This is a genomic window from Dyadobacter sp. HNCC25DJ185 (assembly GCF_056895195.1).
On sequence record NZ_JBXHAR010000005.1, the window covers coordinates 115,343 to 230,685 of the forward strand.

The window sequence follows — 115,343 nt, forward strand, 5'->3', positions numbered from 1 at the left end:
GCGCAGGGTACTTTCCGCGCGTTCGATGTTTTGGCGCGCCAATACCTGCTGTGTCACGTCAGTCGCCACAACCAATACACCGCTGATTACCTCATCTGCACTGCGCTGAGGCTGGCAAGTGAGGTCTACGTAGATGGTGACCGGCTCATTATCAAGCAATATCTTAACAGGTTGTTCTTTTGACAAAAATGGTATACCTGTGTCGATTACTTCAGTTAAAAGCTTGTCGAAGCCCTGGTCGTGCAATTCGGGAAGCGCTTCCAGCAAGGATTTATGGAGCATTTCTTCCGGTGTCCGGCCAACCAAATTGGCATAAAAAGGATTCACCATCCTGAAAACCAGCTGTTCCCTGCTGATGATCGCGATAGCCACTGGCGACTGTTCAAAAAGGGCCAGCAACTGCATCTGGCTTTCCTCGATCTGTTTTTGAACCGCAACCCGCTCGGTAACATCGGCGATCGTACTCAAAACCGCGTATACTTTTCCCGCGCCATCGAAAAGCGGGGTATAGGTTATGTTATAATAATGATTGGCAGTGACGCCGCCATCGACGGGGTCAAGCTGTGCCTCAAACTCCTGGTGCATTTTTCCGGATGTAAACACGTCCTCCATGATCCGTGAAAATGGCTGTATCCAGAATTCGGGCATGATTTCGGCCAGGGGGGAGCCCGTTATATCGGGACCTTTGCCAAAAATGTCCAGGAACGCTTTGTTAGACATCTCAAGCACAAAGCCGGGGCCAACAAAAAGTCCGATTGCAACCGGCGCAGCAGCTATCACGGATCGTAACCTGGCCTCACTTTCTTCGAGCGCTTTTTGACCGACAATCTGTGCGGTCACATCCAGCGACATATCAATGATCGCATAAACCTTTCCGGATTCGTCAAACAGGGGCTTATAAGTGAAATTGAAATAATACCTGTCGATAACCCCGTTTACTTCAATGTCTACCGGCGCGTTTTCGGAACTGAACGTTTCTCCGGTATTGTAAATGTTTTCCAGGAGGTCATGGAAAGGCTGGCCGTCTAGTTCCGGCATGGCCTGCCGGAGTGTTTTGCCGATCGCGGATTCGTCTTTGCCCCAATAATCCAGCATAAGCTCATTGGCCAGCTCGACGACCATATCCCGGCCGGCAAACACACTGATACCAACCGGAACCTGCTCAATCAATGAGCGGAATTTGCGCTCGCTAGCAGCCAACGCCCTCCGCGACCTGACCTTCTGCGTGACGTCAGTGGCCATTACCAGGATACGGACTGCATCAGATTCGTCATGCAGGGGCAGGTAAATGAAGTCGAAATACGCAGGCTCGGCAAGTCCGCCCCGTCCGAAGTCCTCCTGAATTTCCAGGGCGGAAAATGGCTCCCCGCTGTGGTAGACCTGCTGCAGTATGTTCAGGAAACCGCTCTCCGCAATAGTAGGGAGCACGGCACGCAAAGGACTTCCGATTCCGGATTTGCCGGTTTCCCAGATCTCGAAGATTTTGTCATTGCCGACTTCGATAACCAGATCGGGGCCCGCAAATATAGCGATGGCCATCGGGGCCTGGTCAACCAGGCTTTTGAACCATTTTTCACCCAGTAACTTATTTTGTATGTGGGTATAAGCCTCCGTAACGTCCTGACAGGCCAGCAATACACCAGCGACCTCCCCGGAGTCATCCCATACAGGGCTGTAATTGACATTCCAGAAATGACTTTCATCCTGTCCGTTTCTTGCAACAGGAACAAGCTGGTTTTCGCTCCAGACCGCATCGCCCGTGGCAATCACCTGTCGGGCCAGGGATTTCATGCCTGGCCAGATTTCCGCCTGGCCGGGTTTTCCCGGGTGAATGGTTTCAGGGAAACCACCCTCGTTTTTCAAGGCCGGAGAAAAGGCGTCATTGTAAAATGGAATGAGGTCCTCACCCCACAACAATAACATTGGAAATGGTGACGACAGGATTGTCGACACGGTAAACTTTAAGCTCAACGGCCAGCTTTCCGGTATGCCGACCGGAGAATCAGCCCAATTCAACAACCTCAAAAACGCACCGGTTTCACCTCCGCCCTTGAGAAAAATAGAAGCTGGGATCATGAATACGATAAACTTTAATCAGTTAAACTTTTCGTTAGAACTCTCATGCGTGTTAAAACTTGTGAGTCGTATCTGTGATGGGCCACACACGGCAGTCCGGACATTGTCGCGGAAAGGATTCCCCACCATTTGTATAGAAACATCCACTGAAAAACCATGCGAAAAGCGATTGGAACGACATTCGGGCTAGAATTAGATCAACAAAAGAACCTGGTCGGCTCAAAACCGGCTGGTCACACGGGCAATTGCCCTGCACGAAGAAGGTAAAAAAAGAAATGTTCCCGAAGGTGATATCCGGCAATCCCGCCTGGTATCCGGTCTTGGATAAAAACTAAAAAAGCCGTCATCATTTCTGTGACAGCTTCTTTAGTTTTCAGGATGGTGGGTGCTTTATCTATTCATCAGGAATTGATAAAGGCCAGCAGATCTGCATTGATGGTCGCGCTCTCTGTTGTGGGCATGCCGTGAGGAAAACCTGGATAGGAAATAAGCTTGCCGTTTTTGAGCAGGGTCAGGGCCTTGGCGCCGGTCAGATGGAATGGGACGATCTGGTCGTCCTCGCCGTGCAGCACCAGCACCGGCACATCTACGCTTTTCAGGTCTTCGGTGAAGTCGGTTTCGGAAAACGCTTTGATACAATCGTAATGCGCTTTTATTCCGCCCATCATTCCCTGGCGCCACCAGTTATCCCTGATGCCCTGCGAAATTTCCGCACCTTCGCGGTTATAGCCATAGAAGGGAATGGTAAAATCCTGGAAATATTGTTGCCGCCTGGTAGCAGTCCCTTCCCGTATTTCATCGAATACCGACATGGGGATACCCTCCGGATTACTTTCGGTCTGTACCATAAGGGGGGTAACCGCACTGATCAGCACAGCTTTGGCAACGCGGCCCTGGCCGTATTTCGCCACATACCTGATCACCTCGCCGCCACCTGTTGAGTGGCCGATGTGAATGGCATCTTTCAAGTCCAGCGCTGTGGTGAGCTCGGCGACATCTGCCGCATACGTATCCATGTCATTGCCGAATGCCGTTTGGGTAGACCTTCCGTGACCTCTGCGGTCGTGGGCAATGACCCTGAAACCCTGGTTCAGGAAAAACATCATTTGGCCGTCCCAGTCATCGCCGGATAATGGCCAGCCGTGGTGAAAGACAATCGGTTGCCCGGTTCCCCAGTCCTTGTAATAAATTTCGGTACCGTCCTTTACAGTGATCTTGCTCATTTTAGTGGTCGCTGAATGTGAATAAAGTTTTTGGGAAGATACTTTTTTTGGTTGAAAGAATCCATTGATGAAACCTCCTGCCGCCGCCATTCCGGTTTTTGTCAAATGATTTAATCTTTTGGTAATATCTGCTTCATCTGGGGAATATAGTGCTGGACTAGTTTTACAGAAACAATTTTTATACTCACCATGAAACTTCTGTTACCATCAGCGGCTCTATTTGGCCTGCTCGCCCTGTCGGGCTGTGAAGACCATCGTATGCCTGGCAGTCCGGACATCACACTTGCAAACCGTTCGGTTACGCCTGTCCTTGCCAAACTATTACCGGGAGCACCCAATGCCAGGTTGTACTCTTTGCTCAGCAGCGACGACGTACTGGAGCAATCACCCAATTACATTTTCGGAGGCTCGGCGGATGGCGCCGGACTTTTTCAGAACCCTGATGGTAACTATACCATCCTGGTCAACAATGAAGACAATTTTGCCGTGTCCCGCATTACGCTCGACAAATCGTTTAAGCCTGTCAAAGGCGAATATGTCCTTAATTCGGACGGAGGGACCTGGCGTCTGTGTTCTGCCACGCTGGTTACCCCTTTGGAACACGGCTTCGGCCCTTTGTTCCTGACTTGTGGCGAAAGCGGACAGGAATCCAGGACGCACGCGTTACCAGTAGATGCCAGTGCCAGCCAGGCAGGAATGTCCCGTGAGGTAGCTGCATTGGGAAGATGGAGCGCAGAAAATGCCCTTCCGTTGCCCAAATCGGCCTATCCCGGCAAAACAGTGGTGTTGATCGGCGACGACGACTCGGATGTAAACGGAGGTCAGCTGGCGATGTATCTGGCTAATTCGGTGGGTGATCTTGAAAACGGGTCCCTTTTCATGCTGAAACGGTCGGATGATAACCAAAAAGAAATGGACATGAAGGTAGGGACTATGTACGATGTCGAATTTGCCAAAATAGATAACCACAAAACATTGACCGGTGCCCAGATCAATGCCAAAGTAAATGACCTGAAAGCCATCAAATTCGGCCGCGTGGAAGATGTTGATTATCGTAAGGGCGGCGGAGCCAACGGTCGCGAAGTGATTTTTGCCGTAACAGGCCAGGACAATTCCGGTGTGAACGCTGATTACTCCCGCTCCAAATACGGACGTGTTTACCGCCTGACACTCGATGCCAGCGACCCGTCAAAAGGAAAACTGGAAGTTTTATTGGACGGTGATGACAGGGCTGGAATCGCAAAAACGTTTCAGGATCCCGACAATGTTTGCGTAACTACCAACTACGTGTACATCATGGAAGACCCTAACGGATATGGTGACGAAACACACGACGGTTATGTGTACCAGTACAATCTGAACACTAAAAACCTGGCACCTGTCATGGAGATAGACCACCGCAGAAATGAGGCGGATGCTAACAAATACAATGTAGGCGGTACGTCCAAATTGGGATCATGGGAAAGCAGCGGTATGATCGACGTATCAGATGTGACGGGCCGTCCGAATACGTTTATGATTGGTATACAGGCACATACCTGGAGAGATGCAAAATATCAGGGCGTTGACGGCGGATCCGTCCGCAAAGCCGAAAACCAGGCTAGTCAGCTTGTTCTGATCGAAGGCTTGCCTCGTTAAACTTGTTAATTTGGAACGCCTGACGGGAATCTCCGGTCAGGCGTTTTTGTATTTGCCAAGGTTTCCCAATCCTGTCTTTCATTTTCATGTTATCCAAGTCAAAACCAGGACTGCCGCGCCATATGTTGCCGCTGGCGGGCCTCTTTCTTTTTATCATTTTTGTTCTGCCGCGCTGCAAACCGGAACCGACCACCTCTCAAACGGTGAAGAGGCAATTTATGCGCGATATCGATGAGCTGGACAGTTGCGTGGCCCGTCTGCAATCGGATATCAAAGCGCGGCGTGCGTCTGCAACGGTACAGGCGGCATTTCGCCAAGCACGCCTGGCCTACAAGCGAGTTGAGTTTATTTCAGCCTACTACAGCCCGGAGACTACCAAGGCGCTCAACGGGCCCAATATCCCGGAAGTGGACGACGACCTGCGGGTTAACCAGCCGGAAGGTTTTCAGGTTTTGGAAGAATTGCTCTTTCCAGGAACTGATTCCGCCAGCTATGCGGATGCAGTCCAGCACGCGGCAGTTATCCGCTCCAATGTGAACCGGCTGAGGAAGATCTCCGAAAGCAACGAATTGACCGACAGCCATATCCTCGACGCCATGCGGCTGGAAGTTTTTCGCGTTCAGACGCTGGGCATTACGGGTTTCGATTCGCCCGTTGCCTTTCATTCATTTCCCGAAGCGGCCAGCGCCCTGCAAAGCATACAAGAACATCTGATGTGTTATCACATCGAAAAGCAAGACCTTTCTCTCTCGCAAAAGCTGGACAGCACTTTTAAAAATGCCATTGTCGCTTTGCAAAAAGCTGGTGATTTTGATGGATTTGACCGGTTGGGTTTTATCAAAGAAAAAGCGAACCCGTTAAGTGCATTATTGCTAGATGTTCAAAAATCAATGGGGATTCTCGTTTTTACCGAAAGCAGGTTGTTATCTCCCGCTGCCCGTAACCTGACCGATTCGGGAATTTTCAAGGCAGATTATTTTGTAAACCTGGACGAGCAACATGCTACCGCGGATCGGATCGCTCTTGGCGAAATGCTCTTCTTTAACCCGGTACTTTCTGGTAAAAACGGCAGGACCTGCGCAACCTGCCATCAGCCGAACAAAGCATTTACCGATGGGGAAACGAAAAGCTTTGCGGTGGGGTTTGACGGCGTACGCATTAGCAGGAATGCGCCCACACTGTTGAATGCTTCGTTACAGGCCGTTCAGTTTGCCGATTCAAGGGTAGCCTTCCTGGAAGACCAGGCCAGCGATGTGATTCAGAACCGGCAGGAAATGCACGGCTCTTTACCCGATGCGGTGAAGGCATTGCAGCAACAACCGGAATACCGCAAGTTATTCGCGCGTTCTTACAAAGACGGCATCACAGAGCACACGCTCAAAAATGCGATCGCCAGCTACATCCGCTCACTGATCTCCCTCGATTCCAAACTGGACCGTTACTTCCGCGGCGAGAACATGGCGTTGACAGCGGAAGAAAAATCAGGCTTCAACATCTTTATGGGGAAAGGAAAGTGTGCGACGTGCCACTTTTTTCCATTATTCAATGGTACGGTTCCGCCGGTATACCAGGAAACGGAAAGCGAGGTACTGGGCACGCCGGCCACAGCCGCAGGGAAAGAAGTCGACCCGGATGTGGGCAAATATGTAATGACCAAACGGGAACCGCATTTGCACGCGTTCAAGACGCCAACGGTGCGACATATTTCAAAAACTGCGCCCTATATGCACAACGGTGTTTTCAGAACGCTGGAAGAAGTGGTCGATTTCTACGACAAAGGCGGCGGCAATGGGTTAGGGTTTGACCTGGACAACCAGACATTGCCGTTTGACAAGCTGAGCCTGACTGCCGGTGAGAAAAAGAGCCTGGTGGCTTTCATGAAAATACTCTAGCCGTGCCAGCGGCCGGTTGCAAGGCGTTATCAGACGGAACGATAACTTTCCTGTGCAAATCAATTGGATATCAGATGCTTCTGTAGATAGGTGTATCAGGGTACTTTGAAAGCCATAATAAAGCCTGACGGATTTTCTTTCGTTCCGCCCACCGACAATGCGACATATTGCTTCCTGCCACTCAGGTACGTACAGGCGGTGGCATTGGCCACACCGGGAAGATCTGTTTTCCAGAGCAGCTTGCCTGTCTTTTTGTCGAATGCGCGGAGTTTCCTGTCGTTGGTGCCGCTGATGAAAACAAGGCCGCCTGCCGTGACGATCGGTCCGGCGGACCCTTCCTGTCCGGTCTCTGGTCCGTCTTTCGGTTGTCTTTTGTCGTCGTTGCCCAGCGGGATCTGCCATTCGTATTCTCCGGTAGTGAGGTTAACAGCGCTCAGCGTTCCCCAGGGCGGCCTGAGCGCGGGGTTGCCGTCCGGGTCGCGGAAATGTCCGTAAGCCGTCAGATTGAGGTATTTGTCTGCGCCCGGTTTGGTTTTGCCGGTTTCGAACTTCGTGACTGCATTGGTGCTTTGCTGCTCTCTTTCGTATAGAAACGCAATGATCGCCTTTTCTTTTCCTTTGACCACGCTGGCAAATGCTGGCATTTTGCCTCCGCCTTTTTTGATCTTGTCCAGCGCAGCCTCCCGCGTCATCCGGTTGCGCAAGCCAATCAATGAGGGGTACGTTGGCTCGTCGCCATTTTTGTCCTTGCCGTGGCAAGCCACGCAATAAGTCATATAAAGCGATTTGCCCTGTTGAAAAACAGACATATTCTTGGATTCTTCTTCCAGGTCCACCTTTTTCATGGACTCGATCTCGGGGGAATCATTGGACTTCACAAATAGTACGCTGCTTTGGGGATCAAAAGCCGCCCCGCCCCATTCCGCCCCGCCCCGCGAGCCGGGCAGCATCAGGGTGCCTTTCAAATCGGGTGGGGTAAAAAGGCCTTCGTAGCGCATGGAGCGGTATTTTTTCACAATGGTATCGTGACCGGCGTCCGTATAATGGGTCAGGTCCGCTTCCGACATATACTGTCTTGCGAAAGGCTTGGGTTTCAGGGGGAAAGGCTGGGTAGGCCAGGCTTCCTCGCCGGGAATATTGGAAGCAGGTACTTTGCGCTCTTCGATGGGGAAAAGCGGTTCGCCGGTTTCGCGGTTAAAAACAAAAATGAAGCCGTGCTTGGAAACCTGCGCTACCGCATCCACCGGTTTGCCATTGCGTTCGACAGTCACCAGGTTGGGAGGGCAGGGGAGGTCGTAATCCCAGAGGTCGTGGTGTACGGTTTGGAAATGCCAGATGTGCTTGCCGGTAGCGGCGTCCAATGCGACCACACTGTTTCCATATAAATTCTGGCCCTTCCTGTCGGCCCCGTAATAATCGTATGTGGGCGATCCGGTTGCCAGGAACACCATTCCGCGTTGGAGGTCGATGCTCATGCCTCCCCAGTCGTTGGCGCCGCCCGCATATTTGTAGGCTTCTTTCGGCCAGGTTTCGTAGCCGGCCTCGCCGGGGAGCGGGATGGTATGGAATGTCCACACGAGTTTGCCTGTTTTGCAATGGTAGGCCCTGATATACCCAGGCTGGGCACCGTACAATTCGGATACCTCGGCACCCATGATCAATAGATCTTTATAAATAATGCCCGGTGAAGTAGGGATAACAGAAATGGTTTCGGGTGCATCCCGCAATCCCACATTCATGCTTACTTTGCCGTCGTTGCCGAAATCCGGAATGGGCTTACCGGTTTTGATATCCAACGCGAAAAGATTATCCCCGCCTGTTACCAGGATCCGTTTGTCGCGGTCACCATCCTCCCAGTAGGTCAGCCCGCGGCTCACGCCGCCGCCTTCTGCACCGAAAAAAGGGTCAAACTCCCATTTTTTTTCACCGGTTGAGGCATTTACCGCGTACACCCAATGCTTGGCCGAGGTGGCATACATCACACCATCGATAATGATCGGGTTGCATTCGCTGCTGCCCGGACGACCGCCTTCTTTGATATCCTTCAACGCAAAAGTCCAGGCCGGCTGCAATTGTGCTACATTGGAAGTATTGATCTGGTCCAGCGGCGAGTAGCTTGTGCTGTGCGGGTCGGCCTTGTAAAAGCCCCAGGTGCGGTCTTCATCCCTGCTGGTTTGGTAAGCGACGAAGAGAACAAAGGAGAAAATGGCGATCAGCGGGCCAGAAAGCGGGTTGAGGAATCGGGTTTTATGTTTTTTCATGCCAGTCGTATAAGGCAAAAGGAACTTCATTTTACTATTTTTCTGACGTATTCCACCAGGGACTTTTCACCGGGGAATGCCTTGGTCCCGGCAGGCAATTTTCGTAAAAACCATCTGGTTTCCCAAACAGCAGAGGCACCCGGCGACAGTTCGAGATATGGCCCCTGGTGCTCAATTTCGACGTAGCCAGAATTGGAAGGGGTTACTTCACTTGCGAAAAGCTCCACTTCCCCCTCTTTGGGCGCATTTTGTTCCAACGGTACATCGGGAAACTTTTTAACCAGTATCGCATCCCCGTTCACTTGCGCCAGCCAGCCTTCCGAACCGTCGGCGTAGATTTGCCGGTCGCCTTTGGCGGGCAGTTTCTCCCTTTGATATGGGTAATAAAAAATACCTTTTTGAATGGAAGTGGAAGATAGCAACCCGCCCCTCGCACTGTCTTTTCCGACCGGGAAAAAAGCAAGCCCGTTTGGCTTGACCCGCGTGACCTCCCAGGGGGCCACTTTCCGGGCTTGGGCGGAATGATTGGTAATGATGTATTTCAACACAAATGCACCGTTTTTGAGATCTCCGGAAATCTCTTTCGTAACCACCAGGCCGGTCTTGGGATCTTGCCCGCTGATCATTTTAACGATACCATTTTCTGCCGACGCACGATAAGGCTTATTGTCGATCACCGCAGAAGGCGGCCAGTCCCAGTCACTTTGCGGGCTGAACCAGAAAGTGGATCCCCAATTGAAATGGTTGACCGTGCTGTCGGTCAGGAAGTCTTCACCATTCAGAAGCAGGTTCGTAATGCGGCCACCCTTGGCGGGGTCGATGCGCATGACCTGGTCTTTCAGTGTGATCGTGTATTTCCCGTCCTTTTCAACGGGAATAGCCAATTTTGACTTCTGAGCCAACAAACCCGAGCCTGCTGTCAAAAGGCATGCTATGGTAAAGAAGCGTATTAGCGTTATCCGGCTCACTTACTTTAATTATTTGATAAAGTTCAAATTCAGTATTATCCTTAGCGCTTTTGTCAACCTGAGCGGACCGGGCCGGGCGGTCGAAGGCTTTTTCTGGCCGGGCACAACGCTTTTCTACATCGTGCCCGGCCAGTAGTGCACTTTCGACCCCACTCGGTGTGACAAGTTTAGACGATCAGTGTGGCAAGTCGGGGGCTCAGGCTGACAACTTTAATTACCCAAGATCAATTCCAATCATTGGCAATATCCGCCGCGAGTGCGGGATTGGAGTTACGTTCGGCGATAGGGATAGGCAGTAAAACGTGTTTATCCAAAAACGGCTGCTGGCCCGGCCCGGCGGGGTGCTCCGCATTCAGCGTTTCCTTTGCAATGCCCCAGCGGACGAGGTCGAACCATCGCGACTGTTCGCCGGCCAGTTCGATGCGGCGCTCGCGGCGGACTGCTTCGCGCGCCTCGGTTTGTGATAAAGACGTCGGGTAGTTTTTAGCCATCACATCGGGCCGGTTCCTGACCTGGTTCATATATCCGATCGCCGCCGGAATGTTGGGGGTTCCTTTTTCTATGTTCGCTTCGGTGAGCATCAGCAGTACATCCGCATAGCGCATCACGTGGGTATTGATACCGCTCATGGGTGCCTCCGTGTATTTTTGAAATTCGTAAGGCTCATATTTGCGGTAGCGGTTGCTGTAAAAATCGTATGGATATTTGATCGGGCCCGCAGCGCAAAAATCGCAATATTCGGTATCGCCTCCGTTTGACGCAGCGCCATAGAATGTGTATTTCGCTCTTGGGTCAATGTAGCCCGCCGCGCCTGTCGCGGGATCGGTGTATTTGTGGGCCGCCACCAGCGCGTTGGAAATCGTTACGTTTTCCCAGTCATTGAAACCGTATTCCTGCGCGCGGCCGGTGTGGAACGTCTTGCCGTCTTCGCCTTCCCAACCGCCAAACATATAATATTGGGTGTTGGAAGTGGTATAGGTATGGTTCACCGCAAAAAGCACCTCGGGCGTGTTGATGTTATCTTCTCCAAACAAATGGTCGTACTTCGGATCAAGCGCATAGGTGTAGGGCGCGGCCGTCAGTTTTACGAGCTGCTCGGCAGCCTGGTCGTATTTTTTCTGGAAAAGGTAAGTTTTGCCCAAAAATCCGATCGCTGCACCTTTGGTCGCACGGCCTGTCTGGTCCGCAGGGTAAGCCACGGGCAGATCGGGGATCGCCAATGTGAACTCGCTTTCCACCACTTTCCAGACCTCATCCACGGAAGCCCGCGGCGCTGAGTTCGTTTTCGAATCCTCATAGGTCATTTTCAAAGGGACGCGACCCCAGTTGGTAACCAGGTTGAAATAGGCGAACCCCCTCAGCCAGTGTGCCTCGGCAATGTACTGTGCCTTTTGCGCGGTTTCGGTGGCATTGGCAGGTTCCCAGGTGTCCATCACTTTCAGGGCCAGGTTTGCCCGGAAGATCATGCGGTAGAGAGATGCCCACAGGCCAACGATATCTTCATTGTTATTGGTAAAACTGTAATCGGTCAGCTGCAATTCGGTACCCACCAATGCACTGGACCTTTCGGCCTCGTTGGCAAGGAGGTCGAAGATGAAGTACCATTCCCTCGACATCATGCCCATGTGGCTGAACACCGCATAAGTCGCCAGCACGGATTCATTGAACTGTACCTGTGTTTTGAAATAAGTCTCGTCGGTATAAGTGTTCTCGTTTTTGACGTCGAGGAGCTTGTCGCTGCAGCCCGACAGAAATACGATGGAGAGTGCCAGTATTTTTAAACTTTTCATTGTTGTTCCTGATTTTATACAACATTAAATTTTTTCAAAACTCAAAATCCCGCCTGGATACCGAACATCAGCGTGCGTGGCTGTGGTACCTGGCCGGTATCGATCCCTCTTCCGAAAATGAAGTTGCCGCTACCTGTCACTTCGGGATCATAGCCTGAATATTTCGTGAATGTCATCAGGTTCTGGGCGGTGATATACACCCGCAGGCTGGAAAGCACATTTCCTGTAAAGGGCTTGATCTTTGGGCCGGGGACGGTGTAGCCGAGCGTCAGGTTACGGATCCGGGCGTAGGCGCCGTTTTCGACATACCAGGAAGAGTTCCGGAGGTTAGCCGCTGTACCGTAATTCTGTCCGGCGCGGGCGATGTCGGTAATATCACCCGGATTTTGCCAGCGGTCGAGTACCGTTGTTTTGGTATTGAATGGAAGCGCAACACCTTCGAGATAGTATTTCGTACCATTAATGATATCCACACCGGCCAGGCCCTGCAGGGTCGCCATCAGGTCAAAGTTTTTGTAATTGAGATTGATATCGACGCCATAGGTGAACTTCGGGATGGGGCTGCCAAGGAATGTCTGGTCGGCATCGGTCACTTTCCCGTCCCCGTTGAGGTCCTTGAAAATCCGGTCGCCCGGGAGCAGCCCTGCCTGGTACTCGGCGTCGGAAGCGCCTCCTGCCGCACGGGCCAGTGCGTTGTACTTCTCTACATCCGCGTTGTCGATCGCCACGTGGTCGTACACATATCCGTAAAATGCGCCGATCGGCTGGCCCACTTCTGTCCGCGACATGGCTGGCACCGAATAGAACGAGCCGTCCACGATGGGCACAGCATCCTGCGTACCCAGTGACCTCACCCTGTTTTTGTTGTACGAGCCGTTTACGTTGATGCTGTAAGTCAGTCCTTTATCTGTATTTCCATTGTATCCCAGTGTCAGCTCAAACCCACGGTTGAATGCCGACGCCGCGTTGATCAACTGGCTGCTTGAAGCGCCGCTTACACCGCCGTAGCCGGTGGATAATGGCAGGGGTACCTCTACCAGCAGGTCCTTGTTCAGACGGTTGTAGTAACCCGCGCTGAGTGTCAGTTTCTTTTTGAAAAACGATGCATCCAATCCGAAATCCAGGGTGGAAGTTTCTTCCCATTTCAGGTTAGGCGTAGAAGGAATGGCTACCGTGGCACCGTTCGTCAGTGTTTCGCTGGTCCCGAGCGGGTACACCACGCTGTTACCGCTTCCTGTCCATACGGTCGATTGGTAGGAGAAGCCGTTGATGTTGGAGTTTCCGGTTTTTCCCCAGCTGGCGCGGAGTTTCAGGTCTGAAATAAAGGCGACGGACTTCATGAATTGCTCATCTGAAACGCGCCACCCAAGTCCCGCGGACGGAAAGTAACCAACCCGGTTTTCTTTGGCGAACAGTGAGGTCGCATCGCGGCGGCCGGTCAGTGTCAGGATATATTTCTCTTTGAAATTATAGTTGACACGGGCGAAATAGGAGATAAACCGTGCATTGGAATTGGCCAGCCCGGAACCGAAAATCACGGTTTTGGCCACGCCTATCTGGTGAATTTCCTCATTGGCGAAGTTACTTCCGACCAGGCTTACCGAGCGGGAGAGGTGCCCGTCGCGATAAGAATTTCCAGCTGTAATGCCCAATCCGTGGTTTTTGAACTGTTTGTTATAAGTAAAATAGTTTTCGAGAATGTAGCTCAGGTTATAGCCGTAACCTTCCGAGATCTGGCTTTGGGTTACCAGCTGGTTACCGGCGTAAGTGGGGTTATAGGAATAGTTCTGGCTAAAATTATAGGTGCCGCCAAACTGCGTACGGAATTTCAAACCGTCCAGGATATCCAGTTCTCCATACAACTGGAGGTAATTGTTGAGGTTACGGTTTTTGGTATCGTACAGGTTTGGCACGATCAACGGGTTTTGGGAATCGTTCCCATCCTTCGCGCTGGTTGCAATGCCGTACCCGCCCAATGTATTCGTCGGGTCCAGAACGGAAATGTACGGCGGCATTCTCAAGCCGTTCAGGATGTTGGCAGTATTGCCATCTGTAAGCTGGTAGCGGATATTGAGTTGCTGGCCCAGTTTAATGCGTTTTCCCACAAACTCTTCCAGATTGAAGCGGAAATTGGCGCGGGTGAAGCTCATATCCACCACCTGGCTCTCCTGCTTGGTATAGCCGGTTGAAAAGCTGTAAGTAACATGTTCGGTGCCGCCGCCAATATTGATGTGGTGTTCGCTGATTTTGCCGGTGCGGAACATTTCTTTCTGCCAGTCGGTCTTGGTAATGTTCGCTTCGGGCGTCGACAGCCTGGGAGGAAGCGGCTGGCCGTAATTGGTATACCATTCTTTTACCAGATCGGTATATTGCTGCGCATTGAGCATGTCAAACTGTTTCCATGGTCTGGAAAAGCCCACATATCCATTGTAGGTGATTTTCGGCTTACCGGTTTTAGGAAGCCTGGTGGTCACCACAACCACCCCATTAGCACCTTGCGCCCCATAGATTGCCACCGAAGAGGCGTCTTTCAGTACACTGATCGACTCAATGTCATAAGGGCTCAGCGAGTTGAACATAGTCGCATCGCTCTGGATCCCGTCGATCACATAAAGCGGAGCGGAGTTGGTAAACGACCCCGTTCCTCTCACGACGATCTGCGCGCCCGAACCCGGCACGCCACTGTTGTTGATCACCTGTACCCCGGCTATTTTTCCCTGCAGCAACTGGGAGGTGTTGCTTACCCCGACATCCCCAAAACTTTTCCGGGAAACAACGCCTACCGAACCCACGAGGTCTTTTCGGGATTGCTCTCCATAACCCACCACTACAAATTCCTCCAGCGCATTCACATTTTCGGCCAGGGTAACATCAATGGTCGAGCGGTTTCCCACCGGGATCTCCTGACTTGTAAACCCAACAAAGCTGAATATCAGCACGGCATTGCCGTCGTCGACCGAAAGCTGGTAATTGCCTGCATTGTCCGTGATCACACCCCGGTTTGTACCGCGCACCACAATGCTCACGCCAGGCAGCCCGTCGCCTTTAGAATCAAGGACGCGGCCTTTGACGGGAATTTCAACTACCTGGCGCTCAGCCGAAAAATGGACTTCGCCAGGAATGGCCGGCACAGGCAGCATTGCCTCCCCGGCGGTGGGTGCGGCGGGCTTGTCGTCCTCGTATGCTGTTTTCCGCGGCTGTTTCCTGACGATCAGGTACGTGCCCCGGCCTGATTTTTTGAACTCCAGCTGGTTGGGGTTCAGCAGTCCTTCCAGGCGTTTTTCCAATTTCGCCGTGCCCGGCTCCGGTGCCGGCTGGATGGTAATGCCTTGCACAGTTGCTTCTTCAAATACAATGTTAACCTGGTATTTTCGGCCCAGTTCGAGCAGCACATCGCGCAATTTCTGCGCTTCGGGGACATTTCTTGATGTGGGCTGATGCCGGGCAGCCTGCAGGAATGCGACGGTTTGTGCCATTCCGGCGAATGTCAGGAACAGCATGCACAAACTCAGCCCTGATCTCTTAAGTAATTGGTTGGACATAAATTAGGGAATTTTTGGGGTAGACAGTTCGATGTAATCCTCTTTCTGGGTAATCTCGATTTGCATCAGCTCGGATAAAATCTGCAGTAAGTCATCCGCATGCACGGCTTTGTAAGTGCCGGCGATCCGGCGATTGGCCAGCAGCGTGTCGGGGATACGTACCTGAACCCCGAACTGCTCGTGTATTTGTAAGGCCACATTGGAGAGCAGGGTATTGTCAAAATAAAAGGTCTGGTCTTTCCAGGCTGTATAAGGCCGGGGATCGGCAGGGCGGGTCAGGTTAAACGCACCGTTTTTGTCAGAGACAAAGAGGTTACCGGGTTTCATGTACAATTGCTTTCCTTCCGGCAGCTGTAACTTCACCTTACCCTGTTTCAGGAAGACCCGTTTACCGCGCTCCCGGGAGAAGGCCACGAATTCGGTGCCGAGCACTTCAATCTGGTAATGGTCGCCCATATGGACTATAAATCGGTCGTTGTGGCGGGTATGGGTTACCTTGAATTCCGCTTCCCCTTCCAGAAACACTTCGCGGGTGTCATTCGCAAAACCAAATCGTGGGACCAGTAAGGTGGAATTGGAATTCAGCAGCACTTCTGTCCCCTCCGAAAGTTTATAGCAAACTGTACTGCCCATAACAGACTGGAGCGAGCGGTAAAGGATTTGTTTTTTGAAAATAAAACAGGAGGCGAGGGCCAGGCAGGCAGCGGCAGCGGCCCAGGCCCAGCGGTGATAGCCGGAATATCGTTCAGCACGTATCCCGCTTTCCCATCCGGCCTGATCTGAATGCGCTCCGCCCAGCTTCGTCCGGAAATTTTCCAGGGCCTGGTCGGCGTCGGGCTGGAATTGCGGATGCGCACTTTCCCATTCGTCGAGGTACTGGTAGTACAAGTCTTCGTTATTTGGGTCAGACAGCCATTCTTCCACAAGCTTTCGCTGCATGGAAGTGGTATTGCCATCGAAAAAATCAAATAGCAACTGTTTGATGATAGGTTCCTTCATGGATGTTTAATTAAGAAAAAGAAGGATCAGCAGGATCCAGTGCATGGACAGTTCTTTTCGGAGGCGTACCAGCGCCCGGCTGACCAACGCTTCAACCGCCTTGGGGCTGATCTTGAGCTCGTCCGCGATCTCCTGGTATTTCTTTCCTTCCACGCGTTTCAGGATGTAAGCCCTGCGGCACTGTGGCGGCAGGTCACGGATGATATGCTCGATTTTCTGATGCAGCTCGGTGTATTGCAGTGCTTCGTCGGGATTGGGGGCGTCGGAGCTTTGGGTAGAATCGTCGGCGGCCTGGGCGAATTTCATTTGCCATTTCAAGTGGTTGTAGGCCCGGTGCCTCACGGATTTGTACAGGTAAGCCCGGTAGGAAGTGGTCACCTGCTGGTAGGTCTGATTCTGCCAGAATACCGTAAAAATCTCGGAGACAATATCTTCGGCTGTTTCGCGTGAATGTACAAACCGGATGGCATGGCTACAGAGATTGACATAATACCTCCTGAAGAGCAGCTCGCAAGCTTTCTCGGGATTGTTCCCGAATTCCTTTCTGAGCAGGAATTCGTCGTCCGTGAGGATAGCGTCGCCCGGCGAGGCGTCGCCCGGCGAACCGTCGCCAAGCGTTTTTCGGAAAGCTTCGTGAGGAGGATCCGGCAAATCTTCATGAAGATCACGTGCGGAAAATGAAGTCATTTGAATGGTGTCCACGGTGCTTGGTACAATTACACCACCCAGACAAAAAACTACTACTTTTCCCTATACTGCAAATAATAAAAAAGTGAAATACTTTTAAACGGAATATAATTCCATGATAAAAGGATAATTGCCAAATAAAATCACAGTTCGGTTTTTGGCCTGTAATTGGTTAGATTTACAGGTTGTTTTTCAGACTTCACCTAACCCGGATCACCTATGAAATTGCTGTTTGCAGGTCTGTTCATCAGTATCGGCCTATTTTCAAATGCGTTTTCACAAGATATCAAAGGCACTTACGCGATCAAGAATGTTAAAACCGGTATGCTTTTGCGTGTGAAAGACGCTTCTTCCAAAAACGGCACGCCGCTGGTATCGTATTATCCTCAAAACTGGAAGTGCATGACCTGGGATTTCAAAAGCGTGGGGCCCAATACCTATCAGCTGGAAAATCTATTTACACATAAAACATTCCAGCCCATAGGGACGGCCTCAGACGGCACGGCATTTGAAGAACAGCCGCTCGTACCTGGCCATGCAGGGCAGGAATATGAATTTGTGAAAGTAAGGAAGGACACTTATCTCATCAGGGTCAAAGGCTCCGACCTTTATGTCACACCGTCGGTTGTAGATAAAGAGGGTGTCAATTCTGCAGTAATCGTGGCTCAAAAAAGGAACACGCCAGAGCAGGAATGGATGATCTATCAGCAGTCGCCGACGATGTGAGGACCGGAACGACATTTTTTCAGAGCTTATTTCTGGAAGGTGAAGAAAGATAATGATGCCAAAGGATCATGGTAGCCATTGTGCGGTAGGGCTGCCACTGTGCTGCGATTTCGAGCAGGCTTTGCCTTGGAGTATCTTTCGCGAGTTTTTTGGCCCTTTTTAATGCATTTACCGCAGCCAGGTCACCGATCGGAAAAATATCGGCCCTTCTCAGCACAAACATTAAATAGATATCAGTCGTCCAGTTGCCAATTCCTTTCATCGCGGTGAGTATGGTCCTCACTTCTTCATCAGAACTTCCCTCCAACGCGGCCAGGTCGAGCTTCCCGGTTTCAAGCGCGTCTGCCAGTCCCCGAATGTAGGAAGCCTTTTGCCGACTAACATAGCAGGCTTTCAACTCTTCATCACTGAGTTGAAGTAGATTCGCAGGAGCTAAGAGCACTGTTTTTGCCTGTAATTTTTTCAGTGCCGCCAGAGCAGAGGCCAGCGAGACTTGTTCTTCCAGGATAATGTGGACGAGCGTTTCAAATGAATTGGGCCGCGTCCACAGGGGCGGGTAACCATGCGCTTTGATGATTTCGGACAGGTCTTCGTCCCCGAGCGCCAGTTGATCGCAGGCATGCTGGAAATCGTCCGGTGAAAATGTTTGAAACATGCAATTTTCTTTAGTCCCACAAAGTAAGCTGTGCACGCGGTCTTTCGATGTCCAGTAAAAGGGTTTTATTGGTTAGTCCGCCGCCGAAACCGACCAGTTTACCGTCGGCGCCAATGATCCGGTGACAAGGACCAATGATGGGGATCGGATTTTTATTAGCGGCACCACCAACGGCCCGTACGGCTTCGGGGCTACCGATTTGCCTGGCGATCTGGCCATAAGTCCTTGTTTCGCCGAAAGGAATTTCCATCATGGCGTACCACACTTTCTTCTGGAATTCGGTCCCTTTGAAGTCCAGTTCCAGATCAAATACTTTCCGGTTTCCGGCAAAATATTCGTTCAGTTGCTTTTCGGTTTCCAGAAGTATCGGGTGATTTTCGTTTTCGATCTCTTCGCCGGTCTTCCCGTTCTGCGTGCCGTCGCGCTCCCATCGTACAGCCCGCAGCGCCACGTTGGTCGCAATCAGCGTCAACCGGCCTACCGGCGATCCAATGGTTTTGAAGTAAAGGTCCATATGGTCAAAAAGTATGCATTGATCAATTATGCTGCAATAGATGCCTCATCAGCAGTGTATTGCCAGGTAACCGGTGTTGATTACAAATGCAACTTACTCAAATTTAGGCACGGACTATGAGGGCAACGTTTCTACCGCTGGTTTTTGTTCTGTCTGCCTGCGACATATCTGGCCGGAATTTCCCCCTCGATCATTTAAGGAACGGCGCATTCATTGCAGCCTTTATTGGTGAGGAAAACAGCACACTGGAGTATCCGTTGGCTATACCATTAATTGGCAGGCGCGCAAGGTCTTTTTCCATCGGGATGCAAAATTGGCTGCTTCTGAGGACTTTCCGTATCACCCGGTCGTGTCCTGTTCGCCGCGCGGGTATTTTTTTGCCGATAAAATTAGGCGGCTTTATTTTGGGCGCCGATCATATCGAATCCATATATTAGCGGCCGAGTAACCAACTTGCCCAATAGATCTATGTCCAATCCGCTTCCACCCGCCTCCGATGACCAGGTTTTGTGGAATGCTTTTCGGCAGGGCGACGAAATTGCGTTCGGCGAGATTGCCAGAAAATACTACAAAGGGCTCTTTACTTACGGCACCCGTTTCTCCGGCGACCGCGAATTTGTCAAGGATTGCATCCAAGACTTGTTCTTCGAAATGTGGACACGCCGTGAAACGCTGGGAGATACGGATTTTGTGAAGTTTTATCTTTTGAAATCCCTGCGCCGGAAAATATACCGGGAAAGCAACCGGAAAAACTGGATCGCGGAGGAAACGGACTTGGATTACATGACCGAAAACGTCGGTGACCCGTCCATAGAGCAGCAGATCATTGAAATTGAATCCAGTGAAGAAAAAATCAGACTGGTAAACCAGCAACTCCAGTACCTTCCCAAACGCCAGCAGGAGGTAATCTATCTCAAATTCTACGAAAACCTTGATAATGAATCCATTGCTCAGGTGATGTCCATCTCGAAACAAGCCGTGGCAAATCTGATCTACCGCTCGATCAGGGATTTGAGAGGAAATATTTGAGAAGATCAAAAAAAATCTTTCCTTTTTGATTATAACTCTCCGCCTCCTGCCTATGTATGTTTGAAAGGCAATTTATATGGACAGGTACCGGGAATATCATGTAGAAGATTTTGTTTTGGATGCGGAATTCCAGCAATGGGTCCGTTACCAGGCCCCGGCGTCCTGTGAATTCTGGGATGGTTACCTGCTTAGAAACCCTGATCAGGTAGCGGACATTGAAATTGCCCGGACATTATTGCGAGGCGTTTATGAAAACTACACCTCCGATATCAGTGAGGAAGAGATCGAAGCCGAAATTTCCGGTCTGATCAGCCGGATCAGGGCGGATCAGGCGAATAGAGGCCATGAATTTCAGTCGGTTAAGAGTGAATACGTAACGGCCAGGCCGCTGTTGCAATGGCTGAGCGCCGCCTCCATTTTAGTGATCTGCGGATTTTTGTATTTGTATTACCATGCTTCTCCCCAAAGCGGGAAATCGGAATTGGCGCAAACGGGGAAGGCCCATCTGACGGAGAAATTCAATGATACCGCTTCCGAGCAGACGATTTCACTGGAAGATGGCAGCGTAGTGGTGCTCAAACCCAAATCCAGGCTTAGTTTCCCCGAACGTTTTGATGAAGACAAACGGGAGGTGTATTTGTCGGGCGAGGGTTATTTCAAAGTTTCAAAAGATGTGGAACGTCCGTTTCTGGTATATGCCAACAGCCTGGTTACCCGTGTTTTAGGGACCAGCTTTATTGTAAAGGCGTTCCAGAATGCAAAGGAAACTTCGGTTGAGGTGAAGGAAGGCAAGGTCTCTGTGTTTAGAAAACAGGATTTCGTACTGATCGGCGAGGGCGCAAAAAATACTTCGAAAGGAGTGGTGCTTACGCCTAATCAAAAGATCTTATTTGAGCAGGAAGTGGGTACCATGACCAAAACATTGATCGATGTGCCGGAAGTGATTCCTTCCGCTAAAGCGGCGTTCCGTTTCGCGTATAAGGGCGCACCGGTAGGACAGGTGCTGACCGACATTGAAAAGGCGTACCAGGTTGATATCATATTTGACGCCGAGCTGCTTTCCGATTGTACTTTCACCGCGACTTTATCCGATCAGCCCTTGCTGCAAAAGCTGGATATCATATGCGAAGCCATCGAAGCTAAGTACGAAGTGCTTGACGGTCAGGTGATTATTTACGGAAAGAATTGTTTGAATTGACTTTTTAAAATACTATTCCTAAACCCTTGAATCTATGTACAGTTCCAATTACTCTTCCTCCTGAACAAGAGGAAGCCAGCCCTTAGAACCACCCTTTCGGCTTAAATCTTGTTGAAAACCAACCCGTGCCCGTTCCTTTGAAAAAAGGGACGCACAGGGATTTTTTTGCCAAAATTCTGACCCATTAAACCATTGCATGATGCGAAAACTCTATCGTTTCCGGCGGCTGTCCCAGTTGATGAGGCTGTCCTTATTCCAAATCTTACTGATCGCCAGCGTGATCGGCCATGTGTACGCAACAGAGGGAAATGCCCAGACTTTCCTTAATCAAAAAATCAGCCTGACCGTCCGGAACAGGCAGGTTGAGGATATCCTGGGCGAAATCGAAGGAAAAGTCAAGGCCAAATTTGTTTTCAGTCCCAAACTGATACGCTCGCATCGTAAAGTGAGTATTTCGGTGACCAATCAACCCCTCAGCAAAGTACTGGACGAGATACTTGTCCCATTGGAGCTGAAATACCGGGTGTCGGAGGACCTGATCATCATCAGCAGGGAAGAAAAGGCCGAAAAGCCGGATCGCACAGGAATGCTGGTGCCTGTTTCCGATTCACCGGCCCCAGCTGCTGGAGCCATGGCCGACAGGACTGTCAGAGGAAAGGTGACCGACGAGAGGGGGGAAGGCCTGGCAGGAGTGAGTATTGTATTAAAAGGGAGTACTAAAGGGACGACTACCGAAGCAGACGGCAGATTTCAGTTTGCTGTCGACGGTCCCGATGATGTGCTGATTTTTTCTTTCGTGGGTTTTAAAACCTTTGAAACCGTGGTAGGCAGCCAGAGTGAAATGGATATTCGCCTTCATGCCGATCAAGGCCAGCTCGAGGAAGTGATTGTGGTTGGCTATGGCACAAAAACCAGGGAAACGGTGACGGGCGCCATTGCCCAGGTAAGCGGCGCCGCATTGACCAGCAGGCCCGTGACCAAAGTAGGCCAGGCTTTGCAAGGCCTGATCCCGAACCTGAACGTAACCAACCCTGACGGGAATCCTAATGCAAACCCGACGTTCAACATCCGGGGGAATACTTCGCTCAGCGGTGGCAGCGCGTTGGTACTCGTGGACGGCATTCAAATGGACTTAAATCTTTTAAACCCGGCCGATATCGAGAGCGTTACAGTATTGAAAGACGCAGCTTCAGCCGCTATTTATGGTGCAAGGGGCGCATTTGGTGTTATTCTGGTCACAACCAAAAAAGGGACCAGGGACAGAAAGCCGCAGATCAGCTATTCGGGCGCGATGAATTTCAACAAGCCCACTTACCTGCCCGATCTGCTGAATACCATGGACTATCTCGAATCCCAGAATATTGCTCAGTTTAATAACAACGGAAGCCAGAAGTATACCAACGAGCAGGTGCAATGGGTGAAGGATTACATGGCCGATCCGGTCAAGAACCCAAGCTATCACGTGCTGCCCAACGGCAAGATCTTTTGGAACGCCAATCCGGATGTATTGGGCATGATGGTTAAAAAATGGTCGCCGGGCCAATCCCACACGGTGAATGTGAATGGGGGCAACAGCAAAACATCTTATTATTTTTCAGGGGGTTACCTGAAACAGGACGGCTTGTTCAAGACAGCTACGGATGTTTTCAAAAGGTATAACTTCACAACAAACGTGAGCTCCGACCTGACGGACTGGTTTAAGGTAGGCGCGAAAGTCAATTACATTTCCACGAATTACAATGAGCCCCATAAGTATCCCAATAAGGGTAGTGACTGGTGGGAGCAGATGACCAGAGGTGAGCCGCAGATCCTGTTTCCTGTCAAAACGCCGGCCGGTTCGCCTGTGGGAGAAGGAATGCCTACCGAAAATTTTGTCAATTTTCTGGAAAGCGGTTCCAGGAAGATAACCAGCTCTTCGACAGGGATATATAGTGTGGATGCCCAGGCTAAAATCATCGATGGACTGAAAATAAGCGGGAATTTTTCCTACACCGCGGTTCGTCAAAACCTGAAAGAAAATCAGGTGGGTTTTCAATACATCCGTGATACCTGGATCCCTCAGATCTCCGCGACGACGCCGTCTTTCGTACAGAGGGATTTCACGTCATCGGACTATTTCGCGGCCAACTTGTATGCAGACTACAGCAAGGTATTTGCCCAAAAGCATGCCATTTCCGCTTTGGTGGGATACAACCAGGAATGGTTTAATCTCACAGGTGCAAGCGTCAGGCGGCAGGACCTGATCAGCGGACAGGTGCCGGTACTGAACCTGACAACCGGTACCATCACCACCACCGACCAGCAGACCGCGTGGGCGATCCGGGGCGCATTTGCCCGTTTGAACTACGACTTCATGGGCAAGTACCTGATCGAGTTCAACAGCCGCTACGATGGTACATCGCGTTTTCCTGCGGGACGGCGGTTTGGTTATTTCCCCTCCGTTTCGGCGGGTTGGCGGGTGTCGCAGGAGAATTTCATGAAGCCGCTTTCGCGCATACTGCCTGAACTGAAGCTCCGGGCATCCTACGGAACGCTTGGCAACCAGTTGGTAAGCAGCAATTTTCCTTATGTTTCCCTTTTTGGCATTGTGCCCCAGGTGCAATACGACCTGGGTGGAACGTTGCCATTGGGCATTTCTGCTCCCGGTCTGGTAAGTCCCGACCTGACTTGGGAGAAAGTGTCGACCCTGGATTTTGGTGCAGACGCCAGCTTGTTCGGCAAGCTGACCCTTGGTTTCGACTGGTATAAAAGAACAACCTCGGGCATGCTTGTAGCGGGGGACCGGCTTCCGGCAGTATTGGGCACCGCCGTACCTCAGCGCAATGCTGCCGAACTGAAAACGACGGGTTTTGAATTCAGCGTTAAATGGGCCGAGCAGGCCGGCGAAAAACTCCGTTACGATGTAGGGCTGGTTTTGTCGAGCTACAAGGCGGTGATCAGTAAATTTGACAATAACCCGAACAAACTGATCACCGGTTATTATAAAGGCCAGAATATAGGCGAGATATGGGGGTTTGAAACGGTCGGTATTTTCCAGAACAGCGGGGACGCGGCCAGCGCAGCAAACCAGGACCAGCTCGGTAATTCCGGGAAATGGGGCGCCGGGGATATCCAGTACAAAGACCTGGACGGGGACGGCAAAATTACCAGGGGTGCCAATACTGTCAGCAATCCTGGCGACCAGAAGGTGATCGGCAATACCACTCCTAAATTCCAGTTTGGAGTAACAGGCAACGTCAGCTGGAATGGTTTCGACTTCAATGTATTATTTCAAGGCATTGCGAAAAGGGACTTTGTGCCCAAAGGAAGTTATTTCTGGGGCGCCATCAACAACTCGGCCGCCGTCGGGACCAACGAAGTGTACCGCGATGCCTGGTCAACAGAAAACCCGGATGGTTATTACCCGATTTACAAGGCTGGGTCGACTTTCAACATTTTGCCCCAGACCCGCTATCTGCAGAGTTCCGCCTATATCAGGCTGAAGAACATTTCATTGGGCTATTCTATTCCCGCCAAGATCTTGGAAAAGATCAGGTTAGCGCAAGTGCGGCTGTACGTGACGGGCCAGAATGTGTGGGAGTTCACCAAACTAAAAGGAAACTTTGACCCGGAAGTGACAGGAACGCCGGTCACACCGGATGCAACCAATCCGGGCAGTTCGGCAAGTGATTCTGGTGACGTGGGCATGTTTTACCCATTGCAACGGGTTGTTTCATTCGGTATCCAGCTAACCCTCTAATTTATCCGCCATGCATCTTATAAAAAATACACTCGTTATCCTCGTCCTGGCCCTTGCCGCCGGGGCATGTTCAGATGATTTTCTGGACAAAGTACCTACCGACTCGCTGAATGAAAGTAATTTCTGGCATAATGAAAATGAATTGAAACAATATGCCAATAATCTTTATTCGAGTTTTGAGGGTCATTCTACCGGAACAAACCTCAGCCCGCTGGTCTCAGGCGACAACCAAAGCGACAATATGGTGCCGCTGGATTTTAACCTGATCGCGGCCGGGAAAAACATCGTACCTACTTCAGGCGGCGGCTGGGACTGGAAGCTGATCCGCACCTGCAACTATTTCCTGACACGGTACAATCAAACACCCATCAGCCAGGAAGTGAAAGACAAGTACGCAGGGGAGATCCGGTTTTTCAAGGCACGCGACTACTATGAAAAAGTGAAGAGTTTCGGCGATGTACCCTGGCTTTGGAAAGACCTGACCACCAATTCGCCGGAGCTGTACGCGCCCCGCGACAGCCGGGTACTCGTCATGGATTCGCTGCTGGCCACTATCAATACAGCCATCGCGAACCTGCCCGCAAAAGCGGCTGCCGAACCCGGGCGGATAAATAAGGATGTAGCGCTGATCCTCAAAGCCAGGATATGCCTGTTTGAAGGGACGTTCCGCAAATACCAGGGAATGACAGGAGGTGAAAAATTTTTACAAGAAGCGGTTACCGCAACCGACCAGCTGATCAGTGAAGGGCATTACCAGATTTACAATACCGGTAAGCCAGCCTCGGATTACGCCGCTTTGTTCAATTCACTGGACCTTAGCTCAAACAAAGAAGTTATTTTATATAAAGCCTATGAAACGGGCTTGTACGGAAATGCCACATCTTGGAATATCCAGCTGAACAACTTCAATACCAGTGCGTCAAAAGCGCTGGTTGAATCCTATCTCTGCATAGACGGCAAGCCTATTTCCCAAAGTCCGATGTACCTGGGCGATGATAGTATCCAGGCGGAAATGAAAAACCGGGATCCACGTCTGACGCAAACCATTGTGCAGCCTGGCACGGGCATTCAGGCTGGTTTTGGCCTTCCCGCGATTCCGGGATCCGGTTTCAGCGGGGTGGGGGTCGTCCCGAGTGGTTACCAGATCACCAAATACTGGGTTGCTGACCAAGCTGAATTTGTGCGCATCCAGAATGGTATCCTAGACTCGCCGACTTACCGTTTCGGGGAAGCATTGCTGATCAACGCGGAAGCCAATGCAGAACTCGGCCTGGCCAGTCAGGCTATCATCGATAAGACGATCAATGTGTTGCGAAAAAGGGCTGGTATGCCGGACATGGTGATTGCTTCATTGGTAAAGGACGCCAGATCCGACTTTCCTGAGCTGCCCGTTTTACTGGACGAAATCAGAAGAGAAAGGCGGGTCGAACTGGCAATCGAAGCATTGCGCTTCGAAGATCTGTTGCGCTGGAAAGCCGGAAAATTGCTGAACAAGCCCGTGTTGGGAATGAAGTTTGTGCAAAAACAATTTCCAAAGGCGGTAATTGGCAGCAGTATTTTTGTGAATGCTCAGGGTTATATACTTCCCTATGGAAAATCATTGCCCGGCGGCCGCACTTTCGACGAATCCAAAAACTATTATCAACCTTTGCCGCTTGACGAGCTCGGACTCAACCCCAATCTTGTCCAAAATCCAGGCTGGCAGTAAAATACCGGTATGAAGCTCAATTCTTTCATTCAAATCGCTTGTTTTGGGGTTGTTGCGCTGGTTACCAGCGGGACTACCACGCTGAAACCTTTCAGGCCAGCTAAGTCCAAGCCCAATATCATCCTCATTTTTACAGACGACCAGCGGTACAATACCGTGCACGCATTGGGTAATGACCAGGTGATCACGCCCAATCTCGACGGACTGGTCAGGGGCGGCACCACGTTCACGCATGCATTCAACATGGGTGCGTGGCACGGGGCGGTATGCGTGGCCAGCCGCGCAATGTTGTTGACCGGTATGTCGGTCTGGGATGTGAAAGAACAGGAAAAAGACTACAAGCCGTTGATAGCCCGGAACGGTTTCTGGCCTCAGCAGATGAAACTGGCTGGTTACGAGACTTATATGTCGGGGAAATGGCATGTCGCTACCGATGCAGCCAAGCTTTTTGACCATGCTAACCATATTCGTCCGGGTATGCCGAACCAGACTCCCCAGGGGTATAACCGGCCGCTTTCCAGAACGGATACGACCTGGCAACCGTGGAAAGAAGAGTATGGAGGGTTCTGGCAGGGTGGAAAACATTGGAGCGAAGTGCTGGCCGACGATGCCATCGGGTATCTGGACGAAGCTTCAAAAAAAGACTCGCCATTCTTTATGTACCTGGCATTCAACGCACCTCACGATCCAAGACAGGCGCCGAAGCGTTGGGTAGACAAATATCCGGTGGACGATATGAAAATGCCGGTGAGCTTTCTGGAAGAGTATCCGTTCAAAACAGAAATGGGGTGCGGCACCGACCTGCGGGACGAGCAACTTGCGCCTTTTCCGAGAACGCCTTATGCGGTCAAAAAGAACATCCAGGAATATTATGCAAGTATTTCATACATGGACGAACAGGTTGGCCGAATCCTGGATGCATTGAAAAAAAGCGGAAAGCTTGAAAACACCTATATTTTCTTTACGGCCGACCACGGCCTATCTGTAGGCCATCACGGACTGATCGGCAAGCAAAGCATGTTCGATCACAGCATCCGCCCGCCTCTGGTTGTGAGCGGCCCCGGTATCCCGAAAGGGGAAAAACGGGGGCAAAACGTTTATTTACAGGATGTAATGGCTACCAGCTACGAACTGGCCGGAGTTGAAAAGCCTGCGCATGTCTTTTTTAATAGCTTATTGCCTTTGATCAAAGACAAAGGGAAATCAAGTCATTATCCTGATATCTACGGCTGTTATATGAATTTACAGCGAATGGTCAGGACCGAGCGATATAAATTGATTGTGTATCCTGCCGCATCGAAAGTCCTGCTTTTTGACTTGGTGAAAGATCCTCATGAAATGCATGATATCGCCGGGCAAACTTCGAGTGCGGCGATTTTGAAAACACTCAAAGCCAAACTGACGGCGCAGCAGAAAGCAATGCACGATGGACTGGATTTGTCGGCGGTGCTTGCCCCTTAAGTTTCGTACGTTTCGTTTTCCGCCCGTAAATCCCGTAAAGGAGACTTTGCAACCCTGACGAAAGTCCCTTTAGGGGATCTAAGGGCAAACAGGCACAGAGCTGTCACAGTATCAACCTTATCTACGCCGATAAACCACGGCTTCGATAAACCCAAAATAATGCCGGCTGCTGAAAACCGGCCCGAAGTTTTCGGCTTTGAAAATCGCTTCCATGTCGGGCAGTTCGGTTGCCTCCACGCTGCTAACCATTTTGAAGAAGCGATACATGACTTTTAGCAATGGTTTCTGCCAGAATCTGTTAAGGTCTTTCTGGAGTTTGAAATCGGCAAAAAGCCAGAGACCGTCGGGTTTTAATAGCTTGTTCAGACTTCGAAAGCTGAGGCGCGCGTTTTCAGCGTTGAAATTGTCGAACAGAAAAGGTGTGAGGATCATGTCGAACTGGTGCGCGGTCGTAAAATCCTGTACGGCCATCTGCAGGAAAACGACCTCATTCTGTTTACAATCCCTTTTTCGGGCGAGGGCTATCATTTTGGCGGACATATCCAGATAGGTGATGAGCAGGCCTTTCGGGTGAACTTTGGCTATCTCTTCCAGGATCCAGCCTGTACCGCCGCCTGCAATCAGGACATTTGCAGGCGCAGCTATAAAGGATAAAAGCGATTGTTGCGAGCGCACAATCGCTTTTTGAAAAACCAGCCGGCTGATCAAATCATAATTTCCGGCAATTGCGTCGTAATTGTTTTTCTTAGTCAAAATAAGAACCATTCAGGGGGAATTCGGGCAATATACATGATTTAAATTCCCCCCGGACCGGCGCAGCTTCATTCACTTTTCAAAACCTTCGCGGGGTTGTTCCTGGCTGCCTTGATGGTCTGCGAGCCGATCATTAAAAATGCCAGGAGCATGACCGTAAATGCTCCCGCAAGCATTTCCACCAGATTGATTGGCTGGTGATACGCGAACTGGGTCAGTACCACTTTGTCAAAAAAGAAATAGGTCGTCGGGAGCGCGATGAATGCTGAAATGAGCAGCAGGATCAGAAAACCTTTACATAATAAATAGATCAGCCCCGGCTCGCTGGCGCCCAGCACTTTACGAATGCTGATCTCCTTCAATTTGGTTTCTGTCGTGAACACCACCATTCCGAACAATCCCAGTGATGCAATGCAAATTGCAAGAAATGCGATGAAACCAATGATTTTGACCATGACCGAAAACTGACTGTACGCTTCCTCGATCTGGTCGCCGTAGAATTTAGCGTTGAGCTCATGAACTTTATCAACTTTCTGCCAGGCGCTTTTAATGCTTGTCATGGTTTCCGTCAAGTCTTTTGAAGCCATTTCAACATTCAGATATCCTCCGGGAGGGTCTGCCGCATAGAGGAACATGACTGGCTCTATTTTATTTTCCAACGTACCATAGTGAAAATCGCGGACCACCCCCACGATCGCCAGATTTTTCCCATTCACTTTTACGGTCTGTCCGATTGCTTTCGCCGGGTTTTGGCTGGCTATATTAAATCGTTTCAGAAGTTGCTGGTTGACAATGATTTCGCTTTCCTTCCCGCTTTCAGGCCTCAACTGGAAGTTCGTGCCCGCCAAAAACTGATGCCCGTGCAGCGGGAGGTAATTTTCGTCTACCTTATTGTTCCAGACACTTGCCGAATCGGTTCCGTATACAAGGTTATCGCCGTACATGCTGCCAAGGCTTGTCACCATCATGGATTTTGAAATGCGTTTTACGCCGGGAATTTCCGAAAACTCCTTCGCTAAAATAACTCCTTTATTGCCCTGTAATTTGATATTGACAATGTTGTCCGTATGAAAGCCGAGATCGAAAGACAGCAACCCCTTATATTGATGATAACCCACCAAAGTCGCAGCAATGAAGATGAGGGATAGTGTAAACTGTGTCACAATCAAGGCTTTGCGAATACCGATGCGCCTGAAGATTTTAAGGTTGGTTGCGTCCTTCATGACCGCCAGCGCATTGATTTTTGAAAAGAATAACGCAGGCAGAAAACCAGCCGCCAACCCCGTGGCTACTGCAAGGAGGATGAAATACAGGATGGTATGAATCGAAAGGTCAAGTGCGACAAGATCGGGCACGTGCTTGTCGAGGCCCATGAATTGCTTTCTTAAGACCAGGAAGAAGGCAAAGGAAAACAGCAGCGCAAGTAGTGAGATGATAACCGATTCAGAAATAAACTGACCCATTACGTGACTTTTCTGTGCGCCAATCATCTTGCGGATCCCTACTTCGCGCGACCTGCGCATTGACCGCGCCACCGACAAATTGGTATAATTGAAGCAAGCCGAAAAAATGATCACCAGCGCCAGTCCGCTAAGTACCCAGATCACGGTCGGCGAAATCGCCGGGCCGATGTTATTGGATAGCGAACCGCCCAAAACAATGTCTTTGATTGGTTGGAGCGAAACCCACACCTTCCGGTCCGTCAGCGACTTGTTTTCCTGATCGCTGAGCTTGTCAAGAGCAGCTTGCAGTTTCGCGGGGTCTGTCTTTTCAGGAAATGTGACGTAAACGTAATTTTGCCAGATGTTGTCCCAGCTATGAAAATCCCGATCCGTATGTGCCGCGTCGAGGGAAGCCAGCGAAATCAAGGCGCCGAAGTTAAGGTGCGATAGTTTCGGAACATCCCCGACCACACCGGTGACGGTGTAGCTAACGGTGTCAAACTGCACCGTCCTGCCCAATGGATCGGCGTCCCCAAATAGTTTTTTCGCCGTTTTTTCGGTCAATACCAGCGCGTAGGGATCTTTGAGAGCGGTCGCCACGTCACCTCTGACCAGTGGAAAAGAAAAGATTTTAAAAAAAGAATTATCTGCCCACGTTGCTTCTATCGGAAGGGTAGCTTCGCCTACTTTGGCGTCCCCGCCGAACCCTGCCCTGATGATGGAAACGTCTTCAATGGCAGGTACAGCTTCCCTGATCTTTTCACCAATCTGTATCGAAGTAGAAGCCAGCTTCATTTCCGACGACGGCCCGTTGCTTGATGTGCGGGTGATCACACGATACATACGATCTTTCTTTTCATGAAAATCGTCGTAGGAATACAGGTCGGCAACGATGGATATCACCAATAATCCTACCGACATGCTCACGGCCAGCCCGACAATGTTGATCAGTGAAAATAATTTGTTGCGGACGAGGCTCCGCCGGGAAGTTTTGAGGTAGCTGCCGATCATGATCCAATGAATAAAAAGGTTAAAGAATTCTATTTTTCGAATGGTATAAGGCCTCATAAACTTGATTACATCAAGCACATAGATCAGCCTTGCTTGTTTAATTCCCTTTCTTGCGACATTGCGGTCGAAATATTCGTTAAGGTCGCCTTCCAGGTCTTCCAACAGACGGGGGCGGCAGTACCAGTGTAAAAAGCGGGTGGCCCAGCGGGGAGGCCTGGCTTCTGGTTTCTGTTTCATATCGAACCTTCCAGGTTAAAGCCGGGGATATTGCGCCAGATGTTTTCGCGGATTTCTTTGGCCTTCATCAATGCCACTTTGCCTGTATGGCTTACTTCATAAAAACGCTTGCGTTTTCCGCCGCGCGCGCTGGTTGCCTCGCCAAGGCGGCTTTTGGCTAATCCTTTTTCTTCCAGCCGGTTCAGTACAGCGTGCACGACGCCCAGCTTGGCGCTCCGGCCTGTATATTTCTCCAATTCGTCACAGATCGCTACACTGTATGCTTCACTCGCCAGGGAAGCAATGGTGAGCAGTACCAGTTCTTCAAATTCACCCAGGTTGGCCCCTTTCATAGTGTCAGGCTTATGTTTTCTTATATTGTCATCAAATGTATGTAAAATGGATTTATTAATTTATGTTTTGTATGTAAAATATTTCAGGGCAACGGCGAGAGCTGCTGAAACCGTCCAGGCTTTTTCTGGATAAAACGCGTACGGACCTTTTTTCAAAAGGTGACTCTGTCAACACAGTTCCGCCAGAGAGCAGTCGATTAACAACATGAAAGGTTTCCCAAGACCAAATGACAGCGTCACCTTCTTTTCCGGTATGGGCAATTTGATCCCCGCATCATTTATATTCGCACGAGAAACCTGTAAACTCATACTGAAAATAGGATAAAATGAAGCTGGCATATCTGTACGTTGTTGTTCTTGTTGCCCTGTGCTGGGTTACGTTGGCCAAATATCGAAGGCTGGCCAGTCCCCGGTCTTATACGGAACTGGATAAACTTGACTATTCGCTGGCTATCGTCAAAAAGACGGTTCCGCTGCATACCAGTATCGGGTTCAGGACAAATACTCCATCGGGAAGAAGAGGTGTGCTGTATTTCAAATCTGCGCTCAGCATGGCTCCCGTGGTCGTGGAAAATGGTGACAGTGATACAATTCTCCTGGTCGAAGAACCTCAGTTTCCCTCCGTTTTTGACGAACACGCTTACGAGTGTATGCTGCGTGGCGGCAACGACCAAATGAGTTTTACATTGATGCGCATCAAAAAGTGATATGCTGATATTCGTTTTGATCGCTGGCATTTTGAGTTTGTTCTTTGCTGCCGTTCTTTTTCTGGATAAAACATGCGGAATGTATAGTTCGCTGAAATACCCTGCCGCCTTTGCACTGGTGATCGCGACGGTCAGTTATGCCTACTATATAAGTTTGCTGTTGCACGTAGGTTACGGGTTTTTACTGGCCGGTATTGGCTTGATTCCAGGACTGTATATCGCGATTCTTTTGTATCAAAGACGTGACATGCAACTGATTTCTTTCGTCAATCCCGGAAAGTCTGGGATTTGGGTCTTTACAGTCACGGTTTTAGTACTTACCATCCGGTTTAATAGCTATGTTACGCGATGGGGCGATTGGGATGCCTGGGCGATCTGGAACCTGCATGCCAAATTTCTTTTTTATCCAGCCAATTGGAAGGATATGTTTACGGGTAAACTGGCACCCACGCACCCCGACTATCCCCTTATGTTGCCGTCGCTTGTTGCGTTGTTCTGGCGGGGGTTGGGCTTTGTGACGCCGATCGTACCTGTGGTGATTGCGCACCTGGTACTTCTTGCCATCCCGCTGACGGTTTATATGGCCTTGAAGCGATCGATGCATTCATTGGCTGCATTGCTGAGCCTGGTCATTTTGTGCTTTGATACGAAGTTTATCCATCTCGCAGGTTCGCAATATGCGGATACGTTGGTTGCTTTTTTCGTGCTGCTGACCTTTATCCTATATCAGGAAACAAAGACCAGCGGTAGCCACAAATTGATTTTCCTATTGGGATTTATCGCGGGGAGTACTACCTGGATCAAGAATGAAGGGCTGCTGTTTTTCCTTGTTTTTTCCTTTTCATTTCTTTGCTTTCAGTATCGGAAACCGGCACTTGTTCTGCGTTACTTGGCCGGAGGGTTGATCCCTTTGCTGGTACTTGTTCATTTCAAGCTTAAACTAGCGCCGGCAAATGATCTTATCCATGCGGACAGGGGCAATGATTTGTTGGTTTTGATGACGGATCCTGGCCGATATTGGCTCATCCTGAAATATTTCCTTTTAACCTCTTTTTCGGATTACTGGATTTTATTGCTGCTTTTTCTGATGTTACTGATCAATAAGATGTCTTTTGTGAGAACTTTGCCATTTATGGTAATAAGCCTCACGCTGCTAGGGTATTTCGTAGTATACCTTACTACGCCGCATGATCTCAACTGGCATTTGGGAGCTTCGGTTGACCGTCTTCTACATCATATTTATCCGGCCTCACTTTATCTGTTTTTGTTAAAATTCAGTGCGAACAGGGGCAAGGCTACCTTCATAAATGAGGAGTTTAGGCAAAGTTTCGACTTGTAGTGATGATTATCCGCCCAATTCCTGATCCCATGAACAAGCTTCTGCTGCCCATCTTCCTGTTTTTAATAAGCGTGGCCTTTGTGCCGCGCAAAACGACCTGGGTCGCTATCGGCGATTCGATCACCTATCTCAATGATCATCAAAACGAAACCGGTAACCGGGTTACGAAGGGATATCTGACATTGATTTCGGAAAAGTATCCGGATGTTGCATACATCAACCAGGGGCACAATGGGTGGACAGCAGTGAACATTGCGGATAAGATCGAATCTCTCGATCTGGTTAAGGCCGACGTGTATACGGTATTTCTGGGTACCAATGACTGGTGGCAAGGAAAGACCCTGGGCACGATTGCCGATTACCAGAATGCAACGGGTACAGGCACTGTTTATGGGGCGTTCAAGGTGATTACCAACAAACTCAGAAGCCTGAATGCCGGAGCGCAGATCATCCTGATCACACCTATGCAGCGGGGTGACTTTGTGTACATCAATAATGTCAAAAACAACGCGTATGGATCTTACAAACCCAAAAAAGAGCAGACGTTGGAGCAGTTCGCCAACGCAATCGTGGAAATAGGGAAATTCGAGAAAATGCAGGTGGTAGACCTGTACCACGACAGCGGGATGACACTGAATAACATGGTAAACTTCAAAAGACTCAGGGATCCCCAAACCGGCGAATACAAGCATTATACGTATCCCGAGTACACCAATATTCCTTTCGATCCGGAAAAGGACGAATACCCTTATCCTGCCGAGGCGAGCAATATGACTTACGACGGACTGCACCCTTCCGACAAAGGCTATGAAATTATAGCCAATATGCTGATAGAAAAGTGGCAGGGACTTAAATAATCGACCGTTTCAGGCTGGCTAGCAGATTGTACAGGGCAGTATTGATTCCCTCATTGTCAGCCTTCAATTGTTTCAGTTCCGTCTCCAGCTCAGCACGCTTTTTCTTATTGGACTCTGCTTTGGCAATCACCTCTTTGGCGGTGACATGATCGTTTTCCTTGAAGGTCAGCCTTTCCGGGCTATGTAAGGTTGAGATGCCGTCGAGGTTGGTGATTTTGGCAAAGTACTGATTGTCCTGGCATTCGATGGTCAAGTCAAACCTGACATAGCCATATTGGGCGTGAATAAGCGGAAGGTAGCTCGTCACGCGCAGCTTTCCGGCTTGGGCGTCTTCAAACGAAACAGCATTTTCATAGTTGCCGAACGTAGCCGATATCCAGTCCTGAACCTTTTTATAAACATCGGCTTTGGCCAGATCAGGCTTACCGAAATCGGAATAGTAGATGTTTTTTTCCTGATCCAATGGCATCAGGCCCTCCTGGGCGAATGAATAAAAACCAGGGAAAAGCAGCAGAAACGAGATGACGATGTATTTCAAGATGGTTGTGGATGTTTGGGGCGCAAAGATAGGGGATCTGTTACGAAAACCCCGCTCCCGTTATTGCATGATGCTGGCTTATTGCACCGGATAATAAGCCAGTGCGGCATCAGGAAAGGTATAAGCCCTAACGCGAGGTTAAACTTTTAGTTTTCTCTAAAAATTAACCAGAACAACATGGCAAATACATATCATCAAAATTATGTACAAACCGTTTTCGCGGTCAAATACCGGGCAGCCCGGATCCATATTGAATGGAAGTCGGACCTTCTGGCGGTTATCGGTAATTTAATCAATGAAACTGGGGCGAGGACTATGATTGTCAATGGTGTTGAAGATCACGTTCATTGTTTGTTTAGCATGAAGCCATCTCAATGCATATCCGATATTATGAAGAATGCCAAAGCAAAATCTTCCAAATGGGTCAACGAGTCAGGCTTATTGGATCGTCGCTTTGAGTGGCAGATTGGGTTCGGGTCCTTTACCTACAATAAATCAGACATTCATCGGGTGTTCAGGTACATCGAAAATCAGGAAATAAATCACAAGAAACAATCTTTCAGAGCTGAGTACATCGAAATGCTGGTCAAAAATGGAGTAGAGTTTGACGAGAAACATTTGTTTGAGGATTTGGTTTAAGGTCGGGCGAGCATATCGGTCGTGCCTCTGGCACTTATGAGTTGTGGTTTTGTTTGCTCTCAGGATTGAAATCCTGGGTTAGGATGTCGGTCGTGCCTCCGGCACTTAGGAGTTGTGGTTTTGTTTGCTCCCAGGATTGAAATCCTGGGTTAGGATATCGGCCGTACCTCTGGCACTTATGAGTTGTGGTTTTGTTTGCTCTCAGGATTGAAATCCTGGGTTAGGATATCGGTCGTGCCTCTGGCACTTATGAGTTGTGGTTTTGTTTGCTCCCAGGATTGAAATCCTGGGTTAGGATATCGGCCGTGCCTCTGGCACTGGAAGAACGTAGGTGCCAGAGGCACGGCCAATCCCCTAACTACGGAATTCATTCCGTAGAAAAACCACCTCAGGCTTGGGCAAAAAGCCAAATAAACCTACCTTTGCGGCACAATACGATACCATGATATACTTTTTTGCAGAAACCCAAGAAACTGTCTTTGCGTTACAAATTGAGCGACCGCTGACAGACACCGATATCTCCAAATTAAGCTGGCTTTTTGGCGGCGCAGAACTCCGGGATGAGCAAACCATCACGGAGTTTTTTGTTGGCCCCCGTGCCGCCATGATCACGCCCTGGAGTACCAATGCTGTGGAGATCACACAGAATATGGACATACAGGACATTGTCCGCATTGAGGAATTTAAAAAGGCCGACGCTGATTTTACAGGCTTCGATCCGATGCTTTCTCAGAAATACAGCCAGCTAGACCAGGACATTTACACCATCAGCATCGAACCGGAGGCGATCCGGGAAGTTGAAGATATTGCTGCATATAACAAGCAGGAAGGGCTTTCATTGAGCGATGAGGAAGTTGATTATCTCAACAAACTCGCCCGGAAACTGGGTCGAAAACTGACTGATTCGGAGGTTTTCGGCTTCTCACAGGTCAACTCGGAGCATTGCCGTCACAAGATCTTCAATGGCACATTTGTGATCGACGGGGAGGAGCAGCCTATCTCTCTATTCAAGCTGATCCGGAAAACTTCGGAAACCAACCCAAATTCGATTGTATCAGCCTATAAAGATAATGTGGCTTTTGTAAAAGGCCCGGTTGTACAGCAATTTGCGCCGAAGAGGCCAGATGTTCCTGCATATTATGAAACGAAAGATTTCGAGTCGGTACTTTCCTTAAAGGCAGAAACACACAATTTCCCAACGACCGTCGAGCCATTCAACGGTGCGGCTACTGGTTCCGGTGGTGAGATCCGCGACAGGCTGGCAGGCGGACAGGGTTCGTTGCCCCTTGCCGGAACCGCGGTTTATATGACTGCGCTTTCGCGTCTGGAAGAAGACCGTCCCTGGGAAAAAGGGGTTGAGGAAAGAAAATGGCTGTACCAGACCCCGATGGATATCCTGATCAAAGCCTCCAACGGAGCTACGGATTTTGGGAACAAATTTGGCCAGCCTCTGATTGCCGGTTCGCTGCTGACCTTTGAACATGAGGAACAAGGCCGTAAGCTGGGCTATGACAAAGTGATCATGCAAGCGGGGGGAATTGGCTATGGAAAGGCAGACCAGGCTAAGAAATCAACCCCTGAAACCGGTGACCAGATCGTGGTAATGGGTGGAGAGAACTATCGGATCGGAATGGGCGGTGCGGCTGTTTCTTCCGCCGATACCGGCGCATTTGGTTCGGGTATCGAACTGAACGCAATCCAGCGTTCCAATCCTGAAATGCAGAAACGCGTAGCCAATGCCGTTCGTGGAATGGTGGAAAGCGACAACAATACGATTGTCTCTATCCACGATCACGGCGCAGGCGGGCATTTGAACTGCCTTTCTGAGCTAGTGGAAGAAACCGGAGGAAGTATTGATCTTGACCAATTGCCGGTAGGGGATCCTACGCTTTCGGCCAAAGAAATCATCGGTAACGAATCCCAGGAACGAATGGGACTGGTGATCGGCAAGGAAAACCTGGAAACGCTGAAACGCATTGCGGACCGGGAACGGGCGCCATTGTACCGGGTAGGCGAGGTGACCGGAGATCACCGCTTTACATTCAAATCAGCGAAAACAGGCGCCAAGCCGATGGACCTCGAGCTGGACGACATGTTTGGCAGCTCGCCGAAAACAATCATGGCCGATAAGACCATTGAAAGAAATTACGGGCCCATTGTCTATCAAATTGAAAAGCTTCACGAATATCTCGAACAGATGCTTCAATTGGAAGCCGTCGCGAGCAAAGACTGGCTTACCAATAAAGTAGACCGGTGCGTGGGCGGCCACGTCGCCAAGCAGCAGTGTGCCGGACCTTTGCAATTGCCTTTGAACAATGTAGGTGTGATGGCGTTGGACTTCCAGGGAAAAGACGGCATTGCCACTTCCATTGGCCATGCGCCGCTTTCAGCGTTGATCGATGCTGCCGCCGGAAGCCGCAATGCGATCGCCGAGGCACTTTCCAACATTATTTGGGCCCCATTGAAAGATGGATTGACCAGTGTGTCGCTTTCTGCAAACTGGATGTGGGCTTGCCGGAATGAAGGTGAGGACGCGCGTTTATACAAAGCCGTAAAGGCTTGTTCCGACTTCGCGATCAGTCTGGGGATCAACATTCCCACCGGCAAGGATTCCCTTTCAATGAAGCAGAAATACAGGGATACTGAGGTAATCGCACCAGGTACTGTCATTATTTCGGCAGCCGGGCACTGTGACGACATTACTGCGGTGGTCGAGCCGGTCCTGAGAAAAACAGGTGGTTCGATCTATTATATCAACTTGTCAGGAAGTACCTACAAGCTAGGTGGCTCTTCATTTGGCCAGATCCTGAATAAAATCGGCCACGAAACGCCGGATATAACAGATGCCGGCGCGTTCAAAACCGCATTTAATACCATTCAGGAATTGATTAAGGCAGGTAAAATCCAGGCTGGTCACGATATAGGCAGCGGCGGGCTGATCACGACTTTGCTCGAAATGTGTTTCGCTGACCGTGACCTGGGGGCTTCCATTGACCTTTCGGGGCTGGGTGACCAGGATATCATTGAAAAGCTTTTTGCAGAAAACATCGGTATTGTTTTTCAGGCCGACGAATTTGCGGAATCGGTTCTTGCAGCAAATGGGGTCACTTTTCATAAAATCGGGACCGTTAATCTCGCTTCGACCTTAACGATAAAAGATACGACTGGCAAATGGGATTTTGATATTGATAATCTGCGCGATGTGTGGTTCAAAACTTCCTATCTGCTGGACAGGAAGCAAACCAAGCCAGAATTGGCAAAAGAGCGTTTTGACAACTACAAACACCACGTGCTTCGGTACAAATTTCCGGCACAATTCGATGGTAAAAAACCAGTAGTCGACGAATCTAAGCCACGTCCAAAAGCGGCGGTGCTGCGTGAAAAGGGCAGCAATTCCGAACGCGAATTGGCGAATGCAATGTATCTGGCCGGTTTTGATGTCAAAGACGTCCACATGACCGACCTGATTTCCGGCCGGGAAACATTGGAAGATATCCAGTTTATCGGTGCCGTAGGAGGGTTTTCCAATTCGGATGTGCTGGGCTCGGCAAAAGGTTGGGCCGGTGCGTTTTTATACAACGAAAAGGCAAAAATCGCACTCGAAAACTTCTTCAGACGCGACGACACGCTGTCCGTAGGGGTTTGCAATGGCTGCCAGCTCTTTGTCGAACTCGGGCTGATCAATGAAAGGCATGAGGAAAAACCGAAGATGCTGCACAACGCGAGCGGCAAACACGAAAGTATTTTTACCTCGCTGACGGTTCAGCCAAACAAATCCGTGATGTTATCAACACTTGCGGGCAGTACACTGGGTGTTTGGGTTTCCCACGGAGAGGGCCGTTTTTCCTTTCCCTATACCGAAGACCGTTACCAGATCGTCGCAAAATATGGCTACGAAACTTATCCTGCCTGCCCGAATGGCTCGGGCTTCAATGCCGCAATGCTTTGTGATGAAACCGGCAGGCATTTGGTGATGATGCCGCACATCGAGCGATCGCTCTTTCAATGGCATTGGGCCAACTATCCCGAAGGTCGGGAAGATGAAGTTTCTCCCTGGATAGAAGGTTTTGTAAATGCCCGGAAATGGATCGAGGCATTGAATAAATAACGACCGGCTCCCGGAATAATCAGCCCGCTGTGCATTCAATCGCAGCGGGCTTTATTTTGGTTAAATCTCCCTTGTCTTTCTAAAATATTGCATTTAAACACCGGACACATAATTTTTGATAATGAAGAGCACTTATTATATTTAACCTGTAAAAATATTGTAAGTACTCGACCTCCATAAATCCTTTGAAAACGTCAGAATTTTTTATTGAAAAAGCTAACGAATACATAGCTGAAATTGACCGCATTACTGCGAATTACATCCCATCTAGTTCTACACGCGAGAAGCCCGGCTATCAGGAGCAGTCGGACGAGATTTCGGACCTGAAACTTAGGATAAAGTTGCTCTTTTTTGAGTTTGAGCACGGCCATCTATTCGTGGAAAAAGTGGTAGGGACCAAAACCGGTGTCAATTATAATCTGAGTACCCACGACCAGTTGCTGGTTGTTTTCCGCCGCTATCTTTCCATATTCATAGAGCATATCAAGCTTTTCAGGAATTAGGTGATTTAGTACCTGAGCAGCCTGTTGCCTTGGTCCGTCCTCTTATGCCGGGAGCCTGTCCCGGCAGCGCACCTGCTGTGCCCGGATACCTCATTCCGTGAGACAACCATCTGTGCCTTGCATTTTCGGGCTGGCCGGGTTGATTTAAGTTATCTTTAACTTTTTGAAATTGAGGTAGTTGCAACTTGAAAAAACTTGAACTTTAATTGGACAGGCTCTTCGCACGCCTGAAAGGTAGATTTAGGCTGACATACCCAAACCTATGCAACAGCCATGTTCAAAAATTACATCATGATTGCCCTACGTACCTTTCGGCGCCAGAAAGGATTTTCAATGCTTAGTATCATGGGGCTCGCCATTGGGCTGGCAAGCGTTACGCTGATATACCTGTTTATCATAGACGAGCAGGGTTTCGACCGCTTTCATCCCGATTCTGAAAACCTTTATATCCTGGGTACCCACAGGAAAACAACCGGAAATGAGTACACAACGGCTTACGCCGCAGGGGCATGGCTCAATGCATTGAAGAGCAGCTTTCCGGAGGTGAAAGGCGGGACACAGGTCATCTCGATGGGGTACCCGGCGTCGTTCCGCGATCGTCTGACGGACAAAATTTTGCTGTCCGAAAATGTATTTTGGGTAACCTCTGATTTCAGGCAGGTATTTTATTTCCCCATGCTGTATGGCGACCCAAAGACCGCATTCGACAAACCCAATGCGATTGTTCTGAGCGCTACCATTGCTGAACAGTTTTTCGGTAAAGAGAATCCAGTCGGGAAAACCCTCGAGGTGAGCCACGTTTACGCAACCGATAACAACTACATGCCATTGATCGTCACCGGCGTATTGGAGGACTATCCCGAAAATTCACACATTCAACCGGACTATCTCGTCAGCAGAGGAATGCTTCGCGAGATGATGACCTCGAATAACCAGAACTGGCTTGAAAACTGGGGCAATGGGTCCGGCTGGTTTTTGACGTACCTGCACACCACTCCCGGTGCAGATATGGCCAGGATCACCAAGGGACTTAACAAGGTAATACAACGTAATTTACCAAAGAACCCATCCATGCTCATTGAGCCGGTCACCATGCCTTTAAAGGATGTTCATTTCAGCGACGAACTGCGATCCAGCTATAACAACAGTCGGATCGGGGACATTAAATACCTCTATATTTTCGCCTGTACAGCAATATTGGTGATTATTATTGCGAGTATCAATTATATGAACCTCGCCACCGCCAGGGCAGTGCGACGTGCCAAGGAGATCGGGTTGCGAAAAGCGCTGGGGAGCAGCCGTATTCAGTTGATAGCACAGTTTCTTGGGGAATCTTTGCTCACCACATTCCTTGCATTGGTCATCGCACTTTTGCTCGTCATGTTGCTGATGCCGTTATTCAATATCATTGCGGGTAAGCATTTTACATGGGCACATCTGGTTCAGGGAAAGCTCATAGGGTTTACCGTCGGAACCACCATCCTTGTGGGCCTGCTGTCGGGTAGTTACCCGGCACTTTATTTGTCGGGCCTTCTGCCGATCAGCATTCTGAAAAACGTCAGGTTCGCCAGCCGGAGCTCCGACTGGCTCCGGAAAGGGCTGATCGTGCTGCAATACACCATTACCATCCTGCTCATTGTGTCAACCGGCGTCATGATGAGGCAGATGCATTTCATCCATCAATCCACGCTCAGCAAGAGCGGCGACCAGCTGCTTTCGGTCCGCTGGTCGGGTATGGCATCGCTGGCGAAATACCGGTCGCTGAAAGAACGAATCCAGGAAGATCCCGATTTACAGGTGGTTACGCTTGCCAATCACTTGCCAAACCAGGATTATTTCGGGTCCATGGACCACGACGTTACGTTTCCGCAATTGAGCAACGAACCCCACCGTTGGGCAGGAATGAACGGAGATTATGATCTACCTAAGGCATTTAATCTGGAATTGCTTGCTGGAAGAACTTTTCGGGCTGGGGATCAGGCCGATTCTATGTCTTACCTACTCAATGAAAGTGCTGTGAAAGCATTGGGACTGCCGATGGAAAAGGTGCTTGGGCTGCACCTGACTATCAGCCGACCGGGCGCTATGCCGGGCCAGAAAAGTGAAGGGACCGTCATTGGGATCGTTCGGGACTTTCCTTTCAGGTCTATTCATCACGCTATTACGCCCCTCGCCATCAATGCCCGTCCCGATCCCGAAGATCGCATTATGTATGTAAAGCTGCCCCGCGGGGAATTTCAGGAAAAGATCGCCGAAGTCGAGGCAAAATGGAAACAGGTCTTGCCGGGCATTGGCTTTGGGCACTGGTTTATGAGCGATGAATTCGGCCGGATGTACGAAGGCGAAAACCGGATGTCGGGCTTATTCAAATCGTTTTCCCTGTTATCGATCCTGATTGCCTGTATGGGCTTATTTGGATTGTCGTCTTATCTGGCTGAACAGCGTACAAAAGAAATAGGGATCAGGAAAGTACTGGGGGCGTCGCTGAGTGAGATCCTCCGGATCCTTTTCGCACCATTTATCACGCTGCTTGGTGTCGCGAGCCTGGTCGCCCTGCCTTTGGGATGGTTTATGATGAGCCGCTGGCTGCAGGGTTTTATTTACAGGGTAAACCTGGACTCGTTTATTTTTGTACTGAGCATTGCATTGGTACTGATGCTGACAATTTTGGTCGTCAGCTACGAAACGATCCGGGCGGCTTTGGTCAACCCGGTCAGAAGCCTGCGCTCGGAATGAAATCGCGGAATCGGACAAATGACAGGTAGCCCGGACACCCGGACTACCTGTTATGGTTTTATCAAAATTTAAATGATACCCCGGCATTCACGGAATAATCAGCGAACGCGGCATCGCCACGGATGAAAGTGCCATACTTAACAGAATTTTCTTTATCTGTAACACTTTGGGTACGGTTACGCGCCAATGCCACCGGCACACTTACAAAAAGAGCGAATTTTTTGGAAGAATAATTGATGCTTGGCTCAATGCTCCAGATATAGCCCGGCCGACGAAAATCACCGCTGCCGCCAACCAGATCGTGGACCGGAATGCCTTCGAGCCGCGCACCTGCCGCTACTGTCAGTCCGCGTGCGATGCTGTTGACCGCGTAGCTCACACCACCTCTGGCCATGTATTGATCGGGCACGCTCATGATCGCCTCATTCGCAAGTCGCGGACTCAATGTTTCCCGGTAGGTCCGCACACCGTTTTGTTCTCTTGGGTTGACCAGATAGTAGAAATTGGCATAAACTCCGAAATTATGAGTGAGATTATAATACGTATTTGCCTCCACCGTAAAACCGGTCCCGCCGTCGCCCAGCTGGATCGACTGGTCAACTGTGCGGAGTTCTTTTGTGCCGTTTGGTCCGACATTGTACCAGTAGTCCTGGTAGTTGTAATCGCCGGTGGGCAGTTTGATGCCCAGCCCCAGCTGGATGTTTCCGCGCATGCTTTTCTTGGGATCAAACAACCAATGGTAAGCAGCAATACGCAGGTCGCCAATGCCAAATGAATGTGTGCTATGCCGTTCGTTGAATTTATTGACTCCATTGATTAGCCCATGCTCGTATAGTGAGGAGCGTGCATTGGAAATAATGGGCAGGTCAATCATAATCGACCAGCGATCGTTCAGGATCCTGGTGAGGTTGATGTCCAGCGATGCCGTGTGGTTGATTACCTCGGTATGTTGTTTCAGCCGGTCCTTGTTTTCCTCAGTCCCGGAATAGTGCCGGAAAGATTTGAAATAACGTGCACTGGTCGTCAACACCCATTGCTGGTGGTCCGAGCTGTCGGCATGGGCCAGCATACATGCGTTACCTGTGCTGCGGATTGCAACACAGCCCTGACCGTATGTTTTTGATGAAATGATCGAAATCAAAATGAGCAAAGGCAGTATAAAGAGGTTCTTTTTCATGAGGTTAAAATGTTAGCCATGTATTGATGATATGCATGGGCGGATTTTAAAACGCATGGCGTGCTACCCTTATAGGGTTCACTCATGCGAAAAATAGTAACTTGGACAATGTGGAAGCTTATGCCCGGTCAGGAGGGGGCGACGGAATGTTGGGCACGCTGGCCGCAATTGAAAAGCGGTAGCCGTCGATGGCCGCATGACCAGCCGGGGACCATTCCAGAATAAAGAAAATATGTTTCTGACCTGTTGCCAGAAAGCTTTTAAGGAAGTTTTTAAGGAGCTTGGAATGTGCATTCTTTTCGGAGCGCCCGCCGGTTACCTCGTCGAGGATTTTGGATACGAGCAGCTCATACCGGTCGCGGGCGTTCTGGTCAAACTCACAATGGACGTAAATCGTATCATTGATCAGTTGCCGGCTCTTCATGCTGTAGTGTGCCCCTTCATGCAGGATTGTCCCTTCTGCTGCTTCCGGATGCTCCCAACTATTCTGATAAGGTAACTCAAACGGTACCTTAATCACAATTGAACCAGGGGCCGACATTGATTTTTCATCACCAACTGCCTCACAAAAAACGATAGGCGCCCCTTCCATGAAATAGACTACCGAGTAGCCAATCATGTTATAGAGCAATAAAGTGAAGAGCAGGAGTGATAAAAGTCTATTCAAAGTAGCTGTTCAACATTCGACAATGATAAATGTACAAAGAAATGAAATTGTTTTTAACCGATTTTTCTATTCTGTTTGGCCGATGGTTGCCGTGTCACAGCGTGATTTTTAGTAATAACGCAACTGACCCGCTGAGCACGAGTCAGTTGGGTATGGGCCGGCTGGAAACGGAAACTTAGAAGTAACGTCCTACGCAATGCGCTTGACCTGCTGGTTCCAGGTGAACTTGAATCCTCTTTTTAAGTGCCGGAAAGGAAGTTCCAGCAGGTACCACGACAGAACCGAAACAATGCACAGCAAAAACAGGCTCACCACTCTGTATAACCCTGCCGACAAGGTGATTTCGCTCCCCAGGATTTTTCCGGCCGAGCGGAGAAAACCGGCCACAAGAAATTGGGGTACCAGCATGTGGTACACGTAGATGCCATAACTGATTTTGCCTGCGAACCTGACGGGCGCATTCCCGATGATCTTGCCAAAAAAATGCTGGAAACCCTCTTTGTAACTCGCCATTACCACAAAATAAAGACAGATTACTGACATGGCCGTTCTGAAGAAGAGGGTTTTCATGACCGATCCCTGGTCGAAAAAACAGAATACCAGATAAACCAGGATACCCGCGAAAACGAATTTCCGGAGCCAGATGACAAACTCCTTCTGACCCGAACCTTCAAACATTGTCAAAGCCCACAGTGCACCAAGACCAAATGAGTCCAGGCAGGTAGGCATAAGCACACCTGCCGTACTGCCTGCGAGCAAAAGCACCCCGCGCGATAAAATTCCGCAAAGTATGCACGACAGGATCGATAACCTCAGATGCCGCGCCGGAGTGAGTAATATGACGATCGGCCATAACAGGTAAAATTGCTCTTCCACTGCCAGTGTCCAGTAAATGGATAGCATATCGCCCCAGTCACCGTAAGTATCAATCAGAAAATTGGATCCGTACAGCAGAAAATGTACGGGATAGTGGTAAAACTTGGTGTTGATGTCCGGTAAAAACGATAGAAATTGAGACGCCCACACGAAAAACAAGACGAAATAGTAGATCGGAAAGATCCTCACCATCCTCCGCACCATAAAATGGACATAACTGCCAAAAAAACCGTAGTCGGGAATAGACTGTCTTGCGTTCAGCAGGATCAGAGTGATCAGAAAGCCGCTCAGGACAAAAAAAAGTGTTACTCCCATGCCCCCTGCGGCCATTTTCTGAATGAAGCCATCCTCTGGAAACCAGTGGAACAATATGACAAGGCCTATTGCAAGCGCCCGTAATCCATCCAACTGAGGGAAGTATGTCGGATTTCTCTTCACTGTACTCATTTGCATCGTACCAAAATTTAAGTGGATCGGAAGGTTCATCAACAAATGTGTGCCTTGAGTGAAATAAACAAATAGAAAATGTGACAAATACTTGATTGTAAATGAATTAGTGGTGAGTGGAAGTGAATATACAAAAAGCATTTTCGCATTTCCAGTACGGAAATCAGGAAATTCGCAAGAAATTACCTTATCACAATTAATACGCAGGATAGTGCAATTCGGTGTTTGTTGTCTTTATTTGTGGTTTTTGTTGAAAAATTGAAACGGGAAGAACCACATATCGGCGACGAACTGCTTTGGGCATCCATGAGGGCAGGTGATACGGCCGCTTTCGAAGAATTATACCGCCGGTATTTCCAGGCCCTTTTCAGCTATGGAAAGCGCATTACCAACAATGAAGATGTTGTAAATGACGCCATCCAGGATCTTTTTGTGAATATATGGCGATCCCGGGAAACGCTCAATCAGGCGTCATCCGTGAAATACTACCTGTTCCGTTCGCTCAGGCGGGAGATCCATAAGTTGTGGAAGCAGGAAACCCGGAACGGGGAAGATTGGGAGACCATTACCGAGGATTTGTTGCCCACGCAAATTTCCGTCGAAGCCAGTTTCTCGATCGATGAGGAGACCAGCGTGAGGGCGGAGCAGTTAAGCACCTGGCTGCGCAATCTCCCGCCCCGCCAAAACGAAGCGCTCGTGCTGAGGTATTACCACAATCTGGAATACCCTCAGATTGGGGATATTTTGGGCATCAAGGAACAAACTGCGCGAAACCTGGTACAGAAAGCGCTCAGTGTCCTAAGAAAACTTGCTATCTGCCTGATTTTCATTGTATTTAGATAATATCATCATTTTTTTGTGAAATTTTTCATGTTGAGGGAGGTTGAAATTGGTCTCATCCTTCTCTCTATGTTTAAAGGGAATAGTTCAATTATTTCCGATAAAGTCAACATGAAATATTCGAAGTACAGCACAAGCGAATTGGTAGAAGATCCTTATTTCCGTAAATGGGTCCAGGCACCGGATGAGGCTTCCAATGCTTTTTGGGAAGATTTTCTGCACCAATACCCTGCTAAAAGCCACGACGTTGCCAACGCCCGTAAACTATTGGAGGTTATAAAAAACCAGGTAGAGGCCGATTTTCCGGGCCAGTCCCATGAAGACACGGTTTTTCAGCGGATCAGGGATGAAATCGTTAAGTCGGAAAAGGCACCTGTGCGGCGCCTGCCGGCCTGGCCTGCCTGGGCGGCGGCTGCCTCTGTCATTTTCATGCTCGGCTGGTGGGCGTTGAACAGGGAATTTACGGCAAATACACTTTCCTACGAAGTGAATGTCGAAAGCGCAGAAATACCGTTGGTCGAAAAGGTCAACAACACAATGGAGCCGATGCTTGTTACACTGGACGACAGCAGTGCCATTTTCTTAAAACCCCAAAGCAAAATCAGCTATGCTAAAACTTTCAACGGAACAGGTAAGCGCGAGGTTTACCTGAGTGGAGAGGCATTTTTTGAGGTTACCAAAAATCCACAAAAACCCTTCTATGTTTACGCCAACGAATTGGTTACAAGGGTGTTGGGTACCAGTTTTAACGTCAAGGCATTTAAAGACGATAAAAATGTAACGGTAAAAGTGAGCACGGGCCGTGTGACTGTAGCCGTCGCCGATGCAGTCATGAAAGGGAAAGCCTCCCGGGGTATGGAACCGACCGGATTATTGTTGCTACCCAATCAGCAGGCTGTTTTATCACGCCAGGATATCAGGCTTGTGAAATCGCTTGTGGAAGATCCGACTTTGATGGCAGGCAAAAACCGCAAGCCGGTCGACCAACGGTTTGTTTTCTCAGCCACACCTGCGGCAGACGTATTCAAGGCATTGGAAGAAGCTTACGGGTTGGCTATCGAATTTGACACTGCCTCCTTCGCCCGCTGCCAATTCACTGCGGACCTGACGGACGAATCCCTGTTTGATAAGCTGGACATCATTTGCAAAAGTATCGAAGCCACCTACCAGATCGAAGACGCGAGAATTATCGTCAGCGGCAAAGGCTGTTTTTAAAAAGGTAAGAGTGAAAAGAAACTTTCCATGTTGTTACGACCATTTCTAAATCATTAATTATGAGTCGATTAGTTGTTGTTCTTAACCCTTAATCTAACCTTAACCTCTTAACCCTTAAAAACAATGATCTGAACCATACCTGTATCTAAAAAAGAAGCCGGTAATGCGCTAACATTACCGACCCCGAATGCCCGCTCATGTTGCCATGACATCGCTTGAGACCGATGAGGGCCGTTTTGCCAAATGTGAATTCAATCAAAACAATCAAAATTATGAAAATAATTGACCCTGCCCTGTATTGGGCAGTAAAAATCATGAAGTGGTCTGTCCTTCAATTTCTTATCGCCGCGACTTTTGCAAATATTTCCCTGGCCGTCGATGTCAGTGCCCAGGAATTGCTTAGCAGGCGGATTTCTGTCCAGGCGGTGAACCAAAAGATCCATGCTGTGCTGTCGGGGATTGAGAGGGATGCCGAAGTGAAGTTCTCATACAGCCCCAATCTGATACAGGCATCGCGGAAAATAACCCTGAATGTATCCAATGAAAAGCTGTCGGTCGTACTGGAAAAACTGCTGGCGCCTTACCATATCCGTTACGAAATAATTGGCAAGCAAATCATCCTGAAACGGGACATACCCGATCCGCCAGCCCATGAATCGGGACAAAGCCTGCTCAATCATGCCCAAACCAGAGAAGCCGAGGTGTCCGGCATAGTCACAGACGAAACAGGTGCGGGATTGCCGGGTGTCAGTGTCGTGGTCAAAGGCACTCAGAATGGCACTACCTCAGACAATGACGGTAAGTATAAAATCAGCATTCCGGATCCCAACGCATTGCTCGTTTTTTCCTTCGTGGGTTACTTAAGCCAGGAGGTGATGGTGGGCAACCGTTCGGTTATAGACATATCCATGAAGGCCGACGACAAGACGTTGAATGAAATTGTAGTTGTGGGTTACGGGATGGTTAAAAAGCGCGACCTGACCGGATCGGTTGTTTCCATTGGTTCTGCCGAATTGCAGGAGCAGCCGGTGAGCTCGTTCAACCAGGCATTGCAGGGCAGGGTGGCAGGTGTACAGGTAACCAATTCGTCCAATGCGCCTGGCGGCGGCATTACCATTCGTGTAAGAGGGGGTAACTCCATTTCAGCCAGTAACGATCCGCTTTATGTGATCGACGGATTCCCGGTCACCAATCCGGATCCCGCCACAGGCGCAGCCAATTCGTCGTCGTACCCCAACCCGCTTGCTTCGATCAACCCCAACGACATTGAGTCTATAGAAATATTGAAAGATGCTTCTGCAACTGCTATATACGGATCAAGGGGAGCAAACGGCGTGGTGCTGGTGACGACCAAAAGAGGCCGGGAAGGGCAGGTGAGCATTGACTTTGATGCCTATTATGGAGTACAGGAAATTACGAAAATGCTTGATCTGGCTACCGCCGAGGAACACACCGGAGCAAAAAACGAGCAGCTCAGAAACCTGAATTTTCCGGAACGTTACGGCAACCCGGCGGGTGCGTATCCCAAAAAACCATCGGAATACGGCATCGGGACCAATTGGCAGAAGGAAATCTATCGCACGGCACCAATCCAGAACTACCAGCTTTCATTTTCCGGCGGCACAGACAAAATCAGGTATGTAGTCAGCGGCAACTATTTCAACCAGGATGGTATCGTGATCACCTCGAATTTTAAAAGATATACCTCGCGGATCAATCTGGACGCCAAAGTGAACAAGCGGCTGAAAATAGGCACGAACTTCACGGTCACGAGAAGTTATAACAACAGCGTCAATGAAGTGGGATCAACCGGGGTCGTTGGCCTTGCGGTACGGGCTTCTCCTGCCAGCCCGGTTTTTGATGCGACCGGCAATTACCAGCTGTTGAATGTCGGCTCCGGTTCGGGATTCAATTCTGTAGCCAACCCGGTAGCCGTCGCCAGGACGACCACCAACCTCCTGACAACCGACCGGATCTTAGGAAATATGTTTGGGGATATCACCATTGGCGGTGGCCTGAGTGCCCGGATCAGTGTTGGGGCGGACGTACTCAATACCCGCCGGAACATTTTTTATACTCCGCAAACGTTGCTCGGCAACACCGTGAATGGTTATGGCAGCAATGGTACTTCCAACAACCTGAACCTGCTGAATGAAAACATCCTGACATATTCCAAAAAGCTGGACTCGCACGCGTTCGACGTCGTCGCCGGTGTCACTTTCCAGAGCAACCGGGAGGAACGCACTTACGCCGAAGCCCAGGATTTTCCCAGTTATACATTGGGGGCCAACAATATAGGTCTGGCCAATAAACCGCTTCCGGCAAGGGGCGCGCTCAACAAATGGGGCCTGAATTCCTATCTTGGACGGGTCAATTACCGCTTTCTGGACCGGTACCTGTTCACTGTAACCGGTCGTATCGATGGATCTTCGCGGTTTGGGCTTAACAATAAATATGGATTTTTCCCGTCCGGTGCTGTTGCGTGGCGCGTTACCGACGAAGGTTTCATGAAAAATATCAAGGCGGTCAGCGACCTGAAATTGCGGGTGAGCTATGGAATTACGGGGAATGATGGCATTGGTTTGTACAATTCGCTTTCGCAATACGCCACCACCCGTACTGTATTTGGCGATAAAGAGGTACTGGCCAGTCAGGCTTCGCGGATCGCAAATCCCGATTTGCGCTGGGAGAAAACCGCTCAATTTGACGCGGGCTTTGACCTTGGGCTGGTCAATAACCGCATTCAGCTCACCGGCGACTATTATATCAAGACAACCACTGATTTGTTGTTGGCTGTCGAATTGCCTTCTACCACGGGCTTTACGAGCGTGACACGTAACATTGGCAGTCTGCAGAACAAGGGGTTTGAACTGGGCGTTAACACGATCAATCTGGACGGTGCGCTCAAATGGAAGACCGTCGGCAATATTTCAGTCAATAGAAATAAGGTCATCAAGCTCAACAATGCGGACCAGTTCCTGGTGGGCAACTCCATTGTGAAAGTGGGTGAGTCGGTAGGTTCTTTTTATGGGAATGTTTTTGAAGGTATCTGGCAGAGTACCGATGAAATCAAAGCGGCAGGCAACCTGGCACGGGCAGGGGATTTGCCTGGTGCGATCCATTACAAGGACGTGAATGGGGATGGGGTTTTTAATGAAGCGTCGGACAGGCAGATACTGGGCAAAGGCATGCCCCAGTTTATTTTTGGACTTACCAATAACCTTTCCTTCAAAGGCTTCGACCTCTCCGTCTTCTTTCAGGGCGTCCAGGGCAATAGTATCCTGAACGCGACCCGCAAATCCATGGAGCAGTCGGATCCGAGCGACAACCTTCTGAAAACCGTTATCAACGGTGCCTGGCGGGCCGACCGTCCTTCCAATACTCTGCCGTCGATACGGCAGTGGAGGAATACCAATACAGATTCATTCTATATCGAGGACGGTTCGTTTGTACGGCTGAAAAACGTTTCGCTGGGCTATGTCCTCCCCTTAAAAACCAACCGGGTCAAGCGGGCGCGGGTTTACATCAGCGCCCAGAACCTTTTGACTTTTACCAGGTACAGGGGATATGACCCGGAAGTGAATTCGGATTTTAACAGCAACACCCAATACGGGCTGGACAACTATTCGTACCCTGCCGCAAGGACCTTCACATTAGGCGCCTCACTATCATTCTGACTTCCTAAACCGACCTGAAAATGAAACGATTCAATATATGTATGCTCCTCTTGCTGATGGTTTCGGCATCCTGTGAAAATAACCTGGAAGAAGTACCACTCAGCTTTTTCGAAGAATCCAATTCTTTTAATTCTGCTGCCGATGCCACATCCGCCATCAATGCGGTGTACGACCGGCTCAAAGGGGTTTACGGGATGACGATGATCAACCTCGCCGACCTGAACGGGGACGAATGCGAAGTACGGGAGGAAAATGGCACCGGTACGGAGATACACAAAAACCTGTTTAACAGCGGTACCAACCTGTTCGATCAGTTTTACACGGCCAGTTACGTCCTCATCGACCGCGCCAACCGGGTGATCGGCAATGTTCCTAAGATTACTATGGATACCAAGCTCCGCGACCAGATTGTGGGTGAGGCAAAGTTCCTCCGGGCATTGGCCTATTTCAATCTGGTACGTGCTTTTGGCGATGTGCCGCTGGTAGTCGCCGTCAGCAACGACGTGGTGAATGTGCAGATTCCCCGCGACCCGCAGGAACAGGTTTACCTGCAGATCATTCAGGACCTTCAGGATGCGGAAAAAGTCCTTCCCATTAAATACACGGCGGATACCGAAATTGGTCGCGCCACTTCCGGCGCAGCTAAAACCATCCTGGCCAAAGTGTACCTGACCCGCAAGGATTGGGCGAATGCAGCCGCCAAAGCCAAAGAAGTGATCGATTCGAAAGCCTACAGCCTGGTGCCTGATTTCCGCGACTTGTACGTCCCAGAGAAAGAAAACGGTCCCGAGCATATTTTTTCTATCCAATACAGCTGCGTGTTGCCGGCTTATGGCAGCCCGATGGCGGTAAGCTTTGCAATTTATTTTTCCTACCCGATCAACCTGACGGGGGGCAATTACCAGGTAGTGCCATTGTATGCAAATTCCTTTCTCAAAGGTGATTACCGCAAGGAGGTGACGGTTATTACAGAGAAAAAAATCGCCAATGGTACCGTCGTAGCTTCCCGGACCGGCCCACATACCGATAAGTATTGGGACCCATTGGCTTGCGGCGAAAGTTCTGCCAGGAATAATTTCATCGTAACCCGTTATGCCGAGGTGCTGCTGATGTACGCGGAAGCATTAAACGAAACGGGCGGCCCTACTTCTGAGGCTTATGCCGCGATCAATCAGGTAAGGGCCAGGGCCCGAAATGGCGCGACAGCTACCGAATTGCCTGATCTGGCCGGGCTTACTCAGGCGCAGTTCAGGGATGCCGTTTTGCAGGAACGTGGCTGGGAGCTGAGTTTCGAAGGGCATCGCCGCTGGGATTTGCTCCGCACGGGAAAATATCTGGATGCGATGAAAGCGATTGGTATTGCCTCGGAACAGAAGCATTTGCTGTATCCGATCCCGCTTCAGGAAATTGATGTCAACCCGGCATTGGTTCAAAACACAGGCTATTAAGGTTCATTTTAATCAAAGCTCACCTGTCGGAGGCTGGCTGTGTCTCGTCGGCCTTTCGATATTTTAATGGAATGATGATGAAGTTATTACTGACGATTTTTTTCTCTTTTGCCTTTCTTTTTGCCGCTGCGCAAACGCGTTATGATGTGGTGGTTTATGGCGGCACGCCGGGCGGCGTGATAGCAGCGGTTGCCGCGGCGCGTGAGGGGGCGAAGGTCTTGTTGATTGAACAGACCAAACATGTTGGCGGCATGAACACCAGCGGTATCGGGACCGCGGAGTCGGAGCATATGATCGAAGAGACGATTTCGGGCTTGCCGCTCGAATTTTACAGCCGCATGAGCAAGTTTTACGGAAAGCCTAAAACGGAATTTTATTTTGAATCACACGTAGCCGAGAAGACCTTCAATGACCTGCTCACGGAGGCAAAGGTGAAGGTGGTTTATGAATCTTTTGTTCAAAAAGTAAAAAAAGAGGGTGCCAAAATCCGGACTATCAGCCTCACCAACGGAGGCGATGTGCGCGCCGATGTATTTATTGATGCCACTTACGAAGGCGACCTGATGGCGAAAGCCGGTGTTTCCTATACGTATGGCCGCGAAAGTAAGGACGAATATGGCGAATCGTATGCGGGCGTCAGGTTTATGGATGAGCCGATAGATGCTTCTCCCTACGACGACGACGGCAAGCTCCTGCCGGGTTTTGTAGAAAAAAGCACCTTAACCGAAGGCCAGGGTGATAACCGGGTGATGAATTATAATTTCAGGGTCATGATGTCCTCCAATCCCGACAGGGTGACCTTCCCCAAACCTGCTCAGTACGATCCGAAAAGGTATATCCTGCTTTCAAGATTGTTGAAAAACAAACCGGAGACCAAGTTTACAGATATCATCGACATGTATTCGTGGACTTACCCCAAAGGAAAATTTGAAACCAATAACAAACAGAAATCAGTGATCTCGCTGGGACATTTTGGAGGAAATGTGGAATACCCCGACGCCGATTACGCAAAGCGCCAGGTTATTTATGACGACCACAAAAACTGGACACTGGGCTTGCTTTATTTTCTAGCCAATGATCCGGCCGTGCCGCAAAAGCTTCACGACGAAGTGAACCGGTTTGGGTTTACAGCCGATGAATTCAAGGATAACGGCAACTTTCCCTATTACCTCTACATCCGCGAAGCCCGCAGAATGAAGGGGGCATTGATCCAGACGCAAAAAGACATTCTCGAAAACCGCAAAAAGCCGGACGCGATCTGCCTCGGCTCGCATTGGATCGACAGCCACCATGTGCAGCGCGTGGCTGTTTCCAAAACACAGTTTGTGAATGAAGGCCGTATCTGGCATTCGACCACCGAACCTTACGAATTTTCCTACCGCACCATTACTCCCAAGCGAGCTGAATGCAGTAACCTGCTGGTGCCGGGTTGCCTGTCTGTTTCGCATGTGGCATTCTGCTCGGCGCGGGTAGAATGTACCTGGATGCAGCTGGGTAATAGCGCAGGGATTGCGGCAGCTATTGCCGCCAGGCAAAAAAAGGATGTTCAGCAATTGGACATCGGCGACCTGCAGGCGAAATTGAAAGAAAGGGGAGTTATCATCAGTATTGATCATCAGGTTTGGAATGGCGGCAAAGACATTCATAAGTAAGCTTTTTCTGATGATCGCGCTCCCTGCAGCCGGTCAGAGCAGCTTTGATGTGGTGGTTTATGGCGGATCTGCCGGCGGCTATGCAGCTGCCATTCAGGTGGCGCGGATGGGGAAGTCGGTCGCTTTGCTGGAACCAACGGGTCATATCGGCGGAAATGTAGTGGAAGGACTGGGCGGAACCGATATTGACAACCATAAAGAGTTCCGCAACAGCCCTGCGGTGAGCGGTATTGCATTGGAATTTTACAGGCGGGTCGCAAAGGCATACGGGCGTGAAGAGGCTTTCGAAAAAATGATCCGGGAGGGAGAGAAAAAGCCTGATCTTTGGCGATTGGAATCCAGTGTGGCAGAGCGCGTTATCCAATCGTGGCTTTCGGAGTATAAGATCAGCCTTTTTTGCAAAACCCGGCTGAGCGAATCCAGGGACGCTGTTCTGAAAAAAAACCGGAAAATCACCCGGATAAAAATGGAAAACGGGAAAACTTTTGAGGCCGGCATCTTCATCGACGCAAGCATTGAGGGGGACCTGCTGGCAGCGGCAGGCGTGAGCACAACGGTTGGTCGGGAAGCCAACCGTGCTTACCATGAAACTTTGAACGGTATCCGTGCCGAAACAACCCATGCCCAGTTTCTGGTAAAAGTGGACCCCTATCAAATCCCGGGCGACAGTACCAGCGGGCTTATACCAACCATTCAGAACGAAGTACCCGGTACACCAGGCGAAGCAGATCAGCACCTGCAGGCTTTCTGTTTTCGTGTGTGCCTGACGCAAAAACAGGACAATCAAATTGCTTTTTACAAGCCTGATGGGTTCAAGAAAAGTGATTATGAGATTTACCTGCGTTACCTGAGGGCGGGCGGCAAACTTTACCGGCCTGCTGCCGAGCTGCCCAATGGAAAGACAGACCTCGGCGCATGGCACGACCTGTCGCACAATCTTTATGGCATGAACATGGATTATCCGGAAGGAAGTTATGAGACCCGACAGCGCATTCTGGACCAGCATGAAATGTTTACAAAAGGTTTGTTCTATTTTCTGGCAAACGACCCAGAGGTTGGCCAGTTGGACAGTACATTACAGAAGACGTGGGCTTCCTGGGGCTATGCCAAAGATGAATTCACGGACCATCACGGATTTCCAAGGATGTTCTATGTCAGGGATGCACGAAGAATGGTCTCGGATTATGTCATCAACGAAAACCACGTAAAAAGAGACAACCCGGTACCAGTTGACGACCCGGTGTCTGTGGCTTATTGGCCCACCGACATTCACAGCGTGAGAAGAATTGTGAAAAACGGCTTTGCTTACAACGAAGGCTCTGTTTTTGGCGGGAGTGCAAAATGGCGGCCTTTGCCCATTTCGTACCGGGCATTGGTACCCAGAAGAAAAGAATGTACCAATTTGCTTACGCCCACCTGCCCCTCGTCAAGCCACATTGCCTATGGGGCCATCCGGATTGAGTGGACTTTTATGGCGCTTGGGCAGGCAGTAGGAACGGCGGCAGCATTGGCTGTAGACGCACAAACCGACGTTCAGGATGTAGATTACTTCAAGCTGAAAACTTTGCTCCTGAAAGACGGTGCGCTGATAGATGCCGGTGCGGTTGGCATGCCCGATGAATAGCAGGTGGTGATGGATGTTTGTAAACCAATCTATAAATTGTAGAAAATTTCAAATAATCCAGCTATGTCCATGTTGCCTTGCCGCCTTTTAGCAATTATCTTGTTTGCGTCCTGCCTGATCCAATGCACCAAAAGAACGGAGGACAGGGCCAGTATCCGGGAGCTGCTTTCGGGTGTTGAACATATCAATGGAAAGTCGGTATACCTCAACACGCCCTACATCACGGCGGGTGATCGTCTTTATATGGTCGGTACCCAGGACGGCGCTTTTCCGGAACTGGGCTGGCATGTGACGGGTGAAATGGGAGGGATCTGGGACCATCCGGTGAAGCTCATGGATGGTTTTATGGCAACAGTCATTTCGGATAACCAGCGTGTTTGCCTTACCAGGGCGGATACCTTCATCAATTACCCGTTTGCCAATAAGCATGTGTTCCGTACCGGGCTGAAAGACCTGATCGTAGAGCGCGTCCAGTTCGTACCCGACGGAAAGGAAGCAGCAGTGATTGAATTTACCTTTACCAATACTTCTAAATCGGCCCGAAAAATAGAATTCGACTTTACCGGTTACAGCGACCTGCGGCCTGTGTGGCTGGGAGAACGCACCCACATGGTCGACGGCCCTGATTTGGCCAGTTGGGACGGGGGAAAGGGAAGCTGGGTGGTGAAGGACAGCCTGAATGATTGGTATGTGCTGTTCGGGTCGGTCAGGACGCCGGACAAGCATTCGAAGGGAAATACGGCCTGCGATTATCATCCAAAAGGCAAAGGCACTTCTGCGGTCATTGGCTATGTACTGGAAATTGGCCCCGGAGCTTCGGTTGCCCTTCCGATTATTGTTTCGGGGTCCTACGAATCTGTAACGAAGGCCGGCGAAACGTTCGCAGAAGTGCAGCGTGACGCGATCTCATTTTTCAATGCCAAAAAGCAGCGGTACGAGGGGATTTCGGAAAAGGCAAAGCTAACCATTCCCGACAAAGAACTGGAAACGGCTTTCAGATGGGTGAAATTCAATACCGACTGGCTGGTAAGGGACGTCCCCGCCGTGGGTCGTGGCTTGTCGGCAGGAGCGCCGGACTACCCCTGGTGGTTCGGGGCGGACAGCGAATATGCACTGAAGGGCCTGATTGCGACCGGTCAGCCGGAACTTGTTTTGAATGCCATTGAAGTGCTCGATAAGCTTTCGGAAAAAACCAATGGAAACGGCCGGATCATCCATGAAGCGTCCACCAATGGGGCGGTATTCAATCCGGGCAACATCAATGAAACTCCTCAGTTTGCATCTCTGGTGGCGACGGTTTACGCCTGGACCGGCAACAGGGATTTTCTGAAAAAATATTTCCCGGTCGTCAAAAAGGGCCTTGCCTGGCTTTTGAAAGAAAATGACAAAGATGGGAATATGCTTCCCGACGGCTTTGGCATGATGGAGATCCACGGGATGAACAGCGAGATGATCGACGTGGCGGCTTACACACAGAAAGCATTTGCCGATGCGGCTTACCTGGCGCAGGAAATGGGCGACGCGCATTTATCAGACCAATACAAAACCATTGCGTCTCAGCTCAAAACAAAGGTCAACCAGGACTTCTGGGTGCCCGGGAGCAATTCGTTCGCAGATTTTATCGGAGAACCGGCACAGGCTGTTAAACTGATCGATGATGCGATTGTGCGGGCGGATACATTGAAAAAACCGTGGGCCGTGGCAGAGTTGCGTGCAGCCCGGTCCGCAATCACGGGCCAGGGCCTTACCCGTAAGCAGGGGTTTGTCGTACATCACAACTGGGTCGTGAACACACCTATGGAGACGGCGATAGCCGACTCCGCAAAAGCATTGGCCGCATTGAAAACCGCCTCGAAGTTTGTCAATCCGTTTGGCGCGTTTGTGACCGGCATCGACCGGGACGAGTCGGCTGGTAAGGATGAAAGTTCGGTTACGGGCAGGAATAAGGTGTTCACTTACACGGGTGCCGTAATGACGTTGCCTACCGGGGTGCTCGCCATCGCCGAGAACAATTACGGTCGTCCTGATGAAGCGCTGGGTTACTTAAAGCGCATGACCAGATCGTTCAGTTTTGCATTGCCGGGTTCTATCTACGAAGTTTCCCCAGATTATGGCATGATGGCCCAAGCCTGGAATATTTACAGTTATGGCGTGCCGATCATTCAGCAGTTTTTCGGGATCAATCCCAGGGCATCGGCAGAAACGGTCCGCTTCCAGCCGCAAATGCCCGGCCAGTGGAATGAGGCCGGGCTTGAAAATGTGGTAGTCGGAAATAATGAGCTGAGTGTTACATTCAGAAGATCAGGCAAATCGGAACAATGGGAAATCAGTCAGACCAGGGAAAACTGGAAAGTGCAGGTTGCTTTCCCCGGGGATCAATACCGGAATTGGCATATCAATGGAAAAAGCGTCCAGCCCAAACCCCAGGGGATGTTCAACGTATCGGAAGTTGCCGGGAAGAAGATCATCCTCACACTCGACCGCTATTGAACTACGTAATAATGTTCCTGGTAAATATCCAGCACCAGCGGGAACGAACTTTTAACCACAACCAGCTGGTATTTTCCGGACGTCGTCCGATAGGCGATCACGGTACCGTCGGGCATGTAATTGGTCCAGGAATAAGATCCGGCGGGTGCCCAGAATACCATGCCTTTGATAAATGAAAGTGTTTTCAGATAGGTCGGCGTAACGGTTTTGACATCCACGATTTTCAGATTGGCTTGTGTTACTTTCCAGGATTTGATCGCCGAATAGCAACCGCCGTCAGAACCCCAGCTGATATCGCCCGCGTCTTCGCTGACGATGCTGAAGGGACTGGAAAGGTTCAGTCCCTTTTGGTAAGGAAGCGTGATGGTTTTGACAAGCAACCATTCGAATTGATTGGTAAGTGGCGGCCGGGTCGTGGTGGGATTCCCGACCTGCATCTGGGCGCTTGCGGCGTTAGCGGCGGATTCAAGGCCTTTGCCCGATTTTGCGCCGGACATCGAAACCGGCTGCGGGTCGGAGGCGTTTTCGCAGCAGAAAAGAGAAAGGGACAAGAGGGTGAAAGCGGTACTTACGAATAGATTTTTCATGGCAACATTGGTTTAAATTTTAGAAAATGTTTGATAAAACCTGACAGGTGTTGGTGTCCCGTTAAGGCAGTGCAAACGTAGCTGGTCCGGCGGGCGACTTCCTATTTTAGGAGGTGTATAAAAGGTTGACAGGAACAATGCGGAGGTGTACAAAAGGTAACAGGAGGGGCCTTTGGCTGGCTTACGGCGCGCAAATGCCCTGGACAGCGCCCGGATGGATTGATATCAACTTCACAAAGGGCATTTCACTTTCAGCTTTGCTGAATGGGGCCAACCAGATTTCTACTGCCTTTTTTAATTTATGTTTATGGGTACAGATCCGGGTCAGCCCAAAGACCGGATCAATTGTTGCTGTCGAAAATACCGCAGCAGCCCAGACCAGATATGTAATCTTTTGATCTGAAGCCCGCAGGCTTTGGCATGATTGGCTGTGCCTTTTACCACTTAATAAAACGGGCAGCCTTCATCCGCTCCTGGCGTTGCGAGATCCAAAATTCACTCATTTTTTATTGGCATTATTTTGATATCGAATGATATCAATCACAGTTTGATCGTAAAAAGTGAGAGACTTAGGGACGAAAAGCAGCTGGCAGGCAGCGTGGCCGCTGGGTTTCAACAAAGGCACCAAACTTTTATGCGCTGGTTCCAGTTAATAAGGGCAGGATAAAAGTGCTGCCGCAAGCCGTATAAGAGGGTGATTTACTGACTAAACCGCGCCCTGGAAAAAATCGCATGTATGTTTACAATTTCTGATGTTAAGTGGGCAAAAACCCATCCAGTTCTTCTTTGCATTGCATTTCTACTATTTGTGATACAGGCATCGGGACAGGGGAACTGGAAGCTGGTCACCAAAGAGGAGCAGATTACGGTTTATTCCCAATCGGTACCGGGCTCCAAAATCAAAGCCTTAAAGGTTGAATGCGTCGTAGATGTCCCGGCCAGGCAGGTCGCGGCCCTGTTGCTCGACGTGGAGGCGGGGACGGATTGGGTTTATAAAACCAAAAGCTGCGCCTTGCTTCGAAAAGTATCTCCTACCGAAATGTATTATTATTCAGAGATCAGCTTACCGTGGCCTCTGGAAAACCGGGACTTTGTAGCACATGTGAAGGCTACACAAAACCCTGCGAGCAAGGTCATTACCATCGAAGGGCCCGTTGTGAGCGGGATGGTAGCAGAGAAAAAAGGGATCGTCAGGGTCAACGACTCGGCCGGGCATTGGGTGATCATACCCCTGAGCGCGGGAAAGGCGAAAGTTCAGTACTCCCTGCATACAGATCCTGGCGGCAGCATACCGGCTTGGGCAGTCAATGCATTCGCAGCCGAAGGTCCTATCGAATCGTTTAAGAGCCTGAAAAACTATGTAAAAATGGCAAAATACAAGGATGCCGCACTTTTCTGAAGGCCTGCCCGGTTGGGCAGAAGGAGAAGTTGAAATGTATAATTTATAAAAATGGAAATACGGACACATTCGATTGGCATGACGCAGATTGCCGAAGTAGTTTCAGACATACCGGTTATTCAGACGGCGGGCGACGGCCTGGAATTGCTGGGCAATGTTTATTACCAGGGGTTCGACCGCATGATTATTTCAGAGAAAGACATCACGGCCGACTTCTTCGATCTGAAGACAGGGATAGCAGGCGAGATACTGCAGAAGTTTTCGAATTATCGGATGCGTCTTGCGATTGTGGGGGATGTTAGCCGGTATCCGGGAAAAAGTATCCGGGATTTTATTTCGGAAAGCAACAAAGGCAGGCATATCAACTTTGTGGACACGCTTTCGGATGCGCTGGACCGGCTCTCGAAAAGCCAGTAATAGTCCTGCGGTTTAAAATTTGATAAAATCCGCTGGCACGCAGTTAATAACCTGGTAACATTTGAGATGTAATTTTAAATTTTGATCAAGGCGCGCTTATGAATTGGTACGAAGACGAGGTACTGAGAGTTGAAAAAGAGTCGGGCAGATTGTCCTTCGCTCCGGAAACCCTGTTTTACGGAAGCTCCAGTATTACGCTGTGGACAAACCTGTATACGGATTTTGCTGATATTAAGCCGGTTAACCTGGGTTTTGGCGGTTCTACGCTGGCTGCGTGCGCGTGGTTTTTTGAGCGGATCGTTGCGGAGGTAGGTACGGCAAAAAGAATTGTCATGTATGCCGGCGACAACGATCTGGGGGACGGCAGGCATCCTGTGGAAGTGTGCCTGTTCTATAGGCAGATGATCGCCCAGATCCGCGAAAGGTTTGGCAATATCCCATGCTACTATATCAGCATCAAGCCCAGTATCCAGCGCTGGGAAATCATCGCGCAGATCAAAACCGCGAACAGGATGATCAGGGACGAGATTGCGAAAGACCCTTTTCAAAACTATATAGATATTTTTCCTGCCATGCTGAACGGGGCCGGCGTGCCTTCTAAAAACCTGTTTGAGCAGGATGGCCTCCACCTGAGCGCTGCCGGATACTTATTATGGAAGGAAATCGTGAGAGAGAGCTTGGGCCTTGGCGTGGTTGCTAATGCGTTTTAAACTTCTTAATTCTTTTTGCGATGGAAAGAGAATATCATAAATGGTTTAGCCCGGCATTGAACAGGTTCATGGAGATGCTCGTCTTTGGCAGCAATGGTGTCCCTGTGATTTTTTTTCCGACCCGATCGGCCCATTTCTATGATCTTGAAAACTGGCGTATTGTGGACGCCATGAGCGACAAGATCACTGCCGGTGAAATCCAGGTGTATTGTGTGGACAGCATCGACCAGGAAAGTTTTTACTCCGACCTCCCTCCCCAGGAAAGGATGATCCGCCATTTACAATATGAGGATTACATCATGAAGGAGGTCATCCCGTTTATCAAAAAAAGGAACGGCGAAAACGGACTGACCGTCGCGGGTTGCAGTCTCGGCGGCTACCATGCAGTCAACATTGGATTGAAACATCCGACCAGCTTCAACAAAATCGTCGGCATGAGCGCCCGGTACGACCTTACCAAACCGTTACCTTTTTTTGCGGATCTTTTCGACGGCTATTTCGACGACAATATTTACTACAACATGCCGAACCGCTTTGTCCCCGGGATTTCCGACAAAAGATTGTTGCGTCAGCTGCGCCGGTTGGACATTACCCTGGTTATTGGTCAGGAGGACTCGTTCCTGCAAGATAACCAGCAACTTAGCTCATCTTTGAACTCTATAGGTGTCGACCACCAGCTCTATGTCTGGCAGGAAGAGGCACACCGACCCAGGTACTGGCGTGAGATGGTGAAGTTGTATTTGTAAGCCGCTGACTGGCAATATTTTCTCATCTGCACGTGATCGGCCCTGTCGGCAAGGTTTGGTCTTTCAGAAAGCCGATTTCGATCAGGGAAGTTTCGTTGGTTTTCAGGAAACTGTGAACTTCGCTGGTGACTCCTCCCAGGAATTTCTGGCTGCTCGGACCTGTTTCATATCCCGCAATCACGACAACCGACCTGCCATTGGCGGTGAGGAGAAATTTGGTCCCGATCTTTGGGATGGTACCCCGGGCCCACATCATATTCATCATCCACAACTCGTCTTGGGGCGTTAATTGCGTCAATTGGATATCACCCCTGGATCCCTGTCCGATTTTCCCGTTTTCGGCGGGAGTCCACTCCTTTTGGAACCGGTTCCGGTACAACCTTTCAATGGTCATATTCGGGTCTATGGCGTGGTAGAGTTCAAAGGACCTTTGCAGGTGTGCCTGTATACCCTCCATCTGGGTAGCGGGAAACCGATTGGGGAAAACATCCTGGTTGGTCAGGTAATGCGACTCCAGGGTAAATTTCCCCGTCGCCGGCAGCACGACTGTCCGCTCCCAGCTGGGTAATGTTGTAGAGCTGAATTTGTGTCTGACCGTGAAAGGAGCTGTTTCACAATTGGGGGCTGTTGTAAGAAGGTCCATCAAGAAGAACGTAAGTAGCAGATGTATTTTCATTAAACCAGGTTTTAATTACAATTAGTACCTTTTGCACGGTATATTCAAAACAGCCGGAAAATATTCCCGGAAAATTGATGGAATGGTAATCCAGCGCAGATCTTCATTCAAAATCATCCAGCTGAATGCAAGCTAAGGCTTTCAATCACAGGTGCATAATTGACCGAATCACAGCATCAGCAACCCTGCAATCTCCTGTGCATACCAGCGGATCAGGAAATCGTTGGGATGGTTGATATGGTTGCCGGTCAGGTCCTCGTACGACTTGTATTTCAGCAGTTCGCGGTGCACTTCCGTCATGTCCACAAAGGCGATTCCTTTTTGGGTCAATTCCTGCAATACCTTACTGAAATCGGGCTGGGTGCCAAGGAAAAGGGACTCGGGATTGGGAAGCATCGGCGCGACGAGGATAAATTCGGTATCGGGCTTTTTGCCCCTGGCACTTTGGATGATGGCCGAGATGTTGTCTTTGAATTTGGCCGCGCTGAGTTTGCCGGTGCCGTCATTCATACCAAATGCGATGATCACCAGGTCGGGGTTATATGCATTGACGTTCGTTTCAACGGTCTCCCTTCCCCAGTCGGAAGTCTTTCCGCCAACGGCCGTATTCGTGAAAGCGATGTCCGTTTGGTAAAAGTGCTTCCATTTTTCGACGATCAGCGTGCCCCAGCTGGGCAGATAGGGTGGTACGTCGGACTTGCCGCTTGCATTGGCGCCGGCAGCAATACTGTCGCCGAAAAGCAAAATTCGGATTGGTTTTTTCTGCTTCAATAAATCCAGGGAAACCTTCAGGTTATCTTTTTGATAAACCGGCGTTAACCCTTTCCACTCATTTCGTCGGTGTTTGTAAGTGACGGAAAGCTGTTTGTGATGGAAAAAAGCGCCTTCGGAGAAAAGGACTTTGCCGCCCCCTTTCCTTGGAAAACTTTTTTCGGCCGAATCCGGGTAAAGCTCGGTATATTTCATGGAGACCGCTTTCGAGCCGGGCAATAACACCAGTTTCCCGTCTTTATAATCCCAGTCGATCCCTCTGACATATGCTGTTCTTTGAGCTGCGTCTCGTACAGACAGGATCTTTTTAGGCCTGAAAAGCAGTGCAGCCTCAGGTGATTTTCCATCCCTGGAAATCATCATAACCGATTCATGATGGGTGACTTTGCCTTTCCAAAAAGGGGACATGGCCACGTCGGTGTTATTCTTTTCCTGCGCCAGGGAGGCTGCCGCAAGGAAATTAAGGCAAAAAAGCAATGGAACCTTCATAAATGATAACTAAGGGCGGAATAGGCCGGCAAAATACAGGTATTCTTTTTTTATAAACGCTGACTATTTTTTGAGCTCGCCCACGAGCAGAATGCTATTCAGCAGCCAGCTGTTCTCTTTGTAATCCTCCGGTTTGTCGATGGTTATGTTTCTTTTTTGCAGAATCGCCGCTTTGTCGAAATATTTTCCGGTCACGCTGAATGTCACTTCGTGAGCGCCGTCGGCGAGGTTTTGCAGGAAATATGCATGCTTGCGGTAATTGTTACACCACCCGTCGAAACGGACTATCTCGATTGGGCTCTGGCCATCGATGGTCACGTTGACGATCCCGGAACCGGGCCCGATCACATCGTAAATACCGAGGACTTTGCCTGTGAACCTCACCGTCAAATAGGCTTCCGGCGGATCTGCTTTGTACAACTCAGGCATGAATTTCGAGAACCGGCTGAGAATGGGATCGTTGGCGGGCAACTTGCTCCAATGTTCTTTTTCGAGGTCTGCCAGAGAAACCATTCTGGCATTCTCCCAATTGTCGGCTATCAATGGCGCCTTGATCTGGTGTTTCAGATTGCCGGTCACGGGGGCCATTTTCTCAAAATTCCGCTCAACTGCCTCAGCGTAAATCGGATGCCCGGAAGCCGATAGCGGATGGGTGCGGTCTTGGGTGAAAACGACCTTGTCGGGATGCTCCTCTGGGTTGCCTGTGAAAATCAGCTTTCCCGCGTCCAGCAGGCGTACTACCTCCACACCCATATGGATGGACGGGATACCGTAATGCGCTGCGATCTTTTCCATTGCTTCCGCCGAGCTTTGGTAACTGCCTGCCTGCAATGCCTTCACGCCGTTTTCGGCAATGGTGTACACAAAACAGATATCCGTTCGCTGGTCCTGTTTCCATATTTTGCGGACGATACCTTCCATGCTGCGTTGGATACCTTCGGCCGGACCGCCGTCGTTGACTGCGAATTCGACAAAAACCAGGTCCGGCTTGTGTGCCAGTACATCGCGGTCTATCCTGAAAACGCCCAGGTTGGAGCCTGTGCCGCCGATGGTCGCGTTGATTTCCTGAAACTTCGATGCAGGGTACTTGTCTGTGATCCACTTGTAGGTGAGGCTGCGCCAGCCGTCTTGAGCTTCGGTGATACTTCCCCCGATATAGGCGATCCGCACTTCCTTGCCGGATTTTGCTTTGCCGAAAAAGTTGGGCAGCCCTCCGCGCTGATGAAATTCTTCCAGCGAACTGCTGTTTTGAGCAAAACCAGGGTTATTGGAAACCAGGAACAAACAACTTATTACCAGCCAGCGTGATAAGTGTTTCATTTTTAAATATTTACAAATCAATTCAAAGTTTACTATCTACGCTTCTTCCGGCGACGGGCAGAAAAAATTGCAGGTGCCACCTTTAATAGCACCTGAATGTTGTTTTGTACTGATCTGTCTCTGATTTTTTTACAAAATACCAAACATTGCTGATTGCCTTTTCCAGAAATGCACCCCAAAAAGTGGCGGTAAAAGTGAGCAAAGGAACCGGACAGGATAAATATTCCACTTCGAGGCTCCGTGAAACCGGTGGCTACTGCTGGTATAAATGCACTTTCAGATTTTTCCTGCTTTTTGCTACTGACGTTTTTCAAACCAAAGGTTCTTGACTCTTCCCCCCGAGACCGTAAGCCCTGTCACTTTTTTCTCTTTGTTTTTAACAAACTTTATGGTTCCGACCGGGGAGCTGAACTGGTCCGGGCCGGTCGCATCAGCGCTGAGGCTGATCTCACCGATTCGCATATGGTACATGCTGATTTTCCCGTCAACGACATCGACCTTATATTCGGCTGCAAGCTCCGGGCTGTAATAAGTACCTTTGAAAAAAAGCAATTCTTCCGGTTTCGGTATCCAGGGCGTGATCCTTTTTGCCTGAATGTCGCGGTATTTCAACAGATTAACTTCGCCGTTTTTGTCTTTTACAAAAGTCATGGCAGACCCGTATGCGTCTATCCAGATGGTGGAATCGGATTTGGCATCGGTCGGGAATTTCGGTTCGCCGCTGGCCTGGGTCATCAGGCGGCCGTCTTCGAATGTAAGGGTTACCGCCCAGCCAGGCCCAAGTTGATAAGTCCCCTCATACAATTTTGCCAGTGTAGGTTTCAGCTGAATGGTCGCCGCGCTTTTGATATGGTCTGAAGGTTTCAATGTTGTTTTGAATTTGTCTTTCAAAAACAAGTCAGCCACTTCCGACGAAAAACGGCCCACATTAAAATCGCTGGAATTGCTCAATATGATCACCGAAAGGTTTTCGGTAGGATAGTTGGTGATCACTGTCCGGTATCCCATCCAGCCGCCATTGTGGGAAATGGTTTTCAGACCCCTCTCTTCTCCCGTCGCCAGGCCATATCCGTAATGCACTTTTTCACCGTTGTTCAAAATGCCTTCGGTGAGCATTCGGACATAAACCGGATTTTTCAGCTCAATCTGCTTATTAAAATTGATGACCCATTTGGCCAGGTCGTCCACGGTCGTGAACAGGGAGCTGGACCCATAAGCGGTGAGCGCGCCGGGCGATTTGACAAATTCATTGTTTTGGGGGGTGTAAGAGTAAGCCAGATTTTTGATGAGCCTGGTATAATCGTCCTGAAAATGCGATGCATTCATTTGCAGCGGCTTAAAAATATGTTCGTCGGTCCATTGGCGGAAAGACTGTCCGCTCACTTTTTCTACAATGGCCGCAAGCAGGTTATAGCCGGTATTGGAATAAGAATATCTTTCACCCGGCTCAAAATCAAGGTCCTTCTGGTTTTTGACCATCCGCATGATATCGTCAAAGGAAAAGACCTCATCCCAGCGCCAGCCTGCAACATTCAGTGTTTGGGGCCAATCTCTGAGGCCGCTCGTGTGATGCACGAGGTGCCTGACCGTAATGGTTTTTGGGAATCTGGGTACGTCGGGCAGGTATTTCCGGACGTCGTCGTCCAGGCTGATTTTACCCTCCTGCACCAGTGTGGAAATAGCCAGGCCCGCAAATTGCTTGGATACCGAGGCAATGTCAAACACTGTGGCCGGGGTAATCGGAATATCATATTCCAGGTTGGCGATACCGTATCCTTTCGCAGCGATCAGAGCGCCGTTGCGGATGACCCCGACCGCACAGCCGGGGCCATCTGTCCGGTCATAGGCTTTGAAAACCTGATCTAGTTCGGCGGTGAGAGAGTCGGGGCTCTGTTTCCCACAAGCCTGCATGGAGATTGCGATCAGAAATAATGCATTGAGAAAAAGGGCTGGAAAGTAGAAACGCTTCATAGTCTGGGGATTAGTTGAGCAAATGATATCCGAAAATAGTAAATCGTTGCATACAAATGAAAGATACCTGCCCAATGCGCCTGGCGGACTTTTTTCTGGTTGAAGCAACTTCTCCTGCAGGTAATCCGTAGTTGGTGAATAGACGATTTAAACAGGATTCTGAGCATATGTCCCAAAAGCCCAAGGCACTGTTGATCTTAAGCCCGGGTTTTCCAAAAGATGAATCAGACAGTACCTGCATCCCGCCCCAGCAGCAGTTTGTAAAAGCGTTAAAAGACGTTTACCCTGAGCTGGAAATCGTGGTACTGGCTTTCCAGTATCCGTTTTTCGCCGGGACGTATTCCTGGCATGGAGCCCGTGTGATTGCGTTCGGCGGGAAAAGCAGGGGTCGGTTGTTCAGGGTGAAGACCTGGCTGCAGGTTGCGTTCACGCTGGTGCGCCTGCGGCGTCGGTATCAATTAATCGGAATGCTGAGCTTTTGGCTTGGAGAGTGTGCCTTTGTCGCCCAGATTTTCTCCAGGCTGACCCACATCAGGCATTATTGCTGGCTGCTGGGACAGGATGCGAAGGCAGGGAACAAATATGCCAGGTGGTCGAGCTTACAGGGAAGTGCACTCATTGCCTTATCCGATTTCATCCGGAGGGAGTTCGAGAAAAATTACCAGATCGTGCCGCAGCACCTGGTACCAGTGGGTGTCACCCCCGGATTGCTTGGGCCTTCACCGGAAAAAAAGGACATTGCCATCATCGGCGCCGGGTCGCTGATTCCTTTGAAACAATTCCATTTGCTGATCGAAATCGTTGCCAGGCTGAAATCTTCCCGGCCTGGTATCAAAGCCGTCGTCTGCGGTGCCGGGCCCGAAATGCCACGGTTGGCCGCCATGATCAGAGCCCTTGACCTGCCTGATAACATTGAACTGAAAGGCGAATTGCCGCACGGAGAGGTGCTGCAACTGATGCAGCATTCAAAGTTGCTGCTGCATACTTCCGAATATGAAGGTTTTGGGGCGGTGTGCCTCGAAGCCTTGTCTGCCGGTGCAAGGGTAGTCAGCTTTGTAAAACCCATGGACGAGCCGATTTTGAACTGGCATACCGTGGGTTCAATGGACGAAATGCTGCAAGAAGTGAAGGCCATTCTGGAAGATCCGGTTTCCGGGAATGTGGCGGTGGTGCCTTTTAAGATCACCGACAACGCCCGGAAAATGATGGATTTGTTTGGCTACAAGGAGGCCGCAATCTGATGGATTTGCCGGGCAATGGCTTCGAAAGAGAGGTTTTCCCGGTAGTATCGGAGGACAAGTGCTCGCTTTTCAACTAAATCCATGGATGCGATTTGCCTCAGCGCATCCAGTAGTGCTCCTTCATTTCCAGCTTCGTAGAGTATTCCGCACTTGCCATGGTCCGTCATCATCCTGAACGATAGAATATCCGTCACCAATGGGATGCAGCCGCAGGACATACCCTCGCAGACCGATGCCCCGCTGCCCTCATAACGGGAACCTGAAATGATGAAATCGGCACTGCTGAACCAGCACAGGAGCTCGGCATGAGGTACTTTCCCAACCAGCACGACAGATTCGGCCCGGAGGGCTGTTTGAAGCAAACGCTTGATTTCCGGTAGTAATTCTTCTGTCTGGTAAATCATATAGAGCCGCACATATGGGTTATTTTCAGCATATTTCAAAAACGCGCTAACAACCGTTAGCGGGTCCTTGTTTTCATTAAGCCGCCCCACCCACAGGAACATGGGATTGCCCGCTGCGCCGGTCTGCGTGCGTGCAGTCCTCCGGTCGACCGGATCAAATACCGATGACACCTCCATCACCTCGTGGATCTTTTCCGGTGAAGCCAGGTTACCTGCTATGATCCATTCCATGCCCATCGGGTAGGAGGCAAACAGGTATGCGTCGGTACACCGGTCGGCCAGTTGCTGCAGGTATTTCTTTATTCCTGTAAAAGGCTTTTCCGCATGGTTCTGGACGATGATTTTAACCGAATTACCCAACAAAAGCCGCAGCTGAATGAGCTGCAATGGAAAATGGAGCCCCTGGATCACAACCACGTCGGGTTTGAGCTGCTGGATATACCGGTGTAATTTCCAGGGAAAAAAGCGTCGGGCATTCCTGCGATAGCGCATGAAATGATAGCCGACATGTTCGGTAAAATGCAGCCCTTCGTAATTGATCTGCTCGATGCTGATGACCTCATTGCTTTGGCCCAATGCTTCCAGGATACCCGTATAAGCATTGATGCGGACCAGCCAGGCGTCCGGATCGTCGAATTCGCTGGTATACACATAGCTGGCAAAAACAAATTTCATGTCGGGGAACGGTTCACTCAGAAAATATCCATGTCGGCAAATGCAAAACGAATACGGGACAGATCGATACCAGATCCCAGGTCCTTGACCATGACGGGAAAAGAGGGCAGGGGCATTACCTGTTTTTCCAGTAAAAGAAATAACGCCGACCTTGTATCGACCTGGAATTGCAATTGTCGGACACCCAGTTTTCTGCCCAGGTTTTTTAGGCGTCTCAAAACCTGCGGCAATTCGTGGCCGTCCATTTTGAAATCACCGACAATGAGCCCGTTCTGAATTTTAACCCAAAGGACAGCGCTACCGATCCCTATGACAAATGTCTCCGTAAAAGATTTGTAATCAAAGTATTGCTGGTCCCGGTGAACCGTGGCCTGGTTTTCGCGGGCATGGCTCATCCCGAGTGCAGGCTTTGCGTACTTTTTTAGTGTTTGTTGCACATACCATTTGTAGATACGATGCAGCACTTTGCTTTTGGCAGCGATTTTTTCAAGCGGAAAGGTTTGTATTGGAAATGTAAAGCGTTCCAGCTGGCCGGTCACCTGCCAGCCGAGCTTTATTAACCCGCGTTCCGAATGCTGATTGGGAATGCCAAATACCAGCTGGATCCCTTCCTCGGTGCACAGGCCGTAAGTACGTTGTGCCAATGCGATGAACAGGCCTTTGTTCTTGTGCCCGGGGTGCGTCATGGTATCGGCAGATTGCGCGGATAAAATAATCTGACCTTCATTTTTGATCAGACAGGGAATGACACCGTAATAGGCAACCGGAAAATGTTGGCGGTCATATGCGATGAAACCTATGTATTGATGCCCGGTGTAAGCTGTATCGTATTTTTTTTCCAAAAAAGTATCTTCCAGTTTCCTCCCGTACACAACCAAGTGCAAAGCCTGGAGATCGGGCAGCCGCGCGTGGCTCAACCGCTCGATTTTGTATTCGGCATGGAAGTTTTCCGGGTTACTCATAACGGCCTTTGATGGTGGCGTACATCTGGCTTGCGGTTGACAGGAACGGATTGATGGTAAGCCGCTCCCGCAGGACAGGATCATTCCGGTCCGTGTGGTCCTGAAAATCGGTAGCCAGTAACTGATTATATCCCAATGCCTTTGCGGCGCTCAATGTCAGCCTGCCATAAGCCCCGTAAGGAAACGCGAGGCTATGAACCTCTTTTCCGGTAATCGCTTCGAGATACCTTTTCACCAGGTCCATTTCCTGAAAAGCATCGGCCGGATCAATACGGAGTAAGTCGTTGTGGTAATACCCGTGCGCACCGATTGTGACATACTTCGAGGCAGAAAGCGCTTTGATTTGCGGACTTGTCATTTGCATCCAGAAATCGTCATCGGCGTAATTCCGGCGAAAATGCAAAAGTGGTCCGAGCTGTTGCATCAACTCCTTTTTCTCGCCAAAGCCTGTCGACCGGAGCATTTGGGCCAGCTGTGTCCCGGACTCCGTCACGTACTTGCCAAACTTGTTTTTACTGAAAACCTCATTTTTGAAAACCAGTTCAGAGGGGCCGTATCGGCCAGCCATTCCCAGGAAATCGTTCCATAAAATGTCGTATCCCGCATGCCGGATACCCGTAATAAAGAATGTGGCGGGAACCTGATATTGCTCCAGGAGCGGTAGCACGTATTTGTAATTGTTCAGGAAACCGTCATCGAACGTCAGGCAGATGTTGAACTTATCTTTGCTGAAACGTTCCGCATAAAAGTCGTCCAGTGAAATCACATGACAATGCTTCTGATAGAATCGGAGATGGTTTTCAAATCTTTTCCTGGTAATGAACAGGGTGTTTAACCTGAATGGATCTTTGAGGCAGACGCCGTGGTAAACCAAAATCCTGCCGCCGCGTGCTTTACTGAAAAATGCTTTATCCGCTCCCACAAAATGGAGCAGGTCCCGCCATAGATACCGCGGTTTCCGCACTTTGTAATAGGTTCTTCTGATCCATTTCATCTCATATCACCGGAACGCGGAACGTGTCAAACGGAAAATGGCTGTCGGGTTTATAATACCGAATTTCAGCCAGCAGGCCAGGCAGGTCACCCTGCACATACTTACAGTTTTCCCCAACCGCGATCTTGCTGAATGGATCCGTATCCATGTTTTTCAATTGCTCCCGAAGTGTTTCGTCGAATAGCCTGATTTTTCCATTTTGAATGACCAGCAAGATATCTCCGGGGTTCAGGGAATAAAAGGCGTCGAGACCCGTAGCGTTACTGTTTGCGTTCGCGACGACCAGGTCGGCGTCCAGTCCCGTCCCGATCCGACCGGCATTCAGCTGCCAGATTTTGGCGGGGTTGATGGTTAGCGTGTGGTATAACTCCCGATCGGAAAGCATTCCCGTTTCCCTGGCCAAACGCACATGGTCCCAGATGTTCCAGCTTCCGGTAAGTGTTGAGTCGCTGCCAAATAACAGGGTCGTAAGGTTTTTGAGTTCACTGACCTGCGCGGTTGCATTGAATAAAAAGTGATTGGACTCCGGGCACCAGACCAACGCCTCAAAAGACTTTGCCTGTAAACCCGACATGGCGATGCCGTGTATTCCAATAAGCTTTCTGCCCAGTAGATTCCATCCGATGAGCTCGTCGATTTCCCTGCCTGCCGCCGCATCAGTTCCTTCGCCCACATGGATAGCGACGGGTAATGCAAACTTGAACGGATTATTCAGTCTTAACTTCCACTTCTTTTCAAACCGCACGGAATGAAGGCTTTGGCAGTTTTTAAAAACACGGATCAATTTCTCTGTCGGGTGTTTTTTTTCTCCATGGTCCACGACCGTCGTCACGCCGCAAAGCAGGTTTTTGTAAATACCCCAGCATTCCCGCAAGGCGACGGGGACCTTCAGAACAGAAGCAATTTCGCCGGGATACGTTTCGTGAAGGTGTTTTCCCCATTCGGTGTAACTGGCGTACTGCCGGCCGCCCAGGGCAGGGAAGAGATTGAAGTCCAGGTGGTCGTGCGAATTGATGAGGCCGGGGAAAATAATGGCGTCATTAAAAGTAAGATGCACGCCCGGCCCGTCGGGAATCGCGGCATGTGTTACCTGAGCGATTTTTCCGTTTTCCACAGACAGGGACAATGCCTCGTCGGTATCGGCAAGACGGACATTATGTAGTACCATCTTGTCTTTTTAAATGTAGCCCATATATGATCGGAAAGCCTTTGTACTTCTCATAAACATGCAGGGCGTTCTGATCGGCATAATAATGCTTCATCGATGCGTCGATCTGTACTTCTTCTTCGGCACATGTTTGGAAGCCGTTTTTGAGGAAAATCTGTTGAATGGTGTGCATCGGGTGTACAAAATTTCGCACGGCGATGAAGTTGTTCCCGTGTTTAAAAGTCCGCTGACCGCCGTGGGCCAGCGTTGCCGGATGGAAATCGGTCAGAATGATCTCACCCTCTTTTTTGAGTATCCTGCACCATGATTTCAGGGCAGCTTCAATATTCCGGATATGGGCAACCGTGAGCGTGGAGACGATCAGATCGTACGATTCGGCGGGGATGGCTTCGAACAGGTTATCTGTGACGAGGTACGTTTCCGCTGAAGGGAATTTTTCGTGCAAGCGATGGAGCATACCTTCCGAAACATCGAAACCGGTCAACCGGAGCGGTTTTTGAACCAGCATTTTGACCCAGTGCCTGCCGGTACCGCAGCCGATGTCTGCTACCTGTTTCCCCGCGATTCCTGTTTTGGAAAGCAGTTTTGAAAACAGGCGTTCGTCGAGGTCCAGCATCAGATTACCGGGTTGGTGATCATAACTTTCCGACCAGATATCATAAGCTTCTTCTACCCCTAGTTCGTCGGTAGGTTCACGTAAAATATGCTGTCGGAGGTAATTTTTAAATGCTTGGACCATCTTTTCTGCGGGATTAAGCAGGATTTGGTTTATAAAGGGCATACGGGTACCGGTCCGAAAAGGTTGCCAGGAAGGGTTTTTATTTGCTGAGGCAGGCAACCCGCGCGGAAAACGGGCCGTATTCACGGTAAGCGGCCATCAGCATGAACAAAATCCTGTTATTCAATCCTCAAAGCGCGGTTAACAAATACCGGATACCCAACTCGATCCTGAACATCGCTGCGTCGGTGAATGGTAGGTACGATTGGGTGATTGTGGATGGTAACTGCGAGGCTGACCCACTGGCAAAGATGGAGAGCTACCTGCGCACCGGTGCCTTCGGATACGTGGGATTTACGGTGATGCCTGGCCCGCAGCTGCGGCAGGCCGTCACAGCGGCAAAAGCAGTTAAGGTGAATTTCCCGGAAATAAAAATGATATGGGGAGGCTATTTTCCTTCCAATCAGCCCAATGCTGTGCTGAATTCGGGTTACGTGGACTTCATCATCAACGGCCCGGGAGACCACGCTTTCCCGCAGCTGATCGACGCGCTGGAGAATCGGCAGCCCTTCGAGGCGATCAGGAATATTATCTACAGGAATGCTGCCGGCAAAATTGTCAAAACGGGCAAGCAGGACCTGATCGACCAGGATTCGCTGCCCGATCTGCCTTACGACAAGCTGGCCGATTTTTATCCCATACCCAAGTACCTGGGCAAGACATACCTGGGTCAAAAAACGTTAGCATACCATTCGAGTATCGGCTGTCCGTTTACCTGCTCATTTTGTGCAGTCGTCCCGATTTACGAGGCGCGCTGGAAAGCTAAATCCGCACAGAATGTGTATAAGGATGTGAAGTACATCAAAGATAAATGGGGTGCCGACGCCATTGAATTTCATGATAACAATTTCTTTGTTTCCGAGAAAAGGGCCGTCGAATTCGCCCGATTGATCAGGTCCGAGAACATGACCTGGTGGGGGATGGCGCGGATAGATACGATGGCGAAATTCAAGGATTCATCGTTGGCGGCTATCCGGGAGTCGGGCTGCAAGATCATTTTTTTCGGTGCAGAAAGCGGTAACAATGCGATTCTGGAACAGCTTGATAAAGGCGGTACGCAAACCGGCACGCAGATTATTGAATTTGCCGAACGACTGAAAAAATTTGATATCATTCCCGAATACTCCTTTGTGCTGGGTACCCCGGCACCCTCGCAGAAACAAGTGCAGGAACAGATTGATTTTGAAATCCATTTTATTAAAAAAGTGAAGGACGTAAACCCTAAAACGGAGATCGTCATTTACACATACAGCCCCGTGCCGACGGAAGGGTCGGAATTGTACAAACAGGCTTTGGAGAGCGGGTTCAAGTTTCCCGAAACGCTGGAAGACTGGATCAGCCCGGCCTGGGAAAATTTCGATCTACGCAAAAATCCGCTGACACCCTGGCTTACGCCCGCGATGATCGACAAGATCAGGAATTTTGAAACGGTGTTGAACGGAGTTTACCCGACCGTCACCGATATCAGGCTCAATGCGGTGAAAAGGAAAGCCATCGAGCTGGTCGCAAAGCTCCGTTACAAAACGAGCCTGTACCATTATCCTTACGAAATCAAGCTGTTACAGAAAGTATGGCGATACAGGCAGCCTGAAATTCAGGGTTTTTAATTTTCCCAGCATGAAAACAGCATACTACCAACCGGAAAAGCCTATGAAAATACGGGATGAAGTATTTCAGGACCTGTACCTGGCGGTCCGGCAAAAGGAGGGCAGGGTTTACTTGGACGAGCAACTGGCGCATTTGCCGGACATTGATCCGGCACATATGCATTTCCCGGAGTGGAAAATCAGGAAACAGTCGGCAGACCGGCTGGTGAGCTATCTGGCAAAAAAGGAAAAACCATTGGCAATACTCGAGATAGGATGCGGAAATGGCTGGCTGTCGGCAAAGATGGCGAGTATCAAATACGCGAATGTGGTGGGGCAGGACATCAACCGGGCGGAGATCGTCCAGGCCGCGCGGGTTTTCCGCAAGAACAACCTCAAATTCACGACGGCGACTTTCGAGCCGGAAAACTTCGGATATATCAAGTTTGATATCATCGTTTTTGCTGCGTCCATCCAGTATTTTTCGCCTTTAAAAGAGATACTGCAAAAGGCATCGGCCTGCCTCTCGACCCAGGGAGAGATTCATATCATCGATACCCATTTCTATGCTGGAATTGAAGGCGGCGAGGCGGCCAGTCGAACGCTCGATTACTACACCCAACTCGGCTACCCCGAACTGGCTGAATATTATTTTCATCACCAGCTGTCCGATCTCAGGGAATTTAATTACAAGGTTCTGTACAACCCACACAGCCTGATCAACAAAGTACGCAGGGCCGGACCGTTTTACTGGATCTGCATTGAAAAACCTGAGATATGACGGCACAAGGGTTATACCAGGCTTTCCAGCGTTACCGGACTTTGAAAACCGACCGGATATCGGCATTGCCGATTGTGATCCTGATGCCGCACAGCGCATGCAACTGTCGCTGTGTGATGTGCGATATCTGGAAAGACAATAAAAACCTGAAACAGCTCAACGAGCAGGATATCGGCGGACTGCTGGGTTCGCTCAAAAAATTCGGTACCAGAGAAGTGGTGATGTCCGGCGGGGAAGCGCTGCTGAATGCACGCTTTTTTGAACTTTGCCGGATCCTAAAGGATCAGAAAATCAAAATAACGCTCCTTTCGACGGGGTTATCATTGAAAAAGAATGCAGAGCAGGTTGTGAAATGGGTCGACAACCTCATTGTTTCGCTCGATGGCGACGAGGTATTGCACGACCGGATCAGGGACATGCCCGGCGCTTTCAGAAAATTGAAAGAGGGGATCGAGCGCATCCGGACGATGGCGCCCGATTACCGGATCACCGCACGTACTGTGATTCACCGACTGAATTTCCGGGGCTGGCACGGGCTGATCGAAGCTGCCCGCCTCATGGGGATCGACCAGATCAGCTTTTTACCGGCCGATGTAAGCAGCAGGGCGTTTAACCGGGAAACGGTATGGGGTGCTTCCAGACAGCACGAAATACTGCCGGATGAAACCGAACTGACAGATCTACAAGAGGAGATCGACCGGATCGCCGTAAACAACAGGCACGACTTTGCCAGCCGGTTTATTGCAGAGTCTCCCTCTAAAATCCAGGGTATTTACCATTACTACGCAGCTTTCTACGGCCGGAATGCATTTCCGGTGAAAAGGTGCAACGCGCCCTGGGTATCGACGGTGATCGAAGCGGACGGGAATGTGAGGCCGTGCTTTTTTCATGACACGATCGGCAACATCCGTGAGGCCTCATTGGACGATATTTTGAATGGTGATCAGGCGCTCCATTTTCGCAAAACGCTGAACATGGGTATCAACGCGACCTGCGTGAAATGCGTTTGCTCCCTGAATTTGTCACCACTAGCCCGGCTTGACTAGCAAAAAGAATGAGCAATATCCTTTTCAGTCATTCCTATTTTCTGCGTTTCGATCCTAAACAGTGGGCATTGAGGCAACCCTATCCGCCATTGGGTACTCTGTATGCGGCAGCGCTGATGCGTGCGCACGGTAACGAAGTGGGTTTGTTCGATACGATGTTCGTTGCGGACCCCGGGGAGGTGACCGTGGCGCTGGATTTTTATAACCCGGATTTTTTTGTCATTTACGACGACGGGTTCAACTATCTCACCAAAATGTGCCTTACCAATATGCGGGAGGCCGCTTTTGAAATGTGTAAGCTGGCGAAAGCCAGAGGATGCACCACCATTGTTTCCAGCTCGGACTCGACCGACCGGTACCGGGAATACCTCCGGGAAGGTGCCGATTTTGTGCTTTTAGGGGAAGCGGAACATACATTACTGGAACTGACTGACTGCATTTCAGGCGGATCCGCAGATTTTGCCGCTATCCGGGGACTAGCCTACAAAAACGACGGCGAAATTATTAAAACAGCCGCGCGGCCAGTTTTGAGAGACCTCGACAGTTTGCCACCGCCCGCATGGGACCTGGTGGACATGGATGCGTACCGGGGAACCTGGCTCAAAAATGCGGGCTATTTTTCGCTCAATATGGGAACGACGCGGGGCTGCCCTTATAAATGCAACTGGTGCGCCAAACCCATTTACGGCAACCGCTACAATTCGCATAGCCCGCAGCGGGTGGTCCGCGAGATCAGGTTTTTGAAGGAACGCTATCAGGTTGACCATATCTGGTTCTGCGACGACATTTTTGGTTTAAGACCTGGCTGGGTACTGGAATTTTCGCAGCTGCTGAGGGCCGGGAACATCGGTATCCGCTTTAAGATACAGTCCAGGGCTGATCTGCTGGCGGACGAGGGGCTGGTGAAAGCGCTGGCGGGCGCCGGTTGCGAAAATGCCTGGATCGGAGCAGAAAGCGGCTCGCAGAAAGTGCTGGACGCGATGGACAAAGGGATCACGATTGGCCAGGTCCATACGGCTACCCGCCTGATGAAAAAGTATGGGATCAGGCCTTCGTTCTTCATCCAGTTTGGCTACCCGGGCGAAACCAGGGAAGATATTGCCCTCACGATCGGCATGATCACTCAGCTCTTGCCCTTTGAGATCGGTATTTCGGTTTCTTATCCTTTGCCGGGGACCGGGTTTTATGAAAATGTAAAGGTGGATCTCAAAAAGAAAACGAACTGGACCGATTCCGACGAAATGGCCCTGTTGTTTACCAACACGTATCCGGCATTTTTTTATAAGCAATTGCACCGGTACGTTCACCAAAACTACCGCAAGCACCTCGCAAAAAACAGCCTTAAGCACCTCATTAAAAACCCTGGAGCCGTTTCCGCTGCCAGCATTAGAAAAGCCGCCTCTGTTTTCTACTATGCACCGCTTACCTACATCGAAAAACTGAAACTGGACCGGTTCGAAAAAACGCTATGAGGGAAAAGGTACTACAGGGTAACGAAGGATTTGCCGAGGCTGCTTTTAGCAATCAGTCTGACATTTTCGATGATCTGTATTCGCATAACACCATCATCAATTACAAAAGGAACCGGGTCAGGGAGCATGTATTGCGCTACCTGAAACCGGGCGGCAATATCCTGGAACTCAACAGCGGTACCGGCCAGGATGCACTGTACTTTGCGATGAATGGATTTCAGGTGCATGCTACGGATATTTCCAGAGGTATGCAGCAGCAATTGGCGCAAAAGGTGATCGATCACGGCATGGAGAAACAGATAACCCATGAACTGTGCTCTTTTACGCAATTGGATTCTCTCCGGAACAAAGGCCCTTATGACCTGATCTTTTCCAATTTCGCCGGACTGAATTGTACGGGCGAGCTGGACAAAGTTCTGCGGTCGTTTTCCGGCCTGCTTAGTCCCGACGGCCTGGTAACCCTGGTGATCCTGCCCAGGTTTTGTCTATGGGAAACGGCATTGTTTTTAAAAGGGGATTTCAAAACCGCGTTCCGAAGATTTAACAGTCGGAACGGACAGGATGCGCATGTGGAAGGGGTTCATTTCAAATGCTGGTATTACAATCCTTCATTCGTTAAAAAAATCCTCAAAACGGACTTCCTGACATTGGAAACGGAGGGATTGTGCACCCTTGTTCCGCCGTCGTACATCGAAGGTTTCGCCGAAAAGTTTCCATCCCTGTATAAATGGCTTACCTGGCTGGAAGGGAACCTGAAAAGCAGTTGGCCATGGAAATATTGGGGGGACTATTACCTTATTTCCCTTCGCAAGAAATAGTTTTGGTCAGGCCGGTTTGTTGTCTGGCTGATGGAGTAGCATTTCCAGCTTATGTTCGTATTTCCTGATCAGCTCATCCTGGAAATTTACCGGGTCGGGCTTTGCGCAATGCCTGCTTGCGGCCATTCCCATGATCGAGCCTCTGAGGTTACGCTTTTTCCTTAAAGTCTTTTCCCGCCATCTCTCCGCTGTGAGTTTCATCAGGTAACTGTCGATCCGGTCACCGTGTGGGTTGTTAAAAATGCGTTCAATGCTTTTTTTCAAAAGGCCATTTCGTGCAGCGGGTTTTGCAGCCGATGCGGTCACGACTTTGTTGGGTAAAAAAAGAGCTATCCACGGATTGGCGGTATAAAAATTTTGAAACATTTCCCAACCCTGCAAAGGCATGATCGTCGCGATTTCCACGGCGGTATAGATGTTCTTTTCCTGAATTTCCAGTTGCTGCTCATCGATGTAATAATTCATACAGAAATGATGCTGCCGGTTGACGAGAAAAGTGAGCTTTTTGAACAGGTGCATGATTGTCCGTGCAATCCAGAGCCGGTTGCTTTCGGTAATAATAAACAAATCAATATCCGAGCGTTCGTCGGCAAAATTCTTGGATAATGAACCCGAAATACCAATTGCCCGGACGTAGGGAAATTTGATCAGGAATCGACCAACCTTTCCCGCTGTTTCAATCAGCCGAAAAGCATTTTGATTTCCTTTTTTCCGTCGTATGGCCACCAGTGGGTCATTTTTTAACGAATAAAATTTTTCGAAACGGAAAACCAGTTTGCAATCGGTGAGCGAATCAATTGCGCCGCTGAAATCGTCCTGCGGGTAATTGTTTTTCAGGTATTGGAAGATCTCTCCGTATGTAAGGGGGTAATCCCACATATCGAAGTACGCCAGTGCCGCTAATATGTCCTTTTCAATCTTCAGCATGCGTGTACGATTCCACTTTTTTGATACTGGGTGATTTGACAATCCTGACCGGGCCGGAGAAGATCAACAAGGAAAAAAAGACTCCGTAAAAAAATATCCCCTTGTCCACATCCAGGAAGTTTTCGGAAAATGAAACAGTCGTGATGATCAGCATGAATGCAAATAAGAGCAGGTCTTTTCGGAGCAGCGCCATTTGAAATCCCCGGAATAGCACCGTTAAGTAAACAGCCAGTCCGATCACTCCCCATTTAATCAGAAAGCTTATAAACTGGTTATGGGCATTCAATCCGTATAGAAAAGAGCGGTAGAACTTCTGTTCAAAAAAGCGGTCTTTCAAAAGTGCAATTTCTGTCCCAGAACCATGACCGACCACCGGGGATTCGCCGGCCAGCCTGAGCGCTACTTCCCAGCGCGCAAGGCGGGGATCTGTAAGTTCGCCGGTGGCAGCATCGCTGAGATCTGTCTGGAACTGGTGGACATAGCGTTCCCTGAAATGATCCATCTGATAAATCCCAAGAACGGCCAATACCAATAGGGACATCGAAATGATCATAAAGCGTGTCCGTTTTAATCCCGAAAACAGGAAATAGGGGAAGGCCGCCAGAACGATCAGCAGCAGGGCAATGGACGCCGATTTTGAGCTGAGCTGTATCATGCCCGCAGCCAGGACCAAACAGCAGAAGGTATAAAAGAGCCCGACCTGGATGGTATGTTTTCGGGTCAGCTCCGACAATAAAAAGACCAGTGACAATGCAATTTGCATCGAGAAAAAAGTGGCATGCATTTCAATGGGTTTCGCGAAATTATGATTGATGAATTCCGGTGAAAACAACGTCGAAATCGGGAACTGATAATAATAGATCGTGTATAATGCTTTGAAATACAGGTAAATAATGGTTGCCGTGCAGGTGATTGCGAAAACTGCCAGGAGTTTGTTCCTGTATTTTGTCAGGTCGGGCGTGTGGAGACAAAATACAAGCGGGATCAAAAAAAGCGTCGATTGCCGGCCGATTTCGTTAGATGCTTCTTTCGGGTCAACCGAATAGAGCGTACCCAAAAGTGTCAGATAAAATACCGATTGCAGCCAGAGATTGTCCCATGTAAAAACCTGCTTGCTATTCTTTTTTCTGAAATGAATGGCCGTGTGAATGGTAAGACTGATCAGGATCAGGTGGCTGTAAAACCGGTCGAAGGGCAAGCTGACCAACAACAGAAGTATATGGTAATAGCTGATCTGATCAGCCGTATTGTCTTCTATCCCGAATCGTTTTTTCATTTGCGGCCAGTGTAGCACTCCGTGATAAATTCCTCGTATTCATCCACGATCTTTTCCCAATTGAATTGCTGCCGGATCTTTTGCAGATTATTCCGGACCATGATCTTTTCGGTATCTTTTCGCTGCACGTTTTCAACCAATGCCTTGACTTCTGCCGCGTTGTTAAAATAAAAAGCGTCGGTATTCAGAACGGCCTTGTTGAACGGATTGTCGTGGGCAGCGATCAAAGCTTCGCTGGCCATGGCTTCTAGCAGCGACGGATTGGTTCCGCCGACACTGTGCCCGTGGAAATACAGATAGGAATTATTTTGTAATGACCTCACTGTGGTGTTATCAAAGTTTGAACCTTTGAATTCGATCCGCTCGTCGTTCCTGAATTTTTGCCTGATAAACTTCCCGAACTTGTTGGACGTGTTGCCCAGTACTTTGAAGTTTTTGGGAGAGTCGCTGTTGTTGAAACCATCCAGTATGGTTTCGATATTATTTTCAGGTTCCATGCGGGCCATCAGCAAAAAGTAATCCTCTTTGCCTTGCGCTTTTTTATCAAACTCTTCCCGTTCCTGTTCCGAAAAAAGGTCGGCCCCGTATGGGATATACCGGCTGTTGATCTGGTAAGTATTTTTTAAATATGACTGGATGACACGGGAATCTGAAATGTAAAAATGACTGTGTTTCACTGCCAGTTTTTCGGCATATTTTAGGAAGCGCTGCACCGGTTTTGAATATTTGGAACGCTTCCATTCCAGGCCGTCCATATTGCTGACGATCACGCTGTCTTCGGGATACATTTTCCCCCAAACCGAGCTGCTTGTGTAGCCCATTAACAGGATCACGTCGAATTTTCTTTTGCGCGCGTCGGCCAGACAATTAAAGTCGTAGGCAAATTGCCCGGCCGTCCCGATCAGGTATTCCGGGTCGTAGCAATGCACAATGTCCACACCGTTCCATTGCTTTTCCTGATAGGGATGGTTGTGTGAATTATAAACCGTTACCGAATGTCCTTTTTTAACGAGGCCTTCTGAAACATATTCGGAGATATGCTCGAACCCGCCGTAATGGTTAGGGATTCCCCGCGTACCCAAAATCGCTATCCTCAGTTTCATACATCGTTTGTTTGTGAATGTCTGGCTGCAAAAGGTCGTAAAATGCTTCACTGCTTTTTTGCCAGTTGTATTGCCTGCTAACCTCCTTCGCTACTTTTTCAAGATAAGCCGGTGTTGGAGGCGCAGTTAATAGCTGCGACAGCTTGTCTTCAAATTCGTCCAGGCTGTCCGGGTCAAAAATATAGGGCTCGAAAAAATAGAAATCCTGCATGGCTGTGGCGCAGGAGCATAGCACAGGAGCCTGACACACAGCCGCTTCCAATGGAGGTATACCAAAACCCTCCGCTTTGGACGGATACACAAAAACCCTGCACGCTTTATAAAAGGCTGCCAGATCGGCCTGCCCCACTTGCGGGAGCCAGTGGAACATTTTCTTCTGATCAGGGTTCAGGGAGTCGATCAGCCACGTCAGCTCCGGCACCTGAAGGGATTCTTTTCCGATGAATACCAGCGGGATATCCTGTTCGTACAGGTGAAGATTGAGGTAGCTTTCCAGCAGCAGCAGCTGATTTTTACGTGGCTCGATCCTGCTGGTACACAGGATATAATTCTCAATCCCGTATTTATTTTTAATAAAATCGACGGCCTTTCGTCGGGAACCGTCGAACTCGTCCCATACGTGATTTACGCCATTGGGCACGATATGGATATCAGGTTTCGGGATGCGGTAATGACGGGCAATCCGCTGTTTGGAATACAAGGAAACAGTGGTTTTGATATCCGCCTTCCTGATACTATGGCCAAACAGCAGCTTGCGGCTGAGCCTGTAAAACAGTGGAAAATCTTCTTTGAAATCGTTAAACAAGACATCGTGCAGCGTTACAATGTATTTGCAATTGCCGACTTTTCCCGGCGCGATGTACTGGAAGTGCGCAAACTCAAACCGGTACTTGCGTATGTAGTCCGGTATATCAAACACAAAGCGCAGCAGCCCCATTTTTCTCTTTTTATAGGGCAGTATATTGGCCGCAGGCAGGTACGGAAACAGGCTTTGGATATTGCTTACATTGCTGGCGCCGAAATAGATATCCAGTTCGGGATGGTCCTTTATCAATTGGGTATATAGCTCACGTACAAAGGTTTGTGCGCCCTGAAACTCTTTGTCGAAAGAGTGGCCGTCTACGAAGATCCTGATCCTTTTAGCTGTCATAATTCAGCTCCTTTCTGATGATTCGCGCTTCGGACAACACGGGGCCGGCAGGGCGATAATCTGTTTTGACTTTGTGATAAAATCCGACCAGCGCCTTTTCCGGTAAAAAGGACAAAGCCAGCAGGAAATAGTTTTTGATGTGGAACGGGCTGATGGACAATGTTTTCAGGAGATTTTTCCTGGCTTTTTCGGGCTGGTAGTTATTCCATAAGTATTTCTTGCCCAGCAGTGCATAGTAAGCGCCTTCCTTGATCCGGGCGGCATGTTGTTTCTGGCAGATTTGCTGCAGCTCCCGGCCCTCCTCGCTGGTAATCGTTAACGTTTTCAAAGTGTGGTATTTGATCCGGCGAAACCTCGGCGTACGCCATTTTTCATCAATGGTGACCGACCCGGGATTAAGCCGGACCTGGATCAACGATTGGTGCAGGTTGCAGCCCTTTTTGTTTTTCAGGATATGCGCCCAAAGAAAATGGTCCTCGTAAGTATATGCATGTTCATTATAGCCCCCTGCACTGCATATTGCTTCTTTTTTGTAAAAGACAGTCGAATGGATAAACGGGCAGACTTTGTAGCTCAGCTGCCGGATCGCGCTGTTGGTGAATGCTTCGGGCTGGTAATGGAACACATGCTCCCCGTGCACGTCGACATAATCGGCAGCTGAGCCAATGATGCTGTATTCGGGATTGGAGAGCATGAAGTGGTATTGGATTTTCAGCCGGTCGGGATAGCAGATGTCGTCGGCGTCGAAACGGGCGATATAAGGAGCAGACGCGCAGGCAAGGCCGGTGTTCAATGCCGCGGCAATACCCTTGTTTTCCTGGGTGATGACCCGGATACGGATATCATTAAACGCAGCGATCACGGCGAGGGTGTCGTCGGTAGAACCGTCGTTTACAATCAGCAGCTCAAAATCGGGGAACGACTGGCGCAGCACCGAGCTGATCGCTTCGCGGATGTATCTCCCGGCATTGTAAGCGGGCATCAAAACAGTGATTTTCGGCTCATGGATGTTCATAGGGCAGAGCAGGTTGAAGACTGTTTTCTTTGATATTGAGCATCAGCATCAACTCGAACAATACGAGCACGGAGAGCTGTTCGAACCAATAATCGATCGAAAGCACCGCTGTGATCAGCATGAGAACAGGCAGGCCGTAAGTCAGTTTTTTGTAATGTTTCGCAAAAAAGCCCCAGTAAAAAAATGCGAAGGCCATTAACCCCAGTAAGCCGTACTCCGAAAGAAGCTGGTCGTATACCGAGAATGGGCTGTTGGTGAGCGAGTGATAACCGGCATGTTTGCTGAAAAAATGCAGGTACACATCGAGGTGGTTCTGCATGAAATCCGGATGGATGTACACATACTTTTCGGGGAAGCCGCCGGCAAACCCGAGCCCCGTTGCGCGGAAGGCAAGCTTAGAGGAAAAGTTACCCACACCATTGCCGGTCAGTATTTTAGATGGCTTTTGAGCATAGAATTTTATCGTCTGCAGTATCGAAAGTACCTTTCCGGGCAGCGCAGGAACAGCAATGCCTGCGGAGGAAACAGGCAACAGCCGCTGATGCATGTGGATGAATTTCAGCAATGGCTGCTGTGCTGCCAGGGGGACTTTGATACTCTGGTAAGTAGCGGAATGGATGTCCGCCTGAGGAGTGATCACCGCCCCCTCTTCCGTCCTGACAATCGGCTTGACAGAAATCAGCTGTTTTTCCCTGACGCCTTTCCGGTAAGCCGCCTGGCTCAGACTGTCGAGGTATAAGGTCGCGAACTTGACCCGCTTTTCCTCTTGGTTTAAAACGGAATCCGGTTTTTGCACAATGGGTAATTCTTTGGTTTTTGAAGCAACCTGGTGGGTAGCCTGGTCTTCGAAAGTATCCTCAATGGTTTCGGAAACGTACCGGTTGTTTTGCGGAGAAACTTTCGTCATGAAGGTGACCAGCATAGCCAGGCAGATCACGATCAAGCTTTTTTGGTCCCGGTTGCTCTTGAAAAGAAAGGTGATGCCCAGGATGAATAGCAGGATAATATTGACAAAGTTACTGCCCGTCAAGAGCAGCGCAGCCATGCAGGCGAGCAACATGACCGTATTTCTCCGTGCCAGAAAATAAATCGCGCCCATGGCATTGATGACCGCGTTGGTAGTGGAAGTGTCGAAAGTGAGGCCTTTGATATAGTCGCCGGTGCTCAGGAAATATTTCTGAAATTCGCCCTGGTATTGGTAAGGATTGATTTCACCTGTTTCGCAAATGATCAGCAGCATATTGCCGACTGAAACGGCTGTATTCAGAACGAAAAAAACCAGCAGCGTGTGGTGAATGACGGCCGGCTCCTGCTTTTCAACGGATAATTGAACCTGGTGAACAGCCAGTATGCACACCATCCAGAAGACCACGCCTGTAAGCAGGACAACCGGGTAACCCGGTTTACGAAAATCCTGGTTTACGAGCATCGTAACCAACGACAGGCCAACCACAATCGGATAGAACAAGGGCAGCCTCGAATTGGTCCATTTGAACCCAAACCGGAAATCAAATTGCCACATGTAGATCAGGACGATAGCGGGAATCTTGATAGCAAGCTTTACATTCAGGAATAGCAGGAGCAGCATCAGCAGTTTCAGATCTGCCTCATTTCTCCATTTTCTGATATCAAAACCTGCCAGGGGAGTGGTCATTCCTTGATCGTTATTAAGCCGCAAAAACCGTTTGCGTTTTAATAACTATACGGAGACAAAAGCGTGATGGTTGCTTGAACCGGGGTAACAAAATTCGCTAAAAGTGTTTTTGCTACGAAGGTACCCATCACTGCCGCCAGCAGGCAAATAACCAGCTGGTAACGTACCCCGCGGAGTTCGGCGATCCTGTTTTGGCTGACGTAAAAAATGGCCTGGGCGGCGCAGGAGACCAGAAAAGCCGCAGCCGCACCTTCATTTCCAAAGAAAGGTATGAGTAACACATCCAAACCGGCATTAACGCAAAATGTAATTACAAAACCCCTCAGGATCATTTGCATGCGTTTTTGCGCAAAATAAATGGTCCAGAAAAAATTGTTGAGATAAAGGAGCGGGATGCATAGCGAAAGCAGGAAAATCGTGTCTGCATTAACAATCCCGTACTTGCCGTCGGTTAGCCAGTCCACCACCGGCACCCACGTGACATTCAATACCACGATGGTGATGCCTGCGACGATCAGTTCGGCTGTCATCAGGAATTTCAGTTCGCGCACCGCTGATCGCGCCTGTCCGAACATTTTTGTGAAACGGGGAATCAGCAGCGGCGCAATCGCCAGCAGGGGCAGGGTGGAGATCTCGAAAACCTTATAGGCAAAGCTGTATTCCGACAGCTTGACGGACGAGAGTATGATGCCGATGAATATCCAGTCGAAGCGTGCGATGGCCGAAGTGAGTAAAGTCACGCCCGTTTGCGGCAAGGATTCGCGGAGCAGCGAGAGGTACGCCTGCCTGTTCCATTTGATGGCCACCGGAACAGAGGTCGTATTCCTGAAAAGAAAAAAGCAGAGCCCGAATTCCATGATATCGCCTGCAACGAAAATCAATGCGGCGGCTTGTAAAGACAAGACATGCAATGAAAACAGGATAGCCAGGCCCGCTGCCCGCACCAGGTTCGAAACAGAGAGCATGAAGGCGAGCACCCTGAACTGCTCCATTCCGCTGATCAGTTGTTTGAACGGGGTAGAAAAGTAGATCATCAGCTTCCCGGCGCCAATGAGCAACAACAATGGGTATACCGGCTGGTCCCCGAAGAAATAGCTGCCTCCGGCCGTTACGCCGTAAAACAACAGTCCTGAAATCAATACGTGGCACAGGTAAGTGGACAATATGGGTTCAGGGGCCTCCCCGGACGCTATCTTACGAACTGAAATCTGTTCAATGCCCATAGGCAGTAGGTTGAAAGCCAATAGCAGGATTGCCAGAACGAAGTTCAGTTGTCCAAATCCCGTTTTGTCCAGTGCCGCGCTCAGAAAGTAAAAAATAGCCAACCCGGCCAGCTGGTTTACGACCAGCTGCAACGTGCTGGCTGAAAGGTTTCGGATCAGTTTGTTTTTCTGCACTTAGTATTCAATGGCTAGGTTTTCGGCAATTTGGGTCGCGGGGGCCGAAGGCATTTTGCCTTGCTCATATTGCTTTAAAAATCGGTACTTCAATCTGGTATTTTTAAACATCATGCGGGCAAGGTCCCAGCCCACCTGCCCGTCGAGTATGCCCAAACGGACCACGTAATTTTTTACAAAAACAAACCAGGGCGAAAGGTGTGTCTTCGCAAAAGTGGTTTTTTTGCCGACTTTATGATACTGCCGCGCGCTTAGTTTTGCGTAGTTAACGGCCTTTTCATCACATTCTGTTTTGTTCCTGACTGCATAGTGATGAAGGTGGCCTTCTATTTTTTTCGTGGGAACCCCTTTCGGGATAACCAAAGTTTCATGCACCTCCGATTCGGCCCATTTCACCAGCTTGCGGTTGAACAGCCTGACGTGATGATCGCGCCCCCAATTGCCAAAGCGGACCAGCTTCGTCCCGAAATAGGTTTTGAACCGGATGTCGTAAACGATTCCCGGATTACTCAGATCAAGCTGAAAAAGTGAGCGGATCAAGTCGGCATCTGGTATTTCGTCTGCGTCGATGCTGAGGATCCAATCGTTTTTGGCCCACGCGATGCCTTTGTTTTTATTGGCCCCGTAACCGTCCCATTTTTCCTGTCGGATGCGGCAACGGTAAGTGCGGGCAATGCCCCATGTGCGATCTGTGCTTCCGTTGTCGACAACAATCACATCCTCTGTGATAAGTTCGCTCATTGACAGGCATTTACCGATGGTTTCGGCTTCATTTTTTGCGATGATGACAATTGAAATAGGAAGCATCCGGTGCTGGTATTGGATCGTGTTGTAACCATTACGTTACCCGTCCGCCAACGGTTGCCTCTTGCCGACGACCTGGCCCTGTCTCAACATCAATTCAATTTATTCGCACCTCCAAGCAACCCTCAAAACCTGTCAATACGTACGGTGTAAAAAAAGCAGGTTCCGTAACTATTCGCTGGCAAGTTAAGCGCTGCAAACTATATGGGTGAAGAACAATTAAATGCGCTGATCGATGGCTGCATCCGGGAAGACCGGAAATCACAGAAATTGCTCTACAAAACCTTCTATGGGTTCTCCATGGGTATATGCCTGCGCTATGTCAGCAACCGTAGCGAGGCGGCCGAGGTGTTGAACCAGGGATTTTACAAGGTTTTTGTCAATATCAGCCAGTTTGATCAGTCCAAACCCTTCAAGGCCTGGCTTGGGCGTATTATGATGAACGTTTCGATCGATTATTACCGGGCCAATCTGAAAATGAATTGCGCGGAAGACCTGGGACGTGCCGAACATTTCAGCAACGAGGAAGCGGCAGACGGGAACCTCACTTACCATGACCTCCTGGCGATGATCCAGAGGTTGCCGCAGGCGTATCGGACCGTTTTCAATCTGTTTGCAGTTGACGGATATTCGCACGAAGAAATTGGGGAGATGCTCCATATCAACATCGGTACTTCCAAATCCAATCTGTTCAAGGCGCGGCAAAAGCTGAAAGAAATGATTCTAAAAGCGGATGAGGTCGCAGAGCACTTAAATCGGAGCCTGAATTCCTTTCCGGCTGCGGCGGTGTGATCGTTTTGGGTCTATTTTAAGCGATCGGTAAGCCTGCGGACCGACAGGGTAGTAGCTTACGGTCCAGCGCGACCGAGAAACCACAACAAATTTTCACGCAAAGACCGGTATAAATAGCCTTTCCAGGATTTGGATAATAAGATCGAAATCCTGGCTATATGAACGGCTCTGAAAACGGCAGACGAACTTTTATCAAAAAATCGGCCATCGGGACAGCGGCGCTTGCGGCCGGCAACCTTTTTGCGGCGGGTGCAAAAGGATTGCCCGATACGGCACCCGGCCAAAAACTGCCCTGGTACAACACTGTGACCCGCTGGGGCCAGATCAACATTACCGAAAAAGACCCGCAGCAATATGACATCGCCTGGTGGCGCCAGTATTGGAAAGAAACCCAAATACAGGGCATCATCGTCAATGCAGGCGGTATTGTGGCTTATTACCCAACGAAAATCCCGCTCCATCATCAAGCAGACTACCTGCAGGGGCGCGACCTGTTTGGTGATTTAACCAAAGCCGCAAGAGAAGACGGCCTTGCCATTTTTGCCCGCATGGATTCCAACCGTGCACACGAGGATTTTTACAAAGCACATCCCGACTGGTTCGCATTGCGCGCCGACGGTACCCCTTACAAGGCAGAAGACTTGTTCGTTTCCTGCATCAACAGCCCATATTACCAGGAATATCTCCCGTCTATCCTGACGGAAATAGCGCAGATGTACAATCCCAATGGTTTTACCGACAACAGTTGGAGCGGATTGGGCCGGGATTCGATCTGTTATTGTGAAAATTGTAAGAGGGGTTTTAAAGACAGAACAGGAGAAAATATTCCCGTGAAAAAGAACTGGGACGATCAGGTCTACAAGCGTTGGATCCGGTGGAATTATGCAAGACGCCTCGAAATATGGGACCTCAATAACCGTACGACCAAGGCTGCGGGAGGCGCGGATTGCATTTGGTCGGGCATGAATGGGGGTTCGATCATGGGGCAAAGCAGGAGTTTCAGAGATTTCAAAGAAATCGCCAGACGGGCGGATATCATGATGCTCGACGATCAGTCCAGATCGGATGACAGCGGTTTTCAGCACAATGGAGAGATTGGAAAAATGGTGCACGGGTTGCTGGGCTGGGATAAGCTGGCGCCGGAAAGCATGGCCGTGTACCAGCACCGGAAACCCTGGTTCAGACTGTCCAGCAAGCCGGGACCAGAGGCCCGCATGTGGATGGTCAACGGCATTGCGGGCGGCATTCAGCCCTGGTGGCATATGGTAGCCGCATACCATGAGGACCGGCGGATGTACCATTCAGCTGTACCAGTTTTCAACTGGCACAAAACCAATGAACAATACCTGATCAACCGCAAGCCGGTTGCAAACATCGGGGCGGTGTGGTCACAGGAAAATATGGATTTCTACGGAAGGGACCAGGCGGCCGAGCTGGTAGAATTGCCATGGCGGGGTATGGTAGAAGTGCTCGTCCGGGCCAGAATACCCTATTTGCCGGTACATGCAGACCACATCGACCGCGACGCCCCGCAGTTAGCCGTTTTGATTTTACCGAATGTCGCGTTAATGACGAGGGAGCAGGTTGCCGCCGTCCGCCGGTTTGTCGATGGCGGAGGAAGTGTAATCGCAACCGGAGATACGAGTTTGTTTGACGAATGGGGAGACCCGATGGCGGATTATGCGTTGGCCGACATTTTCGGGGCGCATTTAACGGGCCCAAGAGACGCAAAGAAGGAAACAGTCATCGAAAAAATGGCCGGTGAGGCCTATCACACCTATATGCGCCTTACGCCTGAGCTACGTGCCCAGATGAATGGCCCGCACACGAAGTCGGAACCGGCTGTAGCCGGCAAGCGCCACGCGATATTCAAAGGCTTTGAAGAAACAGACATTTTGCCCTACGGCGGCTTGCTGGAACCGGTCAAAGTCGACCCGGATGCGCGAGTCCTGATGACCTACATCCCGCAGTTCCCGACTTACCCGCCTGAAAAATCGTACATGCGGGAGCCCAAAACGGATATAGCGGGGCTGATCGTTAAAACAACCCCTCAGGGAGGCCGCATCGCGTTTTTGCCTGCCGATTTTGACAGGCAGTACGGGCGCTCGAACCTGCCTGACCACGGCGATTTGCTGGAAAACATCGTCCGTTGGGCAGCCAAAGAGGAATTACCCTTCACGGTGGAAGGGGCAGGTCTGGTGGATTGCCATTTGTACCGGCATGAGGGAAGACTGGTATTGCACGTCGTGAACCTGACCAGCGCGGCAACCTGGCGCCAGCCTCTCGACGAATTCATTGCGATAGGGCCGTTGAAAGTGAAAGTGAAGCTGCCGAAATCAGTAAGTGGTAAGAACGGGCAGGCGCTGGTGATGGTCGGGAAAATGCCTGTGACCGTCAGCAATGGTTTTGCGCATTTTGAAATAAAATCCATCCTCGACCACGAAGTAATCGTGATATCCTGATGAAAAAGTGCTTTCAACACGTATGCAACATTCTTTTTTCTATCTGCTGATCTGCCTCTTGATGGGCATCGCTGCCATTGTTTTGCTGACCGCCAGGTACAAAGTACACGCTTTCTTTGCTTTGATCATCTCCTGCTTTATCGTGGGATTGGGCGTGCAATTGCCCATTGATCAGGTAATTGCGGCAACAAAGGATGGTTTCGGGAATATCATGAAATCGCTGGGATTGCTGATCGTCCTCGGCACCACACTGGGCGTGGTACTCGAACATACCGGCAGCACAAGGGTCATGGCCAATTACATTCTTAAAAAAGTGGGCGAAAAGCGCGCACCCATCGCCATGAGTGTCACCGGTTTTATCATTGGACTGCCTATTTTTTGCGATTCGGGTTACATTGTCCTGAGCGGATTAAATCAGTCGCTGGCCAGGCGCACAGGCATTTCGGTCGCGATCATGGCGGTTTCGCTTGCTACCGGCCTGTATTCCGTGCATTGCCTGATACCTCCTCATCCGGGAGCGGCCGCGGCGGCTGGGATTATAGGGGTAGATTTCGGCCAACTGATTTTGATCGGGATTGTAGTGTCGATACCCGCAGCCGTTGTGGGTTACTTATGGGCACATTATGCGGGCAAAAAAAATCCGGTGATCATTGAAGAGCAGGCAGAGGAGCAGGAAATTTCGGTTCAGCCTTCGGTTTTGAAATCCTTTTTGCCAGTGATTGTCCCGATCATTCTCATTGGTTTAAAATCTTTTTTATTGGTTGAAAATGCGCCCGCAGATGGTTGGCTCAGCATTGTATTGTCAGTTGGGGACCCGGTCATTGCATTATCTATCGGTGTTTTGCTGGCTTTCAATGGTCAGAAAGTCTGGCCAGGTAACACGGTGAGCGCCTTATTGCAGGATGCGGCCGAAAAGGCGGGGGGGATTCTGGTGATTATCGGCGCGGGCGGAGCTTTCGGTGCGGTTCTGGCTGCTACGAAGATTGGCGATCATTTAAGCGCTTCACTTGCTTTAGGCAGCTTAGGTATCTTTTTTCCGTTTTTGCTGACATCCGTTTTGAAGACGGCCCAGGGTTCTTCCACAGTTGCCATCATTACGGCATCTTCTATTGTCCAGCCGTTGCTGCCAGCTTTGGGCCTGGCTACCGGCAGCGGGCCGCTCCTTTGCATTTTGTCCATGGGCGCTGGCTCGATGATGGTTTCCCACGCCAATGACGCGTATTTCTGGGTGATTGCGAAGTTTTCGGGCCTTGATATGAAAACCATGTTGCGGGTTTATTCGATCGCAACGGTATTAATGGGCTCAACTTCCTTTTTACTAGTATATATTCTGACCAAAATATTGAAATAAGCATGCATAGGACCTGGACCCAACTGATCGATCCACTGAATAACCTCGCATTGTCGGCACTGGTCGCATCATTGCCGATCGCTTTTATCTTTTGGGCGTTGATGATCCGGAAAATGAAAGGCTATCTGGCGAGTCTGCTCACGACAGGCCTGGCAATCCTGTTAGCTTTGATCGTGTACGGAATGCCTTTGAAACTGGCATTGTTATCCACATTTCACGGCGGGCTTTATGGCCTTTTTCCGATCAGCTGGATCATTATCGGCGCGGTATTTTTGTACAACCTCACCGTTAAAAGTGGTCATTTTGAAATTATTAAACATTTCATGGCATCCATCACACCCGACAGGCGGCTGCAAACATTGATCATCGGATTTTCGTTCGGGGCTTTTCTGGAAGGCTCAGCCGGGATGGGCGCACCGGTGGCAATCACTTCTGCCATGCTGGTCGGGCTGGGGTTTAATCCGCTTTATGCTGCGGCAGTTTGTCTGATCGCCAATACGGCGCCGGTGGCATTCGGCTCCGTCGGTATCCCCATTATTATTGCCTCGCACGTCTCAGATGTCCCGGAAATGGCTATTTCCCAGATGATCGGACGAACCTTGCCGATACTGTCCCTGCTGGTGCCTTTTTACCTGGTTGTGATCGTCGCGGGTTTTCGCAAATCCATGGAGGTTTTGCCGGCCATCCTGGTTACCGGGATCACATTCGCCTTTTTTCAATGGTTCACGGCCAATTATCTCGGGCCGATGCTACCTGATGTGATTGCCGGACTTGCGTCTTTGTTTGCATTGATGATCCTGTTGAGGTATTGGAAACCAAAAGCGGTATGGCGTTTCAGCGAGGAGCCGCCGCAGACTTATCAGGCCAATTTCAATTACTCCACCGGGCAGGTGGTCAGGGCCTGGTCGCCCTTTCTGATCATGACCATTATGATTATTGCCTGGGGTTTGCAACCGGTGAAAGATGCGCTCAATTCCCTGGCAACGGCCAAGTTTATCATTCCCGGTTTGCACAACAACATTTCAACAACCGACGGCGCGCTGCTGGCGATCAAGCCGTTCGAGTTCAATTACCTGTCCAATTCCGGCATGGCTGTTCTGATAGCCTGTTTTATATCGATGCCGCTGATCGGTTTGAGTTGGAAGGATGGTGTTAAAACTTTTTTTGCGACCATTAACCAACTGAAATTCCCGATGCTGACGATCGCGTCGGTCGTTGGCTTTGCTTTTGTCGTCAACAATTCCGGTATGTCGGTCACGATGGCTATAGCGCTTGCAAGCACAGGTTCACTTTTCCCCTTCTTTTCGCCTATCCTGGGCTGGCTGGGGGTGTTCCTTACCGGCTCAGACGCTTCGTCCAATGCGTTGTTCTGCAAGCTCCAATATACTTCGGCGGGTGCGGTGGGGATCGATCCCCTGGTGACTGTAAGCGCCAATGCATCCGGCGGGGTCACAGCCAAAATGATCTCACCCCAATCCATCGCGATCGGTACGGCTGCCGTAGGGCTCGTTGGCAGGGAATCCGAGCTGTTCAGGTTTACCGTCAAACACAGCTTCACCATGTTACTCGTCGTTTGTGTGCTGACAGTCTTGCAATCGTATGTGCTGACGAGCTGGATACCTGCATACGAAATGCTCGAAACAACGGCCGGTGCCGCGATTTCACAAATATCGACCGGTTTTAGCTACCTGCTGATCCTGGCCGTGATTGTGACCCTCGTTGTTCTGACTGTTTTGTTTTTTAATAAAAGCACAGGCAAAATACAGGACTCTTTGGAGGGCTGATTTTCGAAACTTATACCCATTCCAATGATCATTATCAGGGACCATTTACAAGAGGCTTACAGCGATATTTACACACCGGAAGCATTGTCGGCGCTGTCCTCTCTTGCCCATTTCAATAAGCGGATCAAAGACCTGATGGATATCCGGTTGAAGCGGAGAACATTGCGCCGGCAGGAAAAGCAGCGCATTGCCTTTCTCGATCCTGAAAGTTTTATCCCGGACACCACCATCGCGGTCCAGGATGCGAGAGACGGGAAATTTGAAGGTTCGTCCATTCCCAAAGATTTGCAGAGACAATGGATCCAGGGAACAGGCCCCGCAGCCAAACCCGATGCTCCGCTCGAAAGCAGCATCCGGAATGTGGCCTATGCATTGCTTTCAGGTGCCGACGGCTGGATGTTCGATGGTGAAGACGCGCTTGGGCAAACCAAAACCATGTCCTTGGATAACCAAAGAAATTTAAAACTGGCGATCCATAAAGATCCGCTCTTCCTGAAAGTAGCCGGGCAGATCGCAGGTGAAATCAACCGCTGGGCAATTTCGTTTCTGGGAAAAGGGATCATAGCTGACTGGCAAACGCAGCTCGATTTTACCACCAAAATCTTTCGTGCGCGCGGCCTGCATCTGGACGACCGCCATATCCGCGAATCCGACGGTACTGCGATGGCCGCCTCCATTGTGGATACGACGCTGTATGTCGTCAACAATTACAAAGCTCTGCAAACGGCAGGTTCCTCCATCGTTTTGTATCTTCCCAAAATCCAGACCGCTCAAGAGGCAGCGCTGTGGAATGACCTGCTGCATGCAATCGAGCAGGAGATAGGGCTTCCCGCAGGAACTATTAAGGTTTATGTTCTGATAGAACAATTGGAAGCAACTTACCAGTTGATGGAAATTCGCGCAGCACTGGGCAGGCACTTTGTGGGCTTCAACACCGGCCGCTGGGATTATATCAATAGCGTAGCCGATGCGATGTCGTGGGATAAAAGCTTTATCAATCCCAATATCGAGGCGATCACGATGACGTACGGCTATATGCGTAACTACGAGGACCGGGTGCGCAGGGCGGTGAATACGCCGGATATCCATGGCAATTGTGCGCTCTGGCAGGGCGGGATGGAACCTAATATTCCGGTTGGTTCCGAAGAGGGCGTTTCGGCCAGTATGAAAAAGGCGGTGGCCGGCGCTGAACGAGAACAGCGCGAAGGCGCCAGCGGAAAATGGGTGGCGCATTGGAAAATGATGCAGATCTTGAGACCGGTCTGGGAAAAAGCAGGACAGCAAAACCAAGCGGGCCGGCCATTTCCGCCGCTGACTTATACACCGGACGACGCAGACGGGCTGATCTTGATCGAGCCCGCTCCGACAGACATCCGTGGTGCCCGTAATTTGCTGAGCGTTGCCCTGCAATATGGCAATGCTTTTGGGCAGGGTATGCAGGCCGCAGCATTGAAACCGGCTGACTTTTTTGGCAATGACGATATTTTATACCTGATGGAGGATATGGCAACCGGGGAAATCCGGCTCAGTATCCTTTGGGAATGGATCAATAAAGGGGCGGTACTGACCGAAGATGATCCGGGAACGAAGACGAAAGCGGGGGATCGATTTTCGGAGAAATTGTATGCACAGTTATTCGAAGAAGAATATGAAAAGCTAAAAAATGCGGCCAGCAAAGACGTGTACGAATCTTCTAAGACAACTACGCTGCCCATCGCCGCAGAGATCGCCCATGTGTACACTTTGAGCGAGGTAAAACCGCCGTGGTTCATTGATCTGCTGAACATTAACCTCAATAACCTCGACCTGGCCGAAGCCAAAAGAAGGATCGGGATCTATATGGATTCTTTAAAAGAAGGCAGACGAATTACAGAAAACCTGGATTTTGATCCGACAAGTCAGTTAATTTAGGGGAAAACCTGAGAGGCACGGTGGTTACGACCAGCCCTGCTTTTAACAAACTGACCAGATGAATACACAAAAACTGAAGGAAGACGCGCTCCACTATCATGCAAAAGGACGCCCCGGAAAGATAGAAGTTAAGCCCACCAAAGAAACACTGAACCAGCGCGACCTGTCGCTGGCTTACTCTCCGGGAGTTGCAGAGCCTTGCCTGGAAATCGGCGCCCATCCTGAAAAAGTGTACGACTATACCACCAAGGGAAACCTGGTAGCGGTGATCACCAACGGCACCGCCGTGCTGGGACTCGGAAACATTGGTCCCGAAGCATCTAAGCCGGTGATGGAAGGGAAGTGTCTGTTATTCAAGATCTATGCGGACATCGATGCGTTTGACATTGAGCTGGATACGACCAACATAGATGAGTTTGTTCGTACAGTCAGGATTCTCCAGCCTACATTTGGGGCGGTTAACCTGGAAGATATCGCCGCACCGGCCTGTTTTGAAATTGAGGAAAGGCTCAGGAAAGAATTGTCCATTCCGGTGATGCACGATGACCAGCACGGTACTGCCATCACAAGTGCCGCTGCACTGCTGAATGCGCTGGACATTTCTGGAAAAGACATTGCCAAAATCAGGCTGGTCGTAAATGGCGCTGGCGCTGCGGCGATTGCCTGCATGGACCTGTATGTAGCATTGGGTGTCAGCAAAGAACATATTACGGTTTTCGATAAAGACGGGTTGCTGCATCCGGGCCGCGTGAACCTTGTCCCCAATCAGTATAAATATGTCAACGACCAGTTGCCGCTGGACTGGACACTCTCCGATGCGCTGGTGGATGCAGATGTGTTTTTGGGTTTATCGGTCGGGAATGTCGTGAGCAAGGAGATGGTCAAATCCATGGCGCCCGATTGCATTGTGTTTGCGATGGCCAATCCAAATCCAGAAATCACTTATGAAGATGCCGTGGAGGTGAGGCCCGACATCATCATGGCGACGGGGCGTTCAGACTATCCCAACCAGGTCAACAATGTATTGGGTTTCCCCTATATTTTCAGGGGCGCGCTCGACGTCCGAGCAACTTCAATCAACGAAGCAATGAAGCTGGCCGCCGTAAAAGCACTGGCGGGCCTGGCGAAAAAAACGGTGCCCGAAATCGTGAACATGACGTACGGGGAAACAAACCTGGCATTTGGACGACGCTATATCCTGCCGAAACCCACCGACCCACGTTTGCTGACTACCGTTGCGCCGGCGGTGGCGCGGGCCGCAATGGAAAGCGGCGTTGCCAAAACTTCCATTACCGATTGGGCGGACTATGATCAGAAGCTTACCAGCCGGATCGGACTGGACAACTCGCTGATCCGGGGGATTATCAACCAGGCCAAACAAAAACCCAAACGGGTGGTGTTCACGGATGGCGAGAATCTCACCGTACTCCGGGCTGTTCAGGAAGTACTCGAGCAAGGCATCGCCGTGCCTATTTTGTTAGGTAACGTCATCAAAATCAACAGGATCATCAAAGAGCATAAGCTGACGATCGATAAAGTGACGATCATCGACCCGCGTTCGAGCAAGCAGGCTCAGAATGTGGAAGCCTATGCGGGAGTACTTTACGAGAAAAGAAAGCGCAAAGGACTGACATTCTCTGATGCAAAAGGACTGATCCTGCACCGGAATTACTATGGCGCGGTGATGGTGGAGCTGGGAAAAGCGGATGTGCTGATCTCGGGACTCACGCGGAATTATCCTCAGACCCTGCGCCCCGCGTTGCAGGTGATCGGCCGGCAGGAGGGTATTAACAAGATCATGGGCATGTATATTCTGATGAGCCGCTTCGGTCCGATTTTCCTGGCGGATACCACTGTCAATTTCAGCCCCACAGCCGAAGAACTGGTGGAGATCGCGGAGATCACCGCAAAGGAAGTCAGGAAGCTAAATGTGGAGCCTAAGATCGCATTCCTTTCGTACTCCACTTTCGGAAGCGCCGAGGGCGAGGATGCGCTGAAAATGCAGAAAGCGGTGAAAATCCTGCACGAAAAGCACCCGGATATGATCGTAGACGGGGAAATGCAGGCACACTTACCCTTTAACCTGAACTTGCTGAAAGAATCCTATCCATTTTCACCCCTGGGCAAATCGGGCCCAAATACATTGATATTTCCAAACCTGTCCTCGTCCAACATTGCCTATAACCTGCTCAAAGAAATCGCCCAGATCGAAAAGATCGGGCCGGTGCTGATGGGGCTTAAAAAGCCGATCCACGTGCTGCAGTTGGGCAGTACGGTGCGGGAGATTTTCAATATGGTTGCGGTAGCGGTGGTGGATTCGAAGTAGGAGAGGGACCTGGAACCGGCGCAGGCCTGTTTCAGGATTTTGACTCGGCCAGGTATTGGTCCAGAAGTGACTTTACCTTGTCGTAGTAGGGTTTGGCGATCTTGCCTGGGCGGATATCCCAGCCACGATCGTAGTTCATGATGCAGGACTCGATAAAATTGTCGGTCTTCTTTCTTACTGCCGGATCCCAGATGGAGAGTTTGGAGATCCGCCCTTTGTCCATGGCGGATTTGGCGGGCGCATTTAGGATCAATGCGGAAAATTCAAATTTGTCGACTACTCCGGAAACCCAGATGGCACGTGGGATGGTGGGGTCGTCGTGGCGCTTTTTGATTTTTGCCGAAATATCCTTTTCAGCGGGCGCCCTGAGCTCGAAGTTTTGGTTTTTGATGTAAGCGTCAACTGCCTTTCGGATATGTTCTTCCATACCCACCATATCAAGCTCGCTCAGTTCCTGCAGGCGCTTGATCTGAAAGTCAGTTAAGGTGAAAGTTTTACGAAACATCCTCTGCCGGTCCATTGGAGATAAGTTTTGTCCAATATCAAAACTACGTAGCTTCAAAAAAGAATTAAAACATAAACGTGTGTTTTTCAGGCGAAAAGAGAAATTTGGAATTAATCCTAATACAAGTTGGGTAGGGGGATGAGTTAGTAACCAATGGTTTCAGACTCGCAAAAAGCGACCTGTTGATTTGTCGTTTCATTAAAATATATCGTAAAAACCCCAATAGGTAAAAAGCGCGATCAGTGCGATATAGGCCATGTTATTCAAGGTAAATAGCAGTCGATACGGTAACCACCGGCTTGCCTCGCCGATCATACTCAAGTTGATTTTTAGAAGCGGGATGATGAGCACTGCCAAAAGGTAAGGGAGATAGGAAGCCACATCGATCGCTGAAAACCGGATGTCCTGGTATGGTGCCTGGCTGTAAAAGATTGCGGGATTTCTGACAAGCAGAAACATGTAATAAGCCATGGCAGCACTCACCAGAAAGAGGGGCAACTGATAGCCCGAATGGGTATCGTGCTGTTTCGAGGAACGACTTAAGTTTCTCAAATAACTTAACAAAAAATAGAGGCCCGAAAAAAGGAATACGCAGCCACAGAACAGCAGGAAACGAAAGATATGTCGGTTGTTTTGCGGCACTTTGTAACTGACCAGCCGTTCATATTCGGTATTTGTCGGAAATAACGAAGCGATTTCGAGGATATGGTCGCCTTTGGCCAGCTCTTCCTTCAAATTGAACTTGACTTCCTTGTTGTAATCATGATAAAAATACAACCGGAAAATACCCTCACGCAGATCGGCGACAGATGAATACATGGTGCCATCGCCCAAATTGGGCCGACATTCGTGCATGGTATCGACTAATGCAAGGCAATAGTTAGCACTGGTATCCGCGCTGTGACGGGCCAGGAATTCGCGTCCTCTTCGATAACGACCCCAGTCCAGCCTCTTTTGCTCCGGCGTGACAGATGGGCAAAAGTTTGCAATGATATATTTTTCGTCGTGGCCTAAAATCATGGTATCCGGCTCCATCACAAGATAATGGCCCGATTTGTCGGCAAAAAATAATTCCCCGTTTTTCATACCGTGCCTGCTGTACTGGATCGCATATCGTTGCACATCTTCGACAGTCGCGCAGGTTTCCATGATTTCTTTGACAAAGGCACCGAAATTGGTTACCGTTTTTTTCGTGGAATCCACTTTGATTTTCTCTTTGTAGATCGTCAGCCCATCGAAAGCGAGCCCGGCCTCGTTCATGGCACCCTGCGCGAAAAAATCACCATAACACAGATAGAGCGCACCAAACCGTCCCTTGGGAGCATTCACAAAGCTGATTTTCGAACCAATCCTCCATGAATCCTCATTGTTGCCCAGGTAGGTCCGTCCATTGATCGTGACTTTACACATGCTGCATGCTGAGACCGTGGAGCCGGACAGTTGCATCAGGGCAATGATTAACGGCATTAAAATGAGGTGGAGCGTTTTCATAGGGGTTTATTTCCAGTAACTTATCAGGCCCTCCGATTATTGTGAAAGGATTTTGCAGGATTTTCTTGCATCGGTTTCGGGGAAATTTGCGTTTATGTCCTATGCAAAAGCAGGGAGCGGCGCCAAATACGATCATAGGTAGCCGTTCAAATTTTTCCTTGTTAATAATCAGGAACTTAATCCGGATTAACTTGTGTTCCCAGCTCGTGCAGCAGGTTGAGTCGCGGGTAGTTCACCAGTTTTGTTTCCCCAGTCATGTTTTTTACCAGAGACTTTATGTTGATTGACTACCGAAAGGCCGTCGCACTTGTCCTTTGCTTTGTCAACTGTCATGCACCCTGCCAATCGCTCAAACCTGGCCTATCAGGTATGGCGCCTTCGAAATGGCTGACTTTCCGTACCACACAGGCACCGGGTAAAGTTTACCAGTTTTCAAATGCTGATGCCAAAAAATTTACCCACGAAGAGCTGTTTGTCCGCGCCTGGCTTCCTGTCATCAAGAGCAAAAGGGTTACGATCCTGTTAGGCCCTAACTACCGTACCGAGCAGTTTGAACTGAAAACGCCGGGCGAAAACCCGATCGGCAATATGGCCGGCTGGAACCTGCGCTCCTATGGCCTTGATTTGAACGCTATGATCAGGCTTGACAGCACTTCGTGGATCGTCACTACGTCGCACGTGAATAAAAGCGGCAACCTGGCCGAATTATCATTTAAACAGATCCCAGTCAATTTTACGGTTTCCGCATCTTTCCTGAAAAAGAAATCGGCGAATAAAGAAATCGGGGCGGGCTTGATGGTCAACCAAAGTTACAAGATGACCCTATTGCCGGTGGTCATTTTCAACTATAACTATAGCGAAAACGGCGGTTTTGAGATTATGCTCCCCAAACGGGTTGCTTGGAGAAACAACCTGTCGGCTAATGATATTTTATATCTGAAGGCCGAATCCGTTACCCGCACCTATTACCTCAATCCGCTGGGAAGTAATGAGCCCTTCGTTTGCAGGAGGGTGGATGTCGATATGGGTATTAGTTATAACAGAAGGATCGGAAGTTACCTTGGAGTAGAGCTTTCGGCGGGATACCGGAAAAACCTGAGCTCCAGACTGGTGGCAGGCGCGGTTCCGATCCGGACTTCCGGACTAGCCATGTCAATGGACCTCTACGTTCAGCCTCCCAGGTTCAAAAAGAAGAAGTAGTCGTCCCCGGTGATCAAATGTTCGGTTCTGAACAGAGTATATGGTAGTTTTCTTCTTAACTGCTTGTCAATGAGGTGAAGGCTATTCTGGAATAATTATTTTGCTGCTGGACTGGCCGAACACATCGACGTCAACTTTATGCTCAAAAATTACTTCAAGATCGCATTCCGGAATCTTTGGAAACATAAATTATTCTCGCTGATCAATATTCTGGGCCTTGGACTTGCCATGGCCTTTTGTTTCCTCCAGTTGATGCAGGTACAGAGCAGTTTTGAAAAGGATTCCTTTCACCCTTATCCCGACCGTACCTACCGTGTTATTACCGACGCCACCGGAAAGGACGGCAAGCTATACTCGCTTGCATCCACGCCGATGCCTCTGGGCGAAAGGTTAAGTGCCAGTGAAAGTGTCATTGAAAAATCGACCAGGGTTGTCCGCAATTTTTACGGAAACCTGAATAATGGCATTAAAACGTTGAATGTCAACGGGATGTATGTGGACCCGGCTTATTTCGATATTTTTGGTTTTAAGCTTGAAAAAGGAAAGCCGTGCATCGCACCACGGGAAATTGTGCTTTCCGATGAAACAGCCCAGCGTTTTTTTGGCGATGCAAACCCGGTAGGTAAAACGTTAACTAACCCGGACATGGGCGTCTTTACCGTATCAGGTGTCTTTTCATCAATAAAACCCTATACCACGCATTTGAAATCAGACATGGTGATTTCCATGGCCAGTTTTGCGGAATTGAATAGAAATGTAAAAGCGGATAACTGGCAGGATTACAATACCTATACATTCGTGCTTTTGACTAAGGGGAGCGACCGGGAGGCGCTCAACCGCGCGATGGGGGAAGTAGCCGCTGATAATAACAAAAATGTCGCTTTCAAGGATGTGAAAAGCCATTCTTACCGCAACCAGCTTCTCAGTGAAATATCGCCCGATGCGGAAGGTTTGCTCAATAACCCCTATGTGGAGCCGCTCTGGAAAATTGGCGTGAGCTTGCTGGTCCCCTTGATCGTCATCCTGCTCGCGGGTTTTAATTACGTGAACCTGACCCTGACGCGCTCTTTAAGCCGTGGCCGCGAAGTAGGCGTGAGGAAGGTTGCAGGCGCGAAACGCTGGCAGCTCGTAATGCAATTCCTGACAGAAACGGTAGTGATCGCTTTTTTTGCGTTGGGGATTGGCTATGTCGGGCTTGAATTTATCAAATCGTTCGTACATGTGCGCTGGCTGAATTTCGAGGTGGAACGGAACGGCTTGCTGTGGATGGCCTTCCTGACTTTTACCTTGCTGACGGGGATTATGGCGGGTATTTTGCCTGCTCGCATCCTATCGGCTTACGAGCCGGCACAAATTATGAAAGGGGAACTAGGCCCGGCCGGCTTAGGCAGGATTAGCTTCCGGAAATCGCTGGTGGTGATCCAATTTGTTGTGGCGCTGGTCTTCATGACCTTCACTGGTATTTCAAACAGCCAGTTTGATTACATGGCTACGGATAATGATAATTTCAACCGGAGAGGTATTTTGAATATCCCGCTGCCGGACAAGGATTTCGCGCCGCTGGCAAATGAAATGTCCAAGCAGGCCGATGTGGAAAGGATAGGGCTTGCGTCGGCAACGCTCAACGAAGGGTCGGGGCGTGCGAAGATCAGCAGAATTGGATCAAAAGGAAAAGAGGCAGCTCCACAGGATACTTACATTTATGCTGCTGACGCGAATTTCATTGAGAACATGCAGCTGAAATTTGTAGCAGGCAGCAATCTGCCGCCGGCATCTGCGGATACCACCGTGCATTTTGCGGTAATCAATGAGCGTGCTGCAAAAGTGCTTGGCTTTGGCAATCCCAAAGACATTGTAGGGCAGGCGGTTAAGCTAAACGAAACAGAAGTGCAGATTTCGGGAGTGGTAAAGAACTTTTGCTTTATGCGTTACGAACTGCCCGTAGCTCCCCTGGTGCTGGCTTTTGATCCCCGTGAAATAAAAGTGTTATCGCTGAAAATTACTGAGGGTGCTTCCAAGGAACAGGTTACGGCTTCTTTGGATAGGATCTGGAAGAAATTTCATCCGCATGAATCCTTTGTTTATGCCTGGTACGAACAGCAATTGTATGAAGACTATGCCGAAGGCGGTGACCAGCGGTTTACGGGTGTCATTGTTGTCATTGTTTTTGTGATCGCGGCTATGGGCTTGCTCGGCATGGTGACATATACCACCGAAAAGAGGATTAAGGAAGTGGGAATCCGGAAAGTAATGGGAGCGAGTGTCGCACACATCATCGTGCTGTTGTCTTCCGGGTTTGTGAGGCTTATTTTAATCGCGTCTGTCATTGCTATGCCGTTGGGCTATTTCCTGGGTGGGTTGTTCCTGAGGATTTTTACCTACCATGTTGCGCTTGGCCCTGGTGTTTTCTTGAAATGCCTGGGAAGTCTCTTGATGATAGGGTTAGCCACTATTGGTATACAGGCCTATCGGACGGCGACCAGCAATCCTGCCGATACATTGCGGTCGGAGTAGCTCAGCTAAACCGGACCTCAAAGCAATGCCTGCCCTGCTGGTGCTGATAGCCGACGGTCCAGCCATTCGTGAGACAGATTTCCTTCACGATTGCCAGTCCCAGGCCTGTGGAAGCTACATTGGACTTGTTTTTTGTGAACCTTTCAAAGATCAGCTCTTCGGGGAAATCGGGTTTTTCGCCGGTGTTGGAAATCGACAGCATGGCACTTTTTAAATCGATTTCCACTTCTCCTTCGGCCGGGGTATATCGCAGTGCGTTTGATAAGAGATTCGAAATCAATATCTCGATCAGATAGGGGTCGGCGTGAACAGTTTGCTCTTTGAGGTTTTTCGTAACCGAAATGCGTCTGTTGATAAACAGCTCCCCCATGTTGCCAAGCTGTGCTTCGATAAGCTCATGTACCAACACCTCCTGGCGGTCGGTGAAGACCCGGTTATCCAGCTTTGCGAGGAGCAGCAGGCTTTTGTTCATTTTGGATAGCCTGTCGACGCCGGACTTCGTCTGCACAATATAGTTGGCCATTTGTTCGCTGACATCCATTTGGCTCATCCTGTCGAGCTTGGACTGGATGATACTCAACGGGGTCTGGATTTCGTGGGAAGCGTTTTCTGTAAATTCTCTTAACGCCAGGTATTCTTTGCGGCTGCGGTCGGTCAGGTCCCGGAGCGTGAGGTTCAGTTGTTTGAATTCATCGATCATCGAATCGGCCAGGCGCAGCTCCTCTGTGGAACTCACCGAAAAACCCTGCACGCTTTTAAGGTTATCGAAAAAAGGCGCCCATATCTTTTTATTCGAGATGTAGTTGATCAGGACTCCGGAACCTGTGAGCAAAAGCGCCATCAGCACAAAAATAAAGAAGATCGTAAGGTAATATTCGTCCCATCCGATGTGGGAGGTCATGACTACTGCCTGGTAACGTTCGGGCCCCAGCACCTTTGTTTCCACCAGATAATGGTACTCCTCCATTTTTCGCTGCACACGATCGTACATCATCGAATCCCCGAATACCTGGCCAGGCGGAACCGATTTCGGGACTTTTTGTATCCTGGTAAACGGCATACTAGGCAGGTTGCCGGACCGGGTATCTCTAAACAACTGATCCGCCTGTAATTCCAGCTGTTCATTCATTTCATCGCTTACTTCTTTCCGCAGGATAGTAAAAAGCGCGATTCCGGTGACAAACAGAATGGTAATGGATGCAATCAGGTAATCACGTGTGGTTTTATAGAGCAGTTTCATTGATGAACGGACAATCTTTTTCTAATGTCAAGAGGTCCACTTATAGCCCATTCCATGGGCTGTTTTAATATATTCGTTAGCCGAATGGGCAGCGAGCTTTTTACGCAGGTTCATTGTGTGGACGTATACCGTGTCGTAATGATCGGCCATATCATAATGGTCACCCCAGAGATGCTCGGCGATAGACTGCCTGCTGACGACACGGTTTTTATTGATGACGAAGTACAATAACAATTCATATTCTTTTTTGGTGAGGGGCACCGGTCCTGATTTGGAAAAAACGGCTTTTGAGGCCATGTTAATGGTCAGGTCGTCGATTCTGATCTCGTTTTCCCCATCAAAGGACCTGCGCCTGAGCAATGCGAAGATCCGTGCGTTCAGCTCCTCCATATGAAACGGCTTGGTGATATAGTCGTCGGCACCCAATTCCAGCCCGTAAACTTTATCCCGAAGCGAATTTTTGGCCGAAACGATCAGCACGCCCGTATTCTTATTTGTTGTTTTAAGCCCTTGCAACAGTTCCAGGCCGCTGCCGCCAGGAATCGTGATATCCAGAACAACCAGGTCATACTGATATAAATGCAGTTTCTCCTGGCCTTCCCCAAAATCGGACGCCTTTTCGCATCGGTAACCTTGCTCCGACAGGTAATTGTCCATTTCTTCAAGAAGCAAAGGCTCGTCTTCGATCAACAATAACTTCATTTCAGGTTCTTTAACGCTGGGCAGCGATATATGCAATTAATTCGAAATCTAAGTAAATTTCAAAGATGTACCTTGGATGTCGGGGTGAGTATTTTTAGCGATTGATTTACAGTTGTTTTGCTTGTCGGGGGGCAATCCTTTCAAGGTTATTTTCGGAGGGAATTATTCAGGAAAAGTTCAGAATTCAAAACTTATTTCGCGACATGAAAATTCTGATTCTGGAAGCTGCTTCAACGGCAGCAGAGATAGGGCAGTATCTGCCAAATGCTGAAATCGAGCTGGTAAGTGGTTTTGAGGCCATGGAATCAAGGTTAGCATCGGACCTGTTTGAATGCATTGTTTTGGATATTTCTTCCATAAATCGACGTTCAAAGCAAGCGATCCAGGCGATTAAGCTAATTAGTAAAAGGTCGGGCCTGATCGTTATTTCGGAAAGGGATTCATTAATCGAAAAAATAGAAGCACTTAGGTCCGGTGCGGATGATTTTCTGGTCAAGCCGTACGATATCTCCGAGTTGGCCGCCCGGATCGTGTCGCTCGCACGAAGGGTAACCCTGCCTAGGCAGAAGGATTTGATTTATCATGAGATCAGGGTCGATGTGGAAGCTAAGACCGTGTTTGTCGACAACACGGAGCTTGACTTGACCAAAAAGGAATTGGAATTGCTGCTCTATTTCATTGAACATAAAAACAGCTTAATACAGAGAGAAAGCCTGGTTTCCTATCTGTCCGGGCATGCAAAAGACTTCAAAAGCACCAGGGACCTGATTTACGCGCATGTTAAGAACCTGAAAAAGAAGTTAGCGGCTGCGGGCTGTACGCCTTATCTCAAAACCATTTATGGCCTGGGCTATAAATGGGAGGAAATATAGATTTTGTGCTTTTCGTGACCTCTACGACTTTTGCCTGGCACTCCGGTTCAGGTCTCGCTTGCTCTAGAACTTATGATTGTAGCCGATCCGGATTACCTGCGTTTCGTAATAATCATTGCTGACATAATGAAACCCGTCGCCCTGGACCGTCCTGCGGATGACCAGTGTATTGAAGAGGTCGGTCGCATTGACGAAATACTCACCCCTTTTCACGGTCTTTTTTAAGCCCGCGTCGACAGAAAAACGACACCCGGTTTTGCCCTGGGGTACGATGTCGGGTGCCAGGTACACGGCCGACAGTTGTGCTTCCAGTGATTTCTTAAACTTAAACATGGCGTTGATCTTTCCGCTTCCGGAGGTAAGCGTTTGTTTGTCAGCCGTAAACCGGTTGGGTTTAGGATAAAGATTTTTTACAGAAAATGCATTGATGGTGTTTTTATACATATTAACATTGGCGGTCATCGAGAACCATGGGGCCCATTGCTGTTGCAGGATCACTTCAGCGCCGGTATTGTAGCTCCGTCCTGCGTTCTGAAAAATGTTGTAGATAATCGTGCTGCCCGGCACCATGCTTCCGATCCGCGTAATGGTGCCGCTGGCCTGTTTGTGGTAGAGCGCCAGATAAAGGTATCCGCGTGCCCAGCTGGTCTTATAGCCCGCTTCGATGGTGTTGGTAAACTGGGGACGGAGAGCCGGGTTTCCGACTTTGATGATTTCGGCGTCATCGTATTTTGGGAAAATCCGGATATCGACTTCATTGGGCCTGTCGACCCGGCGGTTGTAAAAGAGCGAAACCTTATTCCGGTCATCCACCTTAAATGCCAGCCTCAGGTTTGGGAAGGGCCTGGTATAGTGGTAACCGCTGCTTTTGTAAGTGGGATGATTGGGATTGACAGAGTACCGGAGGTCCACATATTCCAGCCTCAGTCCGGCTTCTATCTCCAAGTGCTTGTCTTCGAAAATGTAATTGCCGTAAACCGCCGGGATGGTTTCATTATAGTTGGCCCAGCCGCCTGCTGCGCTGTCGATCGGGCTATTCACACCAGGAAAGAATTGCATGTTGGTAGGGATATACCGTTTCCTGATTTTGATCCCGCCTTCCAGATGGCCGTATTTCAGGGGTTTTACATAATCTGCGGTCAGGTCAAAAACACTTTCGTCGGAAAGCAGCTTGAATGCATCTTTGCCGGTAAAATCAGGAAGGATATTGGTAAAAAAATACTTTTCGTCTTCCCGGTGAAAAGTATAGTTAAAACCGAGGTTCAGCAGGTGGCCTGGTTGGGCGAACTTGTGCTGAAATGAACTGGTGGCAGTTATGGTCGTTTTCAGCTCGTCTTCCAGAAATTGCCAGAGCCGTGGCCGCTCGGTGAGGGTCGCATTGTAAAAGGGTTCGTCACCCCGGTCGGTGATCTTTTCACTGCTGAACAGGCCAGAGATATGGACGGTGTTGTCACTGTTGATGTTCCAGTCCAGTCCCGCTTTGGAGGTGATGATATTGGTATTCCGGTTTCTTTTGGTTTGCTGCCTTACCACATCGCCATTGTCATAGAAACGGTCTACAAACTCGTTTTTATTGAGGGTAGGAGTATGCAGGTAATCGCCCTGGAAAAAAATGTTGGTTTTGTTTTTTCTGTAATTGATGGATACAGAAGGATTTAGCTTAAAGGTGTTGCGGTATTGCGGACGAATGCCGGGCAGGTTTTGTTTTTTGACCCAAAGTGCGCCCAATCCGGCAGACAGCCCGATTTTTCCATTGAACCCTTCCTGTTTGTTCTTTTTATAAATGATGTTGATGATCCCGGCATTTCCATTGGCGTCGTACCTGGCCGAGGGGTTGTTGATAACCTCTATCCGCTCGATAGCAGACGCGGGAATGTTGTCCAGCCCGGTCTGATTCCCGAAACCCGTCAATGCGGTTTGTTTGCCGTCGATCAGTACCACTACATGATCATTGCCGCGGATCAGTACTTTTCCGTCCTGATCGGTCGTGATGCCAGGTAAATTCTTCATTACCTGTAAAAGCGACCCACCACTTTGACTGATATTTTCGGTAACCGAGAAACTCTTTTTGTCCATCCTCGTATCGGGGCCTTCGACCAGGCTGTCCATCACGGTAACTTCTTGGAGCTGCTTTACATCTTCTCGCAAGGTAATCGTCCCTAGATCCAGAAAAGCGCTCAGCGAGCCGACAAGCACGGTCTGCTCCTTTCTTTCGAAACCGATGTAGGAATATTCCAGCAGATAATTTCCAGGCGCAATATCGGTCATACTGAAAAGGCCCCCGTCATTGGTGATCGTGCCAACCACAAACGCGCTGTCGGCAACTTTTTTTAATGCAACTGAGACAAAGGGCAGGACCTGATAGTCCCGGGCGTCTTTGACAGTACCTGATAACGTCACTTTTGCAAACTGTGCCCGGGCTGTGATCGAACAGACAATGATCAGGGCAAAAAGGAACAGCGGCCTCATAGAATTTCAGTTTGACAATGGCTTTTGCAAAACTGAAATATGATTTAGAATAATTTTTAAACTCATGAACCATGAGTATTTCCTAAAAACCCCTCCGTTTTATCAGAGTTAGACCGCTATTACCTGAACTTACCCGGATGCAGACTATGAAATGGAAGTTGTTTTGCTTTTCGCTGTACTTCGTGCAGCTGACCTGTACACCAGCCACCGGCCAAAACCCGACAGCAGCTCGAATGGACAAGGTGCAGAAATCGGGTAATAAGGCTGTTGAAAAGAAATACCTGTACGTGGCCACACCGGGAATCCGCGATTACCTGGGTTACGGCGGTCACGGGATCCTGGTTTTTGACATGAATGACAAGCATCGGTTCGTCAAAAGAATTGAAACAAAAGGTTTTCATCCCAATGGAAAACCGTCCAATGTGAAAGGCATAGCCGTGAGCCTGCCCCTCAACAGTCTGTATGTGAGTACGCTGGAAGGTTTACAGCGTATCGATTTGACTACTGAAAAGGTGGTGTGGGAAAAATCATTTGAGGGGGGCTGCGACCGGATGTCTATCTCGCCGGATGGGCGGACGATGTACCTTCCATCCCTGGAAAAGGGTTTCTGGAATGTGGTGGATTGCAAAACAGGTGATATCATCAAGAAAATCGATGTACATAAAAGGGCGCATAATACCATTTACGGCCCATCGGGGAAATTCGTCTATATGGGTGATATCGGCAGTCACTGGCTGCATGTCGCCGATCCGAACACGCATACGCTGGTTAGGAAGGTAGGTATTTTCGACAACAACATCCGGCCGTTTACCATCAATGGGACGGAAACGCTGGTATATGTGACGGTCGACAGCCTGCTTGGATTTGAAGTCGGGGACCTCAGACGGAACACCAAAATTGCCCACGTTGTCGTAGAGGGCTGGGATATGGGTACTGTGCGGCGACACGGCAACCCGAGCCACGGCATTGGTCTCACGCCCGACGAAAAGGAGCTCTGGCTTTGCGACGGGCACAATATGCGCCTGCACGTGTTCAAGGCTGAGGCTCCTTACCAGCAGCTCACGACCATTCCGCTGCAGGATATGCCCGGATGGGTCACCTTCAGTCTGGACGGGAAGTATGCGTATCCTTCCAGCGGGGAAGTGATCGATGTGAAGACCCGCAAGATTTTGCTGACGCTGCAAGATGAGTTCAACAATAATGTGGCCAGCGAGAAAATGATCGAAGTCCAGTTCTCCGGCGGCAAAGCAATCCGCGCGGGAGACCAGTTTGGCATCGGACGGGTTACGCCGGATTAGTGAGGCATGTATGCCTTACTTCCAGTCGGGCTTGGAGAGGAAAATGATTACGAAGTAGATGAGCGAGAAGCCGAAACAAAACACAATCGGTGCGGCGGGAACCCATAAAAGCACATTGGCCAGAGCATGTTTTCCGGCATTTTTCAGGGTAAAAGCCAGAACGACTACAACGGCCAGCGCTGCTCCGATGAGATTAATCACATCGTTATGGCCATTAGAATACTTTAAAGTGAACGCATCGTACACTGCATTGGCAATGATCATCAGGATGGCAATTACATTGATGCTTAAGGCTGTGATAAACCAGAACATAACTGAGATGGGATTGGGTTAAAAATAGTTTTTGAATCGCATCATATCAAAAAATCCCTTCTCGCAAGGCGCCAGAAGGGATCGGTAATCAATTTTTTCATGGCTATTTTTTCATAACGCTTGTACAAAGATGCGGGCCCTATGCTTGAGAGGATTGTAATAATGACGCAACGGTAAATGCTAACTATCAAGCGGTAATTTGCTAGGCTGCCATAGCGTCTAAGGAAGCACTGCTTTTCCGCTGGTTTACCGCTTAATTTTTTTTCACAACCGTTCGGTAACTTTATTTTGATTAATTAACCTTATTTTGAGCTTCTTCGGTTAAACAAGGCCGTTCCTAGACTCATGAAAAAATGCCTTTCAAATGGCAAAGCAGCCATTTTGGAAAAATCAGGACCAGTGTCGGCCGTAATGGTGGGCTGGATATTGCTCTTGTTACTGTCATTCCCTGCTCCGGCGCAATATATTTTTCAGAACATCAAATGGCAGGACGGTCTCAGCGCCAAACAGGTCCGGTGCCTCTACAAAGACGAAACTGGCTTTTTATGGATTGGCACATCAAATGGGTTGAACCGTTTCGATGGTGCGGTCGTGAAGCGCTACAAAAGTGCTGCAAACGAGAAGAACCTTTTTATAAATGCCCTGCATCCGATCGATGGTCAGGACAAGCTGTTGCTTGGGCTCAGGCATGGCGTTGCTTTGTTCGATAAAAGGACAGCCACTTTTGCATGGGACAAACGTTTTGACGCCTTGAAGAAACTGACTGTTGTGACCATCAAGGCAGACCCCATGGGACGCCTGTGGATCGGTACGACAGCGCAGATCTTTATTTACGAGTCGGGCAGGCTTTGGCCGGTAGCAGACCGCATCCCCGGGGCCAGTATGTTTGGATCAGACGACTATAATCTCACGGGGCTCGTTTTGGACAAGGTCAGGCATGGTTTCTGGGTTACCGGAAGCATTCCTTATTTTATTGATTATCAAAATGGTCGTGTTTATTCCAAAAGCAATAACAGGATCAACGCGCCGGTCTTAAAAGTTACAAACGTAAATGCGCTGGCTATTGACAGCAAGAACAACGTTTGGTATGGATGTGATTCAGACACCACTTTGAATTATTGGGAAAAGGCCACCGGTCATGAGCAGAAATATTTCTATCTGGACGGCAAGAAGATCAGCGAAGGTTGCAACCATCTGTTTATTGATCACCAGGACCGTTTGTGGATATCGACCTGGCTTTTCGCCGCTTTCATTAAAGAACCCGGCAAGCCGATCAGAAAGCTGGAGTACAGCCAGAACCAGGAGTATACCATTGGCTATGGCCATTTCAGGGATGTCATTGAAGATGCGGACGGAAATGTGTGGCTAGGGACGATCAATGGCGTGAGTAAAAGTCAGGCGAATTATCCGCTGACGGCCATTTACCAACTACCCAATTTCAAATTTTTCCTGGAAACTGGATTTGCGCATGCGAATTACATCAGTGTCGACGGAACCGATATCATCGCCTGTAAAGAAGATGGGGTCGTGATTTATAACACAACCGATGGATCTTATAAGCGATATTTCGTATCGGGTTCCGATCTGGTCCGAAACCGGTTTGTCATGGCTGTAAAATCCCGGGGTACCTGGTGGTTCGCTGGTCGCGACGGTGTTTATTTCCTCAAAAAAGGCGCTTCGGACCTCAGGAGATTTGAAGACGTGAGGGAGGGAATGCCGGTCCGGTACGCCAACTTCGTTTTTGCCGACAACTCAGGTAAAATATGGTTGCAGATCCGGCGTGATGCCTTCTACCGACACGATCCGGTTACCGGAAAAACCGACCGTTTTGATGGAAAAGATCCGGTTTCAGGACTTTTCGATTTCCGCAACTGCGAAACCTTTCTGCAACTCCAAGACGGGACTGGTGACATCTTATTTGGAATGCCCGGGAGAGGCCTGCTGCGTTATCGTCAACACACGCAAACATTCTCTACCATTTCTTCCGATGTCCTCAGAGACCTGGATCTTACCGAAATGGTAGAGGACTCGCAAGGGATGATATGGGCTGCAGCAGGAGGGAGTGGACTGATTAAGATGAATAAGAGAGGAGAGGTACTGGATAGTATCAATTCGTCCAACGGGCTTTTCTACGATTACATAGTAAGTGTTGACATTGATGCAAAAGGTGCGGTCTGGGGTGCCAGCCGGGAGGGGCTAATGTTTTTTAATCCAGTAACCCGGGCTGTCACGAAAGTGGATATAGACCTGGGCAAAACCCTTCAGGATTATTTTAACTTTGTAACCATTGCGCAGGGGAAGGTATATGCGGTAATGCTCGATCACGTGGTCGTGATAGACCCCCTTCGTTTTGCTG

The 115,343-nt window shown here is 49.6% G+C and carries 86 protein-coding genes (2 of these 86 running past the window's edge); 45 read left to right on the top strand and 41 right to left on the bottom strand.

Going from position 1 to position 115,343, the window contains the following annotated elements; all coding sequences use genetic code 11:
- Positions 1-2,076: the 5' portion of a PAS domain-containing protein gene (locus tag AC1XUF_RS15500; protein ID WP_483342719.1), read on the bottom strand. Its footprint begins 1,233 nt before the window's first position; only the first 2,076 of its 3,309 coding nucleotides appear in the window; it begins with the start codon at positions 2,074-2,076; the stop codon falls past the left edge of the window.
- A 401-nt stretch (positions 2,077-2,477) separates the two neighbouring features.
- Positions 2,478-3,299 (bottom strand): alpha/beta fold hydrolase, encoded by an 822-nt coding sequence (locus AC1XUF_RS15505; RefSeq protein ID WP_483342720.1) that lies wholly within the window; start codon positions 3,297-3,299, stop codon positions 2,478-2,480.
- A 189-nt stretch (positions 3,300-3,488) separates the two neighbouring features.
- Here AC1XUF_RS15505 and AC1XUF_RS15510 point away from each other — a divergent pair, with 189 nt between their 5' ends.
- Positions 3,489-4,937 (top strand): hypothetical protein, encoded by a 1,449-nt coding sequence (locus AC1XUF_RS15510; RefSeq protein WP_483342721.1) that lies wholly within the window; start codon positions 3,489-3,491, stop codon positions 4,935-4,937.
- A gap of 86 nt (positions 4,938-5,023) precedes the next feature.
- Positions 5,024-6,829 carry a cytochrome c peroxidase gene (locus tag AC1XUF_RS15515; protein WP_483342722.1) on the top strand — a complete coding sequence of 602 codons (1,806 nt, stop codon included), beginning with the start codon at positions 5,024-5,026 and terminating at the stop codon, positions 6,827-6,829.
- A 95-nt stretch (positions 6,830-6,924) separates the two neighbouring features.
- On the opposite strand, the gene AC1XUF_RS15520 is transcribed toward AC1XUF_RS15515, so the two are convergent.
- Both AC1XUF_RS15520 and AC1XUF_RS15525 read right to left on the bottom strand, forming a co-directional pair.
- Entirely contained in the window at positions 6,925-9,090 is a 2,166-nt protein-coding gene (locus AC1XUF_RS15520; protein WP_483342723.1) for an outer membrane protein assembly factor BamB family protein, read from the bottom strand.
- Between the two features lie 26 nt (positions 9,091-9,116).
- On the bottom strand, positions 9,117-9,974 hold the full coding sequence (locus tag AC1XUF_RS15525) for a DUF4380 domain-containing protein (RefSeq protein WP_483342724.1): 858 nt from the start codon (positions 9,972-9,974) through the stop codon (positions 9,117-9,119).
- Between the two features lie 49 nt (positions 9,975-10,023).
- On the opposite strand from AC1XUF_RS15525, the gene AC1XUF_RS15530 reads away from it, so the two are divergent.
- Positions 10,024-10,194 (top strand): hypothetical protein, encoded by a 171-nt coding sequence (locus tag AC1XUF_RS15530; protein ID WP_483342725.1) that lies wholly within the window; start codon positions 10,024-10,026, stop codon positions 10,192-10,194.
- A gap of 88 nt (positions 10,195-10,282) precedes the next feature.
- On the opposite strand, the gene AC1XUF_RS15535 is transcribed toward AC1XUF_RS15530, so the two are convergent.
- The 4 genes from AC1XUF_RS15535 to AC1XUF_RS15550 are packed head-to-tail and all read right to left on the bottom strand — an operon-like array spanning position 10,283 to position 17,076.
- Positions 10,283-11,848, bottom strand: coding sequence for a RagB/SusD family nutrient uptake outer membrane protein (locus AC1XUF_RS15535; RefSeq protein ID WP_483342726.1), 1,566 nt, complete (start codon positions 11,846-11,848; stop codon positions 10,283-10,285).
- 41 nt (positions 11,849-11,889) lie between these two features.
- Positions 11,890-15,390, bottom strand: coding sequence for a SusC/RagA family TonB-linked outer membrane protein (locus AC1XUF_RS15540; RefSeq protein WP_483342727.1), 3,501 nt, complete (start codon positions 15,388-15,390; stop codon positions 11,890-11,892).
- 3 nt (positions 15,391-15,393) lie between these two features.
- Positions 15,394-16,389 carry a FecR family protein gene (locus AC1XUF_RS15545; RefSeq protein ID WP_483342728.1) on the bottom strand — a complete coding sequence of 332 codons (996 nt, stop codon included), beginning with the start codon at positions 16,387-16,389 and terminating at the stop codon, positions 15,394-15,396.
- 6 nt (positions 16,390-16,395) lie between these two features.
- Positions 16,396-17,076 (bottom strand): RNA polymerase sigma-70 factor, encoded by a 681-nt coding sequence (locus AC1XUF_RS15550; protein ID WP_483342729.1) that lies wholly within the window; start codon positions 17,074-17,076, stop codon positions 16,396-16,398.
- 219 nt (positions 17,077-17,295) lie between these two features.
- Between AC1XUF_RS15550 and AC1XUF_RS15555 the strand changes: the two genes are divergently transcribed.
- Positions 17,296-17,802 (top strand): RICIN domain-containing protein, encoded by a 507-nt coding sequence (locus tag AC1XUF_RS15555; RefSeq protein ID WP_483342730.1) that lies wholly within the window; start codon positions 17,296-17,298, stop codon positions 17,800-17,802.
- Between the two features lie 19 nt (positions 17,803-17,821).
- On the opposite strand, the gene AC1XUF_RS15560 is transcribed toward AC1XUF_RS15555, so the two are convergent.
- The gene (locus AC1XUF_RS15560; protein WP_483342731.1) at positions 17,822-18,457 is read right to left on the bottom strand and encodes a DNA-3-methyladenine glycosylase family protein; all 636 of its coding nucleotides are present in this window, start codon (positions 18,455-18,457) and stop codon (positions 17,822-17,824) included.
- Positions 18,458-18,467: 10 nt separating this feature from the next.
- Positions 18,468-18,971 carry a methylated-DNA--[protein]-cysteine S-methyltransferase gene (locus AC1XUF_RS15565; RefSeq protein ID WP_483342732.1) on the bottom strand — a complete coding sequence of 168 codons (504 nt, stop codon included), beginning with the start codon at positions 18,969-18,971 and terminating at the stop codon, positions 18,468-18,470.
- Between the two features lie 468 nt (positions 18,972-19,439).
- Here AC1XUF_RS15565 and AC1XUF_RS15570 point away from each other — a divergent pair, with 468 nt between their 5' ends.
- The 5 genes from AC1XUF_RS15570 to AC1XUF_RS15590 all read left to right on the top strand — a co-directional run bounded on the left by AC1XUF_RS15570 (position 19,440) and on the right by AC1XUF_RS15590 (position 28,106).
- Entirely contained in the window at positions 19,440-20,000 is a 561-nt protein-coding gene (locus AC1XUF_RS15570; protein ID WP_483342733.1) for an RNA polymerase sigma factor, read from the top strand.
- Between the two features lie 76 nt (positions 20,001-20,076).
- Entirely contained in the window at positions 20,077-21,198 is a 1,122-nt protein-coding gene (locus AC1XUF_RS15575; protein WP_483342734.1) for a FecR family protein, read from the top strand.
- Between the two features lie 196 nt (positions 21,199-21,394).
- On the top strand, positions 21,395-24,937 hold the full coding sequence (locus AC1XUF_RS15580) for a TonB-dependent receptor (RefSeq protein ID WP_483342735.1): 3,543 nt from the start codon (positions 21,395-21,397) through the stop codon (positions 24,935-24,937).
- A 10-nt stretch (positions 24,938-24,947) separates the two neighbouring features.
- A complete protein-coding gene (locus AC1XUF_RS15585; protein WP_483342736.1) occupies positions 24,948-26,645 on the top strand; it encodes a RagB/SusD family nutrient uptake outer membrane protein in 1,698 nt (565 codons plus the stop codon).
- 9 nt (positions 26,646-26,654) lie between these two features.
- Positions 26,655-28,106, top strand: coding sequence for a sulfatase family protein (locus AC1XUF_RS15590; protein ID WP_483342737.1), 1,452 nt, complete (start codon positions 26,655-26,657; stop codon positions 28,104-28,106).
- Between the two features lie 117 nt (positions 28,107-28,223).
- Here the strand turns inward: AC1XUF_RS15590 and AC1XUF_RS15595 are convergent, their stop codons facing one another.
- Genes AC1XUF_RS15595 through AC1XUF_RS15605 form a run of 3 tightly spaced genes read right to left on the bottom strand, consistent with a single transcriptional unit; the run spans position 28,224 to position 31,881 of the window.
- Complete coding sequence (locus AC1XUF_RS15595; RefSeq protein ID WP_483342738.1) at positions 28,224-28,871, bottom strand: class I SAM-dependent methyltransferase; 648 nt, start codon at positions 28,869-28,871, stop codon at positions 28,224-28,226.
- Positions 28,872-28,927: 56 nt separating this feature from the next.
- A complete protein-coding gene (locus tag AC1XUF_RS15600; protein WP_483342739.1) occupies positions 28,928-31,549 on the bottom strand; it encodes an ABC transporter permease in 2,622 nt (873 codons plus the stop codon).
- Complete coding sequence (locus AC1XUF_RS15605; RefSeq protein ID WP_483342740.1) at positions 31,546-31,881, bottom strand: PadR family transcriptional regulator; 336 nt, start codon at positions 31,879-31,881, stop codon at positions 31,546-31,548. Before AC1XUF_RS15605 ends, AC1XUF_RS15600 begins: the two co-directional genes overlap by 4 nt.
- A 326-nt stretch (positions 31,882-32,207) precedes the next feature.
- Here AC1XUF_RS15605 and AC1XUF_RS15610 point away from each other — a divergent pair, with 326 nt between their 5' ends.
- Genes AC1XUF_RS15610 through AC1XUF_RS15620 form a run of 3 tightly spaced genes read left to right on the top strand, consistent with a single transcriptional unit; the run spans position 32,208 to position 34,784 of the window.
- Positions 32,208-32,588: a hypothetical protein gene (locus tag AC1XUF_RS15610; protein WP_483342741.1), complete on the top strand. Its 381-nt coding sequence runs from the start codon at positions 32,208-32,210 to the stop codon at positions 32,586-32,588.
- Position 32,589: 1 nt separating this feature from the next.
- Entirely contained in the window at positions 32,590-33,927 is a 1,338-nt protein-coding gene (locus AC1XUF_RS15615; RefSeq protein ID WP_483342742.1) for a hypothetical protein, read from the top strand.
- 29 nt (positions 33,928-33,956) lie between these two features.
- Positions 33,957-34,784, top strand: a complete 828-nt coding sequence (locus tag AC1XUF_RS15620) for an SGNH/GDSL hydrolase family protein (RefSeq protein ID WP_483342743.1) — start codon at positions 33,957-33,959, stop codon at positions 34,782-34,784.
- Here AC1XUF_RS15620 and AC1XUF_RS15625 read toward each other — a convergent pair.
- On the bottom strand, positions 34,777-35,322 hold the full coding sequence (locus AC1XUF_RS15625) for a DUF4468 domain-containing protein (protein WP_483342744.1): 546 nt from the start codon (positions 35,320-35,322) through the stop codon (positions 34,777-34,779). The genes AC1XUF_RS15620 and AC1XUF_RS15625 overlap by 8 nt on opposite strands.
- Before the next feature lie 177 nt (positions 35,323-35,499).
- Between AC1XUF_RS15625 and AC1XUF_RS15630 the strand changes: the two genes are divergently transcribed.
- The 4 genes from AC1XUF_RS15630 to AC1XUF_RS15645 all read left to right on the top strand — a co-directional run bounded on the left by AC1XUF_RS15630 (position 35,500) and on the right by AC1XUF_RS15645 (position 43,308).
- Positions 35,500-35,961, top strand: coding sequence for an IS200/IS605 family transposase (locus AC1XUF_RS15630; RefSeq protein ID WP_483342745.1), 462 nt, complete (start codon positions 35,500-35,502; stop codon positions 35,959-35,961).
- 442 nt (positions 35,962-36,403) lie between these two features.
- Positions 36,404-40,069: a phosphoribosylformylglycinamidine synthase gene (purL, locus tag AC1XUF_RS15635; protein ID WP_483342746.1), complete on the top strand. Its 3,666-nt coding sequence runs from the start codon at positions 36,404-36,406 to the stop codon at positions 40,067-40,069.
- Between the two features lie 185 nt (positions 40,070-40,254).
- On the top strand, positions 40,255-40,572 hold the full coding sequence (locus tag AC1XUF_RS15640) for a hypothetical protein (RefSeq protein WP_483342747.1): 318 nt from the start codon (positions 40,255-40,257) through the stop codon (positions 40,570-40,572).
- A gap of 273 nt (positions 40,573-40,845) precedes the next feature.
- Entirely contained in the window at positions 40,846-43,308 is a 2,463-nt protein-coding gene (locus AC1XUF_RS15645; RefSeq protein ID WP_483342748.1) for an ABC transporter permease, read from the top strand.
- A gap of 61 nt (positions 43,309-43,369) precedes the next feature.
- On the opposite strand, the gene AC1XUF_RS15650 is transcribed toward AC1XUF_RS15645, so the two are convergent.
- From AC1XUF_RS15650 to AC1XUF_RS15660, 3 genes are all read right to left on the bottom strand, one after another.
- Positions 43,370-44,485 carry a transporter family protein gene (locus tag AC1XUF_RS15650; RefSeq protein ID WP_483342749.1) on the bottom strand — a complete coding sequence of 372 codons (1,116 nt, stop codon included), beginning with the start codon at positions 44,483-44,485 and terminating at the stop codon, positions 43,370-43,372.
- A gap of 118 nt (positions 44,486-44,603) precedes the next feature.
- Positions 44,604-45,152 carry an SH2 domain-containing protein gene (locus AC1XUF_RS15655; RefSeq protein WP_483342750.1) on the bottom strand — a complete coding sequence of 183 codons (549 nt, stop codon included), beginning with the start codon at positions 45,150-45,152 and terminating at the stop codon, positions 44,604-44,606.
- Positions 45,153-45,341: 189 nt separating this feature from the next.
- Positions 45,342-46,475, bottom strand: a complete 1,134-nt coding sequence (locus AC1XUF_RS15660; protein ID WP_483342751.1) for an acyltransferase family protein — start codon at positions 46,473-46,475, stop codon at positions 45,342-45,344.
- Positions 46,476-46,733: 258 nt separating this feature from the next.
- On the opposite strand from AC1XUF_RS15660, the gene AC1XUF_RS15665 reads away from it, so the two are divergent.
- The 7 genes from AC1XUF_RS15665 to AC1XUF_RS15695 all read left to right on the top strand — a co-directional run bounded on the left by AC1XUF_RS15665 (position 46,734) and on the right by AC1XUF_RS15695 (position 59,421).
- Entirely contained in the window at positions 46,734-47,318 is a 585-nt protein-coding gene (locus AC1XUF_RS15665) for an RNA polymerase sigma factor (protein ID WP_483342752.1), read from the top strand.
- Positions 47,319-47,426: 108 nt separating this feature from the next.
- Positions 47,427-48,530, top strand: coding sequence for a FecR family protein (locus tag AC1XUF_RS15670; RefSeq protein WP_483342753.1), 1,104 nt, complete (start codon positions 47,427-47,429; stop codon positions 48,528-48,530).
- A gap of 272 nt (positions 48,531-48,802) precedes the next feature.
- The gene (locus AC1XUF_RS15675; RefSeq protein ID WP_483342754.1) at positions 48,803-52,207 is read left to right on the top strand and encodes a TonB-dependent receptor; all 3,405 of its coding nucleotides are present in this window, start codon (positions 48,803-48,805) and stop codon (positions 52,205-52,207) included.
- Positions 52,208-52,227: 20 nt separating this feature from the next.
- Positions 52,228-53,655 carry a RagB/SusD family nutrient uptake outer membrane protein gene (locus AC1XUF_RS15680; protein WP_483342755.1) on the top strand — a complete coding sequence of 476 codons (1,428 nt, stop codon included), beginning with the start codon at positions 52,228-52,230 and terminating at the stop codon, positions 53,653-53,655.
- A 71-nt stretch (positions 53,656-53,726) separates the two neighbouring features.
- Positions 53,727-55,307, top strand: a complete 1,581-nt coding sequence (locus AC1XUF_RS15685) for an FAD-dependent oxidoreductase (RefSeq protein ID WP_483342756.1) — start codon at positions 53,727-53,729, stop codon at positions 55,305-55,307.
- Positions 55,282-56,931, top strand: coding sequence for an FAD-dependent oxidoreductase (locus AC1XUF_RS15690; RefSeq protein WP_483342757.1), 1,650 nt, complete (start codon positions 55,282-55,284; stop codon positions 56,929-56,931). Before AC1XUF_RS15685 ends, AC1XUF_RS15690 begins: the two co-directional genes overlap by 26 nt.
- 69 nt (positions 56,932-57,000) lie before the next feature.
- Positions 57,001-59,421 (top strand): glucosidase family protein, encoded by a 2,421-nt coding sequence (locus tag AC1XUF_RS15695; protein ID WP_483342758.1) that lies wholly within the window; start codon positions 57,001-57,003, stop codon positions 59,419-59,421.
- Here AC1XUF_RS15695 and AC1XUF_RS15700 read toward each other — a convergent pair.
- Positions 59,415-60,008, bottom strand: coding sequence for a hypothetical protein (locus tag AC1XUF_RS15700; protein WP_483342759.1), 594 nt, complete (start codon positions 60,006-60,008; stop codon positions 59,415-59,417). The two genes, AC1XUF_RS15695 and AC1XUF_RS15700, sit on opposite strands and share 7 nt — an antisense overlap.
- Positions 60,009-60,145: 137 nt before the next feature.
- On the opposite strand from AC1XUF_RS15700, the gene AC1XUF_RS15705 reads away from it, so the two are divergent.
- The 5 genes from AC1XUF_RS15705 to AC1XUF_RS15725 all read left to right on the top strand — a co-directional run bounded on the left by AC1XUF_RS15705 (position 60,146) and on the right by AC1XUF_RS15725 (position 63,280).
- A complete protein-coding gene (locus AC1XUF_RS15705; RefSeq protein ID WP_483342760.1) occupies positions 60,146-60,406 on the top strand; it encodes a hypothetical protein in 261 nt (86 codons plus the stop codon).
- A 338-nt stretch (positions 60,407-60,744) separates the two neighbouring features.
- Positions 60,745-61,407 (top strand): START domain-containing protein, encoded by a 663-nt coding sequence (locus tag AC1XUF_RS15710; RefSeq protein WP_483342761.1) that lies wholly within the window; start codon positions 60,745-60,747, stop codon positions 61,405-61,407.
- Positions 61,408-61,458: 51 nt separating this feature from the next.
- Positions 61,459-61,824: a DUF4180 domain-containing protein gene (locus AC1XUF_RS15715; RefSeq protein WP_483342762.1), complete on the top strand. Its 366-nt coding sequence runs from the start codon at positions 61,459-61,461 to the stop codon at positions 61,822-61,824.
- A gap of 98 nt (positions 61,825-61,922) precedes the next feature.
- Complete coding sequence (locus AC1XUF_RS15720; protein ID WP_483342763.1) at positions 61,923-62,534, top strand: GDSL-type esterase/lipase family protein; 612 nt, start codon at positions 61,923-61,925, stop codon at positions 62,532-62,534.
- A 20-nt stretch (positions 62,535-62,554) separates the two neighbouring features.
- The gene (locus AC1XUF_RS15725) at positions 62,555-63,280 is read left to right on the top strand and encodes an esterase family protein (protein WP_483342764.1); all 726 of its coding nucleotides are present in this window, start codon (positions 62,555-62,557) and stop codon (positions 63,278-63,280) included.
- A 22-nt stretch (positions 63,281-63,302) separates the two neighbouring features.
- Here AC1XUF_RS15725 and AC1XUF_RS15730 read toward each other — a convergent pair whose 3' ends face one another.
- The 4 genes from AC1XUF_RS15730 to AC1XUF_RS15745 all read right to left on the bottom strand — a co-directional run bounded on the left by AC1XUF_RS15730 (position 63,303) and on the right by AC1XUF_RS15745 (position 68,507).
- A complete protein-coding gene (locus AC1XUF_RS15730; RefSeq protein WP_483342765.1) occupies positions 63,303-63,956 on the bottom strand; it encodes a hypothetical protein in 654 nt (217 codons plus the stop codon).
- Between the two features lie 168 nt (positions 63,957-64,124).
- Positions 64,125-65,216: an SGNH/GDSL hydrolase family protein gene (locus AC1XUF_RS15735; RefSeq protein WP_483342766.1), complete on the bottom strand. Its 1,092-nt coding sequence runs from the start codon at positions 65,214-65,216 to the stop codon at positions 64,125-64,127.
- Positions 65,217-65,279: 63 nt separating this feature from the next.
- The gene (locus AC1XUF_RS15740) at positions 65,280-66,536 is read right to left on the bottom strand and encodes an SGNH/GDSL hydrolase family protein (protein WP_483342767.1); all 1,257 of its coding nucleotides are present in this window, start codon (positions 66,534-66,536) and stop codon (positions 65,280-65,282) included.
- Positions 66,537-66,833: 297 nt separating this feature from the next.
- The gene (locus AC1XUF_RS15745; RefSeq protein ID WP_483342768.1) at positions 66,834-68,507 is read right to left on the bottom strand and encodes a serine hydrolase domain-containing protein; all 1,674 of its coding nucleotides are present in this window, start codon (positions 68,505-68,507) and stop codon (positions 66,834-66,836) included.
- Positions 68,508-68,674: 167 nt separating this feature from the next.
- On the opposite strand from AC1XUF_RS15745, the gene AC1XUF_RS15750 reads away from it, so the two are divergent.
- Positions 68,675-69,748: a glycosyltransferase gene (locus tag AC1XUF_RS15750; protein ID WP_483342769.1), complete on the top strand. Its 1,074-nt coding sequence runs from the start codon at positions 68,675-68,677 to the stop codon at positions 69,746-69,748.
- Here AC1XUF_RS15750 and AC1XUF_RS15755 read toward each other — a convergent pair.
- The 5 genes from AC1XUF_RS15755 to AC1XUF_RS15775 are packed head-to-tail and all read right to left on the bottom strand — an operon-like array spanning position 69,727 to position 74,690.
- Positions 69,727-70,827, bottom strand: a complete 1,101-nt coding sequence (locus tag AC1XUF_RS15755; RefSeq protein WP_483342770.1) for a glycosyltransferase family 4 protein — start codon at positions 70,825-70,827, stop codon at positions 69,727-69,729. The genes AC1XUF_RS15750 and AC1XUF_RS15755 overlap by 22 nt on opposite strands.
- A 17-nt stretch (positions 70,828-70,844) precedes the next feature.
- Positions 70,845-71,789, bottom strand: coding sequence for a GNAT family N-acetyltransferase (locus AC1XUF_RS15760; RefSeq protein ID WP_483342771.1), 945 nt, complete (start codon positions 71,787-71,789; stop codon positions 70,845-70,847).
- The gene (locus tag AC1XUF_RS15765; protein WP_483342772.1) at positions 71,782-72,783 is read right to left on the bottom strand and encodes a polysaccharide deacetylase family protein; all 1,002 of its coding nucleotides are present in this window, start codon (positions 72,781-72,783) and stop codon (positions 71,782-71,784) included. Before AC1XUF_RS15765 ends, AC1XUF_RS15760 begins: the two co-directional genes overlap by 8 nt.
- A gap of 1 nt (position 72,784) precedes the next feature.
- The gene (locus AC1XUF_RS15770) at positions 72,785-73,951 is read right to left on the bottom strand and encodes an amidohydrolase family protein (RefSeq protein WP_483342773.1); all 1,167 of its coding nucleotides are present in this window, start codon (positions 73,949-73,951) and stop codon (positions 72,785-72,787) included.
- On the bottom strand, positions 73,938-74,690 hold the full coding sequence (locus AC1XUF_RS15775) for a class I SAM-dependent methyltransferase (protein WP_483342774.1): 753 nt from the start codon (positions 74,688-74,690) through the stop codon (positions 73,938-73,940). The genes AC1XUF_RS15770 and AC1XUF_RS15775 overlap by 14 nt, the downstream gene beginning before the upstream one ends.
- Positions 74,691-74,833: 143 nt before the next feature.
- Between AC1XUF_RS15775 and AC1XUF_RS15780 the strand changes: the two genes are divergently transcribed.
- Genes AC1XUF_RS15780 through AC1XUF_RS15800 form a run of 5 tightly spaced genes read left to right on the top strand, consistent with a single transcriptional unit; the run spans position 74,834 to position 80,432 of the window.
- The gene (locus tag AC1XUF_RS15780; RefSeq protein WP_483342775.1) at positions 74,834-76,336 is read left to right on the top strand and encodes a B12-binding domain-containing radical SAM protein; all 1,503 of its coding nucleotides are present in this window, start codon (positions 74,834-74,836) and stop codon (positions 76,334-76,336) included.
- 10 nt (positions 76,337-76,346) lie between these two features.
- Positions 76,347-77,096, top strand: a complete 750-nt coding sequence (locus tag AC1XUF_RS15785; RefSeq protein ID WP_483342776.1) for a class I SAM-dependent methyltransferase — start codon at positions 76,347-76,349, stop codon at positions 77,094-77,096.
- Positions 77,093-78,142, top strand: coding sequence for a radical SAM protein (locus AC1XUF_RS15790; protein WP_483342777.1), 1,050 nt, complete (start codon positions 77,093-77,095; stop codon positions 78,140-78,142). The genes AC1XUF_RS15785 and AC1XUF_RS15790 overlap by 4 nt, the downstream gene beginning before the upstream one ends.
- Before the next feature lie 8 nt (positions 78,143-78,150).
- The gene (locus AC1XUF_RS15795) at positions 78,151-79,614 is read left to right on the top strand and encodes a B12-binding domain-containing radical SAM protein (RefSeq protein WP_483342778.1); all 1,464 of its coding nucleotides are present in this window, start codon (positions 78,151-78,153) and stop codon (positions 79,612-79,614) included.
- On the top strand, positions 79,611-80,432 hold the full coding sequence (locus AC1XUF_RS15800) for a class I SAM-dependent methyltransferase (protein WP_483342779.1): 822 nt from the start codon (positions 79,611-79,613) through the stop codon (positions 80,430-80,432). Before AC1XUF_RS15795 ends, AC1XUF_RS15800 begins: the two co-directional genes overlap by 4 nt.
- Positions 80,433-80,438: 6 nt before the next feature.
- Here AC1XUF_RS15800 and AC1XUF_RS15805 read toward each other — a convergent pair whose 3' ends face one another.
- The 8 genes from AC1XUF_RS15805 to AC1XUF_RS15840 are packed head-to-tail and all read right to left on the bottom strand — an operon-like array spanning position 80,439 to position 89,761.
- Positions 80,439-81,359 carry a nucleotidyltransferase domain-containing protein gene (locus AC1XUF_RS15805; protein WP_483342780.1) on the bottom strand — a complete coding sequence of 307 codons (921 nt, stop codon included), beginning with the start codon at positions 81,357-81,359 and terminating at the stop codon, positions 80,439-80,441.
- Positions 81,346-82,635 carry an O-antigen ligase family protein gene (locus AC1XUF_RS15810; RefSeq protein ID WP_483342781.1) on the bottom strand — a complete coding sequence of 430 codons (1,290 nt, stop codon included), beginning with the start codon at positions 82,633-82,635 and terminating at the stop codon, positions 81,346-81,348. The genes AC1XUF_RS15805 and AC1XUF_RS15810 overlap by 14 nt, the downstream gene beginning before the upstream one ends.
- Complete coding sequence (locus AC1XUF_RS15815; RefSeq protein WP_483342782.1) at positions 82,632-83,738, bottom strand: DUF1972 domain-containing protein; 1,107 nt, start codon at positions 83,736-83,738, stop codon at positions 82,632-82,634. Before AC1XUF_RS15815 ends, AC1XUF_RS15810 begins: the two co-directional genes overlap by 4 nt.
- Positions 83,695-84,888 (bottom strand): glycosyltransferase family 4 protein, encoded by a 1,194-nt coding sequence (locus tag AC1XUF_RS15820; protein ID WP_483342783.1) that lies wholly within the window; start codon positions 84,886-84,888, stop codon positions 83,695-83,697. Before AC1XUF_RS15820 ends, AC1XUF_RS15815 begins: the two co-directional genes overlap by 44 nt.
- Positions 84,878-85,903: a glycosyltransferase family 2 protein gene (locus AC1XUF_RS15825; protein ID WP_483342784.1), complete on the bottom strand. Its 1,026-nt coding sequence runs from the start codon at positions 85,901-85,903 to the stop codon at positions 84,878-84,880. Before AC1XUF_RS15825 ends, AC1XUF_RS15820 begins: the two co-directional genes overlap by 11 nt.
- Complete coding sequence (locus AC1XUF_RS15830; RefSeq protein ID WP_483342785.1) at positions 85,890-87,557, bottom strand: hypothetical protein; 1,668 nt, start codon at positions 87,555-87,557, stop codon at positions 85,890-85,892. The genes AC1XUF_RS15825 and AC1XUF_RS15830 overlap by 14 nt, the downstream gene beginning before the upstream one ends.
- 38 nt (positions 87,558-87,595) lie before the next feature.
- Entirely contained in the window at positions 87,596-88,954 is a 1,359-nt protein-coding gene (locus AC1XUF_RS15835; RefSeq protein ID WP_483342786.1) for an oligosaccharide flippase family protein, read from the bottom strand.
- Entirely contained in the window at positions 88,955-89,761 is an 807-nt protein-coding gene (locus AC1XUF_RS15840; RefSeq protein ID WP_483342787.1) for a glycosyltransferase family 2 protein, read from the bottom strand.
- 201 nt (positions 89,762-89,962) lie between these two features.
- On the opposite strand from AC1XUF_RS15840, the gene AC1XUF_RS15845 reads away from it, so the two are divergent.
- The 6 genes from AC1XUF_RS15845 (at position 89,963) to AC1XUF_RS15870 (ending at position 100,384) form a co-directional block, all read left to right on the top strand.
- Positions 89,963-90,550: an RNA polymerase sigma factor gene (locus AC1XUF_RS15845; protein WP_483342788.1), complete on the top strand. Its 588-nt coding sequence runs from the start codon at positions 89,963-89,965 to the stop codon at positions 90,548-90,550.
- A 158-nt stretch (positions 90,551-90,708) separates the two neighbouring features.
- Positions 90,709-93,012, top strand: coding sequence for an alpha-amylase family protein (locus AC1XUF_RS15850; RefSeq protein WP_483342789.1), 2,304 nt, complete (start codon positions 90,709-90,711; stop codon positions 93,010-93,012).
- 22 nt (positions 93,013-93,034) lie between these two features.
- Positions 93,035-94,363: a GntP family permease gene (locus AC1XUF_RS15855; RefSeq protein ID WP_483342790.1), complete on the top strand. Its 1,329-nt coding sequence runs from the start codon at positions 93,035-93,037 to the stop codon at positions 94,361-94,363.
- A gap of 2 nt (positions 94,364-94,365) precedes the next feature.
- Positions 94,366-96,147 (top strand): L-lactate permease, encoded by a 1,782-nt coding sequence (locus AC1XUF_RS15860; RefSeq protein ID WP_483342791.1) that lies wholly within the window; start codon positions 94,366-94,368, stop codon positions 96,145-96,147.
- A gap of 24 nt (positions 96,148-96,171) precedes the next feature.
- Positions 96,172-98,058: a malate synthase gene (locus AC1XUF_RS15865; protein WP_483342792.1), complete on the top strand. Its 1,887-nt coding sequence runs from the start codon at positions 96,172-96,174 to the stop codon at positions 98,056-98,058.
- Between the two features lie 58 nt (positions 98,059-98,116).
- Positions 98,117-100,384, top strand: coding sequence for an NADP-dependent malic enzyme (locus tag AC1XUF_RS15870; RefSeq protein ID WP_483342793.1), 2,268 nt, complete (start codon positions 98,117-98,119; stop codon positions 100,382-100,384).
- Between the two features lie 31 nt (positions 100,385-100,415).
- Here the strand turns inward: AC1XUF_RS15870 and AC1XUF_RS15875 are convergent, their stop codons facing one another.
- A complete protein-coding gene (locus tag AC1XUF_RS15875) occupies positions 100,416-100,904 on the bottom strand; it encodes a DUF7678 domain-containing protein (protein WP_483342794.1) in 489 nt (162 codons plus the stop codon).
- Between the two features lie 183 nt (positions 100,905-101,087).
- Positions 101,088-102,380: a C45 family peptidase gene (locus AC1XUF_RS15880; RefSeq protein WP_483342795.1), complete on the bottom strand. Its 1,293-nt coding sequence runs from the start codon at positions 102,378-102,380 to the stop codon at positions 101,088-101,090.
- A 369-nt stretch (positions 102,381-102,749) separates the two neighbouring features.
- On the opposite strand from AC1XUF_RS15880, the gene AC1XUF_RS15885 reads away from it, so the two are divergent.
- Both AC1XUF_RS15885 and AC1XUF_RS15890 read left to right on the top strand, forming a co-directional pair.
- Positions 102,750-103,580: a DUF6268 family outer membrane beta-barrel protein gene (locus tag AC1XUF_RS15885; protein WP_483342796.1), complete on the top strand. Its 831-nt coding sequence runs from the start codon at positions 102,750-102,752 to the stop codon at positions 103,578-103,580.
- Between the two features lie 138 nt (positions 103,581-103,718).
- Positions 103,719-106,094: an ABC transporter permease gene (locus tag AC1XUF_RS15890; protein ID WP_483342797.1), complete on the top strand. Its 2,376-nt coding sequence runs from the start codon at positions 103,719-103,721 to the stop codon at positions 106,092-106,094.
- 1 nt (position 106,095) lies between these two features.
- Here AC1XUF_RS15890 and AC1XUF_RS15895 read toward each other — a convergent pair whose 3' ends face one another.
- Both AC1XUF_RS15895 and AC1XUF_RS15900 read right to left on the bottom strand, forming a co-directional pair.
- Positions 106,096-107,334 carry a sensor histidine kinase gene (locus tag AC1XUF_RS15895; protein WP_483342798.1) on the bottom strand — a complete coding sequence of 413 codons (1,239 nt, stop codon included), beginning with the start codon at positions 107,332-107,334 and terminating at the stop codon, positions 106,096-106,098.
- Positions 107,335-107,361: 27 nt separating this feature from the next.
- Positions 107,362-108,036, bottom strand: coding sequence for a response regulator transcription factor (locus tag AC1XUF_RS15900; protein WP_483342799.1), 675 nt, complete (start codon positions 108,034-108,036; stop codon positions 107,362-107,364).
- Positions 108,037-108,239: 203 nt separating this feature from the next.
- Between AC1XUF_RS15900 and AC1XUF_RS15905 the strand changes: the two genes are divergently transcribed.
- Positions 108,240-108,908: a response regulator transcription factor gene (locus tag AC1XUF_RS15905; protein ID WP_483342800.1), complete on the top strand. Its 669-nt coding sequence runs from the start codon at positions 108,240-108,242 to the stop codon at positions 108,906-108,908.
- Between the two features lie 63 nt (positions 108,909-108,971).
- Here the strand turns inward: AC1XUF_RS15905 and AC1XUF_RS15910 are convergent, their stop codons facing one another.
- Positions 108,972-111,377 carry a TonB-dependent receptor gene (locus AC1XUF_RS15910; protein ID WP_483342801.1) on the bottom strand — a complete coding sequence of 802 codons (2,406 nt, stop codon included), beginning with the start codon at positions 111,375-111,377 and terminating at the stop codon, positions 108,972-108,974.
- Positions 111,378-111,523: 146 nt separating this feature from the next.
- Here AC1XUF_RS15910 and AC1XUF_RS15915 point away from each other — a divergent pair, with 146 nt between their 5' ends.
- Positions 111,524-112,675, top strand: a complete 1,152-nt coding sequence (locus AC1XUF_RS15915) for a YncE family protein (RefSeq protein ID WP_483342802.1) — start codon at positions 111,524-111,526, stop codon at positions 112,673-112,675.
- A gap of 15 nt (positions 112,676-112,690) precedes the next feature.
- On the opposite strand, the gene AC1XUF_RS15920 is transcribed toward AC1XUF_RS15915, so the two are convergent.
- Positions 112,691-112,987, bottom strand: a complete 297-nt coding sequence (locus tag AC1XUF_RS15920) for a hypothetical protein (protein WP_483342803.1) — start codon at positions 112,985-112,987, stop codon at positions 112,691-112,693.
- A 345-nt stretch (positions 112,988-113,332) separates the two neighbouring features.
- Between AC1XUF_RS15920 and AC1XUF_RS15925 the strand changes: the two genes are divergently transcribed.
- On the top strand, positions 113,333-115,343 hold the 5' portion of the coding sequence (locus AC1XUF_RS15925) for a histidine kinase (protein WP_483342804.1). 1,622 nt of this gene lie beyond the right edge of the window; 2,011 of the gene's 3,633 nt are visible here — the first part of the coding sequence; it begins with the start codon at positions 113,333-113,335; the stop codon falls past the right edge of the window.

Coding starts and splice junctions, on each gene's coding strand:
- AC1XUF_RS15870 (WP_483342793.1), top strand. CDS start 98,117: ATGAATACACAAAAACTGAAGGAAGACGCGCTCCACTATCATGCAAAA.
- AC1XUF_RS15660 (WP_483342751.1), bottom strand. CDS start 46,475: ATGAGTACAGTGAAGAGAAATCCGACATACTTCCCTCAGTTGGATGGA.
- AC1XUF_RS15680 (WP_483342755.1), top strand. CDS start 52,228: ATGAAACGATTCAATATATGTATGCTCCTCTTGCTGATGGTTTCGGCA.
- AC1XUF_RS15715 (WP_483342762.1), top strand. CDS start 61,459: ATGGAAATACGGACACATTCGATTGGCATGACGCAGATTGCCGAAGTA.
- AC1XUF_RS15540 (WP_483342727.1), bottom strand. CDS start 15,390: ATGTCCAACCAATTACTTAAGAGATCAGGGCTGAGTTTGTGCATGCTG.
- AC1XUF_RS15845 (WP_483342788.1), top strand. CDS start 89,963: ATGGGTGAAGAACAATTAAATGCGCTGATCGATGGCTGCATCCGGGAA.
- AC1XUF_RS15575 (WP_483342734.1), top strand. CDS start 20,077: ATGGACAGGTACCGGGAATATCATGTAGAAGATTTTGTTTTGGATGCG.
- AC1XUF_RS15890 (WP_483342797.1), top strand. CDS start 103,719: ATGCTCAAAAATTACTTCAAGATCGCATTCCGGAATCTTTGGAAACAT.
- AC1XUF_RS15710 (WP_483342761.1), top strand. CDS start 60,745: ATGTTTACAATTTCTGATGTTAAGTGGGCAAAAACCCATCCAGTTCTT.
- AC1XUF_RS15730 (WP_483342765.1), bottom strand. CDS start 63,956: ATGAAAATACATCTGCTACTTACGTTCTTCTTGATGGACCTTCTTACA.
- AC1XUF_RS15555 (WP_483342730.1), top strand. CDS start 17,296: ATGAAATTGCTGTTTGCAGGTCTGTTCATCAGTATCGGCCTATTTTCA.
- AC1XUF_RS15745 (WP_483342768.1), bottom strand. CDS start 68,507: ATGAAGCGTTTCTACTTTCCAGCCCTTTTTCTCAATGCATTATTTCTG.
- AC1XUF_RS15785 (WP_483342776.1), top strand. CDS start 76,347: ATGAAAACAGCATACTACCAACCGGAAAAGCCTATGAAAATACGGGAT.
- AC1XUF_RS15545 (WP_483342728.1), bottom strand. CDS start 16,389: ATGAAGGAACCTATCATCAAACAGTTGCTATTTGATTTTTTCGATGGC.
- AC1XUF_RS15595 (WP_483342738.1), bottom strand. CDS start 28,871: ATGGTTCTTATTTTGACTAAGAAAAACAATTACGACGCAATTGCCGGA.
- purL (WP_483342746.1), top strand. CDS start 36,404: ATGATATACTTTTTTGCAGAAACCCAAGAAACTGTCTTTGCGTTACAA.
- AC1XUF_RS15800 (WP_483342779.1), top strand. CDS start 79,611: ATGAGGGAAAAGGTACTACAGGGTAACGAAGGATTTGCCGAGGCTGCT.
- AC1XUF_RS15805 (WP_483342780.1), bottom strand. CDS start 81,359: ATGCTGAAGATTGAAAAGGACATATTAGCGGCACTGGCGTACTTCGAT.
- AC1XUF_RS15860 (WP_483342791.1), top strand. CDS start 94,366: ATGCATAGGACCTGGACCCAACTGATCGATCCACTGAATAACCTCGCA.
- AC1XUF_RS15795 (WP_483342778.1), top strand. CDS start 78,151: ATGAGCAATATCCTTTTCAGTCATTCCTATTTTCTGCGTTTCGATCCT.
- AC1XUF_RS15915 (WP_483342802.1), top strand. CDS start 111,524: ATGAAATGGAAGTTGTTTTGCTTTTCGCTGTACTTCGTGCAGCTGACC.
- AC1XUF_RS15920 (WP_483342803.1), bottom strand. CDS start 112,987: ATGTTCTGGTTTATCACAGCCTTAAGCATCAATGTAATTGCCATCCTG.
- AC1XUF_RS15895 (WP_483342798.1), bottom strand. CDS start 107,334: ATGAAACTGCTCTATAAAACCACACGTGATTACCTGATTGCATCCATT.
- AC1XUF_RS15840 (WP_483342787.1), bottom strand. CDS start 89,761: ATGCTTCCTATTTCAATTGTCATCATCGCAAAAAATGAAGCCGAAACC.
- AC1XUF_RS15565 (WP_483342732.1), bottom strand. CDS start 18,971: ATGGACCTTTACTTCAAAACCATTGGATCGCCGGTAGGCCGGTTGACG.
- AC1XUF_RS15585 (WP_483342736.1), top strand. CDS start 24,948: ATGCATCTTATAAAAAATACACTCGTTATCCTCGTCCTGGCCCTTGCC.
- AC1XUF_RS15825 (WP_483342784.1), bottom strand. CDS start 85,903: ATGAACATCCATGAGCCGAAAATCACTGTTTTGATGCCCGCTTACAAT.
- AC1XUF_RS15810 (WP_483342781.1), bottom strand. CDS start 82,635: ATGAAAAAACGATTCGGGATAGAAGACAATACGGCTGATCAGATCAGC.
- AC1XUF_RS15815 (WP_483342782.1), bottom strand. CDS start 83,738: ATGAAACTGAGGATAGCGATTTTGGGTACGCGGGGAATCCCTAACCAT.
- AC1XUF_RS15670 (WP_483342753.1), top strand. CDS start 47,427: ATGAAATATTCGAAGTACAGCACAAGCGAATTGGTAGAAGATCCTTAT.
- AC1XUF_RS15820 (WP_483342783.1), bottom strand. CDS start 84,888: ATGACAGCTAAAAGGATCAGGATCTTCGTAGACGGCCACTCTTTCGAC.
- AC1XUF_RS15675 (WP_483342754.1), top strand. CDS start 48,803: ATGAAAATAATTGACCCTGCCCTGTATTGGGCAGTAAAAATCATGAAG.
- AC1XUF_RS15910 (WP_483342801.1), bottom strand. CDS start 111,377: ATGAGGCCGCTGTTCCTTTTTGCCCTGATCATTGTCTGTTCGATCACA.
- AC1XUF_RS15750 (WP_483342769.1), top strand. CDS start 68,675: ATGTCCCAAAAGCCCAAGGCACTGTTGATCTTAAGCCCGGGTTTTCCA.
- AC1XUF_RS15550 (WP_483342729.1), bottom strand. CDS start 17,076: ATGACTTCATTTTCCGCACGTGATCTTCATGAAGATTTGCCGGATCCT.
- AC1XUF_RS15560 (WP_483342731.1), bottom strand. CDS start 18,457: ATGTTTCAAACATTTTCACCGGACGATTTCCAGCATGCCTGCGATCAA.
- AC1XUF_RS15775 (WP_483342774.1), bottom strand. CDS start 74,690: ATGGTCCAAGCATTTAAAAATTACCTCCGACAGCATATTTTACGTGAA.
- AC1XUF_RS15865 (WP_483342792.1), top strand. CDS start 96,172: ATGATCATTATCAGGGACCATTTACAAGAGGCTTACAGCGATATTTAC.
- AC1XUF_RS15720 (WP_483342763.1), top strand. CDS start 61,923: ATGAATTGGTACGAAGACGAGGTACTGAGAGTTGAAAAAGAGTCGGGC.
- AC1XUF_RS15855 (WP_483342790.1), top strand. CDS start 93,035: ATGCAACATTCTTTTTTCTATCTGCTGATCTGCCTCTTGATGGGCATC.
- AC1XUF_RS15685 (WP_483342756.1), top strand. CDS start 53,727: ATGATGATGAAGTTATTACTGACGATTTTTTTCTCTTTTGCCTTTCTT.
- AC1XUF_RS15510 (WP_483342721.1), top strand. CDS start 3,489: ATGAAACTTCTGTTACCATCAGCGGCTCTATTTGGCCTGCTCGCCCTG.
- AC1XUF_RS15580 (WP_483342735.1), top strand. CDS start 21,395: ATGATGCGAAAACTCTATCGTTTCCGGCGGCTGTCCCAGTTGATGAGG.
- AC1XUF_RS15770 (WP_483342773.1), bottom strand. CDS start 73,951: ATGGTACTACATAATGTCCGTCTTGCCGATACCGACGAGGCATTGTCC.
- AC1XUF_RS15645 (WP_483342748.1), top strand. CDS start 40,846: ATGTTCAAAAATTACATCATGATTGCCCTACGTACCTTTCGGCGCCAG.
- AC1XUF_RS15530 (WP_483342725.1), top strand. CDS start 10,024: ATGGTAAAGAAGCGTATTAGCGTTATCCGGCTCACTTACTTTAATTAT.
- AC1XUF_RS15905 (WP_483342800.1), top strand. CDS start 108,240: ATGAAAATTCTGATTCTGGAAGCTGCTTCAACGGCAGCAGAGATAGGG.
- AC1XUF_RS15570 (WP_483342733.1), top strand. CDS start 19,440: ATGTCCAATCCGCTTCCACCCGCCTCCGATGACCAGGTTTTGTGGAAT.
- AC1XUF_RS15695 (WP_483342758.1), top strand. CDS start 57,001: ATGTTGCCTTGCCGCCTTTTAGCAATTATCTTGTTTGCGTCCTGCCTG.
- AC1XUF_RS15900 (WP_483342799.1), bottom strand. CDS start 108,036: ATGAAGTTATTGTTGATCGAAGACGAGCCTTTGCTTCTTGAAGAAATG.
- AC1XUF_RS15610 (WP_483342741.1), top strand. CDS start 32,208: ATGAAGCTGGCATATCTGTACGTTGTTGTTCTTGTTGCCCTGTGCTGG.
- AC1XUF_RS15535 (WP_483342726.1), bottom strand. CDS start 11,848: ATGAAAAGTTTAAAAATACTGGCACTCTCCATCGTATTTCTGTCGGGC.
- AC1XUF_RS15700 (WP_483342759.1), bottom strand. CDS start 60,008: ATGAAAAATCTATTCGTAAGTACCGCTTTCACCCTCTTGTCCCTTTCT.
- AC1XUF_RS15615 (WP_483342742.1), top strand. CDS start 32,590: ATGCTGATATTCGTTTTGATCGCTGGCATTTTGAGTTTGTTCTTTGCT.
- AC1XUF_RS15885 (WP_483342796.1), top strand. CDS start 102,750: ATGGCGCCTTCGAAATGGCTGACTTTCCGTACCACACAGGCACCGGGT.
- AC1XUF_RS15605 (WP_483342740.1), bottom strand. CDS start 31,881: ATGAAAGGGGCCAACCTGGGTGAATTTGAAGAACTGGTACTGCTCACC.
- AC1XUF_RS15705 (WP_483342760.1), top strand. CDS start 60,146: ATGCGGAGGTGTACAAAAGGTAACAGGAGGGGCCTTTGGCTGGCTTAC.
- AC1XUF_RS15740 (WP_483342767.1), bottom strand. CDS start 66,536: ATGAAACACTTATCACGCTGGCTGGTAATAAGTTGTTTGTTCCTGGTT.
- AC1XUF_RS15735 (WP_483342766.1), bottom strand. CDS start 65,216: ATGAAGGTTCCATTGCTTTTTTGCCTTAATTTCCTTGCGGCAGCCTCC.
- AC1XUF_RS15630 (WP_483342745.1), top strand. CDS start 35,500: ATGGCAAATACATATCATCAAAATTATGTACAAACCGTTTTCGCGGTC.
- AC1XUF_RS15650 (WP_483342749.1), bottom strand. CDS start 44,485: ATGAAAAAGAACCTCTTTATACTGCCTTTGCTCATTTTGATTTCGATC.
- AC1XUF_RS15875 (WP_483342794.1), bottom strand. CDS start 100,904: ATGGACCGGCAGAGGATGTTTCGTAAAACTTTCACCTTAACTGACTTT.
- AC1XUF_RS15765 (WP_483342772.1), bottom strand. CDS start 72,783: ATGAAATGGATCAGAAGAACCTATTACAAAGTGCGGAAACCGCGGTAT.
- AC1XUF_RS15790 (WP_483342777.1), top strand. CDS start 77,093: ATGACGGCACAAGGGTTATACCAGGCTTTCCAGCGTTACCGGACTTTG.
- AC1XUF_RS15755 (WP_483342770.1), bottom strand. CDS start 70,827: ATGAAATTTGTTTTTGCCAGCTATGTGTATACCAGCGAATTCGACGAT.
- AC1XUF_RS15520 (WP_483342723.1), bottom strand. CDS start 9,090: ATGAAAAAACATAAAACCCGATTCCTCAACCCGCTTTCTGGCCCGCTG.
- AC1XUF_RS15830 (WP_483342785.1), bottom strand. CDS start 87,557: ATGACCACTCCCCTGGCAGGTTTTGATATCAGAAAATGGAGAAATGAG.
- AC1XUF_RS15880 (WP_483342795.1), bottom strand. CDS start 102,380: ATGAAAACGCTCCACCTCATTTTAATGCCGTTAATCATTGCCCTGATG.
- AC1XUF_RS15760 (WP_483342771.1), bottom strand. CDS start 71,789: ATGAGTAACCCGGAAAACTTCCATGCCGAATACAAAATCGAGCGGTTG.
- AC1XUF_RS15505 (WP_483342720.1), bottom strand. CDS start 3,299: ATGAGCAAGATCACTGTAAAGGACGGTACCGAAATTTATTACAAGGAC.
- AC1XUF_RS15725 (WP_483342764.1), top strand. CDS start 62,555: ATGGAAAGAGAATATCATAAATGGTTTAGCCCGGCATTGAACAGGTTC.
- AC1XUF_RS15690 (WP_483342757.1), top strand. CDS start 55,282: ATGGCGGCAAAGACATTCATAAGTAAGCTTTTTCTGATGATCGCGCTC.
- AC1XUF_RS15620 (WP_483342743.1), top strand. CDS start 33,957: ATGAACAAGCTTCTGCTGCCCATCTTCCTGTTTTTAATAAGCGTGGCC.
- AC1XUF_RS15780 (WP_483342775.1), top strand. CDS start 74,834: ATGAACAAAATCCTGTTATTCAATCCTCAAAGCGCGGTTAACAAATAC.
- AC1XUF_RS15850 (WP_483342789.1), top strand. CDS start 90,709: ATGAACGGCTCTGAAAACGGCAGACGAACTTTTATCAAAAAATCGGCC.
- AC1XUF_RS15590 (WP_483342737.1), top strand. CDS start 26,655: ATGAAGCTCAATTCTTTCATTCAAATCGCTTGTTTTGGGGTTGTTGCG.
- AC1XUF_RS15600 (WP_483342739.1), bottom strand. CDS start 31,549: ATGAAACAGAAACCAGAAGCCAGGCCTCCCCGCTGGGCCACCCGCTTT.
- AC1XUF_RS15515 (WP_483342722.1), top strand. CDS start 5,024: ATGTTATCCAAGTCAAAACCAGGACTGCCGCGCCATATGTTGCCGCTG.